Raw genomic sequence first — 111,654 nt, 5'->3', positions numbered from 1 at the left:
GCGCCGTCGAGTACGCCCCGGGCGAGGCGAAGGGCACGCCGTGGCATCCGCACCGTGGCTTCGAGACCGTCACCTACATCATCGACGGCGCGTTCCAGCACCAGGACACCACGGGCGGCGGCGGCCTGATCTCCGACGGCGCCACGCAGTGGATGACGGCCGCGTCCGGCATCCAGCACATCGAGCAGCCGCCGCCGGAGCTGGTCACCAAGGGCGGGCTGTTCCACGGTGTCCAGCTCTGGGTGAACCTGCCGCGCGCGCAGAAGTGGGTGGAGCCCCGCTACCAGGACATCGAGGCCCGCGACGTGAAGCTGCTCGCCGCCGACGACGGCTCCTCGCTCGTCCGGGTGATCGCCGGCTCCCTCGCTGGGCACGACGGCCCCGGCGTGACGTACACACCGATCAACTACCTGCACGCCACCGTCGCGCCGGGCGCGCGGCTGACGCTGCCGTGGCCGCGCGATTTCAACGCGATGGTCTACGTCCTGTCCGGACGCGGCACCGTGGGCGTCGAGGAGATCGGCCTGGACGAGGGGCAGCTCGCGGTCTTCGCGGGCTCGCACCACCACGGTGAGCAGGACGGCCTGGTCGTCCGCGCCGCCGACAACCAGCCGCTCGCCAGCGCGAACGGCTGGGAGGTCCTGATCCTCGGCGGCCTGCCGATCCGCGAGCCCGTCGCCCGCTACGGCCCGTTCGTCATGAACACGCGCGACGAGATCGTCCAGGCCTTCGAGGACTTCCAGGCCGGCCGCATGGGCACCGTCCCCGTCCCGCACCTGTCCGCGGCCGACGAGCCCCTGTCCTGACGAAAGGAGCGATGGTGCGGGGCCGGGGGTAACCCCGCACCATCACCCCGGTCTAGAAGGCGAACACCCTGCGGAACCACCCACCCCGTTGCGGACGCCGACGTCGCGACTCGACCCGGCCCACATGTCGACAAGGCGCCACATCGGCACGCCGAACCGGCGCAGAGGACGGCGGACGCCGCCCCGCACCGATCTGGTGCAGCATCTGCGCGAGCGCCACAGGGCTCGTCGCCTCAATGAGCCGGTCACGCCCAGCCTGATCACGCGCGAAGGCCCACCACCGGCCCGTGAACTCGCCCCACCAGGCCGACACCCCGGGAAACCTGCGCGCCAGCTCCACCGCCACCCGCTCGGGGTCGAGCTCGACCGCCGCCCACGGCGCCGTCACCGTCCCGCTCCCGCCAGGTAGCCGCGAATGAAGACGGCCGCGTCGGTAATGCGGTCGGCACGCGCGATCGGCTCGCCCCACGACGTCCAGAACCACGCGTCCCCGAAGTCCTCGGGCCGCGCACGGCACGTGATCAGATCGGACGCGTGCCGTGCCTCGGCACAGCAGCCCGGAACGTCCGGATTCACGACCCGAAGCCCGCGCGAGGTCAGCTCCACCGTGAGCCGGTGCGCCGACAGATGTGCCGCAAGCGCCGCGAGCGGGTCGCCAGAGATCGTACGATTCTCCACAGCCAGGACTGCCTTCCTGGTCAGGCCCCGACGCAGCGCTGTAATCGCCGCGCCGGGGCCGCCTGATGTCATCGGCAAGGCGGACACCCGGCCGCCATAGGGGCGGCGCGCCTGATGACCTACCGCGACGCGCCGCCCCGGCTCTATGGGCCGCCGCCCTCCTGCCTGCAGCGGACGACCGCTCGTTCGACGATGCCGCCGAGATGGGCGGTCCTCCGCTGGATCAGGCATCGTCGCTCCAAGCGAACTCGGCCCACATGGTCTGTCCTCGCTCGTCGGCGTTGTGGCCGACCTTGTCGGCGAAGGCGTCGACGAGGAGCAGGCCGCGCCCGTGGTCGCCGCTGCATTCGGTGACCGCGGGGCGGGACCATGCCCCGTTGCCGGAGTCGGAGACGGCGACGCGCGCCCAGCCCGGGCGGACGGTCACCGCGACGGTGACGACGCCGCCGGGTGCACCGCTCGGCGTATGCCGCAGCGAGTTGGCGGCCAGCTCGGCGATGACGCTCTCGGCTTCCTCCACGCGCGGGGTGTCGATCAGCAACCCTCGGACGAAGGCGCGTATCGCCGGAACCATGCAGGGGAGACCGGGGTAGTCCTGGGTCCACTCCATGGGTTGCCTCCGCCGTGCGATCTTGTACGCTGGCCGCCAAGCTGTGCGCACAGCTTGCATGCGGTGCGCACAGCTTGTCAAGCTGTTCCCTGAACATCACCCGCCCCCGGCCACCCGGAGCAACCGTGACGCAGCCCGCATACCAGCGCATAGCGGATGACCTGCGGGAACAGATCATGGACGGGGTGCTGGCGCCGGGCGACAAGATCCCCTCACGCCCGCAGCTTCGCGAGCGGTACGGCGTCTCGGACGCGGTCGCGCTCCAGGCCGTCCGGCTGCTCACCTCCGAGGGCCACCTGGAAGCGCGCTCCGGGTCCGGGACGTACGTGCGCCGCCGGCCGGAGCTGAAGCGGATGTCGCGCTACTGGTACAAGGAAGGCCGGACGACCAGCCCGTTCCGCGAGGAGATGGCCCGGCAGGGCCGGACCGGCGACTGGCGTGTCTCCTCCTCGACCGAGGAGGCGACCGAGGCGGTCGCGGCGCGTCTCGGCATCGCGGCGGGCGACGGCGTCATGTGCAGCCGGTACACCTACCTCGCCGACGGGCGGCCCGTCATGGCGTCGGTCTCCTGGGAGCCGCTCGCGATCACCCGGGGCACGCCGGTCATGTTCCCGGAGGAAGGGCCGTATGCGGGTGCCGGGGTCGTCGCGCGGATGCGGGCGATCGAGCAGCGGATCGAGACGGCGGAGGAGATCGTCACCGCTCGGCCGATCCTCGCCGCCGAGGCCGAGCAACTCGGCGAGCCGGTCGGCGCGACCGTCATGGTGATCCGCCGGACGTACCGCACCGCCGATCGTCCGGTGGAGACGGCCGACATCGTCATCCCCACCGACCGGTACGAGCTGGGCTACCTCGTCCCCGTCGAGTAGGTCCCACGCGGCGCTCCGGGCACGTCACACGAAGTCGGACGAGACCAGCGCACCGTCGACCCACACCCGGACGGCCTGCGGTCTGACACCGGCGAGCAGCAGCTTCCGCCTCTTCTCGATCACCACGGAATGCCGTTCCTCCACGCCGACCTCGAAGGTCCAGTGTTCGGCGAGGCTCAGCGAGAACAGGCGGAGCTCCTGCGTGACGGGAATGCCGTCGACGGTGATGACCAGCTGCCCCGACCACTTGTCGAACGAGAAGGCCACCCGGTGGGTCTCCGCCCGGCCGACGTCGAACCACAAGGTGGTCGTGTGCCTGCCGCCCACAATCCCTCCGCTCCCTCGCCGACCGGCGCACCCGCCGTCCCGGACATTCGACGCAGAGCACCGTCCCACGGACGCACTCGCCTGCACGCGCGCTCCCTTCCAAAGGCGGCCGGCACACCGATCGCCCGGCAAACCAGCGCGCAACCGGTGGTGAGGGCTGTTCGTTGGTGGAGCGTGGCACTCATTGCCTTCATGGCGATTCCCGGGCCGGTCATCGCGCTGGTCGTGTGGCGTCCGCCCGGGGCTGCCTGATTGGTCCCGGAAAAAATCATCGGCGGGGGTGTCGATTTCGGGGGTGGGGGTGCGTCATTACCGCGCAACCATCCGATGCATGAGGAGTGCGTGGTGAAGTACCTGCTGCTGATCAACACGTGGTCGCCCGAGGCGGCCGAGGAGCCGCCGGCCGGGGAGCCGAGCGTGGAGGAGTTCATGGCGTACGACAAGGCCGTCACCGACGCCGGGGTCAAGCTCGACGGCAACGCGCTCGACCTCGCCACCGCGACGACCGTGCACGTGCGGGCGGACGGGGCGCGCGTCGTGACGGACGGGCCGTTCGCCGAGACCCGGGAGATCGTCGGCGGCTACTACCTGATCGACGTCCCCGACCTGGACGCGGCGCTGGATTGGGCGGTCCGGTGTCCTGGGGCGCGGTACGGCACCGTCCAGGTCCGCACCGTGTGGGAGCCGGACGGGTCGTGAGCGGGCGGCGGGCGGCCCGCTCCGTGGAGGCGGTGTTCCGCGAGGACCGGGGCCGGCTGCTCGCCCTGCTCGCCGCCCGGTTCGGAGATCTCGATTTGGCCGAGGAGGTCGTCTCCGACGCGATGGAGGCCGCGCTGGAGCGGTGGCCGGCCGACGGGGTGCCGGACAAGCCGCTGGCGTGGCTGCTGACGGTGGCCCGCCGCAAGGCGCTCGACCGGATCCGCCGCGACCGGGCGCACGCGGCGCGGCTGGCGGCGCTGCGGGTGGAGAGCGATCGGGCCGCCGCGGCGCCTGCGGAGCCCGGCTTCGACGACATTCCGGACGAGCGGCTGCGGCTGTTCTTCACCTGCTGCCATCCCGCGCTGCCGGAGGAGGCGCGGACCGCGCTGATGCTGCGGTTCCTCGCTGGCCTGACGACGCCGGAGGTGGCCCGCGCCTTCCTGGTGGCGACGGCGACGATGGCGCAGCGGATCGTCCGCGCGAAACGCAAGATCCGTGACGCGCGCATCCCGTTCCGCGTGCCGGGGCCGGACGAGCTGCCGGAGCGGCTGCCCGCCGTGCTCCGTGCCGTCTACCTCGTCTTCACCGAGGGCTATGCCGCCAGTTCCGGCGACGACCTGCTGCGGCCCGGCCTGGCCGACGAGGCCGTCCGGCTCGCCCGGATCCTGCACGGCCTGCTGCCCGGGGAGCGGGAGGTCACGGGGCTGCTCGCGGTGCTCCTCCTCACCGACGCGCGGCGCGCGGCCCGGGTCGACGCGGCGGGGAATCAGGTGCTTCTGGAGGACCAGGACCGCGGGTTGTGGGACGCCGACCTTATTGCCGAGGGGCGTCAACTCGTCGTTTCGGCGTTGACGGGCCCCGGCGTCGGCCCTTACGCCGTGCAGGCGGCTATCGCGGCGCTGCACGACGAGGCGGCCGACTTCGACGGCACCGACTGGCCGCAGATCGTCGGGCTCTACGACGTGCTGTTGCGGATCGAGCCGTCCCCGCTCGTCGCGCTGAACCGGGCGGTGGCCGTCGCCATGCGCGACGGACCCGAGGTGGGCCTCGCCCTGCTGGACGACCTGTCCGGCGCCGCGGAACTGCGCCGCTACCACCTGTTCCACGCGGCGCGCGCCGACCTGCTGAGGCGCATCGGCCGGATCGCCGAGTCGGCCGGCGCCTACCGGGCCGCGGTGGCCCTCGCCGGCAACGAACCGGAGCGCGCCACGTTCCAGCGCAAGCTCACCGCCCTCACCGGCCGCTGACCCGTCTGCGATGATCACTGGTCGTGGCGGACGACGAGGTGGTGGCCGAGCGCCACGCGAGCTGGCTGGAGCTCTTCTTCGACCTGGTCGTCGTGGCCGCGGTGGCGCAGCTCGCCCATCGCGTGCACGACGCGCCGTCGGCCGCGGGCATCGGCGCGTTCGTCCTGCTCTATTACGCGGTCTGGAGCGTGTGGACGTCCTTCACCCTGTACGCGAACGTGGCCGGGCGGTGGACTCGGCAGCGGGCGATGCTGATCGCGATGTTCGGCATCGCCGTCATGGCCGCCGCGATCCCGACCACGGTGCCCGACGTTCTCCATGAGGCGCCGGAGGTCGATCACAGCAGGACGTTCGTCATCGCCTACATCGTCTGCCGGATGCTGGCGTCCAGCACATGGCAGCGGACGGGCAAGATCCTCACGTCCTGGCCGGCCGCGCAGGCGGGCGCGGGGCTGCTCCCGTGGTTCGCGTCCATCTGGGTGCACGCTCCGGCGCGCTACTGGCTGTGGGCCGGGGCTGCGGCCCTCGACATCGCCTTCTCGGTCCTGCAGTCCCGGGTGCCCGACCGCTTGCTGGAGCATGCGACCCGGCAGACCGAGCAGCGCCGCCGGCGGCGTGGCGGTGAGCAGCTGCCGGTGCCCACCCGCGCCGTCCTTGACCTCTCTCACCTGGGCGAACGGCTGGGGTTGTTCGTCATCATCGTGCTGGGCGAGGCCGTCCTCCAGCTGGTCGACGCGGCCGGGAACCCGCTGGCCCACTGGGACGGCCGCCTCGGCGTCGCCGCGCTCTCCGGCTTCGCGCTCCTGGTCGGCCTCTGGTGGCTGACCCTGCAGAACGGCGTGAACGGCGTCCCCTACTTCGAGGCCGAAGGCCCCACCCCTACCGCCACGCTTCCGGGACATTTCGCCGCGACGGTCAGCATCACGTCGGTCGCGGCGGGCCTCGGCGCCGTGGCCGCCCACGCGGGCGGCCACGTCCCGGACGGCACCCGCTGGCTCCTGTGCGGCGGCCTGGCCTTGTACTTCCTGGCCACCACGGTCCTGGGCGCCCTGGCTCGGCTGCCTCGGCGATGGCTCCTCGGCTGGGCCGTTCCGTGCGTGGCGGCCCCCGTCCTGCTGGCCGCCCTCGGCGCCGATCTTCCGGCGTGGGCGCTGGCTCTCATCCTGGCCGCCGTCGTGGCCTGGCAGGTCGCCTATCCACGCGTGACGCGCCAGGTCGTGTCATGACGCGTCGCAGAGGGCCGTCTGGACGGCGGTCTCCATGTCGGCGTCCTGCGCGTCCGAGCCGCCCGGGTCGAGGTTGACCATGACGGTCGCCTGCCTGCCGTCGGCCGTCGCGCCGGTCACCGTCTCGAATCCGAGCATGTCGCCGGTGTGGCCCCAGTAGATGCCGCCGCAGGGCAGCGGCCTGCTCTCCAGGCCGAGACCGTAGGCGCGGCCGTCCGCGTTGCCGGTCGAGCGGGTCCTCATCATCTCCCTCAGCTGGGCGGGGGGCAGCAGCCTGCCGCCGAGCAGGGCCTGCATGAACCGGCCGAGGTCGGTGCCGTTGGAGACCATTCCGCCGCCCGGGCCCGCGACCGACGGGTTGATCTCGGTGACGTCCATGAGCGGCGCGTCGTCGCCCGGCCGCACGTACCCGCGCGGATGCGGACCGGGGATCGTCGGGGAGTCACCCGGCACGGACGTCGCGCCCAGGCCGAGCGGTTCGATGATGCGCCGGCCGATCTCGTCGCCGTACGGGTGGCCGGTCACGCTCTCGATGAGCAGGCCCGCGACCAGGTAGTTCGTGTTGGAGTACTTCCATTTCCTGCCGGGCTTGAAGACCCGGTGGTGGGTGAGCGCGATGTCCACCATCTCGCGGAGGTCGTGGTGGGCGAGCGGGTCCTTGAGGATGTCCTGCGGAGTGACGTAATCGAGGTAATCGGGCAGGCCGCTGGTGTGCTGGAGCAGCTGCCGGACGGTGATCCGCCGCCCGTCGTTGCCGTGCCGGCGGATGACGCCGGGCAGGTAGCGCTCGACGGGCGCGTCCAGGGCGACGCGATGCTCGGCCACCAGCTGGAGCACGGTGGTCGCCACGAAGATCTTGGTCACGCTGCCGATCCGGAAACTGCTGTCGCGGGGGACGGGCGTGCCGTTCCGCACGTCCCCGACACCGCTGGTCAGCACGGTGCGGCGGCCGTGCCGGTCCCGGACTTCGAGGAGCGCGCCAGGCGCGCCGTCGTCCGTGGTGAGCCGGTGCAGAATCTCGGACACCCCGGGCTGTTCGGCGGCAACGGCGGGACTCCGGTGCACGCCGGTGCCCGCCAGTGCGCCGACCGCCAGGCCCATGGCGAGTGCGCCGCCCAGGACACGCCTGTTCCGGATCATGTGTGCTCTCCTCTTCGGTCGCGAGAGCCATCACGCTAGGAATCGCGGTGCCGGACGCGCCTCACCCCCGAGAGCCAACGTCCGCCTGCCGCCCGAGGCCGAGACGCGCTCAGTCGGTGTCGTAGACGGTGACCGCGACGCCGCGATCGGCGAGTTCGGCGGTGACGAGAGGCTCGACGCTGTCCCACCGGCCGTGCGGTGCGGGATCGTCGGCGGGAGTTGGCGGGTTCTGGTGACGGGGGGCGGGGCATGCGCTAGTGTGTTCGAATGAGTCGAACAGCAGTTCGACTTGTTCGGACCCGCTCGCCGGGAGGCGACATGGTGGCGACTGCGGCCCCACCTCTCAATGGCACCGCGCACGTCAACGGCACCGCGCACGCTCGCGCACGGCACGCGGACGCGCCCGCGCGGCACGGGCGGCGGCACGAATCCGCGACACGCCGCAGCGGTTTCTACCCAAATCTACGGCCGCAGCTATATCGCCTCATAGAGTCCGAGAGCGTGGACCCCGTGCGCAATCCCTATGCCCCTGGCGCCGGGCAGCGCCCTCCCGAGCTGGCCGGCCGCGACCGTGAGCTGAGGCAGTTCGAGGTCGTGCTCGAACGGGTGGCCCGGGGCCGGCCCGAGCGCAGCATGATCATCACCGGGTTGCGCGGCGTCGGCAAGACGGTACTGCTCAACGCGTTCCGGTCGATGGCCATCCAGAAGCTGTGGGGCACGGGCAAGATCGAGGCGCGGCCCGACCAGTCGATCCGGCGGCCCGTCGCGTCCGCGCTGCACATGGCGGTGCGGGAGCTGGCGCCCCGGCACCGCGCGCCCGACCGGATCGAGGCGTTCCTCGGCGTGCTGAAGGCGTTCGCGCAGGCCGGCCCGGAGCCGTCCGGCACCCGGGCGAAGGCGCGGGCGCACCGCTGGCAGCCGGGCATCGACGTGCCCGCCTCGCGGGGACGCGCCGACTCCGGCGACCTGGAGATCGACCTCACCGAGCTGTTCGTGGACGCCGCGTCCGTCGCCACCGACGTCGGCGCCGGCATCGCGCTGTTCGTGGACGAGATGCAGGACGTCCCCGCCGACGACGTGTCCGCGCTGTGCGCCGCGTGCCACGAGCTGTCCCAGATCGGCGGCCCGCTGATCGTCGTGGGCGCCGGGCTGCCGCACCTGCCGGCGGTGCTGTCGGCCAGCAAGTCCTACTCCGAGCGGCTGTTCCGCTACGCGCGCATCGACCGGCTCGACCGCGAGTCCGCAGATGTCGCGCTGCTCGCCCCGGCCGAGCGGGAGGAGGTCACCTTCACCGACGACGCCCTCGACGCGCTGTACGGCGCGGCCGACGGCTACCCGTACTTCGTGCAGGCGTACGCGAAGGTCGTCTGGGACGTCGCGCCCGACACCCCGATCACCGCCGAGGACATCCGGGTCGCCGCGCCGGAGGCGGAGAGCGAGCTCGCGGTGGGCTTCTTCGGCAGCCGCTACGAGCGCGCGACGCCGGCGGAGCGCGACTACATGCGGGCGATGGCGATGCTCGGCGACGACCCGGTGCCGACGGCGGCGGTCGCCGACGAGCTGGGCCGCAAGCCGTCCAGCCTGTCGCCCGCCCGCGACGGCCTGATCAAGAAGGGCCTGATCTACAGCGCGGAACGCGGCATGGTCGCGTTCACCGTCCCGCACTTCGGCAAGTTCCTCCGCTCCCAGCCCGCCTGACGGATCGATCTATCGGGGCTTCTAGCGTTGTCGCTAGAGGGCCTTATAGAGCTGCATCGAACCGTGCTGTCCGATGTCTATTCGGCTTCCTAGCGCCAGAGCTAGAGAGCCGTAGATTCTGCTCGCATGCCTTCCAAGGTTTCTCTAAGGCTTTCTATGGTCAACCCTAGAGAGATCTATAGCAGCACAGAGGGTGTTGTCCGGCATGACGGTTGTTACGCGTAGTTATCTGGGTATGGCCCCCGATGCGCCGGACCGGGCGTGAAGTTCCGATGTCGGGGGGATCAGGATGAACGAGCAGGATCGCTACCGGGGCCAGGACCCGGACGACCTGTACTCGTCCCGCGAGGAGGACGAGTACGCGACCGGTGACGAGATGTCCTCGTCCATGGGGTCGTCGCAGTCCGGGGGGACCGACGAGCCGGAGATGCGGCAGGAGCAGGGCGGCCAGGGGTACGGCCAGGGCCCGCAGGGCTACCAGGACGAGCCGGGCTTCGAAGGCGGCGGCGGCCAGGGACACGGGCAGGACCACGACGACCACTCGTCCGACATGGGCGGGATGCAGGGCCGGGACGCGCCGAGCCGCCGCAGGAGCCAGGACGACGACGACCTTTACGGCGACCAGTTGGACGACATGCACCGCGACGAAGAGACCGACGAGAACTTCTAGAGCGGCCGTAGCGTCCGGTGATGTGAGGGCCGCGCCCGGTGCGGGTGCGGCCTTCCGCTATGCGTCGCCCTGCGCCTTGAAGACCGGGCGGGTGGAGGGGTCGGGCGTGTGCGGCGGGAACCGGGTCAGCAGGTCGAGCGCCTCGTCGATCGCGCGGACGAGTTGCGTGTCGGTGCCGTTCGCGTGGTCCTGTGGCGTTATGTCGACTTCTATGTCGGGGTCGGTGCCGTAGTTCTCGACCCGCCAGCCCACGTCGTCGAAGGTGAAGGAGAACTCCGGCTGCGTGGTGACGGTGCCGTCGGCGAGGCGGTGCCGGGGCCGGATGCCGACGACGCCGCCCCACGTCCGGCGGCCGATCAGCGGGCCGAGGCCGAGCAGCTTGAACGCGTGGCTGAAGATGTCGCCGTCCGAGCCGGTCCGCTCGTTGGTGATCGCGACCAGCGGGCCGCGCGGCGACTCGCGCGGGTACGGCATCGGGACGCCCCAGCGCGGGAAGTTGTAACCGATCCGGCGCCGCGCGAGCTTCTGCAAAAGCAGGCCCGACACGTTGCCGCCGCCGTTGAAGCGGACGTCCACGATCAGCGCCTCGCGGTCGTACTCGGCGAGGAAGCCGCGATGGAACTCGGCGAACCCGTCCGGACCCATGTCGGGGACGTGCAGGTAGCCGGCGCGCCCGCCGGTCCGTTCGTGCACGAGCGCGCGGTTGGCGGTCACCCAGTCGCGGTAGCGGCCGGGGCGCTCGTCGGCGAGGGTCCTGACGGCGACGGTGAACGGGTCGGCGTCGCCGCGCCGGATCGTCAGCAGCACCTCCTCGCCGGCGAGGTTGACGAGCCGCTCGCCGGGGACGACGCCGCCCGGCGCGACGGGCTCGCCGTTGATCGCGACGACGGCGTCGCCCGGCCGCACGTCCAGGCCCGGACGGTTCAGCGGTGAGGTGGCGGCGGGGTCCCACGGGTCGCCCTCGATGATGTGCGCGATCACGAACCGGCCGTCCCGGACGGCCCAGTCGATGCCGAGGAAGCCCTGGTCGTAGACGGGCCGGCTGCGGTACTCGCCGCCGATCTCGTAGGCGTGGGAGGTGCCGAGCTCGCCCTGCATCTCCCAGAGCAGGTCGGAGAACTCCCCACGAGTTGTCACTTTGTCGACAAGTGGGAGGTAGCGGCGGTAGACGGCGTCCCAGTCGATGCCCGCCATGTCCTCGTCCCAGAAGTGCTCGCGCTGCAGCACCCAGGTCTCGCGGAGCATCTGCCGCCATTCGGTCGCCGGGCTCACCGACACCTTGACCCGGTCCAGGTCGATCCAGCCGCTGCGGCGGCCCGGCCGGTCGTCGGGCGGCTGCTCGCGCCCCGCCGTGACCAGCCGCAGCCGGGACCGCGACCGGTACAGCAGGGTGGCGCCGTCGCGGGCCAGCCAGAAGTCGCCGACGTCGCGCAGCCGGGTCCGCGCCTGCCGCGTCGCGAGGTCGAACGCGTCGACGCGGCCGAGCGCCGGATCGTCGCCGCGCGCGCCCTTCACCGGGAACACGGAGTACAGCACCTGGCCCTTGGTCCCGACGATGCGCCCGTACCGGCCTTCCGCGACCGGGAACGCGACGACCCGGCGCTCGATCCCGTCGAAGTCGATCGCGAGCCGCGCCGTGGCGGCCACGCTCGCGCCGAGCCCCGGGCCGGTGACGTCCCGCGCGTCCGAGCCCTCCGCGAGGCTCGCCTCGCCCGGCGCGTTCGCGCCGGTCACCGGGCGCGGCGTCGCCATGAACGGCGACGGCACGTCCTTCCGCAGCGTGACCGCGTACGGGCGGGCGCCCAGCGGGAAGCCCCGGTCGAACTGGAGCGTGTCGGCGACCGGGTCGAACACGCGCTGGCCGATGAAGTACAGGTAGCGGCCGGCGGGGTCCCAGGCGGGGGCGCGGTCGTGCAGGACGGGCCGGGTGACCGGCGCGACCAGGCCCGTCTCGGCGTTGCACACCTTGATCGCGGTGGTCTGCGCGCCGGTCGGGCAGGCGTAGGCGAGCCATTCGCCGCCGGGCGACCAGGCCAGGCCGGTGATCGCGCCGTACGGGCTGACGTCCAGCGGCACCGGCTCCAGCGGGCCGCCGCCGGTGGGTTCCAGCAGGTAGAGCTCGTTGCGGTGGTTGGTGAACGCGAACCGGTCTGCGGACGGCGACGGCGCCAGCTCCAGGACCCGGCCGACGTCCCCGGACGTCTCGGCGTGCGCCGCGTCGCGGGCGCCGGACGCGGTCAGCACGACGATGCGCTCCCGGCCGTCCTCGCCGGACGCCGCCGCGATCAGCCGCCGGTCGTCGTTGAACCAGGTCAGCAGCCGGTACCGGACGCCGTCCTGCCGCCCGTGCTGGCGGACCGGCCCCTCCCAGGCGGCGAACGAGTACGCCTTGCCGCGCGTGGTGATCGCCAGCCCGTCGCCCGCCGAGTTCACCGTCACCGTGTCGAGGTACTCGGCGGCGGGCACGAACCGCCGGTTCCGCTGGGTGCGGGAGCTGCCGAGACGCACATCCATCCGGCGAGAACCGCTGTCCGGGTCGAGGACGTACAGGTCGGCGGCGGCGTGGTAGATCAGCCGGCGGCCGTCGTCGGCGAGGTTGCGCGCGTAGTAGTCGTCATGGTCGGTGTGACGTCGCAGGTCGGAGCCGTCGGGCAGGCAGGAGTAGACGTTGCCGACGCCCTCGTGGTCGGACAGGAAGTAGATCCGGCCGCCGAGCCGGCAGGGCGCGGCGAGGTTGCCGTCCAGCTCGATCAGCCGCCGGAAATCACCGGAGTCGTCGGGGTCGATCCACAGGTCACCGGCCGTCCCGCCCCGGTACCGCTTCCACCTGGCCGGGTCGGCGGTGTTGCGGCCGATGACGATCGCGCCGTCCGGCCCGTACGTCACGCTGCTCGCCGGCCCGTACGGAAGCTCCTCCGGTATGCCGCGACCGCCGGGATCGATCCGGTACAGCCACTGGTAGCCTCGGAACGGGCGCCGGACGTCGCTGGCGTAGACGATCCGGCCGTCCGGATCCCAGCCAGTGATCGTGCAGGACGTCCCGTGGAACGTCAGCCGCCGTGCCGCCCCGCCCGCCGCCGGCATGACGTACACCTCGGCGGGGCCCTCCTCGCGGCCGACGAACGCCAGCAGCCGCCCGTCCGGCGACAGCCGGGGATAGGCGGCCGCAGCGACCCCGGCGGTCAACCGGTACGCCCGGCCGCCGGACGCGGGCACCGTCCACAGGTCGTCCTCGCACACGAAGACGACGTCGTCGCCGCAGATCGACGGGAACCGCAGGTAGCCGCCGCCGTTTCCCCCCACGCGCGGTCAGTGCCCGCTCCGCCCGCGAGGAATCTCTAGCGGTTTCTTGGACGCGTCCAAGAAACCGCTAGACGGGGCTCGCGACGCGCGCCGGCACGAGCGCCGCCCGGACGGCCCGGTTCCGCTCCGCCGTGGACACCGCGAACACGATCTCCATGTCGTGCCCGTCCACCCGCGCCGGGTAGACCACGAACCGCCAGCAGCCCTCCCGCCACACGTCCAGCGGCACCGCGCTGGCGACGGCGTTCTCGTGCTCGACCCACGCGGGGCTGTCGTAGAGCGCCGCGTACGTCTCCGGCATCGGGCTCCGGCGCCGCTCGCACGGCGTCTCCGGACGGCCCAGCCCGCGCGTGTGCGACCCCCGGCCCAGCAGCTCCGAAAGCTCGGGGGAGAGCGCCGCGAACAGCGCCAGCTCCAGGACCAGCACCGGCGCGACCTGCGTCCGGACGTCCCGCAGCACGTCCAGGCCCGCCATCGGCGCGCCGAGCGAGGCGATGCCCGCGCCGGTGAACAGCAGCGCGCGCAGGACGCTGCGGCGGCCGACCCGCTTGGCGCTGAGGCCGCCGAAGCAGCCGCACCCCGCGTCCGGCCGCCGCACCCGCAGCTCCCCCACCACCCAGGTCGCGGCCGCGAACGCCAGCGTCGTGGCCAGCCGCACCGAGAACTGCGAGGTCACCAGCAGCGCCAGCCCGAGCACGCCCTCCCCGAGCCCGAGCCCGACGTTCATCCCGCGGCTGCGGCGCAGCGCCGTCAGCCCAGCGAGCCCGGCCGGGACGGGGACGCCGTGCACGTGGTCGGGCGCGTCCGCCACCCGTTCGCGGATCGTCAGCTTCGCCAGGCACGCCGCCAGCAGCACCATGGCCAGCAGCAGCACCTGCGTGTTCTGGAACGTCACCATGTCGCCGCCTCCTCCGCCGGACCGCCGAACCGGACGGCCGGGACGTCCGGCCGCGCGAGCACGTTGAAGCACCCGGCCTCCAGATCGCCGCCGAGCCCCACGAACGTCTCGGGCGTCAGCTCGACGATCCGGCCGCGCGGCGACGCCCCGCACTCCACGCACCGGTCGCAGAACCGCGCTGCCGCGCAGCCGCACTGCACGACCGGCACCCGCCCCGCGCGCCCGCTGCACTCGTTGTGAACCGTGATCTCGCCGCCGATCGACAGGTACGGGAACGGGACGCAGCCGGACGGGGCGTCCGCGCACCCGCCGGCGTCCCCCTCCGGGTCGACCGCCGGGTACGCCGCGCCGCGCGGCGCCGGGGCGTGACCGAACCAGGTCGCCGTCCCGCGCAGCACCGCCGGCGCGGGCGCCGCGGCCTCCGGACCGGCCAGGTCCTCGACCCGGTACCCGGGCTGCGACGTGCCCGGACGCACCGCCTGCGGCCCGCCGGGGGAGCGCACGCAGATCACGTCGACGAGGTAGCCGGGCTCCAGCCGGGGGTGCCGGACGAGCACCTGCTGGAGGGCGTGCGGGGGGATCGCCACATGGGCGCGCCCGCGATGGGGGCCCATGTCCACCTCCCAGGCGTCCCGCCCGCACGCCAGCATGGTGCCGGCGACCCGCTCGATGTCGACCCATATCCGGTCGATCCCGGGTCCGCCGGCCTTCGGCCGGACGATCGCCTCCCGTCCCGGCCGCAGCGCGGCGAGGCCCCCGCGCCCGCCGTGCCAGACCGTGGTGTCGCCGGACATCGCCAGCCGCAGCTCGGTGCCGTCCGCGTCCAGCACCAGCAGGTGCGGGCTCGCGTCGAGGATCGTCCCGGACAGCGCGCCGAGCGGGCGTCCGGCGTTCTCCGGGAGGCCGGCGTCCGGCTCGGGGGACGCCCCGAGCACGGCCTCGCGGAGACGGCGGCGCCTGGCTCCACGGCGGTGGGGTAGCGGCATGGCGGCACTCCGGCTCGATCTTCACTGGGGGTGACGTCTGTTAGGACGGCGAGTCAAGAGTCACGCGCGGTGCACGCTCTGTCGACGGATTTGTCGCGATAAGTCGATCGCCGGGGGAGGATCAATCGACCTTGGTTGAGGATTATTAACTGGTTGACCCGGATATGTGCTTTAAGTAGGCCCGGAATTACGATCAACCTGAGATCGTCAACTGTACCGGGAGTCCGGCGCGGCCAAGATCACATTCGGGGTCCACCCGCCGCCGGGCGCCTCCGCGACCCTGGCTCGGGGGTGAGGTGAACAGCACGCGGCACGAGGAGTTCCGCGCGTACGTGGCGGACCGCGGCCCCACCCTGCTGCGCGCCGCGATGCGCCTGACCAGCGATCGCGCCGAGGCCGAGGACCTGCTCCAGGCCGCGCTCGCCAAGACCTACCTCGCCTGGGACCGCATCCACGACCGCTCCGCCGTCGACGGCTACGTCCGGCGCGCGATGGCCAACACGCAGATCTCCTGGTGGCGCCGCCGAAAGCTGGATATTTACCCCACGGATCAGGTTCCCGACCGTCCGGTGGACGATCACACCCGGCGCGCCGAAATGCGCGACGCCCTCGGCCGCGCGCTCGGCCGGCTTCCCGAACGCCAGCGCCTCGCCGTCATGCTCCGCTATTACGAGGACATGTCCGAAGCGGAGATCGCCAATGTGCTCGGCGTGAGCGTCGGCACTGTCAAGAGCACCGTCTCCCGCGCCATGGCCCGCCTGCGCGACGACGACGCCCTCGGCGACGACTTCCCGGGCATCCCTCCCCAGCGGGAGTGATCAGGCTCTGGGCAAACACTCCCGGTTGGGCTAGAACGGAATTCCGCTGCCGAGCCGGAGGTGTGCCGTGTGGAGCACCATGCAGGACTTCCCGCTGACCATCACCACGATCATGCGGTACGGCGCGCAGGTGTGCGGGTCCGCGCAGATCGCCACCTGGACCGGGGACGGCGCGCGGCGCCGGACCTACGCCGAGGTCGGTGAGCGCGCCGCGCGGCTCGCCGGGGCGCTGCGCGCGCTCGGCGTGGACGGCGACCAGCGCGTCGCCACGTTCATGTGGAACAACACCGAGCATCTGGAGGCCTACCTCGCGGTCCCGTCGATGGGGGCCGTCCTGCACACGCTGAACCTGCGGCTCTTCCCCGACCAGCTGGTGTACATCGCGAATCACGCCGAGGACCACGTCGTCATCGTGGACGGGTCGCTGATCCCCCTGCTCGCGCCGGTGCTGCCGCAGCTGAAGACCGTCCGGCACGTCGTCGTGGTCGGCGAGGGCGAGACCACGCCGCTGGAGGGCGCGGGCAAGGAGCTGCACTCCTACGAGGAGCTGCTGGCCGCCGCGCCGCCGGAGTTCGCCTGGCCGGAGATCGACGAACGGTCCGCCGCCGCCATGTGCTACACCAGCGGCACCACGGGCAACCCGAAGGGCGTCGTCTACTCGCACCGGTCCGCGTACCTGCACTCGGTGTCGGTGTGCACCGGCAACGCGCTCGGGATGAGCGGCGCCGACGTCGTGCTGCCGGTCGTCCCGATGTTCCACGCGAACGCGTGGGGGCTGCCGTACGCGGCGGTGCTCGCGGGCGCGGCGCTGGTCATGCCGGACCGGTTCCTGCAGGCTGAGCCGCTCGTTCGGCTGATCGAGTCGGAGCGTCCCACGATCGCGGGCGCCGTCCCCACGATCTGGGCGGACGTCCTGCGGTACACGCGCGAGCACGGCTCCGACCTGAGCTCGCTGCGGCTCGTCCCGTGCGGCGGGTCGGCGGTGCCGGAGTCGCTGATGCGCGGGTTCGACGAGATCGGCGTCCGGATCGTGCAGGCGTGGGGGATGACCGAGACCTCGCCGGTCGCGACGATGGCGCACCCGCCCGTGGGCGCGGACGGGGAGCGGGCCTGGCAGGCGCGGGCCAGCCAGGGACGGGTGCTCGCCGGCCTGGAGATCCGCGTGGTCGGCGACGGCGACGTGGTGCTCCCGAACGACGGGGAGGCCGTCGGCGAGGTGGAGGTCCGCGGGCCGTGGATCACCGGCGCCTACTACCGCGACGAGGACCCGGGCCGGTTCCACGACGGCTGGCTGCGCACCGGCGACGTCGGCAACCTCTCCCCCGACGGCTACATGATCCTTACCGACCGGGCGAAGGACGTCATCAAGTCCGGCGGCGAGTGGATCTCCTCCGTCGAGCTGGAGAACCACCTGATGGCGCACCCCGACGTGATCGAGGCGGCCGTCGTCGGGGTCCCGGACGACCGCTGGCAGGAGCGGCCGCTCGCCTCCGTTGTCGTCCGCGACGGCGCGTCGGTCACGGCGGCGCAGCTCCGGGAGTTCCTCACCGACCGGGTGCCGAAATGGCAGCTCCCCGAGCGCTGGACGTTCATCGCGGAGGTCCCGAAGACCAGCGTCGGAAAATTCGACAAGAAGGTGCTGCGCCGCCGCTACGCCGACGGCGGCCTGCAGGTCGAACGCGCCGACTGAGCGGGCGGCGCTGCGTCCCCGGCGAGCGGGGGGACGGCCTCCGCCTGACGCGATTCTGACGCTCGGTCATGAACCAAGTGATCACGGAGAGGGGCGGGTGCTTCACTGTCCGATAACCCGAATCGGCGATTTCGGGGGATCGAGTGGTGTCGAACCGGTGAAGGGGTGTATGCAAGGTGGGCTGATTGTCCGGACGGCCCCTTTGGGGGCGGACTCCCATGCCGGTCCCGGGAGCGTGAATGCCCAGGTTGTCCCCCTCCGAAGACACGGCGGACCGGAAACTGGTCCAGGGTCTGAACGAAGGCGACGAAGCCGCCCTGGCCACGCTCTATGACGAATACGGCGAGCGCCTTTACGACTACGCGCTGTCGACGACCGGGGACGAGAAGATCGCCGCCGGCATCGTCCACGACACCTTCATCGACGCCTGCCGCCGCGCCCCCCGGATGCGCGACCATCTGCACCTGAGTTCCTGGCTGTACGGCGCCGCCCGCCGCCGCTGCGTCCGCCGCGGCCGGCTCAAGGAACTGCACTGGGACCGGGACGCCGAGTTCTCCGACACCCCGTTCGTGGAGCGTGCCCCGTCCCCGGAGCACGCCGCCGTCACCTCCGGCTGGCCGCCCTCCGCCGAACTCCACGACCTGCTGCGCGCCGCACTCGCCGCCCTCGACCCGGACGACCAGGAGGTCGTCCTGCTGGCGTTCCGGCACGAGCTGCGGCCCGCCCGGCTCGGCGCCGCGCTCGGGCTGTCCGGCCGCCGCGCCGCCGGGCGGGTCCGCCGGGGCGGCGAGATCATGGAGGCCGCGCTCGCCGCCGAGGTCGTCCGGGCGGCGCTCGCCTGCGTTGCGTCCGCCGCGTCTGCCGAGCCTGCCGATCAGCCGGACGAAGAAGAGGAGTCCGCGCAGGAGAGCCGATCCACCGCCGTCGCGGTCCTGGCCGCCCGGGCCCCGGAGCCGAAGCAGCCCCCCGCCTCGGGTGATGCGGACGCCGAGGACGAGCCGGACGCCGAAGAGGCGCCGCCGGCCGGCGCCCCGCCCGTTCGGCGCGGGCCGCTGTCCGTCGCGCTGTGGCGGACGCTCCACCGCGGAGGCGAGGGCATGGCGGCGGACGCCGCGGCCGACCCGTCCGTCGCCGAGCACATCGAGAGCTGCCCGGACTGCCAGAGCCGCGGCCGGGTCCGCGCGGCGCCGCTGCTGCGCCGGGCGCCCGCCCCCGTCCTGCCCGCGGCGCTGCGCCACCGCGTCATGCACACCGCGACGGACCCGGAACTCGCCGGCTACCGCGCGGACATCGCCGCGCGCGGCGGCCCGCTGACCCCGGAGGGCCTGCCGAGCCAGCCGGACGTGCCGTCGCCCTTCACCCGCCGCTGGCTGTTCACCGGCGGCGGGATGGCGGGCGCGCTGGTCGCGGCGATCGTGGCGGTACTGGTCATGGGCCCGGGGGGCGGCGGCGCGCTGTCCTGGCCGCCGTTCCACAACCAGCCGTCGATCAAGCATGAGGGAGGGCGCGACGGCGGCGGCAAGGAGCACGGCGACCACCGGCCGGGCGGGCCGGCGGGCGGGCCCGGCATGCCGCCCGGGTCGACCGGGGCGACGCCGTCCATGCGGCCGCAGACCGACGACAAGAGGCCGTCGCCGACGCCGTCCGGGACCGTCCCGCCGTCGTCCGCGCCGCCGGCCCCCAAGCCGCCCGCCGGGCCCGGCGACCTCGTGGTGAACCCCGGGACGGTCGAGATGTACGGGACCAAGACCGCGCGGGTCAGCCTGTCCGCGCGCAACGGCCCGGTGACCTGGACGGCGATGGCCTCGACCGGCGAGCTGATCCTGTCGCAGATGCAGGGCGGGGTGGCCAAGGGCGGCACGTCGCAGGTCACGATCACGCTGCGGACCGCGCTCATCGGGCTGCCCGGCCAGGGCACCCTCACCTTCACCGACTCCGAGGGCGCGGCCCATCAGGTGACCGTCAAGTGGGGCGCGTCGCTGCTCTGACCTGCGGACGCGGGTCAGCGGGCCGCGGGCGCGGGTCAGCGCGCCGCGGGCCGCTCCCCCTCGAGATGAGCGCGGACGGTCTCCAGGTGCTCGCCCAGCGCCGCCTGCACGCGGACCTCCATCGCCCGCGCGATCAGCGGGTCGACGACCATCTTCACCAGCGGCCGCATCCGGCGCACCACGGCGGCGACCTCGGTGACCTCCTCGCCTTCCGGCCGGTCCTCCAGCCGGCTGAAGACGTGCTCCTGGACAAGGCCGACGAACCGCCCGGCGATCACGTCGACGTCACCGCGGATCCGCTCGGCGATGTCGAGCACCGCGTCCAGCGGGATGCCCGCCGCGACCAGCTCGGCGCCGACGTGCAGCAGCCGGGGGCTCGGCACCCGGTACACCCCGCCGTCCGGCTCGATCAGGCCGAGCTCGATGGTCCGCCGCCGCATCCGCTCGCGCTCGCCCTCGTCGAGCCCGCCGCCGAAGATCGCGATGAGCTCGTCGTAGGTCGCGGTGCCGGGGATCTCGTCCGACCACGGGTCGGTGAGCACCTTCTCCAGCCCGAGGACGTCGCCGACGTCGCGGCCGGTCTCCCACGCGGTCAGCAGGTCCTTGATGACCGCGAAGGTGTAGCCGCGGCCGAGCAGCTGGCCGATCAGCCGCAGCCGGGCCAGGTGGGAGTCGTCGTACAGGCCGACCCGGCCGGCCAGGCGCGGCGGCGGCAGCAGCCCCCGGTCCTGGTAGGCGCGGATGTTGCGCACGGTGCTCCCGGCGGCCCGCGCCAGGTCGTCGATTCGGTACTCGGCCATGCCCCGCCCGCCGGTTGCGTCCACCTTGACCGCAGCGATCTTACTCCGCCATCATTGTGACATTGATCAATGAGACATAGAGGGGGAGTCCATGACGGACCCCGGCGGGCCCCTGGACATCGAGGAGACCCTCCTCGGCGGCCCCCTGCGCTACACCCGCAAGGACGTCGAGGCCCTCTCCGGCGTCCCCGACGAGTACGCGCGGCGCATCTGGCAGGCCCTCGGCTTCCCCATCCCGCCCGACGAGGAGGCCGCCTTCACCGACGGCGACGTCACCGCCCTCCGTGAGATCAACGAGGTGCTGGGGCACGACCTCGTCGACGAGGAGACCGTCCTGCAGCTCGTCCGCGCCGTCGGGCAGACCATGGGACGGCTCGCCAGCTGGCTCGGCGACGTCTGGCTGCAGCGGCTGAGCGTGCTGCCGTCCGGCGAGCCCCTCACGGCCGACCTGGTCACCGCCGCCCTCGCCGCCACCGAGGAGCTGCGCCCGGCGTTCGAGCGGCTGCTGCTGCACGGCTGGCGCCGCCAGCTCACCGCCGCCGGGATGCGCGCCGCCGCCGTGACGGCCGCCGCCCTGTCCGACCCCGGGGCCGGCCTCGCCCACCTCGCGGTCGGCTTCGCCGACGTCGTCTCCTTCACCCGGCTCAGCCGGAGCCTCGACGCCGACGCGCTCGCCGCGTTCGTCGAGCGGTTCGAGTCCGCCGCCACCGAGATCGTCGCGGACGCCGGGGGCCGCGTCGTCAAGACGCTCGGCGACGAGATCCTCTTCGTCACCACCGACCCGGCCGCCGGCGCCGAGACGGGCCTGCGCATCGCCGAGCGCTTCAACGAGGACCCCGAGTTCCCGAAGGTCCGCGTCGGCCTGGCCTACGGCGAGGTCATCCAGCGGCTGGGCGACGTCTTCGGCACCCCGGTGAACCTCGCCGCCCGCCTCACCGCGACCGCCTATCCGGGCACCGTCCTGATCGACGGCGGGCTGGCCACCGCCCTCCCCGACGGCGGCCGCTACGACATCTCCGCCCTGCGCCCCCGCCCCCTCCAGGGACTCGGCCGCGTGCGGCCGCGTTTGCTCCGCCGGGCCTCTGGCGGCGGGCGCTGACGGCCCGTAGCGTTCGTGACCACCGGGCTCTGTGCCCGGTACGTCGGCGGATGGGGTCCCTTGTTCGACTTGGTGGTCAGGGGCGGGACGGTGCTGGACGGCACCGGTGCACCGGCGCGCCGCGCCGACGTGGCCGTCTCCGCCGGCCGGATCGCCGCCGTCGGCGTCCCGGCGGACGCGCGCGCGGCCGAGGAGATCGACGCCACGGGCCGGTACGTCCTGCCGGGCTTCATCGACGCCCACGCGCACGGCGACGCCGCCGTGTTCGACCGGGAGGCGCAGCTCGCGGCGCTGCGGCAGGGCGTCACCACGCTCGTGCTGGGGCAGGACGGTGTCTCCTACGCGCCGGCGGACGCGCGGACGCTCCGGTACGTCACCCGCTACTTCGCACCGGTCAACGGGTCGCATCCCGCGCTGGGCGGCGCCGTGTCGGTGGCGCAGTTGCTCGCGACCTATGACCGGCGTACGGCGCTCAACACCGTGTACCTGCTTCCGCACGGGACGATCCGGTACGGCGTCATGGGAACGGCGCGGCGCGCGCCGGACGAGCGCGAGCTGGCGGCGATGCGCGCCCACGTCGAACGCGGGCTGAGCGAAGGCGCGGCCGGGCTGTCCACGGGGCTGGAGTACGTGCCCGGCGGCTACGCCGGGGTGGACGAGATCGCCGCGCTGTGCGAGCCCGTGGGTGCGGCGGGCCTGCCCTACGTCACCCACATGCGCGGATACGAGGCCGATGCGGCGACGGCGCTCGTGGAGGTGCTGCAGATCGCCCGCGCCGGACACGTCGCCCCTCACGTCTCGCACCTGCACGGCCCCGGAGACGTGCTGACCCGGCTGATCGGCGGCGCGCGCGCCGGAGGCATCGACCTGACCTTCGACAGCTACCCCTACCTGCGGGGATCCAGCACGCTGACGCTCGTCGCGCTGCCGTCGTGGCTGCCGGTCGCCGACCTGGACGCGGCGCTGGACGCGCTGGCGGACCCGGCCGTCCGCGAGCGGCTGGAGCGCGAATGGTTCGCCGCCCGGCCGGGGATGTGGCGGCGGATCACGCTGTCGCACGTGCCCGCCGACGACCTGCGGTGGGCGGAGGGGATGACCCTTCCGGACGCGGCGGAGCGCGCGGGACGCGGCCTCGCCGACTTCTGCTGCGACCTGCTCGTGGCGACGCGGCTGGAGGCCGGCTGCGTGTTCGCGCAGCCGCCCGCCGCCACCGAGGAGTCGGTGCGGGCGCTGCTGCGCCATCCCGGGCACATGGCCGGCTCCGACGCCGTCTACCAGGGCGGGCACCCGCATCCGCGCGGCTGGGGCGCGTTCGCCCGGCTGGCGGGCCGGTACGTCCGCGACCTGGGCGACTGGACGTGGGAGCAGGCCGCGGTCCACATGGCCGGACGCGCCGCCGCCCGGTTCCGGCTCACCGACCGGGGCCGCATCGCGGTCGGATGCGCCGCCGACCTCGTCGTCCTGGACCCGGCCACCGTCACCGACCGCGCCACCTACGAGCGGCCCCGCGTGCCGGCGGACGGCGTCGAGCACGTCCTGGTCAACGGCGTTCCGGTGCTGAGCGGCGGCGTCCTCGACGAGACGGCGCAGCCGGGCCGGGCGCTACGCCCACGCTGAGACCGGCGCGGGTATCCAGGCGTGCGCCGTATCCTCGTCTGGCCCGACTTCGTCGCCGATGAGAAGAGCTGATGGACTCCTCCCTCTATGTCCTGATGGAGGATCTGCGCGGTGTGGAGGCCGCGCGGGTCCTGGCCCACGGGGTCTCCTCCCTCACGGTCGGCGCGGCCTACCACCGCGCCCGCGATGTGACGCCCCACGGCCGGTCCCGTGTCACCCTGCGGCACGACGGCGTCCACTTCCCGCTGGACGGCCACTTCGACGGGCTCCGGCTCGTCCCGCCCGTCCGCGACGGCGCGGAGGAGCGTCCTCTACGCGCGCTCCGGGAGGAGACCCGCGCGCTCGGCGTCCCTCTGCACGGGTGGGGCGTGTTCCTGCACAACACCACGCTCGGCCTAGCGTTCCCGGACGTCGCGCAGGAGAACTGCTTCGGCGACCGGGCCGCGCCCGCCGACCTGTGCCCGTCCCACCCGGACGTCCGCGCCTACGCGGTCGCCCTCGGGCGCACCATCGCCCGCCAGGGCGTGGACTCCGTCGTCGCCGAATCCCTGCATTTCGGGACGTTCGGCCACGGCTACCACCATGAGCGGTCGTTCGTGGACCTCGGCCCGGCCGCCGAGTTCGCCCTCGGGCTCTGCTTCTGCGACCACTGCCGCCGCCGCGTTCCCGGCGCCGACGCGGCCCGGGACGCGACGTCCGCCCTCGCGGCGTCCGTGCTGGACGGCGGCCCGCCCGTCGAGAGAATCCCGGACGACCTGACCGCATTCGCCCGCGCGCGCGGGCCGATCGTCACGTCCCTGGCCGCCGAGGTCGCCGAAGCCGTCGCGGCGGAAGGCTCCCGGCTCACCTTCATCGATCTGACCGGCGCCATGAAGGGCTACGCGGACGGCCGCCCCACCGGAGCCCCGGCCGCCGACGACGCCTGGAAGGTCGGCATCGACCCGGCCTCGCTGGCTCGCGTCGTCCCGTCCTACGCCGTCCTCTGCTACGCCCGCGAAGCCGACCGGATAGCCGAGGACGTCGCCGCCTACCGCGCCGCCCTCGGCCCGGACACCGTCCTGCGGGCCGTGCTCCGCCCAGGGCATCCCGACACCGCGTCCGCCGAGCACCTGGCGGAGAAGGCCGGGGCCGCCCGCGCCGCCGGAGCCGACACCGTCGACTACTACCAGTACGGCCTGGTGCCGCTCCCCGTCCTCGACCGCATCAACCGCTAGCGCCGCCCCCGGCGTCCAGGACCGGAGGCAGGTCGAAGGCGGCGAACACCCGCGCGTCCTGGAAGACGACGTTGCGCGCGACGCCCTGCGGCGTCACGGTGAAGACCTGGAGCGTGTGCAGCAGGTAGGCGCCGTCGTCGCCGCGGTTGTAGGCGGCGACGGCGGGCTGCGCGTTCGCCGCCGTCCGGACCATCCGCCAGTCGGGGCCGTTCATCGCGAAGACCCGATCCATGAACCGGCCGTAGGAGTCCCGGCCGAGGTACCACAGCGGGACCGGCGGCATCTCCAGCACCGCGTCCTCGGTCAGCAGCGCGACGAGCCCGGCCACGTCGGCGGCCTCGAACGAGTGGATGTAGCGGTCCACGAGCGCATCCACCGCGTCGTCGCCCGGCTCGGCGACGTCGTCCTCGGCCGGGGACGCGCCCTCCAGCCCGGTGCGGGCCCGCTGCAGCGCGCTGTTCACCGCGGCCGGGGTCGTCTCCAGCAGCGCGGCGACCTCGGCGGCCGGGAACTCCAGCACGTCGCGGAGGATGAGCACCGCCCGCTGCTTCGGCGGCAGCACCTGCATCGCCGCGATCAGCGCCAGCCGCAGGGTGCCGCGCCGGATGGCCAGCGCCGCCGGGTCGCCGAGCAGCGCGTCCGGGAACGGCTGGAGCCACGGGACGTCCAGCGCCGGGGCGAGCGGCGCGTCGGTGTCGTCGCTCGGGCCGCCGAGGCCCGACGGCAGCGGGCGCCGCGCCCGGCCCTGCAGCGCGGACAGGCACGCGTTCGTCGCGATCTTGTAGAGCCAGGTGCGGACGGACGCGAGACCCGCGTCGTAGCGCTCCCGGGCCCGCCACGCGCGCAGCATCGTCTCCTGGACCAGGTCCTCGGCCTCGTGGACCGAGCCCAGCATCCGGTAGCAGTGCACCAGGAGCTCGCGCCGGTGCGGCCCCACCCGCGCCTCGAAATCCTCGTCGATCAACCGGTCCTCCTCCGGGCGGCCGTGTCAGCGCGCGGGCGCGTTGGCGTAGGCGGAGATCAGCCACTCGCCGTTCCGCTTGGCCAGCACCCAGGTGGCGACGACCTCGTGTTCGGCCGGCACCTCGGACTCTCCGGCCATGATGATGCCGGACTTGCTGACGATGACGGCGGTGTCGCCGTACACCCGCACGTTCTCCGGCTCGTCGACGGCGCGGGACCCCTTCATCGGCCCGGCGAAGGCCTGGGCCATGAAGTCGCGCACCGCCGGCCGTCCCTGGTGGAAGACGCCGGGCATCACCACGGTGGCGTCCTCGACGTACAGGTCGGCGAACGCCTCGGCGTCGTTGTCGGCCCAGGCCTTGTAGAGGCGGTCGAGCACGGCGCGCACATCGGTCTCATTGGCATCCATCGAAGATTCCTTCCAGTCGGGACGCCCGGTCCGGGCGCCCTCGGGTCGATGGATGTACCGCCCGGATCCCGCCGACTCATCGCTCCCCGCGAAGAAATCTCGAAATGCCGTGTTACCGGGATGCCGGGGGATCGGCGAAGATGCCCTTGAGCAGGCCGGTCGCCTGCCCCACCTCGATGAGGTAGCCGTCCGGATCGCGCATGTAACAGCGGATCTCGGCCTTGCGGTCCAGCGGCTCGGTGAGGAACTGGACACCCTTGGCCTTGGCGTCCGCGTAGAAGGCGTCGATGTCGGCCACCCGGACGTTCATGAACGCCGACACCGGATCGCCCGGCGAGGGCGGGCTCAGAACGATGTCCGGCTTGTCGGGTGTCGGCCCGCCGCCGGGGTTCATGATGATCCAGCTGTTCGCCACCCGGACGGTGGCCGGGTTCTCCTCCAGGATCACCTCGCCCCCGAGGACGTTCACATAGAACTCCTTGGAGACGTCCACGTCCCGGACGGTCAGGAACTGGGTGACCACGAGCCCTTGGCTCGGTGCGGGAAAACCATCATGGTCCGGCATTCCGGTCCCCTCTCTCAGGCCGCTCTCTAGGGCCGGGCTACACGTGGTGGCGGGCCAGGCGGTGCGGGTCGTCTTCGAGTGTGTCGCGGTCCCAGCCGCCGCGCACGGCGGCGGCCTCGTAGGTGCTGTGGAGGAACGCGGATAGGGTCGCGTCCGGGTCGTCCGCCGTGGCCACCGCCTCGTACGGCAGCAGGAACTGGCCGTTCTCGCGGCTGTAGTACGCCGCGTCCGGCGCCACCGCGTAGTCGGCGAACCCGTCCGGCTCGGGATAGGCGTAGGCGTAGAACGCGCCTTCCTCCAGGCCGGGCCAGAAGCCGCAGCTGCTCAGCTCCCGCGAGTACCCCTCCTCCATCACCCAGTCGCCGCAGTTGGGCGCGCCGCCCGGATGCCGCGGCGCGACGCGTCCGGAGAACCGGGTGCAGGCCAGGTCCATCGCGCCCCAGAAGAAGTGCACCGGGCTCACCTTGCCGACGAAATGCGACCGGAACTCGCCGATCACCCGGTTCGCCTCCAGCAGCTGCCGCCAGAACAGCCGCGCGGCCCGCGGATCGTAGGACGCGTGCTGCCGGTCGTCGGCGAACGGGATCGACGGCTCCACCTCGTTGGGCCGCGCCTGGATCGTCGTCTCGATCCCCAGCCCGACGAGGTGGTCCATGGTCTCGGCGTAGAAGTCGGCCACCGGCTTCGGCTCCAGCGCCACCCGGCGCTCCTCGCCGTTGCTGCTGCGGATGCGCAGCAGATGCCCGACGAAGTCGAACTCCATGTCGAACGCCCCGGACCGGTAGGGGATCGCCGAGGTCGTCAGCCCGCGCGGGCTCACGTACAGCGTGACCTGCCACCAGTGATTGACCAGCGGCGCGTGCGCCAGCCTGATCTTCCCGACGATCTGGGTCCACATGTGCAGGGTGTCCCGGGTGTCGGTCCAGTCCGCGACCCGCAACCGCGGCCACGGCTCGTGCCTGTGCTCCCCCACTGGTCCCCCTCGCGCGAACGTACGTCCGCGGGCGCTGGGGGACCGCCCGGCTCCTACGGACGCCCTCCTACCCGCCCCTCCCTCCCGGCAATCGTCGGCGCGGCGTGCTCAGCCCGCCGGGGCGGGGGCGATCATCCGGTCGATGAGGACGTGCAGGTACGTGCGGAAACGCGCGATCTCGTCCCGGTTGCGCGCCTCCGACCGCCCGCGCGCCCCCGGCAGGCCGCCCGACAGGAACCCGAACACGCACCACACCACCGTCCGGACGAGCAGGTCGACCGCCACGTCCGGCGGCACCACGCTCTCGACGACCCCCGAGACCAGCGCGTCCTGCGGGTCGACGTAGTCGTCCTCCAGCTCGCCGACGTCGGCGGCGTCGCCCATCCAGCGGTGCATCCACAGCGCGACGATCTCCGGGTTCGCGACGTAGAAGTCGAGGTACAGGTCGATCACCCGGTGCGCGCCCGCCGGGTCGGGCGTGTACGCGGCCAGCGCGCGGTCCAGCATCTCCTGCTCGGCGCGGTACGCGCGGTCCATCACCCGCCGGTACAGCCCGTTCTTGTCGCCAACGGCGGCCACCGAGGCGCGGCCGCCGTCGCCCGCCGCTTCCGCGATCAGCTCGATGCCGGTCGAGTCGTAGCCCAGCTCCGCGAACAGCCGGGTCGCCACCGCGATGATCTGCTCTTCGTCCTCCACATTCGTCACATTAGGTGATGGCATCGTGACGGTAAGGGACGGGGTGGCCCGGCTCAGCGGCGCCGGGTCTTGTAATGCTGGACGATCAGGGCGGCGGCGCTGCCGACGGCGAGCAGGCCGAGCATCACGTTCGCGATCACGTTGACGCCCGTCCGGGAGACCACCACGTTCCCGGCGATGCCGACCGCCAGCAGCACCCACAGCAACGGCCGCAGCGCGGCGCTCGGGTGCCGGCCGGGCGCCTGCGAAAGGTTCGACGGATCGTTCATCGCGCGCTCCTCGGTCATGGACCCTGCTCGGTCATGGACCTGCTCGGTCCGGTCAACGCCGACAACGCTAGGAACGGCGCGCGCCGCGAACGATCCCGCCAAGGGGCCGTCCTTGGTACAGCAGGCTGTACTTCCCGTCCGACCAGCTGACACGGATCGCGCCGTACGCCTAGATTCGTGATCAAGGAGGTACGGATGGTGGCGAACCGGCCCGGAACGGCCACCCCCGCACGGGGCATCGTGCTGGTGCGCGCCCGCGCCGTCTTCGACGCGCTCGAACACCTCGTCGGCGGCCTCGGCACCGCCCTGCTCGCGTTCGCCGCCCTGCTCTACATCGGCCTCGTCCTGCTCCTGTGCGCGGTCGGCGTCGGCCTGCTCCTCGCGCCCACCCTCCCGCGCATCGTGCGGGCCGTCTCCGAACGGGAGCGCGGGCGGCTGTCCCGGTGGGGCCCGGAGGTCATCGGCCTCGGACCGGCGCCGGCCGGCGTGCGCGCGGCCCTCGCCGACCCGGGCGTCCGCCGCGAGCTGCGCTGGCTGCCCGTCCACGGCACGCTCGGCCTGTTCCTCGGCGCCGCCGGGGCGACCCTGACGCTGGACGCCGCGCAGGACCTCACCTACCCGCTGTGGTGGCGGCTCCTGCCCAAGGACGAGGCCACCCCGACCCTGGTGTTCTGGACGGTCCGCGACGAGGCCACCGCCCTGGCCGTCATGGCCTTCGGCATCGGGCTGTTCGCCTGCTTCGTCTCCCTCGGCCCCGCGATGGCCCGGATGCAGGCGTGGCCGGGGCGCCGGCTCCTCGCGCCCACCGCAGACGTCGACCTGTCGATGCGGGTCGCGCAGCTCTCCGCCACCCGCGCCGCCGCGCTCGACGCCCACGCCACCGAGCTGCGCCGCATCGAGCGGTCCCTGCACGACGGGGCGCAGAACCGGCTCGTCGCCGTCACCGTCCTGCTCGGCGCGGCCCGCCGCGCCCTCGCCCGCGACCCGTCCGCCGCCGAGGCCGCCGTCGACCGCGCCCAGGACGCCGCGGAGCAGGCCCTCGCCGAACTCCGCACGGTCGTGCGGAGCATCCTGCCGCCCGTCCTCGCCGACCGCGGCCTCGCCGGCGCCCTCGCCGGGCTCGCCGCGAGCTGCGCCGTCCCCTGCCGCGCCGACGTCGACGTCCCCGGCCGGTGCGCCGCGTCCGTCGAGGCCACCGCCTACTTCGTGACCGCCGAGGCCCTCACCAACGTCGCCAAGCACAGCCGCGCTCGCAGCGCCGCCGTGATCGTCCGGCGCGACGCCGACCGGCTGCTCCTGCGCGTGGAGGACGACGGGATCGGCGGCGCGGACGGCCGCGGCGGCTCCGGGCTCGCCGGCATGCGCGGACGCATCGAGGCTCACGACGGCCGCCTCACCGTGACCAGCCCACCCGGTGGGCCGACGACTCTCCAGGTGGAGCTGCCATGCGGATTGTGATCGCCGAGGACGACATGCTGCTGCGCGAGGGTGTGGCGCTGCTGCTGCGCGCCGAGGCGCTGGACGTGGTCGCCACCGCCGACGGCCCCGAGGCGTTCCTTGAAGCGGTCGACGCGCACAGGCCCGACGTGGCGATCGTGGACGTCCGGATGCCGCCGACCCACACCGACGAGGGCATCAAGGCCGCCGTCGAGGCGCGCCGCCGCCTGCCCGGTCTCGCCGTCCTCGTCCTGTCCGCCTACGTCGAGCAGGCGTTCGCCACCGAACTCCTCGCCGGCGGCACCGGCGGGCTCGGCTACCTGCTGAAAGAGCGGGTCGGGCGCGTCGAGCAGTTCCTCGACGCTTTGCACCGGGTGGCCGAGGGCGGGACGGCCATCGACCCGGACGTCGTCGCGCAGCTCCTCACCCGCAGCCGCCCCGACAGCGCCCTGGAGCGGCTGACCGCCCGCGAGCGCGACGTCCTCGCCCTCATGGCCGAGGGCCTCGGCAACACCGCCATCGCCGAACGCCTCTTCGTTACCGAAGGCGCCGTCCACAAGCACATCCGCAACATCTTCGCCAAGCTCGACCTGGCGCCCACCGACCGCGCGGACCGCCGCGTCACCGCCGTCCTGCGCTACCTGGAGGAGACGCAGCAGCGCGTCTGAACCCCGGACGCGCTGCTGCCCACCGGGGTCAGCCCCGTCCGGCGGCGTAACCGTGCACGGTGATCCGTTCGGCCATGCGCGCGTAGGCGTCCGGATCGGACGGGACGCTGGTGCCCAGGCCGTCCACGTACCGGTTGTACATGCAGAACGCGGCGGCGATGAGGACGGTGTCGTGGATCTCCACGTCGGTGGCGCCGGCAGCGCGCGCGGCCGCGATGTGCTCGTCCGCGACCTCGCGGCCACCGCGCTGCACGGCGGCGGCGATGCCCAGGAGCTCCCTCAGCTTGTCGGACACCGGCGCCACCGCCAGGTTGGCGTGGACCTGCCGCACCAGGGACATCCCGCCGGGCAACTGCGCGGCGGCGCACGCCCCGTGGGACGAGGCGCAGAAGTCGCAGCCGTTCAGCTCCGAGACATAGGCCGCGATCAGCTCGCGCTCACCGCGCTCCAGCGGGCTCGGCCCGCGGAGCAGGGCCTCCGCCAGCGCGCTGAGCGGTCCGGCCGTCTCCGGCCTGAACGCCAGCAGGGCCGGCAGCCCGGGAACGCCGTCGTCCAGTTCGATGTGCGCCAAGGATCGCCTCCACAGACCGATGCAAGTCCCTCGATCCTCTAACGAACACCATTAGCGCGACAGTTTTCTCGCCACTCCACAAAACGTCATGGTCTCCTGAGGCTCGCCCCACGGGTTCGGCTCCGGCCGCCACCGCGAGCAGGACACCACCCCCGGCTCGACCAGCTCCAGCCCCTCGAACAGCCCCGCGATCTCCCGGGCGGTCCGGGCCCTGATGGGGTGCGGGGTGCCGCTGCCGTTCCACGCGTCCACCGCATCGTGCGTCGCCTCGACGTCCAGGCAGGCGTGGGACAGCGCCACGAAACTCCCCGGCGCCAGCGCCCCGGTCAGCCGCCGCACGATGCTCCGCGCCTCGTCGTCGTCGACGATCAGATGCAGCAGGGCCAGCATCAGCAGCGCGACGGGCTCGCCGAAGTCCAGCGTCGCCGCCGCCTCCTCCAGGATCCGCTCCGGATCCCGCGCGTCCGCGTCGATGTAGCTGGTGGCGCCCTCCGGCGAACTGGTGAGGAGCGCCCGCGCGTGCGCGAGCACCAGCGGATCGTTGTCGACGTAGACCACCCGTGACTCCGGCGCCGCCCGCTGCGCGATCTCATGGGTGTTGTCCACGGTGGGCAGCCCGGTGCCGATGTCCAGGAACTGCCGCACGCCCTCGTCCACCAGGTGGCGGACGCACCGTCCGAGGAACAGCCGGTCCGTCCGGGCCGCCGCGACCACGCCGGGGACCTGCCGGGCGACGCGCTCGCCCGCCTCCCGGTCCACCTCGTAGTGGTCCTTGCCGCCGAGCCAGTAGTCCCAGACCCGCGCCGACACCGGCCGGTCCGTCGCGAACCCGGCGCCGTCAGAGCTCATGTTCTCCTCCGCTCGCCGACGTTGCCGAGGGTAGCGGCCGCCAGCGCCTCCAGCAGCTCCACCTGCCGCTGCGGATGGACGTCCAGCAGGTTCGTCACGACGTGCATCTCGTCGGCGCCCACGGCCGCGGCCCTGTCGAGGTTGCGCAGCGTGCCGTCCACGAACCCAGCGGTCGAGATCTCGGCCCCGGGCGGTACAGGGAAGGCGCTCACCACGACGGTGCCGGTGCCGCCGGCCTCCCGGTACCAGCGGACCTGCGCGGCCGTGTCGTCCCAGTCGACGGCGACCGTGACGAACCCGTCCCCGATCCGGGCGGCCCGCTCGATCGTCGGACGGGTGGTCGCACCGAAGAACAGCGGGATGCGCCCGCCCCACGGCTTGGGCCCGATCTTGGAGAGCGGGACGCGGTAGTGCTCGCCCACGAACTGGACGGGATCGGGCTCCCAACAGGCGCGCATCGCGGCGACGTGCTCGGCGAACCCGGCACCGCGCCGCCCGGCGGGCACCCCGGCCGCGACGAACTCCTCGGGAATGTAGTACGGGGGCAGCCGGGTGCCGCCGCCCTGCCCGATGCCGACGTCCAGCCGGCCCCGCGACAACCGGTCCAGCGTGGCCAGCCGGCGGGCCAGGACGACCGGCGACTCGAAGATCGTGTTCAGGATGCTCGTCATCACCCGGACCCGCTCGGTGTGCGCCGCCGCCCACGTCAGTACCTCCAGTACGTCCCACGGCGGCGACTCGGGCAGCCCGGCGTCGTTCGTCCAGTGCGGACCGGCGGGGATCAGCAGCCGGTCGGAGACCGACACCGCGTGGAATCCGAGCCGGTCGGCAGCCCGCGCCACGGTGACGACGGCGTCCGGCCCGGCGTGCGGGCCGAAATGCTGAAGGGTGACTCCGATACGCGGCAGGTTCATCGCACTTCCCCGAGATCGCTGGACTCCATCGGATACTGGTCGGAGCCGCAGCGGCGTTCTTGTGCTCTTCGGGGAAGGACATCCGGAGAGAAGCCTTGAGACCCAGGAGCCGGCATGGACCCACAGCCCGAGATCGACACCACCGTGCCCCACTCGGCGCGGATCTGGAACTTCCTGCTGGGCGGCAAGGACAACTACCCGGTCGACCGCGCGGCGGGCGAGAACGTCTTCCGCACCTTCCCCGGGATGGTCGAAACGGCCCGCCAATCCCGGTACATGCTGACGCGCGTGGTGCGCTACCTCGCGGCGGAGGCCGGGATACGCCAGTTCCTGGACATCGGCACCGGCCTGCCCACCATGGACAACACCCACGAGGTCGCCCAGCGGGCCGCACCGGAGGCCCGCATTGTCTACGTCGACAACGACCCCCTCGTCCTCGTCCAGGCCAAGGCGCTGCTGAACAGCAGTCCCGAAGGCGCCACCGACTACATCGAGGCGGACGTGCGCGACCCGGAACCGATCCTGGCCGACGCCGCCCGGACACTGGACTTCGACCGCCCCGTCGCGCTCATGCTCATGGGCATCCTCGGCCTGGTGGCCGACTACGAGCAGGCCCGCTCCATCACGTCCCGGCTCGTCGCCCCCCTGGCACCGGGCAGCTACCTCGCTGTCTACGACGGCACCGACGACGACCCCGACTACGTCCGCGCCATCGAGGCCTTCAATGCCGGCAGCGGCGCCGTCCCATACACCCCCCGCAGCCCCGAGCAGATCGCCCACTACCTCGACGGCCTCGAACTGGTAGAACCCGGAGTCGTCCCGGTGACGCAATGGCGCCCCGACTCCCGCTCGGCGAACCACAACGTCGCCTGCACCGGCGGCGTAGGCCGCAAACCCGTGGAGGACCGGTGAAGCACTACCTGCTCAGCATCCAGCAACCCGACGGCGGCCCGCCCGCCCCCGAGGTCCTGGAACCGATCATGCGGGACGTCGCGGCCTTCAACCAGGAGCTCCGCGACGCCGAAGCATGGGTCTTCGCAGGCGGACTGCACCTGCCCCACGCCGCCGCCGTCGCGCACCCGCAAGCCGACGACGTCCTCATCACGGACGGCCCGTACACCGAGGGCAAGGAACACGTCGGCGGCCTGTCCATCATCAAAGCCCCCGACCTGGACTCCGCCCTCGAATGGGCCCGCAAACTGGCCCGAGCCACCACCCTCCCCATCGAAGTCCGAGAGTTCCAGGGCACCCCACCCGACCACCTGCCCTGACCCGAAAGGGCAACCCTGCCGACGGCGAACCCACGCCACAGGATCACCCCTATGGCGGTAGCATCCCGACAATTGACCTTGGCAGCCAAGGGAGATCATGTCTCGCCCGCCCGCACCCCCCGGCGGCCGCCCGCGGGCGATCGCGGCATTGCTGCTGTGGATGCTCTTCTGCGCGCTGATCGGGTTCGGTCTGATCGTGATGTTCGTCGGTGCCAAGGGTCTCTACGATGCTCACCGGCCGATCAAGTGCGGCGGCAAGGTGATGCCCGAAGACGGCCCGTACACGTGCTTCTCCGGCTACGGTCCCCATGGTTACGACGACCTCGTGCGAGAGAGACACGACCGAGCGGAACAGGCACCGTACATGCTCGCCTCCGGAGCCCTGGCCCTGGTCATCGGCGTCCCCGGCATCAGACGCGCTTCACGCTACCTGGGCCGCATCCAACGCTGGGCGACCTCCCTCAACGCAACCGGCCGACCCCCCGCCGAATAACACCCCGCACGCCCTCGACAACGTCTCGGCGGGCCCATGATCGGCGCTGCTGTGCCGCCAGTCACCCTCAGCGGTACGGTCAGGCGCCGTCGACTGCATTGGAGGGCATCATGGCGGGTCCGACAGCGGAGCAGGTCGAGCACTATGTGCGAATGTTCGAGCAGTTGAGCGACCTTTCGGAGTATTTTTCGATCGAGGAAAACCTGTCCTGGACGGTGGTACGTCCTCACGAGGCGCGGTTGACAGTGGAGGAAGTGGTGCGCCGGTTGCACGGTGAACCGAACACCATGACGACGGCCCGGCCCGCCGATTGTATTTCTGACCTCGAATACGACCACCTAGTCGACACGGTCTTCCTTGAGCAGCGCGGCGACGCGGTCATCATCGTGGGGTTCGGCACCGTCACCGCCGAGGAGGAGACGTTACGGCGGCTCGGCCAGAGCGCCACCGTTCATTCAGTGTTCTGGGCGATCAACAACTTCAACAGGCTCTACCACATCGTCGATGGCGTGGTGGTCACCGAACTGGACATGCTGCGCCCGCTGGACCGGTGGGGCACCGACCCGGAGGCATTGACCGACCACCTCGATGCGCTGCACAGCCTCCACGATCGTTCCGACCCGGGCCCGGACTGGGAAACGGCGATGGCCACCCTGGAGTCGTTGACCGGCCAGCGACTCGACCCTGACTGGTTCGCCCGCCCCCAACTCCATGCAAAGGCGAACCGCCGCTAGACCTCCGAGGGCTTCCGGGAGTGCCGTCCTCGTCGACGGGGTGCTTTCGTTGAACCCGGTCGAGCGGACGAAGCGACCACGGATGCGCCCCCCCCGGAACCCGGCAAGGTCAGGACGGCCGCCCAGTTACGTGCCTTCCTTAGGTCGCCCAACAGCATCGACTCTCCGCCTTCTACCACCTGGTCATGTACACCGGCGCTCACCATGGCGAGCTGCTCAACCTGGAGTGGCGAGGTATCGACCTCGAAACGCCATCGCCTCCGGCACGGTCGACGTTCTCAAGACACACCGCAAGCGCCAGGCGACCGACAAGCTCAGAGTCGGCGAGGTGTGAAGGGCGCTGGCAAAGTCACGGACGACTCGTGTTCGCCACCGGATGGGGCGAGCCGATCCACCCGGACGCGGCTACGTCTCTACTACAACGCTGATCAAGGCGTACAACGAGCCGAAGGACGGACCGCCTCCTGCCTTACGCATGTCTCACGACCTCCGGAACATGCACGCGACGATGCCGCTCCTAGCCGGCGTCCCTGTCCACGTCGCGGCGGCCCGCCTTGACCCGTCCCTCACGCTGCGGGTCTACGCGCGCGTGATCAAGCAACAGCCAGAAGGGGCCGCCTCGATCTTCGCCAAGCAAGTGTGAAGAGGCCCCTCGCGATGATCGCGAGGGGCCTCTGAGCTGGGCGCACCCGAAGGGATTCGAACCCCTAACCTTCTGATCCGTAGATTCCCAAACGATCACTACCGCCGTCCGAATCCGTCCGCACGCTGGGCCGATGACCTGCACCGCGTCCGAACTAGTTCACTCCGATCCAAGATCATCCGTCCCCGTGGCTCCCACCGTGGCTCCCAAAACCTGATCTCGCTCCACTGCTGCTCGCGCCGTGCAAGCTCAAGCCTTTTGTCCGCGTCGCCTGCGACGATGTGCCCGTGTCCTACGATCTGTACTTCTGGAAGTCCGCGGTCGGCGAGCCTGACGAGATCTGTGATCGGCTGGCTGATGAGGATGTTGACGGTGTGGCCCCGGGCCCGGAGGTCGAGCGCTTCCGCTCGGAGCTGCTGAACCGCTGGCCGGACCTCGCGGATCAGATCTCCCCGTGGGCGCCCGACTTGGATTGGCGGCAGCCGTGGGGCCGCGAGGACCTCGTCGCCTACTTCGTGTCGCTGTCTCTCTCGTTCAGTACCGAAGCGGATGCCCTACAGGAGATGGTGACGCTCGCTCGGGAGCACAGCTTGGTGACCCACGATCCGCAAACCGGCGAGACGATCCATTGATCGGGTTCGCTCCGACGGGGACCGCAACGGACGGACGGACCGGTCCGGAGGGTGCTCCCGCGCGAACGGCGCGCATCCCGTGACAGACCCTCTCGCGCGGGAGTGCCCTCCGGGTCCAGGAGGGGTCTGGGGAACCACGGGGTTCCCCAGTAGCGCACGCGCAACCGATCCTCCGGACCGACCGTGACGGGTGCGATGTCCTCGGCCATGGGCGCGGCCGGTTCTGCCGAGCCTCCCTCTGACTCCCAGCTATGCCCGGACGCAGATTGGGCACGAGTGCCGCCCTCGTGCAGACCGGGGGGACCGTCATTCTCTACAGAGCTGGATGCTCCGGAACCGGCCGCGCCTGCGCGCACGGTAACGGGCGCCTATGACATCGGGCGGCGGTGCGACCCCGGGCAGACGGTTAGCCGGCGGGCAGGCCCGGCCGCGCACCGATGCGCGGCCGGGCGCGCGTGGCCGGGGACCGGCGCCCACGCCGCACGCCCCGGCCGCGCGGACGGCGGGCCGCGCCAACGGCGCGAGCGCCGCCGCTCCTTGATCCAAAACAGCCCAATTCGGCAGCGATGAGCATCTGTTTATAAGCGAGATCAGGACCGTCCAGGGCAGTCCCCGCTAGTCCCCTGACTAACCTCGCGCTCTCCCGCACGTCTACACCCGTCCAAGATCATCCAAGCCTGCTGTTAGCACCACCGTTGGCACGCACGCCCGCCCGACGCGGTGCACCCGCGCGAACGGCGAGTCGGGGTGACAGACAGATTCGCGCGGGCATGCCCTCCGGCCCGTGAGGAGCTGGGGGCTGCGAGGCCCCCGCTTCGCGCTCGTCCAACCAGCCATGTTGGAGCGCTTCTCACCTGAGAGTGGGACCAGGTGTAAGGCGCAACGCTACGGTTGGGATCTGGTGCCTCGTGTGCTCCGCGAGGTGATGGCGGCTAGGCTGAGCGACCAGGCAGCTACTGATATTGGCAGGTAGGGATGGGTGCAGGGGGGCATGATCCCCGTACAGGGGCGCAGGCAACGCATGAGCAGGCCATGTCTGAGGTGGCCGCGGTGATGACGAACGTCGAACATGCGCTAGAGCGAGCAAAGAAGGCGAGGAAGCGCCTTGGAACCAGTGCTGAGGAGCACAACGTTCAACTAGCGTTGTCCGTGGCGATCGAGGATCTGGAGAGGGTTCTGAAGAGTTTGCAGAAGGATGCCTTCTTTGCTGGCGACGAGTTGCGACTCATGTAGGAGCTTTCGTAAAGCCGATAGATGCCCTAGGATCGGTCGCGTGCGCAGTGGCGAGGAGATTCAGAAAGCTCTTGCTCAATTCAGCAAGAAGTGGGCTTCGTATGTAGGCACCGAAAAGGCCGAAGCGCAGACGTTTCTGAATCAACTTTTTGAGTCCTATGGATCTGACCGTATTGAAGTCGGGGCAAAGTTCGAGGCTTTCAAAGCATCCGCTGGCTTTATGGATATGCACTGGCCTGGCGTGTGTATAGTGGAAATGAAGGCCCCTCACCTCAGCGTGACTTCCGCTCGAGAGCAAGTCAAGAGGTATTGGGAGGAATCCGCCGACGAAGAGTTGGATATTCCGGCTGCACGGTGGGTTGTACTTTGCAATTTTAAAGAGTTCGAGATCTGGGAGCCTGGAAGATTTCCCAAGAATCCTCGCACATCTTTTAGGATCGAAGATCTTTCGTCGCGCTATGAAGCCTTACTCTTCCTTGCAGGGGAGGATCAGAGGCCCAACTTCGCCGAACTGCACAAGGATTTGACCGCCCAGGCCGCTAATATCATGGGCGACCTCTACAGGTCTTTGATCGATCGCAATGCGGCACCAGCAGACGAAATCATTCGCTTTACAATGCAGTCCGTCTGGACGATGTTCGCTGAGGAATTGGGACTGCTAACAGGCGCGCCGTTCCAAAAGACTGTTCAGCAACTTCAAAGAAACCCTGATGTCTCTGCGCAGAGTCTCGGTTTTCTTTTCAAGGTCCTGAACCAAAAAGGAAACCAGCATCGCAAGGGCCTGCTAGCCGGCACGCGCTACGTTAACGGGCAACTCTTCGCTGAACCTGCCTGGGTCGGGCTCAATGCGGAGGAACTTCGAGTACTCGCCGAGGCTACTGCCTATGATTGGAGCAAGGTAGAGCCGACGATCTTCGGGTCGTTGATGGAACAGATCATCGCCGGAAGCCTCGGTGCGCATTACACCCACGAAGCTGACATCATGAAGATCGTCGATCCGACGATAATCAGGCCGTGGCAAGAACGCATCGACAATGCCACTACCCCTAACGAGGGTCTCCAAGTACTTAAGGAACTCTGCAACTTCAGAGTCCTCGATCCTGCGTGTGGATGTGGAAATTTCCTCTACGTGGCTTACAGGGAGTTGCGTAGGCTGGAGGCTGCCACGAAGCAGAAGATCGCGGATCTGTCTGCGAGTACTGGTCTACCCACACCGAACGAGAAGTTGCCATTCGTGCCGTTGAGCAACTTCTATGGTATTGATATCCAACCAGCTGCCGTGTTGATCGCCCGAGTGACCCTCTGGATGGGACATCGGCAGATGATTGATAAGTATGGCGAGGCAGAAGCTCCCCTACCGCTGGTCGACCTCGCAGGCATCACAGTCGGCGATGCCGTATTCTCAAGATGGCCCGAAGTGGAATGTGTCATCGGTAACCCGCCATTTATCGGCGACAGGAGAATCCGTCGCGAGTTGGGCAGTTCTTACCTGGAAAGGCTGAAGTCTCGTTTTCCGAGCGTTGGCGTTGTGGATTACAGCGCGTACTGGTTCCGCCGAGCCCACGATCATCTTAAGGAAGGACAGCGGGCTGGTCTGGTCTCAACGAACACGCTTCGGGAGAGCAAGCACCGCCTAGCTTCACTTCGATACATCGTCGACCACGGCGGCACTATCACGGATGCTGTTTCATCGCAGAAGTGGCCGGGGGAGGCAAAGGTCCATGTTTCGATCACCAATTGGATCAAGAAGCCGCCCACTCCGATTGATATCTTTTTTCTAGACGGCGTTTCTGTCGAGGGGATCAACTCTAAGCTAAAGGAAGGTCCCACGCTTCCAGAACCGCTGAAGCTCCCTGCCAATAAAGGCAAAGCATACATTGGGTGCCAGCCCACGGGGGACGGCTTTCTTCTTACGGACGCGCTTGCTGAGGAGCTGATTGCCGCCGGGGAAGGAAAAGTCGTACGACGTTACCTAACTAGCGACGACCTAGTAGATGTCGTCGGCGCGGAACCTGGGCGGTGGATCATTGACTTCGGGGTCATGCCGCTTGAGGTAGCAATGAAGTTTCCCAAGGCAATGAAAATCGTCAGAGAGAAGGTGCGTCCAGAAAGAGAAGGCAAGGAGCGTCATTTCGCCCGTCTGTGGTGGCAATTTGCCTGGCCTCGCCCTGAAATGAGACGCGCCTTGCAGTCAAAGGAACGATACATCGTATCTACGCTTACAGGGAAGCGACTTTTCTTTTCCTGGGCAGCTGCAGACTGGTGCCCAAGCAACAAAGTCGGCGTTTTCGCTCTCGATGATGATTATTCGATGGGCATCCTGTGTTCTAACGCGTTTGACGCGTGGGCATGGAATGAATCCTCCACCTTGGAGACTCGCCTTCTGTTCACGCCTTCTACAGCCTTTGAGACTTTTCCCTGGCCCTCCCCGGCGCCTCGGAAGAGAGAAGAGGTGGCACGTACAGCGCGTGCATTGATCGCTCTGAGGCAAGATCTATCGCGCCGCGACCAGGTGGGATTGACGGAACTCTATAACCGTCTGGATGATGGCGCGTACTCCGATCTTCAGATCGCACATGAGCAATTGAATTCTGCTGTTGCTGCCTGCTACGGATGGCCGAGTCGAGAAGCGCAAGATCGTTTGGCTCTGTTGCAACGACTAGGGGACCTCAACCGGGAGCTTGGTTCGAGACTCTTGGTTTGATTCCGATTGTCTTAGGACTAGCGCCCCGGCGGGACCGACCCGAAGAGACTGCATGCCCGCCGAGCCCGCCGTCGGCCGTTGGCGGGCGCCCTTGAAGACGTGACGAAAGTTCTCACCTCATTGGGGTGGCGGCTTCCGACGTCGCTTCAGGTCTTGGGCATGTGACGGGTAGTGGGGCTGAGCAAGGCGGAGATGTCTACGGCTAGTGCTGGGACTGTGGCGATGGTGGCGGCTGAGTTGAAGGTGTGGTCGGTGCCGTCTTGGTCGGTGACGTGGGCTCCGGCTTCGCGGGCGATGATGACGCCGGCGGCGGTGTCCCAGGGTTTGTTGGACAGGGTGATGCTGGCGTCTAGCTTGCCTTCGGCGACCCATGCGAGGTCGATGGCGGCTGAGCCGAGCATGCGGACGCGTTGGACGTTGGCGGCTAGGCGTTCGGTGAGGGCGATGCGGATGCGGTTCTTGGTCTCGGCGTCCTTGCCTACGGCGTAGTCGCCGATGGCGACGATGGCGTCTTTGAGGTCGGTGGTCATGCTGGCTTGGATGCGGCGGTCTCCGACGTAGGCGCCGGTGTTTTGGGCGGCGTGGTAGCGGGTGCCCAGGAATGGCAGGTCGATGACGCCGACGACGGGGCGGCCTCGTTCGATGAGGCCGAGGGAGAAGCCGCACAGGGGGATGCTGCGGACGAAGTTGGCGGTGCCGTCTACCGGGTCGATGGCCCAGAGGAGATCGCCGGTGGTGTCGCCGGTGATGCCTTCTTCTTCGCCGAGGATGGCGATGTTGGGGGTTCGCTCTTTGAGGTAGTCGCGGACGGCACTTTCCACGGCGTAGTCGACTTCGCTGGCCATGTCGCGGTCGCCCTTGGCGGTGAGCAGGCCGGGGACGCGGGTTCGCACGAGATCACTGGCTATCTCCGCGGCTTTGAGGGCGACGGGAAGCAGCGACGCCGGTGCGTCGGTCATGCGGACTGCTCTCCTAGTGAGGAGGAAGTGCGTGCTCGGCCTCGTCTAGGGCTGTCTGCCATGGGTAGGTTTCGATTTGGCCGCCGCCTGTTCCGGGAGCATGGGGCTCGAACCCTCCGGAGCCGAGTAGGACCCTCGCGCCTTCGTTCCTTAGGTCTTTGACGCTCTGCTGGAATGGGCGGCGTGCGGCTAGTGCCGTGTTCACGAATGGGAGAACAGTCACGGGGATGCCTAGGGTGGGGGCTTCGGCGAGGATGCCTAGGGCGTAGGTGTCGCTGATGCCTGCGGCCCATTTGTTGATGGTGTTGTAGGTGGCGGGGGCGACGATGATGGCGTCTGCTTTGGGGGAGCGGGGTTCGCCTGGCTTGCGGTAGTGGCTGCGGACGGGGCGGCCGGTTTGCTTTTCGAGGGCCTCGGCGTCGATGAAGTCCAGGGCTGAGGGTGTGGCGATGATCTGGACGTCCCAGCCTCGTTGGTGGGCGAGGGTGACCAGCTTTCCGACATCGCCGGCGGGGCCTGCTGCGCAGACGATGACGTAGAGGACGCGGCGGCCCTCGTCGTCGGCTCCGGCGTCGGTCACAGGCGCACCCCGATTTCTGTCGTGAACTCCTTGAGCTGCCGCTTGATGCTAGGCGGGGCCGTGGCCATGAGGTCGCCGAGCATGCGGTGGACGGCGGGGCGCGCGGAGATCTCCTCGGGCGCGAGCTGGTGAGCGAAGCGCAAGACGTCGTATGCCTTGTCGTGCTTGCCCCACTGGGTGAGCGCACGTGAGGTGTCGATGAGAAGTGTTGCCTTGCGCTCGGTGAGGGGGATGCGGCTCAGGTCGACGGAGCGGGCGTGCTGGATCGCGGCTCCGGCGTCGCCGAGCTGGAGGGCGATGTTCACGCGGTGGAGTTGGACGTTGGTGGGGCCGAACGCGGTCCAGCGGTGGTTGAAGTCGCCGCCGAGTTCGCGGCCCGCGTCTTCGGCCTCGTCCAGGAGTGAGGCGGCGGTGTGGCGGTCGGAGCGTTGGCCGGCGGCGACCGCGCCGCGCAGCAGGAGCGCGCCGTAGACAGACACGAAGTCGGGGGTGCGCTGGTCGATGTCGTGATCGATGCGTTCGGCGTAGGTGCTGGCGGTCTTGGTGGCGGCGCCGTGGTGGCCGTCGTTCATCAGGGCGTGGGTGATGATGCGGGCGCTTGATCCGATGATCGTGAGGTCCTGGCTGCGGCGGGCTGCCTGCATGCTGCGGTCGGCTGCGAGCCAGGCAAGTCCCTCGTGGTCGAGTTTGAGCAGGATGCTCGCGGCGACGTGGTGTGCCTCGGCCGAGAGCGCTTCGGCCTGGAGGCGGGCGTCTCCGTCGTAGGTGGCGCAGGCGTTGCGCAGGTCTGCCAGCAGGGCGGGCAGGGAGTTGATGACGGTGGAGTACTTGCAGTCTTGGTAGTTGCGTTTGGCTGCGGCTACGGCGGCGTCCAGGCGGGCGATGCTGAGGGCGGCCGGGGACGGGTCGTCGTTGATGGCGGGGTATCCGGCCAGTGCGGCGGCGAATGCCTCGACGCCTTGCAGGGGTGCGCCGTCGGACGGTAGGTCGGCGAGGATGGCGCTGAACACGCTGGCTCCGGCGAGCTTGCCGAAGGTTCTGCGGTGCACGGGGTCCCCTTCCTCGACGTTGGGATCTACGTCCAGGGAACCCAGGAATGTGGGCGGAACCAAGTCCGCGGGGGCATCCCGTGGTGTGATGACCGTCGCGTTCGTGGTGGTCGGTGACGTGAACGCGGGGAGGGTGCGCGGGGCCAGGCCCAGGGTCATGCGGGCGGGGTCGGGCATCTGGAGTCCGTCGGCGATGCGCTCGAAGACCTCCAGGGTGGTGACCTGGCGGCCGCCCTTCTTCATGGTCTCGCTGACCTTGCCCTGCGACATGCCGCAGGCGATCGCGATCTGGGTTTGGCTGGCGCCTGCGTACTGGCGCAGCAGGTGGAAGACGGTTCGGATGTCGCGGGCGGTCAGGGCCTCGATCATTTGCGGGCGCTGCCACAGTGAGTCCGGGATGACGATCGGGTCTGATGCCCGTCCCGACATCGGGTCTCCCTCCGTGTAACCGGTCTTCGCTGAGCGTATATCCCGTCGCGGGATATCGCCTGGGAATGGGTGCCGTCCGGGATTTGGCGGATCTTGGTCGGCATGACGCAGCAGCAGGGAACCGGCAAGCCGGGGTGCCGCTCGTGTGGTGGCCGTGGCTGGAAGTTCGTCTCTCCTCTCCGTGTGGTGTTCGTAGGGACGCCGGGTGACTCCGGTCCGCAGGTGCGGCGGACGCCGTGCCGCTGGTGCGCGCCGGTGCGCAAGACGCATGCGGCGTAGTTGAGCCGCGGGACCGGCGGGCGTGGTGGGCGACTGGAAGCGCGGTCGCTTCGCCCCCGTGGTGGCCGTGCCGAGCGGGTGGGGACCCATGTCGTCCGCTCGTTCGCCGGTCCCGCTTGGATCTCCGGGAGTTGGGTCATGGACGTGGTGGGCAGGCAGCCTCTCAAGGACACGGCGTGGCGTCCGGCGGCTTTGGCGCTGGTGGAGGCGTTGAAGCGGCGCGGTCTGGAGGCGGTGGTGTGGGGGCATGGTGCGGTGCGGGTGAGCAACCCAGCCGGTGAACCCGACCCCGACGATCCGCGTGGGGCGTTGATGCATCCGGGGATGCGGCAAGAGGTGCTGTGCCGCCGCCATCAAGGCGACTTGTGGTGGTTGTGGGTGTGGCCGGGGCCGACCCGCAAGTCTCCGTCGGACTTGGAGCCGTTGTGTCCGCTGCTGGAGACCGAGAAGGCGGCGGACCGGATCGCGCGGGTGCTGGCGGTGCCGTTTATCGGTTCGCCGGACGGCGGTGGATCATGATGGGCGCGGTTCGGGTGGCGTTGCCGGGCGGGGTGAGCGGGCGGCCGGTCGCTGCGCAGATCGAACGGGAGTTCTCCGGGGTGTGGGCCTGGTACGGGGAGGCCACCGGTTCATGGTGGGCGATGGTCCGGCTCGGCGATGCCGCTCGGCTGGTGGAGGCGCTCGACCCGCGCGAGTTGCGGGACGCGATCGTGCACGCGCGGGGCTGGCCCTGGCCCCGGTGATGTGAGGCTCGCCGCCGGGGTGGACGGTGAGTCGGGGTGTGGCCCTTGGGCCTGTCCGCTGGATGGTTTCGGCGGGCCGGGCTCGGGGGCCTTGCTCGTTGTGGCTGGCGCGACGGTGCTGGTCGTGGGCGTGACGTAGGAACGGAGGGACGCTACAGTGCCGGAGAGGTTCGCTTATGCGGTCAAGCGTGAGAGTCGTCAGGTGGTCGAGATGTCGAGCTTGGAGTTCGAGCCCCCGAAGTATGCGCGGGTGGTGTTGGAGTTGCGGCGCCGGATCGAGAACGGGGACTACCCGCCCGGGGTGATGCTGCCGTCTGAGTCGCAGCTCGTGCGAGAGTTCGCGGTCGGCCGCACGACCGTCGTCCGTGCTTTGCAGATGTTGCAGCAGGACGGGTGGATCACTCGTGAGCATGGGCGCGGCTCGTTTGTGAAGGGGCGTCCTGGTCCTGCGGCGCGGGCCTCGCGTCCGGGCCTGGCGGTACTGGACCAGCCGGAGACCTCGCCGGGCGTGAGCCTCTTGGAGGTCGGCGCGGTTCCGGCTCCTGCCCCGGTCGCCGGCCTACTCGGCCTCGATGGTGGAGCGCGGGTGCTGGTGCGTCGGTGGGCGAGCGTCCGAGAGGGCATCGTCTCGGAATTGGTGACGTGCTGGTTCCCGCAAGAGCTGGCGTACGGGACCGACCTGGACAAGGACACGGTGTTGCCGGTCGGTCTTCGGGATCACCTGCGGATTGTGAAGGACCTGCGCGTCGACCACATCGCCGAACGCCTCTCGGCTCGGCTGCCGTCTAAGGAGGAGGCGGAGGCGTTGCAGCTCAAGAAGAGTGAGCCGGTGTTGACGGTGCTGGCGAGCATGCATGACGCCTCCGACGTGGCGTGCTTTGTGGCCGAGGTGCTGTTGCCGGGGTCGCTGCATGAGCTGGAGGACGTCTACAGCGTCCCGGACTGATGGCAGCGGGGCAGACTCGATACCGCTGGGGTCGCGGCGGTCTCGGCTGCCTTGTCGAGCAGAGTGGGAGTGCTTGTGAGCTGGTTGCCCCCTGAGGAGTACGTGCGGACTCTGCCCAACGCCACGATGTATGCGGCGCTGTACTTCACCGATGCCGAGGGAAACCCGCTCGCTCTGCGCTCGGCGCATGGTGTGGAGACCTGGCAGTTTCCGGGCGGCAACGTCGAGCACGGCGACGCGACCCCGTTCGCTGCGGCCGTGCGTGAGTGCCGGGAGGAAACCGGCATCGAGTTCGACGGGCCGCCGGCCCTGCTGCTGACGCACTTCATCCCGCCGCACCGGGGCTGGCCCTGCGCGAAAATCGGGTTCGTCTTCGACGGTGGGGTGCTCACCGCCTCCGAACTCGATCAGATCGTCTTGGACCCCTCCGAGCACACTGATTGGCTCGTGCAACCCCTCGGCGCCTGGAAGACGATGATGAGCCCGCGCCTGTTCGCGCGTGTCGCGGCTCTGCACGAGGCGCGCGGGGGCGGGTCTGCGGCGTTCCTCTGCGAGCCCGAACCAAATGTGATGTAGACCACTCCCACAGGGAAGCTTGTTCGGACGAGTGGCGAGGTACATTCGGTTCACATCCACTTGACCGAACAAGCGGTCGGGTGAACATCTGGAGGTATCCGCCATGGCGGTGCAGGGTCCGTTCAAGGTCGCGTTCGGCGACGTGTTCCCTTACGGCGCGTTCGTGAAGGGCGGCGTGGAGCCGGTCCGGGACTTCGACCGATCGAGCCGGGAGAACTTCGTGCAGGGCCGCGACAAGGACACCGGCGAACTGGTCTGGTCGGTCGAGGTCCTGGATGCCGACCCGGCCTCGAAGGGCACGTTCAAGGTCAAGCTGATGGCGCCGGTTCAGCCGGTGCTTCCGGAGGCTCCGGCGGGGTTCCCGTTCGTGCCGGTGGAGTTCGACGGGCTGACGGTGACGCCGTACGTCAACAGCCAGAACAACCGGCTCGCCTACTCGCTCAAGGCGGCGGGGATGCGTCCGGCGGGCTTCAAGGGTGGCGCGGGCCGGACGTCGAGCAAGGACACGGCGGCGAAGGACGCGGCCTGATCCCGCAAATGGGTGGGGCGGCTGGAGCTGGTACCTCCGGCCGCCCCGCTTCTCTCCCCCTCAAAGGCTCAAAGAGAAGAGGTGTCCAGGCTATGTCCTGGGAGTTCCGCAAGCTCGGTCCCGGTGAGAACGTCGCCGTTGAAGCGCAGCGTGACCCGTTCGCGGCGCCCAAGTGGGCGCCTCCGGTCTGGCACATGCCAGAAGGCCTGGTCCTGCTCGTCAACCTCGTCCGCACGGCGGTGCGGACGGTCGTGTTCCTGGTCCGCAACATCGTCCCCGTCTCCATCGCGGCCGGACTCGGCTGGCTCGGCATCCGCTTCGGCTGGACCGTCCCGCTCGTGGTCCTGGCCCTCGTCGCGGTCAGCCTGATCGTCTGGGCGGTTGCGGACCGTCCGTCCTTCGTCCGCCACCTGGCTCGCCCGGCCCGTGCCCGGTGGCGGCTGGTCATGGTCTACCGCCGCGACTGGCAACCCGTCCTGGTCACCGCCGGACTCACCAAGACACACAAGGGCCGGGAGTACCTGCCCTCGTTGGTGCGGGTCCGCTGCGGTCCGACGTCGGATCGCGTCTTGGTGAAGATGCTCAAAGGGCAGGCGCCGACCGCGTGGGAACGGGTCGCGGTCAACCTCGCGCACGGCTTCGGCGCCACCCTCGTCCGCGTCCGGGAGGGAGACCGTCCGGGACGGATCTGGCTGGAGTTCGTCCGCCGCGATGCCCTCGCCGTCCCGATCCCTGCCCTGCCCGTCCCGGACGCGGCGGACGTCGACTTGCGGGCGCTGGAGATCGGACGGGCCGAGGACGGGTCACCGTGGCGGCTGCGGCTGCTCGGAACGCATGTGCTGATCGCGGGGGCGACGGGGGCCGGCAAGGGGTCGGTGATCTGGTCGACGGTCCGGGCGCTGCTGCCGCTGATGCTCGCCGGACTGGTCGAGGTCTGGGCGGTCGACCCCAAGCGCATGGAACTGTCCTTCGGCCGTCCCCTCTTCGAGCGCTACGGCCGCTACAGCGACGACCCCAAGGGCGGCATGGTCGAGCTGCTGGAGGCCGCGGCCGAGGACATGAACGCGCGGGCTGAGCAGTTCGCGGGCGTGACGCGCTCGTTCACACCGACGCATGAGCACCCGTTCCGGGTCGTGATCGTGGACGAGCTGGCGTTCCTGACCGCCTACTGCCCCGAACGGGATCTACGCAAGCGGGCCGAGTCGGCCTTGGCCGTGCTCACCTCGCAGGGCCGGTCGGTGGGGTATTGCGTGATCGGTGCGCAGCAAGACGCCCGCAAAGAGGTCAACAACCTGCGCAACCTGTTCCCCGACCGCATCGCGCTCCGGCTGGACGAAGACGAACAGGTCGACATGGTGCTCGGGGACGGTGCCCGTGACCGCGGCGCCCTAGCCGACCAGATCTCATCGGTTCCCGAGATCGGCGCGGGCGTGGGGTTCGTCCGGCTGGAAACCGTCCCCGATCCCGTCCGGGTCCGAGCGGCTTACGTCTGCGACGACGACATCCGCGACATGGTGTATCGCGGCCTCCCTGAACTGGGCACCGGGGCCGCCGCATGACACAGCTCTCCCTGGATGACTCCCCGTCCGCTCCAGCTCCGCCTGAGTCGACATCGGAACCGGTGGTCAAGACCCTCGCCCCGCTGGCGCGGGGCGTGCTGGAAGCCGTCGCGGTCGAACACGGGGTCTGTGTCCGGCCCGTCCCGATGCGACGGGTCGACCTGAACACGGGCGCGGCCGAGATGGTGTACGTCCCCTGCGGCCACACCCTGGCCAGCGTGTGTCCCTCGTGTGCGGAGCGCAAGCGGAAGCTGAGGGCGGTGCAGTGCCGGCAGGGCTGGCACCTTGCCGAGGAACCCGTCATCACCCGCGCGGACCCCGATGAGGAACAGCGGGCGTGGATGGAACTGCGGTCGCAGGCACAGGCGGCCCGTGACCGCGCCGCCGACGACGGGACAACGGACGGGGAAGGTCCGGAGTTCTGGGATGCCGTGGTGCGTGACCTGGATATCGAGATCGAGCGCTCCGGGGTGCGGGGGTCGCTTAAGACGGGCGATGAAGCCAGGGGCCGGCGGACCCGTTCAACCCGGCGGCGGCAGGACGCGCCGGATCTGCCTCGGCGTCCGGTCGACTCCCGCACCGTCGGCAAGGTCTTCCGGGGCAACGACGGCAAGACGTTCCGGCCGTCGCTGTTCCTGACCCTGACCTTGGACTCCTACGGGCGGGTCCGCTCGGACGGTACGCCGGTCGACCCGGACTCGTACGACTACACGCGGGCGGCTCGGGATGCGCTGCACTTTTCCAAGCTGGTCGACCGGTTCGTCCAGAACCTGCGCCGGTTCGTCGGCTACGACGTGCAGTACTTCGCGGCCGTCGAGCCACAGCGTCGGCTGGCTCCGCACCTGCACATGGCCATCCGCGGAACCATCTCCCGCACCGAACTCCGCCAAGTCGTCGCCGCGACCTATCACCAAGTGTGGTGGCCCTCCACCGACCGCGTCGTCTACTCCGGCGACCGGCTCCCCGTCTGGGACGACGCTGCGGGCGAGAACGGCGGCTACCTCGACCCCACCACCGGCGAAATCCTCCCGACCTGGGATGAGGCACTGGACGCCATCGGCCAGGACGAGGACGCCGAACCCCTGCACGTCGTGCGGTTCGGCCGCCAGATCGACGCACAAGGCGTCCTGGCCGACTCGGCGGACTCGCGGCGGTGCATCGGCTACCTGACCAAGTACCTGGTCAAAGGCGTCGCCGAATGCCACGAAGCGGAGACTCCCGCGCAGCGTGAGCACGTCGACCGGATGGCCGAAGCACTCCGCTACGAACCCTGCTCGCCCACGTGCGCGAACTGGCTGCGCTACGGCGTCCAGCCCAAAAACCCGCGCAAAGGGATGACGCCCGGCTACTGCAAGGGCAAGGCACACCGCCGCGAACACCTCGGCTACGGCGGCCGCCGCGTCCTGGTCTCCCGCAAGTGGTCCGGCAAGACCCTCGCCGACCACAAGGCCGACCGCAAAGCCTGGGCGCTCGCTCGCCTGGCTGAGGCGGGCGTCCCTGTGTCCAACCCGGCCGATCCCCAAGCGGCTTACGTCTGGGAACGCGCCGGACCCGGTGACCCCGATGTTCGGCCGACCGAGCATCGGCTCTTGCTCCTGATCAACGAACGCATCCAACGGCGCCGCCAGCTCGACGCGGCGACCAGCAACCCAACTCCCGAACTTTCGGCAACTGCGGAGGCAGCGTGATCACTGCGGCGAACGGGGCGGCCGAACCGCTCCTGTGGAAGCCCGAACAGGCGGCCGTGATGCTCGGCATCGGGCGCACCAAGGTCTACGACCTGATGCGTACCGGTGCGCTGCGGTCGGTCCGGCTCGGTGGCTCTCGAAGGATTCCGGCAACGGCGCTGGCCGACTTCGTCGCCCAGCTCGAAGAGGAGACGGACGCGGCATGACCAAGCGACGTGGCAGCGGCGAGGACTCGATTTACAAGGATGGGGAGCGCTGGCGCGGCGCGATCCACCTGGGCTACGACGACAAGGGGCGGCGCGTCCGGAAGAAGGTCTCCGGCCGGACGCGTGCCGAGGTGGCGGAAAAGCTCCGCAAGCTGCGGAAGCTCGTGGATGCCGGGACGGTTCCGGACGACAAGATCACGGTCAAGGCATTCCTCGACCGCTGGTTGGCCCACAGCCTTCCCGGCAGGGTGGCCGAGTCGACCGAGGACGACTACCACGACACAGTGCGGTTGCACCTGGTGCCCGCGCTCGGACGGAAGAAGCTGGCCAAGCTCACCGTCCTGGACGTCGACAAGCTGTGGCAGGCCAAGCGGGATGCGGGCTACAGCGCCAACAGCATTCGGATCATGCGGACGGTCCTGCGGAAGGCTCTCACCCAGGGGGAGCGGGAAGGCATCCTCCCGCGCAACGTCGCTGCTCTTTCGGCAGCTCCTCACGTCGTGGCGAAGGAAGGCCGAACGCTCACCATCGACCAGGCCAAAGCGCTCCTCGACACGGTCGCCGGCCACCGCTTCGACGTCGCCATCATGCTCGCGCTCGCATACGGCCTGCGACGTGGCGAGGTTCTCGGCCTGCACTGGGCGGCCGTCGACTGGGACGCCGGAACGGTTCGGCTGACGCACTCCGTGAAGCGGATCAAAGACCGCGACAAGGCGAGCGGACGGAAGACGCGCCTGGTGGTGGGGGAGTTGAAGACGCCCAAGTCACGCCGGACGCTCGTCCTGACTCCCCAGCTCGTGGCCAAGCTCCGGACGCTCCACACCCGGCAGGCCAAGGCCAAGATCGCGGCCGGTGAGCTGTGGCAGGATCACAGGCTGGTCTTCGCGAGCGAGATCGGGACACCGATGGACCCGGACAACTTCTCGCACATCTTCTCCAAGCTCGCCAAGCGCGCTGGCCTCGGTCACTGGCATCCGCACGAGCTACGGCACTCGGGCGCCTCGCTGATGCTGGCGCAGGGGACGCCGTTGCATGTCGTCTCCGAGATCCTCGGGCACACGTCCATCGCGATCACGAAGGACGTCTACGGGCATCTCCTGGTGGACGACAAGCGGGCGGCGGCCGAGGCGATGAGCGGGGCGCTCTTCGGAGCGTGATCGGTGCCCGTGGCTCCCAACGTGGCTCCCATGGCCAACGCAGAAGGCCCCTTCCATGATCGGAAGGGGCCTCTGAACTGGGCGCACCCGAAGGGATTCGAACCCCTAACCTTCTGATCCGTAGTCAGATGCTCTATCCATTGAGCTACGGGTGCCCGTCCGGAGCCAACTGTACCGGCTCCCGGCGCCGGACCGCGAATCGGCGGCCAAGGACAAGGCGATCGGCAGTGTGAGCCGGGTCACGGAACCGTCTGTGGCGAAACAGCGCCAAAGGTGTAATCGAGACGGATGTGACCAGTGAGGTCTACCCTCGTCCGAAGTCCCAAATCCCCTGAAGGAGAAGGTTCATGCGCATGTCTGCCGCCAAGCTCGTCGGCGCCCTGGCCATCGGTGGCGTGCTTCTCGGCTCCACGGCCTGCGGTCCGGTGGACTCCATCACCGGCGGCGGCAAGAAGAACACCGCCTGCAAGAACATCGAGACAGAACTGAAGAGCGTCTCCTCGAGCGGCGTGTCGGTCAGCGGTGCCGGTGGCGCCGAGTCGACGGCCCAGACGTTCTCCGACGCGGCCACCAAGATCCGCAGCGAAGGCCAGAACGCCGGCGGCGACGTCGAAACGGCCGCGACCGCGTTCGCCGGCGACCTCGACGAGACCGCCTCGACGCTCCGCAAGCTCAGCTCCGGCAACCTGTCCGGCGGCACGCCCAACTTCTCGCAGATGCAGCAGCACGGCGAGGACCTGGGCAAGGCCTGCGGCTACACCGGCTTCCACATCGGCTGACGGACGGCGTTTCGCTCCCGCGGCCCCGGGAGCGGATCGTCCGGCCACCTCGTCGCCCCGACGGGCGCGTTCGGACTATGCTTCAGTGCCACAGGCCAGACTTTGCCGGTGGGTACGCCGAACCGGTACTCTGAGCTGAGCCTGATGGCTCTTGGAGGATTCGCCTAGTCCGGTCTATGGCGCCGCACTGCTAATGCGGTTTGGGTTTACCGCCCATCCGGGGTTCAAATCCCCGATCCTCCGCCACCTGACCAGGGACTTCGCCCGAGATTACGATCTTGGGCGAAGTCCCTGTCGCGTTCCAGATGCCCGTTTTGTTGGCCTGGATAGCACGTGGTGAGTACGGGATGTCGTGGCGGCGTCACCGAGCCCAGGTCAGAGCCTCGAAGTGGATCACCGGAACGACTACCCTGCGTGTTCGGTTCGCCTCCTGCGCCGGTCCACCAGCGAGACCACGTTAGGCGGGCTATAGGGAGCCGCTGGCTCGGCTGTGACGTCGTCCGTCGATATGCGCGGAACGGCGGCCGCGACGGCCTCAGCCGAGGCCCTCGAGACCTCCGGCAGAACCGAGGTGTAGGTGTCGGCGGTGAACGAATGACGCGAGTGCCCGAGCGTCTCGCTGATCACCTTCATGTCGACCTTGCCAAGCAGCGCCAGCTTGGCCGCCTCGTGCCGCAGGTCGTGGAAGCGGATCCGCGGCAGTGGGTCGCCCCGTAGCGCCTCGGGATGTCGGCCTGGGCCAGGACGGGGGTTCGGTCCTGGGGGTGCAGGAGCGGGTGCCCACCAGTAGAGGGCGTTGGCGATGTTGTAGACCTGGGTGGTCGGTCGGGCGAGGTCGAAGTCGATGAGCGCCGCAGAGGCCGTCGCGGAAGACCACGTTGCCTGGGCAGTAGTCGCGGTGGCCGACCAGTTCGGTGTCGCTGTCAACGAGCGGGATGTCCTGTGTTCCCGGCAGCATCGCCCAGGAGGCATCGTCTGGTGGCGCAGCCTTGCGCGGCGTCATGGAGCCGCCGGATCAGACGAGCCAAGGCGGCGAGAACGTTCTCGGCCGTCGTGTCGGGTGGGAGCGGCTCGCGTGGCACATCGCCCGGCACGAATGAAAGCACCTCCCGCCCCTGTTCGTCGATCCCCAGCGGTCGGGGAGCGTCGGTAAACCCAGCTTGGTGAAGGTGCAGAGATAAGTCTGGATCGCTTCCAGACTGCCCAACGAGCGCTGTTGGCTCTCGCCGGCGAAGGCAACGGCGGGTCGGTGACGGCCACGGCGGCCAGGCGGTCGTCAGCGGTTGAGTTGGTCAGCCTTGATGTGGTCGATGAGGTTCTCCAGGTTCGCTTGTGTCACGGACAGGAGCGGCCCGGTGGTTCTTGTTGTCTCGGATGCCGATGGAGTCGCTGTCGAGTCCGGCTAGTTCGACGCAGTCCTGTCGTTCGGTGTAGCTGGACGTTCGCCACTGCGGTTCGCCGGCCTGCTTCGTCATAGAGCGCTCTTCATGGTCCCGGTTTGGTCGCGGGCAGCGTTGAAAATAGTCGGTGCGTTCGCTTGGTGGTCCTCCTGGGTTGGGGGTGGCCAGGTGCTCTCTGGTCCCCGGTCGGTGGGCCGAGCCGTGCTGCGGGCGCCGCGCCGCTACAGTTGTTCCACAGAATTGCGATTATCTGTCACGCTGGCCCGGGTCGGTGTGCGTGGGGTGTGACTTTGAGTGCTTGATGGCCGTGGAGTGTCAGCGCTATTTGTCGCCGTCTGCGAGTTCGGCGCGGCCACCGAGCAGCTCAGAGATCTTGGGGTCCTTGGCAGCGTGGCGTGGTGTCGAGCAGGACGTGTGTGACGGCTGCGGGTCGGGTGCGGCCGAATGGGCTCCGGCCGTCTCCGGCGGTGCGGACGATTCTGGCCGTCTCGTCGTTCGTGGGATAGCAGATTCTTCGGCATCGTCAGTGATCGCATGCGGGTTCGCCAGCCAGAGTGGAATGTTCATGGTGGCTTTGACGTGCTGGTGTGGCTGGGCGACGTTGCCGGGCTAGCGGTTCGGGGCGGGGCAATGGCGCGCGGACGTGGAAGCTCTGGTGTTAGCGGGGTTGTGCGGCGACTGACCGGCGATGGTTCTGTCGGTAGCGTGCTGGGGGTATGCAGGCTATGCGGGTGAAGGCGTGGCTGAATGTGCTCTCGGACGCATAGCCGAGCCGTTCGGCCAGCGCGGCGATCGTTGTATCGGACGTTCGCAGAGCACGTTGGGCGAGTCTGATGCGCCAGTGGGCCAGGTAGGTCAAGGGCGGCTGCCCTGACACTTGCTGAAACTGGCGAGCGAAGTGGCTGCGGGACATGCTCGCCGCGGCGGCCAGTTCGGGAAGCCTCCACCCTCGGCTGGGGTCGGCGTGCATGAGGCGGACCGCTGGGCGGAGCCGGGAGTCCATCAGGAGGCGCAGCCAACCGGGGGGCACCGCCGCTCCATGCCGCATGCCTGCGCGAAGCACCTCCAACAGCAGTAGCTGTGCGTACTGGTCGGCGGCGAAGCCCGCTCCAGCACGGTCGCTCTCGCTCTCTTCGACGATCCGCTCCAGGAGACGTCGCATCTCTCCCGCCTCCGCGTCGTCGGCGGCAGCATGGAGCACCGGCGGAAGTGCCGTTGTGAACAGGTCCGCTGACATGGGATCAAGATCGACGTGTCCGCCGATGATGACTACGTCTGGTTCGCTGACGCCGACTCGGGAGAAGAGCCCCAGCTTCTGATGCGGCTCCTGGGCCGCACCGCGGGCAAGACTCGGGTCACTGCAGAGGACGGTGGCGTTGACCCCGCAGAGCACTGCGGCATCTCCTGGCCCGAGGCGCACGGGCGCTTGGTCGTCCGCTATCAACCAACAGGAGCCGCTCACGACCGCGTCGATCTTGACCGGCGCCTCAGGTCGCGAGCCGAGCGACCATTCCCCGCCCGCACGGAGGCCCCCGGTGATGACGCATCGCGCCTCTACGACGTCAAGCACTTCGGAAACGGGGTCGCGAACCATGACTGGATTCTCGGACAAGAAACCGGCACCCGCAAGCATTCAGAGTCTCACGGTCCGCCGCCAGACTTGAAGCATGCGATCCGTCAGATTCGGGAACCGAAGCCTGGAAGTTGCCGGCGACCTCCACCTCCCCGCCGGGTTCGACCCGGCCAAGACCTACGCCGCGATCATCTGCGTTCACCCCGGAAGCGGTGTCAAGGAGCAGACCGCCGGGTTGTACGCGGCCAAGATGGCCGAGCGCGGCTACGTGGCCCTTGCCTTCGACGCCTCCTACCAGGGCGGGAGCGGTGGCGAGCCTCGTTATGCGGAGGAGCCGGCATCGCGCGTCGAGGACATTCGATGTGCGGTCGACTACCTCATGACGCTCGATTTCGTCGACGAGGAACGCATCGGCGTGCTCGGCATCTGTGCCGGCGGCGGCTACGCCGTCAACGCCGCCATGACGGAACACCGGATCTCCGCCGTGGGCGTCGTGTCCCCCGTCAACATCGGTCGAGCACGACGCGAGGGCGATGGTCGCCGCGGAAACGCGGTGAGGTTGCTGGAGGAGGTCGGCTGCCAACGAACCATCGAGGCTCGTACCGGACAGGCGGGTCTTCGCCAGTGGATTCCCAACAGTCCAGAAGAGGCGCGCGCGGCCGGAATAACCGATGCGGACGTGCTCGAAGCGGTGGACTACTACCGCACTCCCCGAGGCCGGCACCCGAACTCGACCAACCAGTTGCGGTTCGTCAGCGTCGCATCGGTGATCGCCTTCGACGCCTTCCACCTCGTCGAAGAGCTCCTCACCCAGCCTTTGCAGGTCGTCGTAGGCAATCGGGTCGGCAGCTCCGGGTCCTACCGCGACGGATACGAGCTCTTCCGCCGGGCGACCTCCGACAAGGGCTTGCGGGTGGTGGACGGTGCAGGCCACTACGACCTTTACGACATACCGCAGTACGTCGACCTGGCCGTCGAAACGCTCAGCGCGTTCTTCGACACAAAGCTCGCCGTTCAGAGTCCCGTACACGGGCCGGCCGCCCGGTGACCCTGGGGAGGACCGGCATGCGTGTGGGCCCTCTGCTCGGGTCGGTGCGACCAAGTGAAAGTAGCTGTGCCTAGTTGTGGTGACTGATGGTGACGGTCGAGGATCGTCGGAAGGCCGTCACGGTGACGGTTTTCCGGCGGCACGGCTGCGTTACCCGTTGGCGACAGCGACGGCGGCGACGATTCCGGTGGCGTAGGCCTTGAGCGCCTCGTTTGCCGACGTGCGGCCACGCCTCGGCCTGCCTGGACTTTCCCCTCGTCGACTCCTGCCGATTCGTCCGTTCCAGGAAGCTCAGGGGCGCACGCGAATGACGGTCTTGCCCTTGCGCCGCCCGGTCGGGTTGAGTACGGAGACGGCGTCGTCGAGGGTCGCGACGGTTCCGATGTGCGTGCGAAGGCGCCCGTCCCGCACCCGGTCGACGATCTCCACCAGCTGACCCGGAACGGACTCGACGACGAAGTCGACCGCGAGACCGTCGACAGGGCGGGTCTCAGCAGGCCCGACCACCGACACCAGCGTCCCGCCAGGCCGGACGATGCTCGCCGAGCGCCTCTGGATGTCACCACCGATGACATCGAAGACCAGGTCGACCCCTCCGATGTCTTCGAGATCCCCGTCGTCGAGGGCGAGGAACTCGTTCGCACCGAAGTCGAGCGCCGCCTGGCGGTCCGCCGCCCGCCCGGTACCGATGACGTAAGCGCCGAACTCCCGGGCGAGCTGCGTCACCACAGATCCGACCGCGCCGGCGGCGCCGTGTGCCAGGACGCTTTGCCCCGCCTGAAGACGACCGTGCTGGAACAGGCCTTGCCATGCGGTCAGGCCGGAGATCGGCAGGCTCGCACCCACCGTGAAGTCGACGGCCCCGGGCAGCGGCGCGAGGTTGCGCGCCTCCACGGCCGCGTACTCGGCCAGGGTTCCATCGCGGTGCCAGTCCGTGATCCCGAACACCCGCTGGCCCGGCGAGAGTCCCGTCGTGCCGTAGCCGAGGGAGGTGACCACTCCGGCGAACTCGTGGCCGATGATCGCCGGGGCTCGGTCGTGACCGGAGCGGTCGACCCACGTCGAGGGCCACTCCCACTCTGCCGGGACGAAGCCCGACGCATGGACTTCAACGACGACGTCGTTGATCGCCGGCGTCGGCTCAGGCCGCTCCGCCAGCTTGATCCCGGCCGCTTCCGCAGCCGGATCGGTCGCGACGATCGCCTTCATTTCTGCCTCCGTATACCTCGTGCTCGCTGGCTCTATGCGCAGGTCTGTGACTGTGTGTTCCCCACTCCGGTGGAACTCGACGCGTTTCAGTGGTCCGTTCGTCCGTGGTGACGGATCGACTGATCACGAAAAAGGGGCAGGCGACGGGAGCAATGGGCAGGACGTCATGGATCAGGGCCTCAGGCGGCTTCTGGTCGGTCGTCGGGGCGTTCGACGAGCTTGCCCGCTAGTGAAGGTTGCTCCTGCGCGCCCTGCACCTGGACCGCGACAAACTCCCCTTCGAGGTCGACGTCCGCCGCCTCACCGATGCCTGGAGAGCGGGCACCACCTCGCGCGGCAAGGCCTGTGGTGGATCATGGTGGACGCGCGTGCATCATGTGGACGCTGACCTGTCAGAAGATGCCCTGGATGTGGGGCCTTCCGCCTGGTCCCTGCTCCGCTTCCATCTCCTCCTGTAGCCGCCGGGCCCGTCCGTGCCCGCGCTGTGCGGCTGCCTTGAGGAATCTCTTGGCCTCCTCGACATCATTCCGGGCGTCAAGAACCACGGCGAGGTTGTACATGGCCTCGCGTTCGCCGGCTTCCGCACCCTTGCGCCACCACTCCTCCGCCTCGTCGGTGCGGCGGGCTTTGAAGTACCTGCTGCCGAGGTTGTTCATGGCGCCGCCGTCGCCTTGCTCCGCGGCCCTGTGCAGCCATTGCTCGGCGTCGTCCTCCCGGCCGAGGTGGTCCAGGACGTTGCTGAGGTTGACCATCGCCTCGACGTCCCCCGCCTCGGACGCGATTTCGTAGAACTGCGCCGCCTCCTCCATCCTGCGCTGCTGGGCCAGCATGTAGCCGAGGTTGTACGCGGACGTGGCGTCCCCGGCCTCCGTCCCGGCCCGCCACCACTTCTCGCACTCCTCAGGCCTGCCGCGTTCGTCGGCCAGGTAGCCGAGGTTGCGCATGGCCGGCGGGAACCCGGCCTCGGCCGCCTTGAGCCACCACCGTTCGGCCCCGTCCTTGTCGTGGCGGTACGAGGCGAAGGCCGAGATCGTTCATGGCCTTCACGTCCCCCGCCTGTTCCTGAGAAGCGCCCACAGCCTGCCCTTTCATCGCCGCCTCATCCTGGTGCCGACTGAGGCCACGCACGAGGAGATCTTCCTGCCGTCCACTAGGAGACGCGGGTTTCGTGCGACACGTTCCGGGTGTTCCGAAAATCCCAGGCCTGCCGCGGGGCTGAGGCCATCCAGGACAAGTTGGTACGGAAGTTGTACTAAGAGGTATCGATATGTAATCTGGGGCGCGTCCTCAAGCGGAGAGAGGGAACGTTGATCCTCATCACAGGAGCGAACGGGCGGCCCGGGTCGGCGGTCGTGCGCGAGTTCGCGCGGAACGGGCGGCCGGTCCGGGCGCTCGTGCGGGAGCCGGCGAAGGCCGAGGGGCTGCGGGGCCTGCCGGGCGTCGAGATCGTCCACGGCGACATGCTCCGGCCGGAGACGCTCCAGGACGCGCTGGCCGGGGTGGACCGGGTGCTGATGGTCTCCAGTGCCGGTCCGCCGATGCTGGAGACCCAGTGCACGTTCATCGACGCCGCCGTCAGGGCGGGTGTCGGGCACATCGTGAAGTTCTCCGGCAGGGACTCCATCGACGGGTTCGACAACGAGCAGTTCCGGTCCAGCCGGAGCCACGAGCAGATCCAGCGGTACCTGTTCGCCTCCGGTACGCCGTGGGCGGTGCTCCAGCCGAGCCAGTTCATGCACGTGTACTTCGACGAGGTGCCCGACGTCGTCAAGGGCGAATTGCGTCTCCCGCTCGGCGACACCACGCTCGCCCCGGTCGACATCGACGACATCGCCAAGGTGGCCTACAAGGTGCTCACCACGCCTAGGCACGAAGGCCGGATCTACCCCATGACCGGCCCGGAGGCCCTGACCATGGCCGATGCCGCCCGGCACATCGCCGACGCGATCGGCAGGCCGGTCCGCTATGTGGACGTGTCGTTCGAGGACAAGGAGCGGGCCTGGTTGGCCGCGGGGTATCCGCCGCCGCGCGCGGCCGCGTTCGTGCAGCTCTTCCAGGAGCGCCGCAGGCTCGGCCGCTCATCGGTCGACCTCAGCACTCACGAGCTCTTCGGTGTCGAGCCGACCACGTTCGCCCAGTTCGCCCGCCGCTACGCCGACGTCTTCCGCGGCGACGCCGACTACACCGTCACCCCCGGCCTGGTCGTGGACGGGAGTCCCCGGTGATCGCAGAGCTTCTCGCCGATCCGGCTGTCGTCGGGGCGCTGCGGATGGACTTCCGGTCCTGCGACCCGGAGTACCGCGCGCGCGTCAAGGCGGCCTTCGGCGCCGACGTGGACGACCACGACTGGGACGCCGTCACCCACCTCCTGACGCCGGACACTCCCGTCGGCCCGCTCGCCGAACGGGTGGCCATCACGCCGGACCGGTGGGGCCGGATTCCGCGGACCTACATCAGCTGCACCGACGACCAGGCCGTCCCGCCCGCGGCGCAGAGGCGCTTCATCGGCGAAGCCGACAGGCACACCCCGAACAACCCCACCGACGTACGAGAACTGCCCACCGGCCACTCGCCCTTCGCCTCCCGGCCGGGACGACTGGCCCAAATCCTGCTGACGCTCGGCCTGCACCTGGATGGGGCGGCTGGTCGTCGCGAGGCCATCAAGGAGAAGTCATGAAGATAGAGGGCAGTACGGCATTCGTGACGGGAGCCAACCGCGGGCTGGGACGGCGTTTCGCCGAGCAGCTCGTGGCCCGGGGCGCCACCGTCTACGGCGGCGTCCGCAACGTGGCGTCGCTCGACGTGCCGGGCGTGATCCCGGTGCGGATCGACGTCACGGACCCGGCGTCGGTGGCCGCGGCGGCGGAGGCCGTGCCGGACGTGTCGCTGCTGATCAACAACGCGGGCTCCTACACCGGGGCGTCGGTGTCCGACGGGTCGCTGGAGGACGTCCGCCTGGAGATGGAGACCCACTACTTCGGCACGCTGGCGGTGACTCGGGCGTTCGCCCCGCAGCTGGCCGCCGCCGGCGGCGGTGCGATCCTCAACGTGCTGTCGGTGCTGTCGTGGCTGACCTTCCCCGGCTACAGCGGCTACGCGGCGGCGAAGGCGGCGCAGTGGTCGCTGACCAATGCCCTGCGGCTCGAGCTCGCGGCGCAGGGCACGCAGGTCACCGGGTTGCACGTCGGCTATCTGGACACCGACATGGTCGCGTCCGTCGAAGCCCCCAAGAGCGACCCGGCGGTGATCGCCGCGCTGGCGCTCGACGCCCTCGAACAGGGGGCGGTGGAGATCCTCGCCGACCAGGATGCGCAGCGGACCCAGGCCGACCTCGCGGGCGGAGTCGCGAAGCTGTTCCCGGCCATCGCCTGACCATGGCGCCAGGGCGCGATGAAGGCGCGGCCCCTGGTCGGACGTCGTACGGCACGGGTTACCGCGCCGTGTTCGCGGTCCAGGAGTTCCGGGCCGTCTTCGCCGCGCACGTCCTCTCCGTCATGGGCGGCGTCTTCGCCGAGGTGTCGCTGGCCGTGCTCGTCTTCCGCCAGACCGGTTCCGCGTTGCTGACGGCCCTGATCTTCGCTCTCGGGTTCCTGCCCTACGCGCTGAGCGGGGTGCTGCTCTCCGGCCTCGCCGACCGCTGCCGCCCGCGCCGTCTCCTGGTCGTCTGCGATCTGCTGGTGGCGGCCTGCATGGCGTTGATGGCCGCACCGGCGACGCCGCTGTTCGCGCTCTTCGTCCTGCGATGCGCTGTTTCGATGATCTCGCCGCTCTTCACCGGCACCCGGGCGGCGAGCCTGGCGGACGTCTTGCCCGGCGAGCTGTACGTCCTGGGGCGTTCGCTGGTGCGGATGGTCTCGCAGGTCTCTCAGATCGTCGGCTACGGGCTCGGGGGCCTGCTGCTCGTGTGGCTGCCGCCTCGGGTCGCGCTGGGCACGGCCGCCACCGCCTTTCTCGGTTCCGCGCTTCTGCTGCGTCTCGGCACTCGCGAGCGGGCTGCCCGGATGCCGGGCGGCGGCGCGGTCATGCGCCGGTCGGTGGCCTCGGCCGCGCGCCTGCTGGGGGAGCCCCGCATCCGGGCGCTCCTGCTGATGTGGTGGATCCCGCCGATGTTCTTCGTCGTCGCCGAAGGCGTCGCGGCGCCCTTCGCGGACGCGGCGGGGGCGGGCGCGGCCGGGTTCGGCGTGTTCCTCGCCGCGATGCCCGCGGGCACCATGGTGAGCGAACTGCTCGCCGGCACGCTGCTCGGGGCCGCCGCACGCGGCCGCATCGCGCTCCCGCTCGCGGCGCTGTCACTGCTGCCGATGGCCGCCTTCGTGCTGCGTCCGTCCCTGCCGCTCGCGACCGCGCTCCTCCTACTCACCGGACTGTGCGCCGCCTACACGCTCGGCATGGACCGGTGGTTCGTGGACGCGGTGCCAGAGGAGATGCGCGGCCGGGCCATGTCCCTACTGGGCGCCGGACTGATGACCCTCCAGGGGCTCGGAATGGCCACCGGCGGGGCGCTCGCCGGCGCTTTTCCTCCGTATGCGGTCATCTGCGGATCCGGAGTCATCGGCACGTTGAGCCTGCTCGGCGTGCTGAACGCGGTTCGGAAGACCGGGCGGAAGGAGGTGAGTCCACATGCGGAACGCATCGCGCAACTGGATGCCTAGCTGACGCAGGCGCCGGGCCGGGTGATCCCGGCGGGGTCACCGGCTGGAGGAGGTGGCGGGGTTCGCCTCGCCACCTCGTTCCACCGGGAGCCGCGTTCGCTTACGGAGTGGGGGCGATCTCGGGCCGTGAGAACGCGGCGAGGAGGCGTTCGAAGGCCTTCCGGTCGCCGCTCAGGGTGACCCGGCCCGAATGCAGGGCCTCCTCCAGGTCCAGGCTTCCGATCATGAGGGACTTGAGCGTCGTGGTGTCGGTGTCGATCGAGGTGTCGGGGCTGTCCGCGTCGCCGCGTTCGATGCCGAGGCGTCCGTCGGCGGCGCGGGCGACGTAATGGTCCTCGCCGAAGCGGATCGCGTAGGTGACGTCGAGGCGGTCGCCGGCCGCGGGGGAGAAGTCGTTGCGCAGGGCCAGCATGATCGCGTCGCTGCTGACGTGGGCGTCCAGGTCGCGGAACGGTGAGCGGCGGCCCCAGCGGCCGAGCTCGACCAGGATCGGTTCGAGCTCGCGGCCCCAGTCCGTCAGCTCGTACACCCACGACGCGCTCGGGGGAGCGAGCTTGCGGCGGCGGACGAGCCCGAGCCCTTCGAGTTCGCGAAGGCGGCGGGACAGCCGGTTGGGCCCCGCGTTGGGCAGCCCGGCCCGCAGGTCGGTGAACCGCTTGGGACCGAACAGCAGTTCGCGGACGACCAGCAGGGCCCAGCGCTCACCGATGAGGTCCAGCGCGTGCGCCGTCGCGCAGGCCTCGCCGTAGGTACGGGTGCTCTCCACGCTCCGATTTTAACCGGTGAGGTTCCACCACGAATCTAGTTGGTTCCCTTACCGTACTAACGCTCGGGCTCGGGACGGCGGCCCGGGACGACGATGCCGTGCTCGTAGGCCAGCACGACGGCCTGGACGCGGTCGCGGAGGTGGAGTTTGGCGAACACGCTGCCGACGTGGCTCTTGACGGTGGCCTCGGTGACGACGAGCCGCGCCGCGATCTCCTGGTTCGACAGGCCCTGGGCCACGAGCAGGAGCATCTCGCGTTCGCGCGGGGTCAGCGCGGTCAGCAGGTCCGATGGCGGCTGGACCGGGTCGGTGCGGTCGGCGTAGTCCTCGATCAGGCGGCGGGTGATCGACGGGGACAGCAGTGCCTCGCCCTGGTGGACGACGTGGATCGCCTCCAGGAGCCGCTCGCGGGGCGCGTCCTTCAGCAGGAATCCCGACGCCCCCGCGCGCAGCGCGCCGAACACGTATTCGTCGAGGTCGTAGGTGGTGAGGATCAGCACGCGGGGCGGACGGTCCGTGCCGGTGAGGCGGGCGGTGGCCTCGACGCCGTCCATCCGCGGCATCCGGACGTCCATCAGGACGACGTCGGGCCGCAGTTCCGCCGCCCGCACGAGGGCCTCGGCGCCGTCCGCGGCCTCACCGACGACCTCCAGGTCGGGCCGGGTCTGCAGGAACAGCCGGAAGCCGATCCGGATCAGCTCCTGGTCGTCGACGATCAGCACCCGGATCGTCACGCCCGCTCCCCGATCGGCAGCCGCGCCGCGACCCGGAACCCGCCGCCGGGGGCCGGGCCCATCTCCAGTTCACCGCCGAGCACCGCGACCCGCTCCCGCATCCCCACCAGGCCGTGCCCGCCGGGGCCCGGCTCGCCGGTTCCCGTCCCGTCGTCGTGCACCCGCACCTCCAGGTCCGCCCCTCCGTAGCTCAGCCGCACCGTGACCAGTGTCGCTCCGGCGTGTTTCAGCGCGTTGGTCAACGCCTCCTCGATGATCCGATAGGCGGACAGCTCCACCCCGCTCGGCAGGTCCAGCGGTTCCCCGGCGATCTCCAGCCGGACCGGCAGTCCCGCCGCGCGGTACCCGGCGACCAGTTCGTCCAGATCCGCCAGTGACGGCTGCGGCCGCGTCTCCGCCGCATGCCGCCCGCGCAGCAGCACGAGGATGCGGCGCAGCTCGGCCAGGCTCTGCTCGGCGCTGGTCTCCACCTGCTCCAGCGTCCGCGCGGCCACCCGCGGTTCGGTCTCCAGGACGTCGCGGGCCCCGCGGACCCCGATCAGCATCACCGTCACCGAGTGGGCGACGATGTCGTGCAGTTCGCGGGCGATGGACTCGCGTTCGCGCTGCGCCGCGATCAGGTCGAGCTGTTCCCGTTCGTGTTCGAGGGTGGCGGCCCGTTCCTCCACCGCCTGGACGTAGCGGCGGCGCGTCTGCATATAGGCGCCCAGCATCCACGCCCCGATCGACACAGGCGGGCTGCAGACGTTGTCGGCTTCCAGGAAGACCGCCACCGGTGCCAGCACCGCGAGCGAGACGCGCCGGTCCCGCGTTTCGGCGAGCGACCACAGCGCGACGACGGCCGTCGCGCCTCCGGGCGAGTACCCGGCCGCGGTCACCACGGCCGCCGACGCGACCGTCACCGCGGTCACCGCCACACCGAACCGGCGGCGTGCCAAGAGCGCCGCGCCGGTGAGGACGGTCACCGCGATCGGCAGGGGCGCGGCCTCGGTGCCGTCGTTGAACAGCAGCCCCACCTCCACGATCGTCGCCGCCACGGCGAGCACGATGTCGAACAGCACCGGACGGTGCGCGGCCCGCAGGCCCCGCACCGCCCGGATCCTCTCCGCGACGTTCACGCCAGGTCACGCCGTCGTTCGCACCCGACCGCGACCAGCACCACGAGCACCGTCCAGACCGCGAACACCGCGCCGGCCTGCGGGACCGTGAGCGTCGTGTCGTGGGTCCCGCCCGTCATGACGCCCGCCGCGCCGAACGGCGTGAGGTTCGCCTCCCGCTCCCACGCCCCGCTCACCAGGGGCAGCACCACCAGGTCCACGATCAGCAGGACCACCGCGCCGACGACCGGGCCGCGGATCAGCGCACCGAGCGCCGCGCCCATCGCCGTCGCCAGCACCAGCGCCAGGACGTTGCTCGCGACGACCTCCGCCACCTGGCCGGACGTCAGGTCCGGGCCGGGCTGGTGCGCCAGCAGCGGCAGCCCCACGCCGACCGCGACCGCGTTGATCAGCAGCGCCAGCCCGAGACCGGTCAGCGCGTACGCCGCGATCCGCACCGCCAGGACGGTTCCGCGGTCGCGCCGGGCCACCAGCGCCGTGGGCGCGGCGGTCCGGTGGCGGTACTCGCCCGCCGCGCCGACCAGTCCCCACAGCAGCAGCAGGACCGGAAGCCCCGACAGCGCCTCCTTCTTCTCGGGTATCTCGTCGAGCGTTCCCGACGCCACGGCGATGAGGACCGCGTTCAGGGCGGCGAAGGCCATTCCGCCGGCCGCGAACCCCCACACGGCACGGGTCGTCACCGACTTGAGCAGCTCTCCGCGAAGCAGGCCGATCATCGCTCCAACCCTCCGGTGAGCTCGAGGAACACGTCCTCCAGCGACTCCACCTCACTGATCGGTCCTTCGTGCACCAGCCTGCCACGGTCGATGACGACCACGTCGTCGACGGTCTGCGCGGCCTCCGCGAGCAGGTGGCTGGACAGCAGCACGGTGCCGCCCTTCGCCGCCCGGTCGCGCAGCATCGTCCGGAGCCAGCGGATCCCCTGCGGATCCAGCCCGTTGGCCGGCTCGTCCAGCACCAGGATCTCCGGGTCGCCCAGCAGCGCGGCGGCGAGCCCGAGCCGCTGCCGCATCCCCAGCGAGAACGCGCCGACCCGGCGGCCCGCCGCCGACGTCAGCTCGGCGACCTCCAGAACCTCCTCGACGCGCCGGCGCGGCAGCCCGGCCGACAGCGCCAGCGCCCGCAGATGCGCGCGGGCCGACCGGGCGGGATGCGCGCCGCACGGTTCGATGTGGACGCCGATGCGGCGCGCGTCCGGCACCAGAGCCGCCAACGGCGCTCCCAGCACCGACACCGCGCCCTTCGTCGGCCGCGCCAGTCCCACGACCGCCTTCAGCGCGGTGGTCTTGCCCGCGCCGTTCGGGCCGAAGAAGCCCGTCACCGCGCCCGGCCTGACCGTGAACGTCAGATCGTCGACCACCGTGCGACGGCCGTACCGTTTCGTCAGCCCCTCGACCCTGATCGCCGGGGCGGCCTCCGTCTGTGATGTCATGGCGCCCAGCCTCGGGCGCCCGCGTCTCCCGGTCATCCGACCACGGTCGAAACCCGGCCTCCGACCACGGCATGACGTCCACCGAGATCAGTGGGCGAGTTCTCCGATGCCGCCGTCGATGTCCTGATCGGCTCCCTTCGCGCGTGATGAGCGCGGAAGCGTGGCGCCTTCGATGTCGAGGTTGGGCAGGATCCGGTCCAGCCATCGGGGCAGCCACCAGGCACCGCGGCCGGTCAGTGCGAGGACGGCCGGGACGAGCGTCATCCGGACGAGGAACGCGTCGGCCAGGATCCCGGCGGCCAGGCCGAGGGCGATGGGCTTGAGGGTGAGGTCGTCGGTGGTGACGAAGCCGGTGAAGACGGCGAACATGATCAGTGCGGCGGCGGTGATGACCCGGACGGTGTGCCGTGACCCGGTCAGGACGGCCTCGCGCGGCCGGCCGGTGCGGACGTGCTCCTCGCGGATCCGCGAGACCAGGAAGACCTGGTAGTCCATGGCCAGGCCGAACAGCACGGCGATCACGACGATGGGCATGAAGCTGAAGACGGGGCCGGTGGTGGCGACGCCGAACAGGCCGGCGAGCCGGCCCCATTGGAAGACGGCGACGACCGCGCCGAACGCGGCGCCGGCCGACAGCAGGAACCCGGCCGCGGCCTTGACCGGGACGACGATCGAGCGGAAGACCAGCAGCAGGAGCAGCAGCGAGAACCCGACCACGACGGCGGTGAAGGGCGGCAGCGAGTCGCGGAGCCGGTCGGAGACGTCGATGGCGGCGGGGGTGGACCCGGTGACCAGGACACGGGCGCCGGCGGCCGCGCCGAGGGCGGGGGTGCGGGAGCGGATGTCGCGGACGAGCCGCTGGGTCGCCTTGGTGCGCGGGCCCTGCTCGGGGACGAGGTTGAGCACCGCGGTGCGGCCGTCGGTGCCGCGTTCGGGGTCGCTGATCGAGGCCACGCCGGGCAGGTCGAGCCCGTCCGCGACGCGAGCGGCGGCCCGGACCGGGTCGCCGTCCCGGGTCTGCACCAGGACGAGCAGCCGGCCGTTGTTGCCGGGGCCGAAGGCGTCCGAGATCAGGTCGTAGGCCTTGCGCTGGGTGGAGGCGGGGTCGGCGGTGCCGTTGTCGGGCATCGCCAGGTCGAGCTTGAGCGCCGGGAGCGCCATCGCGCCGAGGGCCAGCAGGACGAGCGGGATGGTGATCAGGGGGCGGCGGGTGACCAGGCGGGCCCAGCGCAGCCCGCCGGCGCCGGCGCGTTCCGGGCGGGCGGCGCGCGAGCCGGGCCGGGGACGCAGGCGGTCGCCGGCGAGGCCGAGCAGGGCGGGCAGCAGGGTGATCGCGGCGGCCACCGCCATCAGCACGGTCAGTGCGGCGGCCAGGCCCATGACGGTCAGGAAGGGGATGCCGACCACGGACAGCCCGGCCAGCGCGATGATCACGGTGAGTCCGGCGAAGACGACGGCGCCGCCGGCGGTGGCGACGGCGCGCGCGGCCGATTCCTCGGCCGCCGTTCCGTCGGCGAGCTGGGCGCGGTGCCGGGAGCCGATGAACAGCGCGTAGTCGATGCCGACGGCCAGGCCGATCATCAGCGCCAGGCTCGGGGCGGTGGAGGAGATGGTGGCGATGTTGGAGGCCAGCATCAGTCCGAGCAGCCCGATCGCGAGCCCGGCCAGTGCGGTCAGCAGGGTCAGCCCGGCGGCCAGCATCGAGCCGAAGGTGAGGACCAGCACGATCACGGCGACGACGACGCCGATCACTTCGCCGATGCCCACCTGCATGCCGGCGGTGCTGTAGATCGTCCCGCCGACCTCGGCGCGCAGGCCGCCGGAGCGGGCCGCGGCGGCGATGCCCTCGAGGGCGGTGACGCTGGAGTCCTTCAGCACGTCCCGCTTGATCGGATACAGCACCTGCGCGAGCGCGGTGCGGCGGTCGGCGGAGATGGTCCCGGTCTGGAACGGGTCGGTGGCCTCGGCGACCTGCGGCGCCGCGCCCGCTTCCCGTACCGCCTTCTGGATGCGCGCCCGCTGGGCCGGGTCGTCCACGGTCGCGCCGGGCGGGGTGGCGAACACCAGCTGCGCCGTCACCCCGGTCGCCTCCGGCAGGGAACGTTCCAGCAGGTCGATGCCCTGCTGGGACTGCGAACCGGGAATGGTGGCCTCGCTGTCCAGGTGGGAGCCGAAGGCGGCGAAGCCGCCCCCGGTCAGGAACAGCAGCACCAGCCAACCGGCGAGAAAGCGCAAGCGGTGGCGGAACGCGGTCCGGCCGAGCCGGTAGAGCAGGGGGGCCAACGGAGGTCCTCTCAGGCGGGCGAAGTCGGGGGGAGCAGTGCGGTCAGCACGGCCGTGAACGCTCGTTCGATGACCTCGGAGGTGACGCCTTCCGGGTCGGCGAGGTGCTCGTTGACCAGGCCGTTGGTGAGGCAGTGCAGGATCAGCCCCGCCAGTTCCGGGGGGACGGCCGGGGTCGTGCCGGTGCGCTCGGTCACCTCGGCGATGGCACGGGCGGCGGTGTCGCGCTGCGCGCGGCGCATCGGGGCCAGCACGGCCCGGGTCTGCTCGTCGCGGGCGGCGCGGGCGGCGAACTCCAGGCCGAGCTGGCCGTGCCCGGTGTCGGTGACGATCCGGGCGGCGATCAGCTCGGCGACCCGTCCGATCACCGCGCGGGCGTCGTCGGCGCCGTCGATCTCGGCGGTCACGGCGGCCAGCTCGTCCTCGGCGCCCTGGCCGAGGACGGCGCCGAACAGCTCCTGCTTGCCGCCGAAGTTGGAGTAGACGGCGCCCTTGGTGAAACCGGCGGCGTGGGCGATGTCCTCGATCCGGGCGTCGGCGTAGCCGCGTTCGGTGAACACCCGCACCGCCTCGACCAGCAGCCGCCGCCGGACCTCCTCACGTGGGACCCGCCTCGCGGGCCCTGGGTTGTCGGTCATGGTCGGACCGTAGCATACTCAAAGTATTCAATACTTTCGGTATCGACCGCGGAGGCTCCGTTGACCACCTCGTTTCGCCGCTCATTTCCGCTGGCCACGGGATCGCTGCTCCTGGTCGCGCTCCTCACCGGCTGCGGCGCCTCGGCCGACGACGCACAACCCGAACGTCGCGACTTCGGCCCCGTCGGCTCTCGTCTCACCATCGCCAAGGACGGAGGCGACCTGGACATCCGGCCCGCCGACGTGAAGAACGTGCAGGTAACGCGCCGGTTCGACCGATGGGCGCTGATCGGCGGCGAGCCGGCCGCGACATGGAACCTCTCCGGCGACCGGCTCACCCTGGCCACCGACTGCGGCACCCTGATCGGCGGCTGCGCCGTGCGCTACCGGGTGCTGGTCCCTCGCAATCTCACCGTCGGCATCGAGGGTGAGAACGGGACGATCTCCGCCACCGGCTTCAGCGCCGCGCTCCGCATCCGCAGCAGCAACGGCGCGATCGCGGTCACCGGCGCCACCGGCCCGCTCGACCTGCGCAGCGAGAACGGAGGACTGCGCTCCACCGCGACCAGATCGCCCCAGGTCTCGGCCACCTCCGAGAGCGGCGAGGTCGACCTGTCCTTCGCCACCGCACCGCGGCAGGTGGCCGTGACCACCGAGAACGGCGAGGTGAAGGTGACGGTCCCGCGCGCCGCCTACAACGTCACCACGACCACCGACAGCGGCGACGTCCGCGCCGACGTCCCCAAGGACGCCTCGGCCCCCCGCTCGATCACCGCCCGCACCGACAGCGGATCGATCACCCTCGGCACGGCGACGGATGGCTGATGGCTGCGCAACTGTGTAGTCTGCTGCACAATTGCGCAGCCATCAGGGAGGCCCGGTGAAGATCACCGATGTGCGGACGGTGTTGCTGACCGCGCCGTACGGAGTCGAGGGCGCGCACACGCGCCGCCGCAGCGCCGCGTTCGTGGAGGTGGAGACCGACGAGGGCCTCGTCGGCATCGGCGAGACCTACGCCGGGGTGTACCTGCCCGACCTGGTCCCCGGCATCGTGGAGCTGTACCGGCAGGTGCTCGTCGGCCGCGAGATCACCAGCCCGGCCCGTCTCTACCGGGACTGCTACTGGGTGACCGGCTACTGCGGCCGCACCGGGCTGACGGTGATGGTGCTGGCCGGCATCGAGTGCGCGCTGTGGGACGTCCTCGGCAAGTACCGTGACGCGCCACTGCATGAACTGCTGGGCGGCGCGGTCCACGACCGGCTCCCGCTGTACGCGTCGGGCGGCGTCCCGACCATGTCCGTCGACCAGCTGGTCGCACAGGCCGAGCAGGTGCGGGCGGAGGGCTACCGCGGATTCAAGATGCGCGCCAATCCGGTCGCCTACCAGCCCGACGTCGAGGCCGAGCGGGTCGCGGCCGTGCGCAACGTACTCGGGCCGGACGCGCTGCTGGCGGTCGACGCGGTGCAGAGCCTGAACACGCGGCCCTGGTCCGTCAAGCAGGTGCTGCGGCTGCTGGACGCGCTGCACCCCTACGACTTGGCGTGGGCGGAGGAGTTCCTGCCACCGTTCGACCCGGCCCCGTACGCCGAACTGCGTGCGCTGACGTCCACCCCCATCTCGGGCGGCGAGGGCATCACCACCGCCACCGTCTTCGACCAGTGGCTACGGGCGGGGGCGTTCGACCTCGCCCAGCCGGACCCGACCATCATCGGCGGCATCGGCGAGGCACGGCGGGCCTGCGAGGCGGCGGCCGCACGCCGCGTGCAGGTCGCCATGCACGTGTGGGGTTCGGCCCCGACCATCACCGCCAACCACCACCTCGGCTTCACCCAGCCCAACTGCGTGATGCTGGAGCGTCCGGTGATGGGCAATCCCCTGGAGACCGAGATGCTGGTCGAACCCCTGGACGTGCGGGACGGGTACGCGCTGCCGCCGTCCGCCTCCGGCCTGGGCGTGGAACTGACCGAGGAGATCAAGGCCAGGTATCCGTACGAACCGGGTAGTGCCAGCATGTTCGGCTGACCCGACCCCCGAAGGGCGGGGTCAGGGCTCTGCGCGGAACAGTCCGTTCAGCAACAACTGCTGGTTGGCGGCACTGCGGCGCGCCAGCACCGGCGGGTCGAAGACGTCGGTGTCGGCGACGGGCTGGATCACCGGTTCCAGCAGCAGCGGTCCGAGGATGAGGAACAGCACCTGGTAGGGCGCCCATTCGGGGTCGGCGCCGGCCCGCGGCGACCGCTCGGCGCCCAACCGGTCGAGCTCCCGGCGCGTGCCGTCCAGCAGCCGGGAGAACACCGCCGCGCCGGCCTCTCCGCCCTCCATCAGGACGCGCCGCAGGTAGCCGCGCAGGTGCGGGTCGGCGCCGAACATGCGCGCCGACACGGTCCCGATCGCGGCGACCACGTCGTCCAGCGGCCGGTCGCGGTCCAGTTCCCCCATGGCCTCGGCCAGCGTGCGCAGAACGTGGTCGTCGACCTCGCGGCGCAGCCCGGCCTTGGTGCCGAAATGGTGACGCACCAGCGCGTACGAGACCCCCGCCTCAGCCGCCACCGCCCGGATCGACACCGCGTCGAACCCGTCCCGGGCGAACAACCGCAACGCCGCCTGCCGCAGCCGCGCCTTACCCGTCAGATCCCCAGCCGCCACTGCACACATGCACAGGAAACTACACGTCCGCAGGTCAACGGCCGCGGGCATGGCCGATCCAGCAACAGGCGTCCTTGAGCGACTCCGTGGAACGGGCTTGGAACGGGCTGGAACGCGGTCGTGGAACCGGGCTGGAACGCCTTCTGGGTGACAGGTCCGGCGGGAAAGGCGCCTCCGGATCGGGAGACCGTGGAGGAGCTCATGGCGGAGTCAGCTCGGAAGCCGAGCAGGCGGGCCCCGGTGCCGTGCGGCGTGGGCACCGACGCACGGGTGCTCCTGGCCCCGCAGGACGCCACCGACGAAGTGCTGCGCGTGTTCTACCGGACGGTCCGCGCGGGCCAGGAGCGGTTGGCCGGCGGCGGGGGGCCGTTCGGCTTCGATGTCACCGTCGCCCTGCTGGTCGACGACCTGATCGGCGCCTACGGCTGCGACGCGGTCGTCGAGACCGGCTGCCATCTGGGCGACACCGCCGCCTACCTGGGCCGCCGCTACCCCGGCCTGCCGGTCATGACCTGCGACATCGACCCCGAGTACGCGCGGTTCACCGCGCACCGGGTGCGCGACCTGCCGAACGTCGCGGTCACCTGCCAGGACTCGCCCGCGCTGATCGCGGACGCGGCCGGCGCGTTCGACCGGCCCTTCTACTTCCTGGACGCGCACTGGGGCGCGTGGCCGTTGCCGCGGGAACTGGCGGCGATCCGCGCCGGCGTCGTCCTGATCGACGACTTCGACGTGGGGGACGCGCGGTTCGGCCACGACGCCTACGACGGCGTCTCCTGCGGGCCGGACGTGCTCGCGGCGATGACGCCCCGTCCGGCCCGGTACTGGACCCCCGTGCCCGGAGCCGAGCGCCGGCTGCCGTGCCTCCAGGTCGGCCGCCGCGCCGGCGTCGGCCTCTTCGTGGCCGGGCTGGACGGCCGCCCCCTGGACGAGCATCCCGCGCTGACCGGCCACACCCTCACCACCGAGGAGATCCGATGAGCGGCACCGCACCCGCGATCACCTGTACCGATCCGCTCGCCGACCTCGGCGGCCTGCCCTTCGTCGACGACGGGTTCGGCTCCCGGCGGCTCCTGGCGGCGGCAGCGGCGGCCCGGCACGTCCTGGCCGAGCGGCAGGGCCGGACCCGGGGCCTGTCGGAGCGGACGCTGGAGGGCTGGCTCGCCCCGGCGCGGGCGCTGACACTGGTCGACGGGCCGGCGATGCCCGCCCGGCCGCTCACCCGGGTCCAGCGCGGCCGGGTCGCGCAGGCCCACGCCGCCCTGGCCGCCGCCGTCCCGGCGTGGGGGCCGCTGCTGGACCTGCCGGTCCGGTACGCGCTACTGCATCCCGACGGCGGCGCGATCTCCGCCTCGTCCAAGGCGTGGCCGCAGCACGTCCTGCTGGCCCGCGCCGCGTTCGACTCGCCATTGGAGGTCCGCGAGCAGCTCCTGCACGAGCTGGCGCACCAGTGGCTCTACCTGATCGAGGAGGTGTGGCGGCTCCAGCGGCCCGGCGCCGCGCGCCGCACCCTCCCGTCGGGCACCGCGGACCGCTCGCCGGCCGAGGTGCTGGGCGCCGCGCACGTCGCGACCGCACTGACGCGCATGTACCGGGTGTGCGGCGACGCCCCGCCCGGCCGCCTCGCGCACCTGGCCGCGTACCGGGCCGGCTGCCTGGCCCTGCTCGACCAGGTCGCCGCCGACCTCACCGACACCGGACGCGCGTTCGTCCGCCGACTGCAGGAGACCACATGACCCTCACCGCACCCACTCCCGCGCCCGCACGGCGCCCCGGCCGGTTCGCGCCGTTCGCGGCCTGGGGCAGCCCGCTCTACGTCGCCGACGTCGCCCCGGCCGGCGACCTCCTGCCGTCGTTCCGCGACCTCATCCTGGAACGCACCGGCACCGATCCGGAGGCGTCCAACTTCGGGGTCATCACCGCGACGAAGGCCAACCAGGACATCCTGCAGTGGGACGACCCCGTCGTGGACTGGTTCAAGGGCCGGATCGTCGACGCCGTCAGCGCGCTCACCCGCGCCACCCTGGGGGAGGCGGCCGACGAGGTCACCCAGGAGGTGATCGCCGAGGCGTGGACGGTGGTCTACGCCGAGGGCGGCAGCCTGCGCCCGCACACCCACCACGACTCCGCGTGGTCCGGGGTGTTCTACGTCGAGTCCGGCGACGGCGGCGACACCGGCGAGGCCGGGTACCTGCAGCTGCTGGACCCGCGGCCCGCCGCGGTGGCCCGCTTCGCCTCCCAGGGCGTCTACCGAGTGGAGCCCGTGCCCGGCCGGATGGTCGCCTTCCCCGGCTGGCTGCCGCACTCGGTGCAGGCCACCCTCACCGGCGGCGGCCGGCGCATCTGCGTCGCCTGGAACGTCGCCTACGACAAGGACTGGGCGGGCATGTCATGACCGCGTCCACGCTCATCGAGCCGAGCCCGGCCGACGACTCGCCCGTCCGGCTGCTGTGGGGAACCGGCGTCCTGGTCGGCAACGTCGACCTGGACGGCATCGTCCGGCCGGGCCTGACCGCCGCGGACGCGCCCGGCGCCGGCGGCGCGTCCTGCCAGGAGATCGCGGCCGACGAGGTGCTCGACGACCCGCGCCGCCTCGCCGCACTGTTCGCCGAGGCGATGGACGCGGCGGCCGGCCGCGAGCGGACCGCCGGCGCGGTGGACGTCACCGTGCAGGTCTGGGAGGCGGGCCACGGTGTCCCCGCCGAAGCCCGGCCCACCGCGTGGGCCGGCTGGTGCTACCTCGCCGCGACCCCGGCGCCCGCCGCCCGCGAGTCGGGCTGCCTGGCGCTCGCCGACCCGCGGCCCGCCAGCGACCAGACGGCCATGCCCGGCCTGCCCTGGGGCCGGGCGATCCTGGCCCGGCCCGCGCGCGGCGTCATGGTCGTCGCCCCCGGATGGCTCACCACCTCGGTCGTTCCCGTCGAGAACGGCCAGCGGCTCATCGTCGCGATCGCTGCTTCGGCCCGGTAACCGCCGGGCCGGACGTCCAAGAAGGGAAACGCATCATGGCACAGCCCACCGAACGCGCCGCCACCAGCCTGCGGCTGGCCGGCCCGGCGCTCGGCCTCGGCCTCGAGGAGACCGACGTCGACGCCTACCTGGAGGCCGCCCGCTCGGGCGCCATCATCCCCGAGACCAGCTGCGACAAGGGCATGCAGGACAACCACGCCCTCCGCACCGCGACCAGGACCAGCCTCCCGGCCGCCGAGCTGCAGTCGGCCTGACCGGCCCGTTCCCCGACGGCCCCGGCCCCATCGCGCGACGATGGGGCCGGGGCCCTCCCACGTCCGCCGCTGAGGAAGGTGACCGCCGTGAACGCCGATCCAGGGAGCAGCCGGTGAGGGCGGCCCCGACCGTCCCCCGCCACCTGGCCGGGGCGATCGCCCTGGCGCGCCAGAACCCGGTGTGGAGGCGCTACTTCGCGGCCCGCTGGGTTTCGGTGACCGGTTCGACGGTCGCGCCCATCGCCGCCGCCTACGCCGTGCTGGGCATCGGCGGCGGCGCCACCGGGATCGGCCTCGTCCTGGTGGGCGGCCCGATCGTGTTCATGGCGCTGTCTCCGGTCGGCGGCGTCGTCGCGGACCGGTACCCGCGCCGGACGGTGCTGGCCTGTTGCCAGTACGCCAGCGCCGCCGTGCAGGGCGCCGTGGCCGTCCTGGTGCTGACCGGGTCGGCGTCGGTGCCCGCGCTGGCGGGCCTGCAACTGGTCCAGGGCGCCGTCACGGCGTTCTTCGGTCCCGCGGCGCGGGGGCTGCTGCCGCAGCTGGTGGACAAGGAGGCGCTGCCCGACGCCAACGGCCTGGCGCAGATCTCCAACAACATGGTCGCGATCGGCGGGCCGCCGGTCGCCGGGGTCGTGATCGCGTTCAGCGGCCCGGGCTGGGTGCTGGCGTGGGACGCGGTGTCGTTCCTGCTGTCGGGGCTGCTGTTCGGCGGCCTGGCGGTACCGCCCGTCCGGCCGCGTCCCGCCGCCCGGTTCCGCGCCGAGATCGCCGAGGGCTGGCGGGTGCTCGCCGGGCTGCGCTGGGTCGCGGCCATCGCGGTGCTGTCGGCGACGTCCTCGGGCCTGTGGGCGGCCTCGATCACCGTGCTCGGGCCGGTGTGGGCGGCCGACCGCTATGACGGGGCGGTGACCTGGGGGCTGTTCAGCAGCGCGCTGGGCGCGGGGCTCGCCGCCGGGTCGATCACCGCGGTGCTGGTCCGCCCGCAACGGCCCGGCCTGATCTGCTGCCTGGTCATGCTGCCCGAGGCGGCGCTGCTGGGGGCCATGGCCGCGGGGCTGCCGTTCCCGCTGGTCGCCGCCGCGGCCGTGGTGTGCGGCGCCGGCGGCACGCTGGAACTGGTCGTGTACCAGTCGGCGCTGGGCGCGTGGCTGCCCGAGGAGCACATCAGCCGCGTCCAGTCCTTCATCGCGCTCATCGGGACCGTCCTGGTGCCGGTCGCGATGGTCGGCGCGGGCCCGGCCGCCGCGCTGCTGGGTGCGCCGGTGGTCCTCGGCGGCTGCGCGGCCGTCGCCCTGCTGGCCGCGGCCGTCGCCTACAGCGTCCCCGACGTCCGCGCGCTGCGCGCAACTCCCGAGCCCGTGCCGGTTCCGGCCACTTCCGACCGGGCCGCGGGCTGAACCCGGGCGGGACCGCCGCCGTGCCCTAGACGTCGGCGGTCTCGCACCGGGGGTACAGCTGTGAGGACATCGTTAGAGCCGGGTTCAGTCATCGTGGACGACGGCGATACGGAGAACGGGACGACGGCCTTACTGGCAGGAGAGCACGCCCTGCTGGTGGACGGCGACCCGTGGACGGCCCGGGGCCACTTCGCGGCGGCCTACGACCGGGCCGAACGCGGCGGCGACCCGCACATGCTCGCCCGTGCGGCGCTGGGCCTGGGCGGGCTCTGGGCACAGGAGCAGCGCACGGTGGCGGACGCGGCGGCGACCCGGACCCGGCAGCGCGCGGCGCTGCGCCGCCTGGACCCCCGGTCCGTGCTGGCGCTGCGGCTGCGCATCAGGTTGACCGCCGAGGTGGCGTACCGCACCGGGGAGCCCGGCCCGGCCCTCGCGCAGGTCGCCGAGGCCCGCGCCGCCGGGGACGCGGTGGCGAAGGTGGAGGCCCTCACGCTGGCGCACTACTGCGCCATGGGTCCCGGGCACGGGCCGCTGCGGCTGGAACTGGCCCAGGAGCTGATCGGCGAGGCGTCCAGGACGGGCCGTCCCGGCGACCTGCTGGTGGGCCTGCTGCTGCACACCGTCGACCTCTTCCTCGACGCCCACCCGCACGCCGCCCGCAGCCTGGCGGAACTGCGAGAGCACCTCGCGGGCCACGAGCACCGGGCCGTCCGGGCCGTGGTGGAGGTGATCGAGGTGATGCTGGGCATCCGCGCGGGCCGGTTCGCGGCGGCCGGTGCGGCGGCCGGCACGTGGGCCGAGCACGGCGCCACGGCCGCGGGCGTCAACGCGCGGGCCTGGTACGGCGGGCAGCTCGGCACGATCCGCTGGTTCCAGGGCCGCATCGCCGAACTGCGGCCGATGCTGGCGGACCTGGTGGACTCGCCCACGCTCAGCGAGACCGACTACTCCACCTACGCGTCGCTGGCGCTCGCCGCGGCTTCGGCGGACGACCGCCCCCTGGCCGCGAGCATGCTCGCGCGGCTGCGCGGCCGCGGGCTGGCCGCCCTCCCGCAGGCGGCGACCTGGCTGCTGACGATGTACTGCGTGACCGAGACGGCCTGGCTGCTCGGGGACACCGTGGCCGCGGCCGAGGCGGCGGACCTGCTGGCGCCCTACGCCCGGCTCCCGGTGATCGCGGCGCACGGGATCACCTGCCTGGGCTCGGTCCACCACAGCCTGGGAATGGCCGCGTTGACCACCGACGACACCGACGCGGCGGTCCGTCACCTGCGCGCAGCCGTCCAGGACAACATGACGCTCGGGCACTGGCCGGCCACCGCGCTGTCGCGTGCCCGCCTCGCCCAGGCACTCGCGCTCCCGGGCCGGTCGCAGGACCTGGCCGCGGCCGAAGCGGAACTGGTCGTGGCCGCGAAGGAGACCGCGGAACTGCACATGCCGCCGCCGCCCGGCATCGAACGAGGCACCGTGCGCCTGCGGGACGCCGCCGCCGGTGCACCCGGCCGGGCGACCGCGGTGGTGTGCCGGCGGCGCGGCAAGCACTGGGACGTCGAGCTGAGCGGACGGACCGTAGCCGTCGACCACTGCGTGGGCCTGGAGTACCTGGCGGTGCTCATGGCCAACCCGGGCCAGGAGATGCCCGCGGCCGAGCTCGCGGCCGGTCATGGCGGGCAGGCGCCGGCAGACTCCGCGACAGTCGGCCAGCCGCTGCTGGACGACGCCGCGAAGCGGCAGTACAGGCAACGGCTCGCCGACTTACAGGACCATGCCGACCGCTCCGACCTGGCCGGCGACCCGGACCGCGCCGCGGAACTGCGGCGCGAGCGGGACTGGCTCATCGCGGAGCTGGCGTCGGCCACGGGGCTCGGCGGCCGGGCGCGCCGGTTCGCCGACAACGACGAACGGGCCCGGATCGCCGTGGGGAAGGCGATCAGGCGTGCGCTCGACCGGGTCGCCGACGCCGACCCGGTCCTCGGCGCCGAACTGCGCGCACGCGTGCGGACCGGGCTGCGATGCTGCTACCTCGGCCCCCGAGCGGAACACCTTCAGCGCGCCACGCCGCGCCCATGATGTGCGGAGGGGAAGGCGGCTTGGATTATCAGGCCGCCGGTTTGGCGGGGGTGTGCGGTCAGGGTTCCGTTGTGGGCCAGGGCTATCGCGTGCGCGATGGACAGGCCGAGGCCGTGGTGGCCGTCGCCGCGCGCGGTCCGGTCGAGGCGCTGGAACGGCTCTAGGAGCCGGGCCACCTGCTCGGGCGGGACGACCGGGCCGGTGTTGCCGACGGTGATCACGGCTTGGCCGTCGCGGGAGCCGGTCGCCACCTCGACGGTTCCGCCGGGCACGTTGTACTGCATCGCGTTGTCGACGAGGTTGGCCACGAGGCGCTCGACCAGGGCGGGATCGCCGGCGGTCGTCGCGGGGGCGATCCGCGGGTCCAGGCGCGGGCCGTCGGCGGACGTCTCCGGACGCGCCGCCAGCACCCGCCGGGTGAGCGCGGCGAGGTCCACCGGGACGCGGCTCTCCAGGCCCCGCTCGCTGGTGGCGAGGGTGAGCAGGGACTCCAGCAGCCGTGCCTGCTGGTCGCTGATCGTCAGGACGCGCTCGAAGGTCGCGCGGAACGCCTCGAGGGTCGGCCGGCGGTCGGTGAGCGTCTCCTCCAGCAGCGCGTGTTCGAGGGTGAGCGGGGTGCGGAGTTCGTGCGCGGCGTTGGCGACGAAGCGCTTCTGCGCGTCGAGCGCGGCGTCCAGGCGCCCGAGCAGGCCGTCCACGGTGTCGGCGAGGTCCTTGAGCTCGTCGCGCGGGCCGGTGAAGGCCAGCCGCTCGTGGACGTTGCGCGCCGAGATGTGCCGGACGGTGGTGGTCATCGTGCGCAGCGGGCGCAGCACCCGTCCCGCGACGAGCCAGCCGAGCGCCAGGGAGACCACCAGCATGATCGCCATGGCGATCCCGCCCTGGGTGAGGAACCCGTGCACCAGCGTGTGATGCTGCTGCGCCCTCCAGGCGCCGATCGAATCGGGCGTCCCGGGGGGCAGGCCGAGCCGGGACGCGCAGTTCTCCTCCGTCATGTCGACGCACGGCATTCTCACCCTGAAGATCGTGTTCCTCCGGAGGAGCAGGAACGTGATCGCCAGCAGGGCGACGCCGGAGACGGCGAACAGCGCCCCGTACAGCAGGGTGAGGCGCATCCGGACCGTCCGCGGCACCCTGTGCGCGAGCGCCCTCATATCCGGTAGCCGCTCTGCGGGACGGTCTCGATCACGGGCGGGGATCCCAGCTTGGCCCGCAGGCGGTTGATGGTCGCCTTGACCGTGGTGGTGAACGGGTCCGCGGCCTCGTCCCAGACGCGTTCCAGCAGTTCCTCGGCGGAGACGACGCGTCCTCCCGCGGCGAGCAGGTACTCCAGCACCGCGAGCTCCTTCGGGCTGAGCGCCAGGCGCAGCCCGGAGCGGGTGACGACGCGCTGCGCCGGGTCGAGCCGCAGGTCGCCGTGCTCCAGGATCGGCGGCAGCGCCGGCTGCGCCCGCCGCCCGAGGGCGCGGATCCGCGCGACCAGCTCGGCGTACGCGAACGGTTTCGGCAGGTAGTCGTCGGCGCCGAGGCTGAGACCGTCGACCCGGTCGGCGATCGTGCCCGACGCGGTGAGCATCAGCACCCGGGTCCGGCGGTGCGGCCCGGCGGCCAGGGCGCGGCAGACGTCGTCGCCGTGCACCACGGGGAGATCGCGGTCGAGGACGACCACGTCGTAGTCGGTCAGCGCCGTGCGGTCGAGCGCGGCCCGGCCGTCGAGGGCGACGTCCACGGCCATCCCCTCGCGGTGCAGGACGCGGGCCACGGAGTCCGCCAGCTCCGCGTGGTCCTCTGCCACCAGCACTCTCATCGCCGGTCAGCCTGCCCGAGCCGCGGTCACAGCCGGGTCACAGCCTCTCGCACCGTCATGTGACCGCCCCTTCCCTAGAACTTGACCTCGCAAGGGATACCCCCCGGAAAGGGGAACGATGAACAGGGCTTCTGTGTTGCTGGCCGTCTCGGCCGCCTCTCTCGCCATGGTCACCGCGGGGTGCGGCGGCTCCGGCGGCTCCGGCGGTTCGGGTTCCGGCGCGTCCGGCGCGAAGGCGGCCGCCACGGCGGACCAGGGAGTGAAGCACGCGCAGTGCATGCGCGAGAACGGCCTCCCCGGCTACCCCGACCCCGGCCAGGGCGACGGGAACACGACGAAGAACCTCCCGTCCCGCGACTCTCCGGAGTTCAAGAAGGCGCAGCAGGCGTGCCAGTCGCTGGAGCCGCCCGAGAACCAGCCCGGTACGCCGGAGAACGCCGAGCTGCAGCAGAAGATGCTGAAGTACGCCCAGTGCATGCGCAAGAACGGCGTCCCGAACTTCCCCGACCCGCAGAACGGGCGCATCCTGGTGAAGCTGGGCACCATCGACGGCAACTCGCCGCAGTTCAAGAAGGCCGTGCAGGCCTGCCGCCACCTCGAATCCGGCGGGGCCGGCAAGGGCGCCGGCGGGTGAGGGACTCGATGAGCACCAGAGTGACCGAACCGGGCCTGGAGACGCGGGACGCGCCCGCCCGGCCACGGCGGCGGAGCAGGCGCCGCAGAATGCTCGGCGGTGCCGCACTCGCGGTCGTGGCCGTGGGCGGCGGCGTGGCCATCGCAGTGACGGGCTCGTACAGCGACGACGGCAAGCCCTCAACGAGCGCCGGTGCCGGGACATCGCTCGTAGCGGTCCAGGAGGGCCCGCTCTCTTCGCAGGTCGACCAGAGCGGGACGCTCGCGTACGCGGGCGGCGCCGACGGGACCCCGTACCCGGTGGTCAACCAGGCGAAGGGGACGTACACCCGGCTGCCGGTTGCGGGCACCCAGATCGACTGCGGCGAGACGCTGTACAAGGTCGACCAGGAACCGGTGATCCTGGTCTGCGGAAGCACGCCCGCGTACCGGGACCTGGCCGTGGGCGACGACGGCAAGGACGTCCGGGCGCTGAACAAGACCCTGGTGGACGAGGGGTACGCCGCCAAGTCCGAGCTCGATCCGGGCTCGAAGCACTTCGGCTCGGCGACCGTGACGGCCCTGGAGAAGCTTCAGGACGACCGCGGCGCCGACGTGACGGGCAAGCTGGACCTTGGCCAGGCCGTGTTCCTGCCCGGCCCCCTGCGGATCGGCAAGGTGACGGCCCAGAACGGCACGGGCGCCGCCCCGGGCCGTCCGATCATGGAGGCGTCGTCGAACCGGCGCGAGGTGATCGTGAAGCTCGACGCGTCCCAGCAGTCCGAGGTCAAGAAGGGCGACCCGGCGCAGATCACGCTGCCGGACAACCGGACCACGTCCGGCGTGGTCAGCCGGATCGGCACGGTCGCGGCCGCGGCGTCCTCCGACAAGGACTCCGGCTCGCAGCCCGCCACGCTCCCGGTCTCCATCACGCTCAAGCATCCGAAGGACGCCGGGACCCTTGATCAGGCACCGGTCCAGGTGCAGATCACCACGGGCGGCGTCAAGAACGCGCTGATCGTTCCGGTGACCGCGCTCATCGGCCAGGCCGGCGGGGGATACGCGGTCGAGATCGCGGCGGGGGGCGACGGCCGGACCCGGATCGTGCCCGTCACGCTCGGACTGTTCGACAACGCCAATGGACGGGTGCAGGTCTCCGGAGCCCTGACGGCCGCCGACCGAGTGGTGGTGCCGTCGACGTGAGCGAGACTCGTTCGGGGGCGCAGCCCCTGCACCCCGGGATCGTGCCGAACGTCCTCGAACTGGAGCGGGTCACCAAGACGTACGGCACGCAGCCCCCTGTCCACGCGCTGCGCGGCGTGAGCTTCACCGTGCGGCGCGGGGAACTCGTCGCGATCGTCGGGCCGTCGGGGTCGGGCAAGTCCACGCTGCTGCACATCCTCGGCACGCTCGACCGGCCCAGCGAGGGCACCGTACGGATCGACGGGGAGGACGTCGCGTCGCTCACCGACCGCCAGCTCGCGTCCCTGCGCGCGCGCAGCATCGGCTTCGTCTTCCAGCAGTTCTTCCTGTCCGAGCACACCACCGTCCTGGAGAACGTCGCGGACGGCCTGCTGTACGGCGGCGCGAGCCGCGCCGAGCGGCGCGAACGGGCGGCGGAGGCGCTCAACCGGGTCGGGCTGGAGGACCGGGCGGGCTTCCGCCCGAGCAAGCTCTCCGGCGGGCAGCGCCAGCGCGTGGCGATCGCCCGCGCCCTGGTCGGCCGCCCGGCGATCGTGCTCGCCGACGAGCCGACCGGGAACCTCGACAGCGGGACGGGCGCGTCGATCATCGAGCTGCTGCACGAGCTCAACGCCGACGGGGCGACGATCCTGGTGATCACGCACGACGGCGGGCTGGCCGCCCGCATGCCCCGCCAGCTGCACGTCCTCGATGGGCGGATCGTCACCGACAGCGGAGCGCGTTCGATGGAGGGCGTATGAGGCTGTCCGACCAGCTGCGCGTGGCCGGCATCGGAATCCGGGCCCGCCGCCTGCGGGCCGCCCTGTCCGCGCTCGGGATAGCGATCGGCACCGCGGCGATCGTCGCGGTGCTCGGTTTGTCCGCGTCTTCGCAGGCCGGGCTCCTGGCGCAGATCGACCAGCTCGGCACGAACCTGCTGACCGCGAACACCGGCCAGTCGGTCACCGGAGGGACGGCGCAACTCCCGGTCGCCGCGCCGCAGCGGATCTCGCACCTCCCCGACGTCGAGCAGGTGGCGCACGCCGGTGCCCTGGAGAACGCGAACGTGTACCGCAGCCCGCTGATCCCGGCGATCAACACCAACTCCCTGGCGGTACGGGCCGCCAGCCTCAACCTCCCCGAAGTGATCGGGACCGGTGTGGCGCAGGGCCGCTGGCTGAACACGGCGACCGAGCGCCAGCCGGTCACGGTGCTCGGCGCGCTCGCGGCGCAGCGCCTCGGCATCGACCGCGTCTATCCGGGCGAGCGGATCTGGCTGAAGAACCAGTGGTTCTACGTCGCCGGAATCCTGAAGCCCGCGACGCTGTCGACCGACATTGACACCAGTGCCCTGATCGGCTACCCGGCCGCGGAGCGCTACCTCAGCTACGCGACCGTCGACCGGGGCAAGGCGGTGGCCGGACCGCCGACCACGGTGTACGCGCGGGCCCGGATGGACAAGGTGGACGCGGTGCAGGGCGTGCTCGCGCAGACCGCGAACCCCGAGTCGCCCGGCGACGTCGACGTCAGCCAGCCGTCCGACGCGCTCACCGCGCGGGCCGCCGCGGAGGGCGCGTTCAACAGCCTGTTCCTCGGGCTCGGCGTGGTCGCGCTGATCGTGGGCGCGGTCGGGGTCGCGAATATCATGATCATCTCGGTGCTGGAGCGTCGATCGGAGATCGGGCTGCGGCGGGCGCTCGGTGCGACCCGGGGGCACATCCGCACCCAGTTCCTGTCCGAGGCGGTCATGCTCGCGTTGCTCGGCGGGGTCGCCGGCGTCGCGGCCGGCGCGCTGACCACCGCGGTCTACGCGAACGCGAAGGGCTGGGCGGTGGTCATCCCCGTCCAGGCGTGGGCCGGCGGGATCGGCGCCGCGATCCTGATCGGTGCGATCGCCGGCCTGCTGCCGGCCCTGCGGGCCGCCCGCCTCTCCCCGACCGAGGCGCTGCGCACGCTGTGAGCGCCGGCCACAGGTGCATAGGAAACCCCTATAGCGTCTGCTGACATTTCGTCTTTGCTTATGGTTCTTTTCCGGCCGTACCGTGAAACGGCTCGACGATCGCGCACTTCTCATGTCGAGCGAACGAACACGGAATCGAGAGGACCACTGGCATGACTACGACCGGAAACGGATCGGGAACGCAAGAACTCGCGGGAAAGCGGGCTTTGGTCACGGGTGGTTCCCGCGGAATCGGAGCGGCCGTCGTCCGCGCGCTCCTGGACGCGGGCGCCGAGGTGTTCACGACCGCGAGGTCGGCGACGGGCACCGTGCCGGAGGGGGTCGCCTTCGTGCAGGCCGACGTGCGGACGAGGGCCGGAGCGGAGGCGATCGCCGCGGCCGCGCAGGAGACGCTTGGCGGGGTGGACGTCCTGGTCCACAACGCGGGTGGCGCGGGACCGTACCCGGGCGCCTCCGCCATCCCCGACGAGGTGTGGCAGGACGCGCTGGAGTTGAACTTCCTGGCGTCGGTGCGGCTGGACGCGCTGCTCACACCGGGAATGCGGGAACGGCGTTCGGGGGCGATCGTGCACGTCTCCTCCGCCGCAGTCCTCACCCCGATGGGCCAGTTCCTCCACTACACGGCGGCGAAGGCGGCGCTGGAGAACTACAGCCGAGGGCTGGCCTCGGAGCTGGCCCCGTCCGGAATCCGGGTCAACACCGTGAGTCCCGGCAGGACCGCCACCCCCGGCGGCGAGGCGACGCGGGAGCAGTGGGCGGCCCTGGCCGCGGCACCGGGCGAGGTCAACGCCGACGACACCGCGCCCCTGGGACGCGATGGCCGGCCCGACGACATCGCCGACGCGGTGCTGTTCCTCGTGTCCGAGCGGGCGAGCTGGCTGACCGGAAGGAATCTCATCGTGGACGGCGGCGAATTCCCCATGGGGTGAAGCCTTCCGCTATTCCGGAACGCCGGTTTCGGCCGTCAGGACGCCGGTGAAAAGGAAACGGATTCCGACCATTTCTCCTGGCGCAGGAGATCGAGCAGGGCCGTTTCCGCCGGGCCGGCGCCTTCCCGGACCACGGCGATGACGGGCTGCGAGACGGCCGGAAACACCGGACGAACGAGGTGCTCGTAACCGTGGGGCACCGCCGAGGCCGGAACGAGCGTCACGCCCAGCCCGTGGGCGGCCCAGCGCACGGCCGTCGCCGTCTGGGACACGCGGGCGACGGTGGCCGGGGCCAGATCGTTGTCCCTCAGCACGTTCAGCAGCACGCCATCGAGCGCGCTGTCGCGGTCGAACCGCACCCACGGCTCCCCCTGCAGTTCGCGCAGCTCGACCCGGTCCGCGGCGAGCTGCCGGTGCCCGGCGCCCAGCACCACGACGAACTCCTCGTCGCCGAGGTGGTGGGCGTCGGCGGGGCTCCGCTCGCACGCCGCCATCAGGGCCAGGTCCAGGACGCCCCGGCGGCACAGCCGCTCCAGCTCGGCGGAGCTCGGCTCCTCGAAGACGGAGACCTCCAGCCGCGCGAAGCGCCGGCGCAGCACACCCAGCGCACCCGGCAGCTGCCGCGTCCCGAAGCCCATCTGCGCCGCGACCACCAGCTCGCCCACCAGCTCGTCGGCACCGGCCCGCGCCGTCGCCCTCGCCCGCCGCGCCGCGTTCACCGCGACCTCCGCCTCCCGCAGGAACGCGCGGCCGACCACGGTGGGCACCAGCCCGGTCGGCGTGCGGGCGAACAGCTGCACGCCGAGTTCCCGCTCCAGGCCGCGGATCTGCTGGGACACCGACGGTTGAGCGACGCGCAGTAGTTCCGCCGCCGCCGTCACCGAACCCTCCTCGGCAACGGCCAGCGCGTACTCGTACTGACGAAGGCTCATCGGCTCCCGCCCCCTCCCCGCGGTGGCCGGCAACCCACGCCGCCGCCATCGTTGTAATGACGATTACAGCACGCGAGCCGACGCGTTATTCCAGGCCAAGCTCGCGATCACCGGCACCACGACGCCCAGGCGGTGGCGGCGGCGAAGCCCCCAAGGCCAGGGCGAGGTCCGTGAGGCCGGTTCCTACGCCGTGTTCTCGTGGACGGTGACCGCCAGTTCGACGGTCGAGTAGATCGGCAGGAACCGGGTGAAGCCGGTGGTGCGCAGCACCTCGCGGATCCGCAGGTTCACGGCGGTCAGCGCGAGCGTGCCGGCGCCGCGACCGGGCTCGGACCCGCCGGGGTCGGTGCGGTCGTCCGCGCTCAGCAGCCGGTGGATGCCCGCCAGCACGCTGAGCCCGCTGGAGTCGATGAACGCGACGCCGGCGAAGTCCAGCACCAGGTGGTGGGCGCCGCGCCCGAGCAGGGAGGCCAGATGGTCCCGCAACTGCGGGGCGGTATAGACGTCCACTTCCCCGATCACCGTCACGATGGCCAGATCCGTGTGCACCGGATCGAATCTGCTCTCGACGGTCAGGCCCATGACGGATGGCGGCCGGGGGTTCATCCGGCGGTCATGGCCGACAGGCCGGCGGCGTGACGGTCGGTCTCTCCGGAGGCGTGGACGATCACGACTCCATCGTGAATCGCGGTCATCACCATCGTGCCACCTCCGCGTCCAGGGATCACCGGCATACCCGCACAAAGCCCGATCATTCAATTCTCTCGTTTCGGACCGGGTTGACGGAAAGACCGAAATGACGGGCGGGTGGAAACGGGGATGATTTCCGTGGTACGGCGGCCGGCGTCAGGTGTGCGACGAATCGCGGAGACGCCGCCACCAATGCCATGGCTCGGTGCCTTCCATCATGCCGGTCATCACACCGGTGACGGTGGCGGCGGCCTTGGCGCGGGCGCGGGCGGTGCGGCGCTTGGCGAGCCACGCCCCGGCGACCAGCGGCGTGCCGGTGAGCGCGTAGACGCCCAGCAGGCCCAGCCCTTCCCCCCAGGTGCCCTGCAGCAGGTACGCCAGCCCGAACACGGCGCACCCGATCGAGGTCAGGGTCAGCCCGCACACCAGCGTGCCCGCGGCCGCGACACCTGCGCCGACGGCCACCACGCGGGTCCCCGACCACGCCACCGCCCGTACCCGCGCGACGCCGGCGGTCACCGCCGTGCCCGGCGGGGCGGCGCCGGCGGCGGGCCCCGTCTCGTGCCGCCGGTTCGCGCCTTGCCCATGGTCGTCGGTCGCCGTTCCCGGTCGCGCCGGCACTGCCGCCACCAACCTCTCATCTCGCCTCGTACTTGCGCGGTGACTGAAAGTCATAAGCGTTCCACGCTGCCAGATCATCTGGTGAGCGGTCCGGACCGGGCGATTACCGGCGTGTCGCGTCCACGCCTCCCCGGCCCGCGATAGGCGCATTGCGGTGGACACCGGCCGCGGCCGACAGTACCGTCACAATGTGTGCCGCCTCCGGCACATCATCCATGGCCCTCCCGAACTCGCTGCCATGCAAGATGCGGGAGGGCCATGGATATGGAGGCTTTCCGTCCCAGGTCAAGGATGATCTGCGACTCCGGCGGCAGTGGAAAGCCGTAGCCATTTCAACAAGAGGACATGCGGTCCTCCGAAGCCGGACGCGAACCGGTTGTATCGTGGCACGCTGCGAGCGCTTCAGCGGCGGTGAAACGCGCCGCAGTCCGACATTGTTTCGCCATCCGGCCGGACCACGGCCGCGGATGGACCAGCGGCGCAGCCGGCCTGCGCCCGAAGGCTCAGGGGGCCTGGTGGAACTCGCGCTGATGCTGTGCCTGCCCAGAGACGGCGAGACGGCACATGTGACGCGGGACGTGCTGGACGCCGCGCTCAAGGTCCTCGGATGCACGCCCGCCACGCGCTCCGACATCGCCTTGGCCCTCGGTGAGGCGTGCGCCAACGTCATCCAGCACGCCCACCCCGGCGACGAATACGAGGTCCGCATCCGCATCCTCGACCGCAGGTGCGTGATCGAGGTCGTCGACACCGGCCGCGGCTTCGACGCCCTCGCCCTGGAGAAGGCCGCCCAGAGCGCCCGGACCACCGCCGAGCACGGGCGCGGCCTGCAGATCATCAACGCCCTCGCCGACAACCTCCAGATCGCCAACCGGCGCGTCCAGGGCGCCATCGTCCGCTTCGAGATCCCGCTGAAGTGGGAGGCCGAGTCGGCGGGCAGCCACCTGATCACCGAAATCGACGCGCCGGTTTAGGCCCCCGACCGAACGCCGAGGCCGCCCAACGCGGATGCCCGCGACCATCTTTACCTTCCGTTGATACGGGTATGACGGCGAGGTAAGGAGCGTGATCCGATGGGGATGGTGGCCGATCGGCGGGCCGACAAAGCCGTGTTCAGCGTCGACAGCCGAGGCGAGTGGGCGCGGATCACCGTGACCGGCGAACTGGATCTCACCACGGCGCCGATGTTCAAGGACCATCTGGCGCAGGCGATGATCGGCCGCGTCCCGCCGCGGGTGCTGGTGGACGTCAGCAAGATGAGGTTCTGCGATTCCTCGGCCCTGAACGAATTCCTGCGGGCGCACAAGCGGATCAGTGCTCTGCGCGGACGGCTGGTCCTGCTGAGCCCCACCGACCGCTTCACCAGGATCCTGCGCACGATGGGCCTGGACCGCGTGTTCGAGATCAGCGAAAGCCCGGCCGCCGTGATCGCCTGACAGCCCCCACTACCGCCGTTACAGCTCGCCCGCTGATGCCGGGCGTCCCACCTGGCACGATCCTCGGCTCGTCGCACCCGCGTGGGCGATGAGGAGTTCGCTGACGCCGCAGAGGTTGACATGCCCGGACGCCACATACTTATAATCTGAGTTGTAGGTTTCCTCCTGATGGAGGGCAGGGTTCCCCGGGGATGGAGGCCCCGGGAGGTCTTCGGAGGTGAAGCGACGATGCTGCTGACGTCGATCGATCCGTTCGTGCAGGAGTTCGAGCGCCAGTTCGACCGGGCGGTCCGGCAGGCCGGGCTGAACGGCCGCGGCGAGGGCGCGGGCATGCCGATGGACGGGATCCGCCGCGCCGACGACGTCGTCCTGCGGTTCGACCTGCCCGGGGTGGACCCCGGCTCGATCGAGGTCACCGTCGACCGGGGCGTGCTGACGGTGACGGCCCGCCGCGAGGAGGAGTTCGGCGAGGGCGAGCGCGTCTTCGTCCGAGAGCGGACGATGGGCGCCTTCACCCGCCGGGTGTACCTGTCGGAGCACCTGGACGCCGACGCGATCGAGGCCGCCTACAACAACGGCGTCCTCGCGGTCCGCATCCCGGTCCTGGAGAAGGCGCGGCCGCGCAAGGTCGCCATCCAGCACGCCGGCGAGACGCCGCACGCGATCGGTAGCTGACCAGGGGCGTCGACGAGAGCCCGGACGGTCTGCCACCGGCGTTGCGCCCGTGGAACGAGCGGACGCCGGCGGCAGGCCGTCCGAGGGCTTGGGCGCCGCGACCGGCAGAGAGGAAACGGCAGCCGGTGAAACTTCCCATGGACGACGAGCACGCCGCCCTGTTCACCGTCGGCCAGGTCGCCGACATGCTGCAGGTGCAACAGGCGTTCCTGCGCCGCATCGACACCCAGCAGGTCGTCTCGCCGCAGCGCTCGGCCGGTGGCCAGCGCCGTTACAGCCGCTCGGAGATCGGCCGCATCCAGCAGGTCGTCACCATGATGGACGAGGGAATGACGCTCCCGGCGATCCGGCGGATCCTCGAGTTGCAGCACGAGCTCGCCGAGATCACCCGCGAACGCGACGAGCTCACCCGCCTGCTGGCCGCCCGGTCCCGTGCCGGGGCCCCTCCCGGCACCGCGGGCCGATAGTCCCCGGCTTCCCCGGATCAGTCGTCTCATAAGGGGTAGGACGTCCCTCGCCACCTTCCCCTTCACGTGCACGTCCGCTGCCTTGGCTGGCACAACGACCACAGGAGCACCCCCCATGCCGACCGCCGAAACGGCCCCCGAACCGCCCGCACCCGTCCGCGGACATCGACGGCGGACGCCGCCGACCAGTCGTGACCGCGACGCCGAAACGATCCGTGCGGTGCTGAGGAAGAACGGGCATCCGGAGTTCTCCCGCCCCGGCGACGGCTTCTACGTCGACGGCGGCTACGACGGCGCCCCGTTCCTGGTGTCCTGCGCGTGCCGGACGCGACCGCGGCGGCTCAGCCCCGCCGCCGAAGTCGCCTCCTACATCACCACGCTGACGGCGGCCGGGATGCACGTCGAACCCCAGACCGGCCCCGACGCCAGCCCTCTGGTGTTGCAGGTCCGCACCGGGATTCCCGGCCTCACCTGAGGGAGGCGGTCAGCCCCAGCGCCAGTTCGGCCGTCTCGGCCATCTCCTTGGACGCGAGGGCGTCGTCCCCGAGCAGGCGCCGCAGCGTCAGGCCCGCGAGACGCATCAGGCCTCCTTCGCGGAGTCGTCGCCGTCGACCAGTACGGCCGCGGTCTGGGTGAGGTGCCGGACGAGGACCTCGGCGGCGGTGTCGGCGTCGCGGGCCAGGGCCGTCTCCTCCAGGCGGCGGTGCTCGGCGATGCCGTCCCGGCCGGGGTTGCGGTACGTCGACCAGCGGCGGGCCAGCTCGCTGGCGGCCCACAGCCGGTCGAAGGTCTCCAGCAGGACGGGGTTGCCGCACCCTTCCAGCAGGGTGCGGTGGAAGACCCGGTGGGCTTCGGACCATTCCTCGCTGTAGTAGTCGCCCTCGTCCGGCACGTACGGCGGGGTGCGGGCCAGCCGGTGGTGGGCGGCGCGCACGCGGGCCTCCCAGGCGACGTCGCCGCGCTCGATGGACATCCGCAGCACGACCGGCTCGATCGTGCGCCGGGCCTCGGTGATCTCCTGCCAGCGGCGGTCGGAGAAGGCGGGGACGGCGAAGCCGCGGTTGGGCAGCCGGTCGGCGAGGCCCTCGCCGACCAGCCGGACCAGCGCCTCGCGGACCACGGCCAGGCTCACGCCGTGCGCCTTGGCGAGGTCGTGCGGTTTGAGGGCGTCGCCGGGGGCGTGCCGCCCGCGCATGATCGCCTCGCGCAGCCGCGCGTGGACCTGCTCGGAGAGCATCCGCTTGCCCGGCGGGGCGGCGGTGGGGTCTGTCTGCGTCATGGGATCAGCATAGACGATCCGACAGATAATCGATTATCTGTGTTACCGTCGATTTGTGGGCGGCGGACGGCACGGCGCATCGTCGGCCCGTCTCAGCCCCCTACCAGGACGAACTGAAAGGAACGACCGCGATGACCGCCAACGACCCCTTCGCCCGCCTCCCCGAGGCGGCCTCCTTCACCGTTGCCAGCACCACCGTCGCCGACGGCGCCGCCTGGGCGCCCGAGCAGTTCTCCTCGGGCGTCCCCGGCGGAAAGGACGTCTCCCCGCAGCTGTCCTGGAGCGGCGCCCCGGAGGGCACCAAGAGCTACGCCGTCACCGTCTACGACCCGGACGCCCCCACCGGGTCGGGGTTCTGGCACTGGGCGGTCGCCGACATCCCGGCCACCGTCACCGAGTTGCCCGAGGGTGCCGGCGACGACACGGGCTCGGGCCTGCCCGAGGGCGCCTTCCAGATGCCCAACGACGCCCGCCTTGCCCGCTTCATCGGCGCCGCCCCGCCGGCCGGGCACGGTCCGCACCGCTACTTCGTCGTGGTGCACGCCCTCGACGTCGACTCCATCGGCGTCCCGGCCGACGCCACGCCGGCCTACCTCGGCTTCACCATGGCCGGGCACATCCTCGGCCGCGCCGTCCTCACCGCCACCGCCGAGACCCCCGCCTGACGAGCGCCCTGCCCGGCGAAAGGCGAAGGCCCTCGACCGCGGTCGAGGGCCTTCGGGGCGTGCGGGGTCAGGGCTTGGTCGGAGTGAGGTTGAGCATCGGCTTGCCGACGAACAGCGCCGTGCGGCCGAGCATCCCGTTGATGACGCCGGCCGCGGACGTGTACCAGGCGACCAGGGCGGTGATCACCCCGACGATGCCGCCGACCTTGATCGTCGTCTCGTTCGTGGAGAACTCGCCGATGAACAGGACGATCTCGGTGATCTCCAGGGTCAGGAAGACGGCGAACACGGCGAGGTTGACCTGCGTGCTCCACAGCAGCATGTACGTGTTGAAGATCGCGAAGGCCAGCAGGATCCAGCCGAGGTCGTTGTGGACCTGGTCGGGCGCGGTCGCCTTCGGGGAGACGAGCAGGATGTAGAGGCCGAGGCCGATCCAGAAGCCGCCGTACGTGGAGAAGGCGGTCGAGCCGAACACGTTGCGGTTGCGGAACTCCCACATCCCGGCCAGGAGCTGGACGAGGCCGCCGTAGCCGAGCGCGTAGCCGAGCCAGGCGTCGGTGCCGTCCGTCCAGCCGGCGTTCTTGGCGGAGAGCAGGAAGGTGGTGAGGGCGAACGCGGCGAGCCCGAGCGGGGCGGGGTCCGCGATCGCGGGCGGGGTTTGAGGAGTGGACTCTTGCTCGACATAGGTCATGGTGCCTCCTCGCTGGAGTCCCCACGTCGCGGCTTGCTCGGGAGCAGGCGGGGATGGACGAGGGAACGCGGGAACAGACGTTCGGAAAGGCCGCACCGGCGGGACAGGGACTCGCCTTGCCGCATGCTGGTCCGACCTCACCGTCATGCCGTGCATCTGGCGCGAGGTTGGACGCGCGTCAGATGCGCCCAGTAACTGCGGAGACCCGCAGTGTCGCCGGCCTCGAAGCGATCATAACTCCGCATGTGTCTCAGGTCACTGTCCTGTTTCACGTCACTTCACCAAAGAATCGCCAGAAGATGACGGACGTCCGCCGCCCGATGCGGCGTTCGGGCGGCGATGCGCTGAACAACGCGGAACATCGGTGGTCGCGGCGGTTCGGGGGTTGTTGCCTGCTTCCCAAGGATTTCGGCGAAGGGACGGCGGGATGAGCGTGTTCGGTGTCGACTACGCGTGGGGACGCCCGGGTGCGTCCGCGCTGGGCAAGGCGGGGGCGAAGTTCGTCTGCCGGTACCTCTCGCACGACACGACCGGCAAGAACCTGACGGCCGCCGAGGCGCGGGAGCTGTCGGCAGCCGGCCTGTGGCTCGTCGTCGTGTGGGAGAGCACCGCGTCGCGGGCGCTGTCGGGACGGGACGGCGGCGCCGTGGACGCGCGGGACGCCGCGTCCCAGGCGAAGGCCTGCGGGATGCCCGCGGACCGGCCGATCTACTTCGCGGTCGACTTCGACGCCACGCCGGAGCAGCAGGCGGCGATCAACGCGTATGCGGACGGCGCGGCGTCCGTGCTGGGGCGCGGGCGGGTCGGCCTGTACGGCGGGTACTGGCCGGTCAAGCGGGCTTTCGACGCGAAGAAAATTACGTTCGGGTGGCAGACGTACGCGTGGTCGGGCGGCAACTGGGACTCCCGCGCGCAGCTCCAGCAGTACTCGAACGACCACCGGATCAACGGGGTGGGGGTCGACTACGACCGGGCCGTCCACGACGACTACGGGCAGTGGAAGGCGGGCGGCGTGTCCGCGCCGCACGCCCCGGCGTGGCCCGGGCGGTACATCACGCAGCCGCCCGTCATGCGCGGCGACGACGTGCGGACGTGGCAGGCGCGGATGCGGGCCCGGGGATGGTCCATCACGGCGGACGGCGCGTACGGCCCGTCGTCGGAGGCGGTGTGCCGGGCGTTCCAGGGTGAGAAGGGGCTCGGCGTGGACGGGATCGTCGGCCCGGCGACATGGAAGGCCGCCTGGGACGCGCCGGTCACCTGACGGGCGGGGCCGGTCACGCCGCGGGCGCGGGCGGCCCCGTCACGGGCGGGGCCGGTCCCGTCGCGGGCGCGGGCGGTTCCGGGAGGGTGATCCGGACGGTCGTGCCGGCGGACGGCCGGGAGCGCAGTTCGGCGCGCCCGCCGTGGGCCGCGGCGATCGCGGCGACGATCGGCAGGCCCAGGCCGGTGCCGGTGCTGCCGTGCTCGGCGCGGTGGAACCGTTCGAACGCGCGGGCCGCGTCCTCGGGCGCCATGCCCGGGCCCTCGTCGGCGACCTCGATGACGCCGGGCGCGAGCCGGATGGTCGCGGGCGTCCCCGGCGGGGTGTGGGCGGCGACGTTGGCCAGCAGGTTCGCGAAGACCTGCCGGATGCGCGCCTCGTCGACGTCCGCGACCAGCGAATCGGGCGCGTCCAGCCGGACGGGGTGCTCGGGGGCGGCGGCGGTCGCGTCCGCCATCGCGTCCCTGGCCAGCGCGACGAGGTCGGTCGGGGCCGGCTGGACGGACGCCTCGCGGTCCAGCCGGGCGAGTTCGAGGAGGTCGGTGACCAGCCGGTTCATCCGGCCGGCCTCGTCCTCGATGCGGCGCATCGCGTCGGGCAGCTCGTCCGGGCCGAGGGCGCCGTGCCGGTACAGCTCGGCGTAGCCCTGGATGGTCGTCAGCGGGGTGCGCAGCTCGTGCGAGGCGTCGGCGGCGAACGCGCGGACGCGGGCCTCCGAGCGGCTGCGCGCCCAGAACGCCTGCTCGATGCGGTCCAGCATCACGTTGACGGCGGTGGCGAGCCGGGCGGTCTCGGTGCGGTGGCCGGGGCCGGGCATGCGGGCGCGCAGGTCGCCGCCCGCGGTGATCGCCTGCGCGGTGGCGGCCATCCGGTCCAGCGGCCGCAGCCCGCGGTGGATCAGCCACCGGCCGAGCAGGGTCAGCAGGGCGAGCAGCAGCGCGGCTGTGGCGACCTCGGTGAGGACCAGGTTGCGGACCGCGGAGTGGATCTCGTCCAGCGGGGACGCGACGACGACGGTGCCGTTGCCCCAGGGCCGCGCCACGGCCCGCAGGCCGGGCATGGAGAACGGTTCGAGCGACCGCGCGCGGGCGGCGAGGTCGTCCGGGCCGAGGCGGCGGACCTGGGCGACGGCCCGGTCCGGTGGCGGCGCGTCCCCGCTGAGCACCCGCACCCGCCCGGCCTTGCCGACGGCCAGGACGACGAACCGGGCCGGCGCCACGCCCTGCTCCGGCAGGCCGGGCCGGACGAGCCGGGCGACCGCCCGGTCGCGGGTCGCCTGGAGCTGCCCGTCCACCCGGTGCATCAGGTAGCCGTGCAGGACGAGCGCGCTGACCAGCCCCATCACGGTCAGCCCGGCAACGGTGACGGCGAGCAGGCCGGCCAGCAGCCGGGCGTTGAGCGTCATGGCCGCAGCGCGTACCCCACCCCGCGCTGGGTGTGGATGAGCGGCGTGCCCAGCGGGTCGAGCTTGCGCCGCAGGTAGCTGATGTAGGTCTCGACGACCTGCGGGTTGCCGTGGTCCCAGCCCCACACGCTCTCCAGGAGCTGGGCGCGCGACAGCACCATGCCGGCGTTGCGCATCAGGTGCGCCAGCAGCCGGAACTCCGTCGGCGACAGCTCGACCTCGACGCCGCCGCGCCGGACCGTCCACTGGCCCTCGTCCAGCTCCAGGTCGGCGACCCGCAGCACGGACCCGGTCGGTGGCGCGGTCCGGCGCAGCACCGCCCGGACACGGGCGATCAGCGCCTCGATCGAGAACGGCTTGGTGACGTAGTCGTCGCCGCCGAGCGTGAGCCCGGTGACGGTGTCGGACGGGGTGTCCCGCGCGGTCAGGAAGATCACCGGGACCTGGTCGCCGCCGGCGCGCAGCCGCCGGCACACCTCGAACCCGTCGAGGTCGGGGAGCATGACGTCGAGCAGGACCAGGTCGGGCCGCTCGTCGGCGGCGGCGCGCAGCGCCTGCCCGCCGAACGCCGCCGTCACCGTGGTGAAGCCGTGGAAGCGCAGCGCGACCTCGATGAGGTCGCGGATGTTGGCCTCGTCGTCCACGACGAGCACCCGCCGGTTCTCGCTCATCCGCTCCCGTTACCAGCCTCCGGCCGGGTTTCGGCCCGGCCACCGTCCTGCCCCGAAACTACCCGGCGCCGCCACCGGAGCCGCCCTGAGCGGCCCGGGTCAGTGCTTCTTCGGTTCGCGGACGAGCTTGGCGGTGCGCGTGTCGCCCGTGCGTTCGCCGAGGACGAAGACCTGGGCGCCGTTGGCGAGCGAGGACAGCGCCGACTTGGCCCCGTCCTTGCGGACGCGGGTGCTGGAGTTCGTCGTCCAGGTCCAGGAGGCGCCGTCGGCGCTGCGGACGGTGAGGGTCGTCCCGGAGATGCCGGTGATCTTGCCGCGCTGCCAGTCGGCGAGGTGGAAGCCGTCCTTGCGGCGGACGGTCGCCTCGCCGTGCACGCCGCGGGCCCGGCGGAGCGCGGCCATCCGCTTGCCGTGGCCGGGGTGCGCCTTCGGCGACGCGGTCGTGGTGGAGGAGGGGGAGGGGGACGGGGAGGAGTTCGCGGCGGCGGGGACGGCCAGGTACAGGCCCAGGCCGAGCAGCCCGGCGGCGCCCGCCCCGGCGGCGATGGTCTTCCTGTTGGTTCGCATGATGGCCATCGAACCGGGAGCGGCTGGTAGGAGTCCACGCGGAATCCTGGGAGAACCCTGAGAGTCCGCTGCGAGGTTCCGGACCGGTCAGCGGAAGGTGCGCAGCTCAGCGGAAGGTGCGCAGCCCCTTGAGCATCGCCGACATCAGATGGACGGCCTGGTCGCGGGCGCGCGGAGGGTCGTCGGCGTCGGCGACGGAGAGCGCGAGTTCGGTGAGGGAGCCGTAGAGGGCGGCGGCCGTGAGGCGCGGCGGATGGGCGGGCGCGGCGCCGAGGAGGGCGGTGAGGCCGTCCTCCAGGAGGGTGCCGAGGTGGCGCTGGTCGAGCTCGCGCCAGCGCTGCCAGCCGAGCGCTATGGGGCCCTGGAGCAGGACGATCTGCCGGTGGGCCGGTTCGGAGCAGATCTCGAGGAAGGCCCGGATCCCCTCGACGCCCCGCCGCCACGGGTCGTCGCCCGCCCCGCCGATCGCGGCGGCGACGCGGGCCGCGGCCCGGTCCTCGGCCTCTTCGAAGACGGCCTCGAACAGGCCCTGCTTGCCGGCGAAGTGGTGGTAGAGGGCGCCGCGGGTGAGGCCGGCGGCGCGGACGACCTCCTCGGCGGACACGTCGGCGAAGCCGCGCTCGGTGAAGTGCCGGCGGCCGGCCTCCAGCAGGGCGGCGCGGGTGCTCTCGACGTACTGCTCGCGCCGGCTCCTGACATGCTCCATGCGGCATGTATAACACATACACGCCGTATGCAGGATCCTGACCGTATGGCCGCTTACCGGGGCATTCGCGTCAGTCGGTCTCCGCGAGGGTCTCCAGGACCTGCTCGCCGTACTTGGCCAGCTTGTTCTCGCCGACGCCGTTCACCCGGCCCAGCTCGGCGAGGGACGACGGCAGGGCCGTCGCGATCTCGCGGAGCGTCGCGTCATGGAAGATCACGTAGGCGGGGACGCCCTGCTCCTTGGCGGTGGCGGCGCGCCAGGCGCGCAGCCGCTCGAAGACCGGCGCGGCCTCGGCCGGCAGCTCGACGGGCGCCTTGCGGTCCTTGGCGGCCTTCGCCGCCTTCGTCGCGGTCCGCTCGGGTTCGCGGCGCATCAGCACCTTGTGCTGCCCGCGCAGGACCTCGGCGCTCGACTCGGTCAGCACGAGGGTGCCGTGGGTGCTCTCCACCGCGACGAGCCCCTGGGCCAGCAGCTGCCGGACGACGCCGCGCCACTCCGCCTCGCGCAGCTCGGTGCCGATGCCGAACGACTTCAGCCCGTCGTGGTCGAACTGGATGACCTTGGCGTTCTTCTTGCCGAGCAGGATGTCGACGATGTGCCCGGCGCCGAACTTCTGCCGCCGCTCCCGCTCCAGCCGGACGATCACCGACAGCACCTTCTGCGCCGGGACCGTCGCGTCCCACGTCTCCGGCGGGGACAGGCACGTGTCGCAGTTGCCGCACGGCTCGCCGGACTGCCCGAAGTAGTTCAGCAGCTGGACGCGGCGGCACTCCACGGTCTCGCAGAGCGCGAGCATGGCGTCCAGGTGCAGGGCCTGGCGGCGGCGGAACGCGGCGTCGCCCTCGCCGGAGTCGATCATCTTGCGGAGGTTGACGACGTCCTGCAGCCCGTAGGCGAGCCAGGCGGTGGACGGCAGGCCGTCGCGCCCTGCGCGGCCCGTCTCCTGGTAGTAGCCCTCCACGGACTTGGGCAGGTCGAGGTGCGCGACGAAGCGGACGTCCGGCTTGTCGATCCCCATGCCGAACGCGATGGTCGCGACCATGACGAGGCCCTCCTCGCGGAGGAAGCGCGCCTGGTTCTCGGCGCGCGTCCGCGCGTCCAGGCCCGCGTGGTAGGGCAGCGCCTCGATGCCGTTCTCGGTGAGGAACGCGGCGTGCTTCTCCACCGAGTTGCGCGACAGGCAGTAGACGATGCCCGCGTCGCCCTGGTGCTCGGTCTTGAGGAGGTGGAGGAGCTGGCGCTTGGCGTCGGTCTTCGGCTCGATCCGGTACTGGATGTTCGGGCGGTCGAAGCTCGCGACGAAGTGGCGGGCGTCCTCCAGCTGGAGCCGGGACGCGATCTCGGAGCGGGTGGCCTGCGTCGCGGTCGCGGTGAGGGCGATGCGCGGGACGTCCGGCCAGCGCTCGTGCAGGCCGGACAGCATCAGGTAGTCGGGCCGGAAGTCGTGGCCCCACTGCGACACGCAGTGCGCCTCGTCGATCGCGAACAGCGCGACGTCGCCCCGGTCGAGCAGCTCGACGGCCGCCGGGACGCGCAGCCGCTCCGGCGCGAGGTAGAGCAGGTCGAGCTCGCCCGCGAGGAACTGGGCCTCCACGACGCGGCGCTCGTCGAGGTCCTGCGTGGAGTTGAGGAAGCCCGCCCGGACGCCGAGCGCCCGCAGCGCGTCCACCTGGTCCTGCATGAGGGCGATCAGCGGCGAGATCACGACGCCGGTGCCCTTCCGGACCAGCGCGGGGATCTGGTAGCACAGCGACTTCCCGCCGCCTGTCGGCATCAGGACCAGGGCGTCCCCGCCGGCGACCACATGCTCGATGATCTCCCGCTGCCCGTCCCGGAACGCGTCGTAGCCGAACACGCGCTGCAGCGTGCCGAGCGTCTCCGGGTTGTCGAGGAAGTCGGGGGAAGCCATCGGGCCATACTACGAGCGGCCACCGACAGCCGTCCCCGGGACGGATCAGAGGCCGCCGAGCAGTTCGGGGGTCAGCTCGTCCAGGTCCTTCGCGACGTGCGCGGCGAGCGCCAGCGCGTCGTCCGAGGGCGGGTGCGCCTCGCGCGGGATCGCGACCACCGTCATCCCGGCCGCGTGCGCGGACCGCAGGCCGTTGCTGGAGTCCTCGATCGCGACGCAGTCCTCGGCGCGCACCTCCAGCTGCGCGGCCACGGTGAGGTAGCCGTCGGGCGCGGGCTTGCCGGCGTCGACCTCCTCGGTGGACACGGTCGCGCGGAACAGCCCCTCCACCCCGAGCCGGCCGAGCACCAGGTCGATGAGGGCGCGCGGGGACGAGCTGGCCAGGCCGAGCGGGCGGTGGGCGGCGAGCCGGCGGACGGCGTCCTCGGCGCCCGGCAGCAGCGGCGGCCCGCCCTGGTACCGCTCGGACATCTGGTCGATCACCGTGTAGGCGACCTCCTCGGCCGTCACCCCGTCGACGAGGTCGGTCGCGATATAGGCGGCCCATTCCACGGTGCTCATGCCCATGAGCCGCTGCTGGGTGTCGGGCAGCCAGCGTCCGCCGCGGGACGCGACGTAGCCGCGCCGCACCTCCTCCCACACCGGTTCGGAGTCGATGAGCACGCCGTCCAGGTCGAAAACGATGGCCTCCAAAGGCATGGACCCTCCCGGAAATCGGCGCCACCTACGGCAACGATCATTACCCAGCGCGCTCGGCGGGCAATCCGGCGCCGCCAAACGGACTAATAGCCACTGACCTGGATTTATCCGGCGAACTCGACATGATCGGCTGCCGGTCTGGCATGGTGGTGGATCTCCGCCCCCCTCCGGAGTCACCGCAGAGGAGATCTGCACATGGCGTTCATCGGACTGCTCCTGCTCGCCGCGGCCGCCATCGTCGCCGCCGGCGTCGTGCTCGACAACACCGACCCCTCGCACATCACCGCCTTCGGCCAGGCGATCCCCGGCATCCACAACGAATGGCAGGTCTTCCTCGCCGGCGCGGCCGTCGCCGTCGTGCTCGTCGTCGGCCTGATGCTCACCTTCGTGGGCGCCGGACGGCTCCTGCGCGCCCGCCGCGACCTGCGCTACCTGCGCGAGGAGCACGAGGAGTCGCTCACCACCCTGGAGATGGAGAAGCGCCGCCTCCAGCAGGAACTCGCCCGCGCCCGGCAGAACGGCCCCGCGGCGGGACGGCCCTCGTCCGGCCCCACGCCCGCGCCGGCCGCGCCCCCGCTTCCCCGCCAGCCGGCCGGCGCGCCGTCCGGACCCGCTGCGCCGGCCCCGGCCGCGCAGGCGACCCGCGTCGGACCGCGGTCGCAGGTCTCCGCCCGGTCCCCGTTCTTCGACCGCAACGACTGACGGCGGGCCGGTCGTCCCGCGGGAGGCCGCCCGGTCGTTCCGGATGATGAGCGAGATGTCCGGCGAATCGCCGCGCAGAGGGATGGTTTTCGCGATCTCCCCCACCATCATCGTGGTGTGCGCATCCTTCTCAAGGTCGTCATCACCGCGGTCGCCCTCTGGGCCGCCACCGCGCTGATCGACGGCATCACGCTCACCGGCCGGGACACCGCCCACCGGGCGCTCACGCTGCTCTGCGTGGCGGTCATCTTCGGCCTGGTCAACGCCCTCATCAAGCCGATCGTGAAGACGCTCGGCTGCGCCTTCTACATCCTCACCCTCGGCCTGATCGGGCTCGTGGTGAACGGCCTGCTGCTCTGGCTGACCAGCGCCGTCGCCGACCGCCTCGACCTGCCCTTCCACGTCAGCGGCTTCTGGCCCGCCTTCTGGGGCGCGATCGTCGTCGGCATCGTCGGCTGGATCCTGCACCTCCTCATCCCGGGAGACGACGACGATGACGATGACTGACCGGCGCCTGGAGCGGAGCGCCAGCGGAGTGGAAGGCGACGGTCAGTCGCTCTTGCCGGGGGGCGTGGGGGGTCGTCCCCTCACAGGGGCACTGACCTAGAGGCCGTCCGCTAGCAGGTGGGGCGCGGCGACGGCGGAACGCTCGTACGTCCCGCGCCCCTCGCCCTCCGGCGCCTCGACGGGAGGCGGGCCGACCAGGAACCAGCGGCTCGTCCGGACGGCGCCGACGAGGAACTCCGCGTCCGCGAGCCCGCCCACCGCGACCAGCGCGTCGAACCGCTCGTCTCCCAGCGCGGCGCCCACGCCGAGCGGCGTCCCGACGACCAGATCGGCGGTCGGCAGCAGCGCGACGCCGTCGGCCTCGCCGCCCTCCAAAAGCCCGCCCAGCTCCTCGATGCGCGCCATAGCGAGCCGCTGATGCCGCGCGATGGCGTCCGGGTCGCCCGCCGGGTCCGCGCCGCAGATCTCCCGGACGTTCTCGCGCGACCGCGCCTCGGCCTCCGCCGCCGACTCCAACTCCGCGGCATGGGCGGCGATCTCCCGCTCACCGTCCGCGGTCCGCCGCTCCAGCGCCGCCCGCGCCTCGGCCTCCCGCGCCGTCGCCGCCTCCGCGTCCGACCGGGCCCGCTCCGCAGCCGCCAGCGCCTCCTGCCGGGCCGCCACGGCGGCCTCCACCCGCTCCTCGATCACCCGCGCGGCCTGCTGCGCGGCGCGCGCCTCCAGCCCCGCCTGCGTGGCGCGGTCCACCGACTCCGCGGCCCGCTGGGCCTGCTCCCGGTGCTCCGCGCCCGCCGTCTCCCGCTCCGTCGCCAGCCACGCCAGCTCCGTCGTCAGCCGCTCCTGCGCTTCCCGCGCCGTCGCGAGCCGCGCCCCGCCTTCCGACACGAACCCGGCGAGCCCCTGCCGGTGCGCCTCCGCGCGCTCCGCCGCGTCCTTGGCCTCCTGCGCGCGCTTGGCCGCCTCGTCCGCGTCCCGCGTCCGCGCCCGCACCTCCGCCCGGACGCTCTTGAAGTCCGACGGCGGCGCCGCCACATGCAGCCGCTGCGCCAGCGACATCTTCCGCCGCACCGCCGCCAGCGCCGACTCCGCCGAGACCAGCCGGTAGTAGGACGCATGGCCCTCCGCCGAGGCGTCCGCGTCCACAGCGGCCAGCCTGTCCGCCTCCTCCGCCGCCGCCGGCAACGCCTCCTGCGCCCGCGCCAGCTCGTCCTTCAGCGACGCCTCCACCTGCTGCGCGCCCTGCAACTCGTGCTGCGCGTTGCGGGCCCGCTCGTCCAGCTGCGCGCACCGCGCGTACGCCTCGTCCGCGACCCGCGTCAGCTCGCTCGCCTCGGCGCCCGCCGCGTCCGCGATGGCCTGCAGCCTTTCGGCCTCAGCCCGCGGGCCCGCGAGCTCGGCCTCCGCCTCCTGCTGCACCGCGACGAGCCGCTCCGCCTCGGCCTCCGCCTCGACGGCCCCCTGCTCCGCGCCGCGCGCCGCGTCCTGCGCCGCCTCGATGGCCTGCGCCAGCCCGTGCAGCTCCGCGTCCAGCGCCTCCTTGCGCACGACCCCTTCCGCCTGGACCGCCGCCAACGTCTCCGCGTCCCGCGGCCACTGCTCAAGCCACATCAACCCGCGCCGCAGCAACCCGGCCTCCGCCCGCCACGACTGCGGCCAAGCCTCCCCGACCGGCCGCAACACCGCCCCGCGAACCCACGTCTCGGGCTGCGCGACGTCCAGCCCCGCCCGTCCGGCCAAGGCCTCGTGCCCGTCGGCATCGTCCTCGTCACCATCAGGCAGCGGCGTCGTACTACCTCCGGGCCCCGCCTCAGCCCGCATACCGTCCCCGCCCGCTGACGCGTCCATGGGTACGCCTGGCGCCACGTCCGCCGGCTCGCCGGACAGCCCCTCGGGCCGCGTCACATCAACCGCGCCCCCGGCCTGCGCCTCGTCCAGACCCGCCGGAGCACTCAGAGGCGCATCGGGCTGATCGCCCGGCAGGACGGGCAGCGGCTGGGCGAGTGTCGTGTCGGTCGCGCCAGCTCCGGACGGCGGCTCGGCCATGTCCGAGGGCGGGCCGGGTGGTGTCGCGTCGGGCTGGTCGCTCGGCAGGCTGGGCAGCGGCTGGGCGAGCGTCGTGTCGGTCGCGCCTGCTGGGGACGGTGGTTCGGGTTGCGTCTGTGCCACGTGCGGGGGCGGGCTGGCGCTCGCCTCGTGTGGTGTTGCGCCAGGCGCCTCGGCTGCGGGGGCTTGTAGTGGCTCGACGCGGGTCGCGTCTGCTGGGCTTCCTTGTGGTGTTGCGGCGTGGACGTCCGCATTGGGCTGGGCGGGCAGTGGCTCGGCTCGCGTCGCGTCGGGGGCGGCGCCTGTGCCCGGGTCGGGGAGGCCTGTCACGGGTTTGAACTCGATCGTGCCGTGGGAGCCGAAGTCCTCCCTGAACTGCACCGCCGGTTGGTCGGTCTCCGGTTCGGGCCCGGCCGGCGGCTGGTCCTGGACGACCGGCTGCACGGCCGGTGCGTCTTCGGGGATGGTCGGCAGGCTCAGTGTCTCGTCGGGTTCGGCCGGTGGGGCGAGGGGGTGGGTTTCGGCGAGGAGGGGGAGGAGGTCCGGGTCGTCTTGGAGGGCCTCGAGGAGGGCGGCGGCCTGTTCGGGGGTGGAGGTCAGGAGCAGGGTGCGTTCGCCGGCGGCCTTGAGGGTCCTCAGGAGGGAGTGGACGGTCTCCGGGTCGTCCGCTGTCTGGACGAGGCGGACCGTGCCGGTCGCTTCGAGGGAGCCGGGGGCGACGAGGAGGCGGGCGAGGGTCTCCCAGTCGCCGGCGACGTGGCCGGCGCGGAGGGCGCGGAGCGCGGCGATCTGCGCGGACCAGCCGGGGCCGTCCTCGGTGAGCCGGGCTTGGAGCGCCTCGTACTGGCCGGTCAGCGGTCCGTAGACGCTCTCGACGAGTTCGCGGCCGCCCCAGGGGACCTGTTCCGTGCCGAGGGCCGGGGTCTCCTCGGCGGGCGTCTCCGTCAGCGGGATCGTCTCCAGGTCGGGGCGGGCGTCGAGGGCCGTCTCCGGCACGCCGTCCGGCTCGTTGGGTTCCGTTGAGTGCTTCACCGACGCCATCCCGTCCCAGTTCGACCCCGGGGCCGTATGTGTCCCCTTATGCCCGCGTCTAACGTCTCACATGGAAACGATCACCGGTGGTCCGCGAGGACGGCGTGATGATCTTCACCGGGGCCGGGCCGCGGGTCGGGGTGGACGAGGGCGCCGGCGAGCCGGGGCAGGGCGTGCAGGAGGGCGTGCTCGGCGTCGACGGCGACGCGGTGGGCGCGGACGAGGGTGCAGGACGGGTCCACGGTGACGTCGCATTCGGCGCGGAGGCGGTGGCCGATCCAGCGGAGCCGGACGTCCCCGACGGCGAGGACGCCGGGGGTGGCGGCGAGGGCGGTTTCGGCGCGGTCGACCAGGGCGGGGTCGACGGCGTCCATGAGGCGGCGCCAGACCTCGCGGGCCGTCTGGCCGAGGACGGCCAGGATCGCGGCCGTGATCAGCAGGCCGACGGCGGGGTCGGCCCATGGGAGGCCGAGGGCGGTGCCGGCGGCGCCGAGGAGGACGGCGAGGGACGCGAAGCCGTCGGCGCGGGCGTGCAGGCCGTCGGCGACGAGGGCGGCGGAGCCGATGCGGCGGCCGACGCGGACGCGGTACCGGGCGACGAGCTCGTTGCCGGCGAAGCCGGCGAGGGCGGCGGCGGCCACGGCGGCGAGGTGGTCCACAGGCTGTGGATGCAGGAGGCGTGCCACGGCGGTGTACCCGGCGGCGGCCGAGGAGGCGGCGACGGCCAGGACGATCACTACGCCGGCGAGGTCCTCGGCGCGCCCGTACCCGTAGGTGTAGCGGCGGGTCGGCGGGCGGCGGCCGAGGACGAACGCGATGCCGAGCGGGACGGCGGTGAGCGCGTCGGTGGCGTTGTGGAGGGTGTCGCCCAGCAGCGCCACCGAGCCGGAGAGCGCGACGACGGCGGCTTGCAGGACCGTCGTCGCGCCCAGCCCGGCGAGGGAGATCCACAGGGCGCGGATGCCCTGCGAGCTGGTCTCCAGCGCCCTGTCCGCCTGGCCCGCGTGCGAGTGCGGCCGCAGGAGGTGGCCGATGCGGTGCCGCAGGCCGTGCCGGTGCCCGTGTTCGCTCATGGGTCGAGGATGACCCCGAAATCCCGTTGCAGCATCTCGACAACAGCGACGTTCCCGCAGGTACGGGACGTGTGTCAGTGCGGATTGGTGGCCAGTAGCTCCGCCAGGAGGTCGTCGAGGGTGACGATGCCCGCGAACTCGCCCCGGTCGCCGTTGACGACGGCGAGCTGCGCGCGGGCGCGGCGCATCCGGCTGACGGCGTCGAGGACGGTCGTCTCCGCGGTGAGGGCGGGCGCCGGGTAGGCGAGGTCTCCGGCGGGGCGGTCCCCGTCGGGCTCGGTGATGGCGGCGCGGACGTGCACGATGCCGGTGGCGGCGCCGTCCGGGCCGCGCACCAGGAGGCGGCTGTGCCCGCTGGCGGTCGCGGTGCGGCGGATGTCGGCGGCGGACGCGCCCGTGTCGATGGTGGTCACCGACGACGCGGGGATGACCAGGTGCCGGACGGTCGCCTCCCGCGCGGAGATCGCCCGCCGGAGCAGCTCGTGGTCGTGCCGTCCGATGAGGCCGAGGCGCCGGGACTCGCCGACCAGGTGGCTGAGCCGGGCCGGGTCGGTGTGGCTGTCGAGCTCGTCGCGGGGGGTGACCCGGACGAGCCGCAGCAGCCCGTTGGTGGTGGCGTTCAGCGCGGCGAGGATCGGGCGGGACACCTTCGCGAACGCGCGGAACGGCAGCGCCAGCAGCACGGCGGAGCGCTCCGGGTTCACGATCGCCCAGGACTTCGGCGCCATCTCGCCGATCACCATGTGCAGGAACGTGATGACGCCGAGGGCGCAGGCGAGGGCGGCGGCCTTCGCGCCGGTCTCGGGGACGCCGACCGCGTGCAGCGGCGGTTCGAGGAGGTGCTCGAACGCGGGCTCGGTGACGATCGCGAGGCCCAGCGAGCACATCGTGATGCCGAACTGCGCGCCGGCGAGCATCAGCGACAGCTCGCGGACGCCCGCGACGGCCGCGGCGGCGGGCCGTCCGCCCTTGGCGGCGGCGCGTTCGAGCTGGGACCGGTTGGCGGCGACCAGCGCGAACTCCGACGCGACGAAGAACCCGTTCCCGATCAGCAGCAGGACGGTGATGAGCAGCGAGGTCAGCGGGTCCACGACACCTCCTCGGTGCGCGCGGCGCCGTCGGCCCCGGCGGACGCGGCGTCCGGCGACGGCGCGTCCGGCGACGGCGCGTCCGGCGACGGCGCGTCCGGGGACGGTGGGGCGGCGCAGGGCGGGTCGGAGATCTCGGGGCGGTCCGCCGGGGCGGGCGCGGCCGCCGCACGGATCCGGATCTTCTCGGCGACGCGCCGGGCGACGCTGACGACCTCCAGCTCGGCATGCCCGGGCGGGCCGCCGTGCTCGGTGTCCAGCGCGACGGTGAGGCGGTCGCCGGGGCAGGGCAGCCGGCGCAGCTCGGCCATGACGAGGCCGCCGAGGGTGTCGTAGGCGTCGCCCTCGGGCAGGCCGAGGCCGGTGAGCCGGCCGACCTCGTCGATCCGCATGCCGGCGTCGACCAGCCAGGACCCGTCGGGGCCGGTGGTCGGGGCGTCCTCGCGGGCGTCGGTCTCGTCGGCGATCTCGCCGACCAGCTCCTCGGCGACGTCCTCGAAGGTGAGGATGCCGGCGAGGCCGCCGTACTCGTCGACGACGCAGGCGAACTCCTCGCCGGACTCGCGCATCCGCTCGATGACGCCGTACAGCGGCTGGCTGCCCGGGACGAGCAGCGCGGGCCGGGCGATCTTCCCGACCGGGGTGGCCGGGTCGAGCGCGTCGTCGGCGACCTCGCGGGCGCCCGCGACGCCGATGACGTCGTCGACCTCGCCGTCGTACACCGGGTAGGCGCTGTGGCCCGTCTCGCGGATCAGCGCGACGAGGTCGGCGGCCGGCGCGGCGGCGGGGAGCGTGCTGACCTGCGGGCGCGGCACCATCACCGCGTCGGCGGTGAGGTCGCCGAACGACAGCGCGCGGTCGAGCAGCCCGGACAGGTCGGCGGGCAGGTGGCCCGCGCTGTGCGACTTGCCGATGATGTCGCCGAGCTCCTCGAGGGTGGCGCCGCTGTGCAGCTCCTCGACGGGTTCGACGCCGACGGCGCGCAGCAGCCGCGTGGCGGCGCGGTCGAACAGCCGGATCAGCGGGCCCGCCACGGTCAGGTAGACCAGCGTGGACGCGGCCAGCGCGCGCGCCAGCGACTCGGCGCGCGCGAGGGCGAGGTTCTTGGGGAACAGCTCGCCCAGCAGCATCTGGATCAGCGTGGCCAGGACGAATCCGGTGGCCAGCGCGATCGCGCCGGTCGCGCCCGCCGGCACGCCCGCGGCGTCCAGCAGCGGCCGGATCAGCTCCGCGAGGGCGGGCTTGGCGATGAACCCGACGATCAGCGTGGTCATCGTGATGCCGAGCTGCGCGCCCGACAGCATGAACGACAGCCGGCCGATGACCTTGACGGCCCGCCGGGCGGACGTGTCGCCGCGCGCGGCGGCCTGCTCGAGGGAGGCGCGGTCGGCGGCGACGTAGGCGAATTCCTGGGCGACGAAATATCCGGTGGCGGCGGTGAGAACGATCACCGCGAGCACACCCAGCACCGCGGTCAGCATGGGGCACCGGGTCTATGACTGGGGTCCGACACCGCGGACTCACCACTCCTCTCATCTGGGCCTACCTGCGTAACGCCGCCTGGGGCGGCGAGGTTCCCGGCGCACCAGGGTACGGGCCCGCGCCGATCGTCCCACCGGCGCGCCGCCGTGTCCCGCGGGGACAGGCGCTTGTGTCGCCAAGTGTCACGGATCACACTTGTTGGAGAGCGCGTGCCCGATACTTGAGCGGTCCTTTGCTCCCAGACCGCCGGAACGGGGGCGCGCACGGGGACCGAGAGAACCGAACGCGGGGCTGAGGTGGACGAGAGCGGGCCCGGGGCCGCCGCGCCCATGAGCCGGGAGGGGATCGACCATGCCCTCAGGACGCTCCAGACCGAACGGGAGCGGATCGCGGCGTCGCTGCTGGAGCTCGACGGGCACACCGGCGTCCGGCTGCTGAAGGGCGCCCGGCTCGCCGGGGAGACGTGGCGGCGGTGGGAGGCGGTGCGGGCCCGGCTGACCACGCTGTGGCGGGTGTTCGACGCCTACCAGCGGGTGCTGGACGAGGCGTGCGCGCTGCGCGGCCGGTCGTCGCGCCCGGACGTGGCGACGCTGGTGGAGCTGACCGGACTGCTGTCGGGGCGGTCGGTGGAGCTGCCGGACGGCGAGATCCCGCTGGAGGACCGCACGCTCCTCGGCCCGCAGGACAAGCGCGCCACGCTGGACGAGGCGGTCGGGATGATGTCCGACGCGTACGAGTTCGTGGCGAAGGAGGTCGCGGCGGCGGACGCGGCCTGGTCGACGCTGCTGAAGCCGCTGGAGGGGGCGGAGAAGAGCTGGCGGGAGACGGCGCGGCTGGCGCACTCCCTCGACGGCACCCGCCACCCGGAGCTGGACCGGCTGGGCCGCGAGCTGACGGCGCTCGGCCGGCTCGTCCGCACCGATCCGCTGTCGCTGTGCCCCGGCGGGAAGCCCGACACGTCCCGGCTGGACCGGGTGCGGGCGTCGCTGACGTCGATCGGCGACGAGCTGGCCGGGGTCGCCCGGCTCCGCGACGAGTACGACGAACTGGTCGCGGGCCTCGTTGAGGCCGTCGAGCGGGTCGAGGCGACCGAGCGGGCGGCGTGCGAGGCGCACGCGGCGGTGCTGCTGAAGATCCGCGCGCCGAACGTGCCGGAGCCGGCGCGGGGGCTCGGCGGCGGGCTGCGCCACCGGCTGGCCGCGCTGGAGCGGCTGCGCGAGGCGGGCCGCTGGGTGGAGATGGCCGGCGTCGTCGCCGCGCTGGAGAGCGCCGCCGCGGAGGCGCTGGAACGGGCGCGCGACGACCGGCGTCTCAGCCAGGGACTCCTCGACCGGCGGGGCGAGCTGCGCGGGCGGCTGGAGGCCTACCGCGCCAAGGCGGCGCGGCTCGGGCTCGCCGAGGACGAGGCGCTCGCCGCCCTGCACGAGCGGGCCCGGGACGTGCTGTGGACGGCGCCGTGCGACCTGCGCCGGGCGACCACGCTGCTGGCCGAGTACCAACGCGCGATCAGGGCGCGTGAGAACGGGACGGGGACCACGTGATGACCCGATGCACCCAGCCCGGCTGCACCGGCGAGGTCGGCGCGGACGGCTTCTGCGACGTCTGCGGGATGGCGCCGCTCGCCGAGCCGCCGCCCGCCGACCCGGTGAGCGCGGGCCCGCCGGCCGCGCCGCCCGTCTCGGGGTCTTCCGCAGCCTCGGTTCCGGCCCCGGCTCCGGTGACGATCGTGAACGCGCCCGCGACGACGGTCGAGCGGCCGAACGGCGCGTCGGGCGGGCTCCAGGGCACCCGCCCGTCGGGCACCGGCCCATCAGGCACCGGGCCCTCGGGGACGGGTCCGTCCGGTACGGGTCCGTCGGGCACCGGGCCGTCCGCCGGGTCGGGGAGCGAGCCGACCAGCGGGTCCGGGACCAGCGGGTCCGGGGGGTCGGGCCGCACCGCGTCCCGGGGCGGGACGCGCGGGACGGGCTCCACCGGGTCCGCGCGGCGCGGGATGCTCGGCGCGGGCCTGGTCGAGGTGCCGCCGGTCCCGTTCCGCGACCCCGCGTCCGCGATCATGGAGAACCCGGAGGTCCCGGAGAACCGGCGGTACTGCAGCCGGTGCGGCGAGAAGGTCGGCCGCAGCCGGGACGGGCGGCCGGGCCGCACCGAGGGGTTCTGCGCGACCTGCGGGCACCGGTTCTCCTTCACCCCGAAGCTGAAGCCCGGCGAGGTGATCGGCGGGCAGTACGAGGTGCTGGGCTGCCTGGCGCACGGCGGGCTCGGCTGGGTGTACCTGGCCCGCGACCACAACGTCAGCGAGCGGTGGGTGGTGCTGAAGGGCCTGCTGGACACCGGCGACGCCGACTCCCTCGCCGCCGCGACGGCGGAGCGGGCGTTCCTCGCCGAGGTCGAGCACCCGAACATCGTCAAGATCTACAACTTCGTCCGGCACGGCGACTCCGGTTACATCGTGATGGAGTACGTCGGCGGCCGCTCGCTCAAGGAGATCCTGCTCGCCCGCCGCGAGGAGCAGGGCGACCAGGCCGCGCTGCCGCTCGGCCAGGTGCTCGCCTACGGCCTGGAGGTGCTGAGCGCGCTCGGCTACCTGCACGGCGTCGGCCTGCTGTACTGCGACTTCAAGCCGGACAACGCGATCCAGTCCGAGGAGCAGCTGAAGCTGATCGACCTCGGCGGCGTCCGGCGCGCGTTCGACGTGGACAGCCCGATCTTCGGCACGCCCGGCTACCAGGCGCCGGAGATCGGGTCGTCGGGCCCGTCGATCGTCTCCGACCTGTACACGGTGGGCCGGACGCTCGCGGTGCTGAGCTTCCCGTTCCGCGGCTACACGCGGCGGCATCTGCGGAGCCTGCCGCCGCGCGAGGAGGTGCCGCTGTTCCAGCGGCACGAGTCGTACCACCGGTTGCTGCGGCGGGCGACGCATCCCGATCCGGTGCGCCGGTTCCAGAGCGCCGCCGAGATGGCCGAGCAGCTGACCGGGGTGCTGCGCGAGGTGCTGTCGGCGGAGGACGGGAAGGCGCGTCCGGCGCCGTCGCCGCTGTTCGGGCCGGAGCAGCACACCGCCGGGACCGACATCATCGACCCCGATCCGGCGCGGAACGGGTCGGCGCCGGTGCTGGCGCCGCTGGAGGCGGCCGCCGCGGCGATCGCGCTGCCCGTCCCGCTCGTGTACGGCTCCGACCCGGCCGCCGCGTTCCTCGCGGGGCTGACGGCCCGCGACCCGGGCGACCTCGCCGCCGCGCTGGCCGCCGCGCCGGTGGCCTCGCGGGAGGTGCGGTTCGCGCTGGTCCGGGTGCGGATCGAGCTCGGCGACCTGGACGTCGCCGGGCGGCTGCTGAACGAGCTGGACGCCGAGCAGCCCGACGACTGGCGGGTCGACTGGTACCGGGGCGCCCGCGCGCTCGCGGACGGCCGCGCCGCCGACGCCGCCGCCGTCTTCTCCGACCTGTACGACCTGATGCCGGGGGAGCAGGCGCCCAAGCTGGCGCTGGGCTTCTGCAAGGAGCTGCTGGGCGAGCACGTGACCGCCGGGCGCTTCTACGCGACGGTCTGGCGCACCGACCCGACGCATGTCAGCGCCGCGTTCGGGCTGGCCCGCGCGTACCTGGCGGGCGGCGACCGGGCCAGCGCGGGACGCGTCCTGGACTCGGTGCCGCGCATCTCCAGCCACTATCTCGCCGCGCAGCTCGGCGCGGTCGGGGCGGCGGTCCGGGGCCGTCCGGCCGGGGAGCTGAACGCGGCGGCGCTGGTGGAGGCGGGCCGGCGGCTGCGGTCGCTGCGGCTGGACACCGAGCGGTACTCGGCGTTCGTCGCCGAGGTGCTGGAGGCCGCCCTCGGCTGGCTGCGCGCCGACCGGACGCCGGCGCAGCTGCGGCCGGAAAAGGACATCCTCGGCATCCCGCTCGAAGAGCCTCGACTGCGGGCGAAGCTGGAGGACACTTACCGGGTGCTCGCCAAGCTCGCGGACGGCCCCGAACACCGCCACGCGATGGTCAGACGCGCCAACGCCGTCCGCCCGAGGACGCTGTTCTGACGATGAACGCGGACAGGAACGCCGCCATGGACCCGGGCCGGGCCGTGGGCAGGTTCGCCAACGGGGCCGCGGGCGGAGCCGCGAACGGGGCGTCGAACAGGGCCGCGAACAGGGCCGAGGAGCGGGACGCGGCGTGCGGCGACTGCGGGAGCTGGGCCGTCGCGGCCGACGGGTACTGCGAGGCGTGCGGGCTGCGGCAGCCGAGCGGGCACGAGCACGTCGAGGCGGAGCTGGTGGTGGACGGGCGGCCCGCGCTCGGCGCCGGCATCAGCGACCTCGGCCTGCGCCGCTCCCGCAACGAGGACGCGTTCGCGCTGGCGGCGCTGCCCCACGGCGCGTGCGGGGTCGTCTGCGACGGGGTGGCGACGGCGCCGGGGTCGGAGGAGGCGGCGCGGGGCGCGGCGCAGACGGCGTCGGCCGTGCTGCTCGACCGGATCGCGGCGGGCGCGGACG

Annotated in this window: 113 protein-coding genes, 2 tRNA genes and 1 pseudogene (1 of these 116 only partly in view); 65 read left to right on the top strand and 51 right to left on the bottom strand. The window is 71.7% G+C overall.

The features are described 5' to 3' along the window. Nucleotides 1-806, top strand: partial view of a pirin family protein gene (locus tag ABD296_RS02015; RefSeq protein ID WP_344260700.1) — the 3' portion only. The gene continues 196 nt to the left of window position 1, outside the view; only the last 806 of its 1,002 coding nucleotides appear in the window; its start codon lies beyond the left edge, outside the window; its stop codon occupies nt 804-806. 384 nt (nt 807-1,190) lie between these two features. Here ABD296_RS02015 and ABD296_RS02010 read toward each other — a convergent pair whose 3' ends face one another. Then, nucleotides 1,191-1,571, bottom strand: a complete 381-nt coding sequence (locus tag ABD296_RS02010) for a hypothetical protein (protein ID WP_344260698.1) — start codon at nt 1,569-1,571, stop codon at nt 1,191-1,193. A gap of 136 nt (nt 1,572-1,707) precedes the next feature. Further along, on the bottom strand, nt 1,708-2,094 hold the full coding sequence (locus tag ABD296_RS02005; RefSeq protein WP_344260696.1) for an ATP-binding protein: 387 nt from the start codon (nt 2,092-2,094) through the stop codon (nt 1,708-1,710). 125 nt (nt 2,095-2,219) lie between these two features. Between ABD296_RS02005 and ABD296_RS02000 the strand changes: the two genes are divergently transcribed. Further along, on the top strand, nt 2,220-2,963 hold the full coding sequence (locus ABD296_RS02000; protein WP_344260694.1) for a GntR family transcriptional regulator: 744 nt from the start codon (nt 2,220-2,222) through the stop codon (nt 2,961-2,963). A gap of 24 nt (nt 2,964-2,987) precedes the next feature. Here ABD296_RS02000 and ABD296_RS01995 read toward each other — a convergent pair whose 3' ends face one another. Further along, a complete protein-coding gene (locus tag ABD296_RS01995; protein ID WP_344260692.1) occupies nt 2,988-3,290 on the bottom strand; it encodes a hypothetical protein in 303 nt (100 codons plus the stop codon). Nucleotides 3,291-3,635: 345 nt separating this feature from the next. Between ABD296_RS01995 and ABD296_RS01990 the strand changes: the two genes are divergently transcribed. The 3 genes from ABD296_RS01990 to ABD296_RS01980 are packed head-to-tail and all read left to right on the top strand — an operon-like array spanning nt 3,636 to nt 6,462. Continuing rightward, the gene (locus tag ABD296_RS01990) at nt 3,636-3,989 is read left to right on the top strand and encodes a YciI family protein (protein WP_344260690.1); all 354 of its coding nucleotides are present in this window, start codon (nt 3,636-3,638) and stop codon (nt 3,987-3,989) included. Further along, nucleotides 3,986-5,236: an RNA polymerase sigma factor gene (locus ABD296_RS01985; RefSeq protein WP_344260688.1), complete on the top strand. Its 1,251-nt coding sequence runs from the start codon at nt 3,986-3,988 to the stop codon at nt 5,234-5,236. The genes ABD296_RS01990 and ABD296_RS01985 overlap by 4 nt, the downstream gene beginning before the upstream one ends. Nucleotides 5,237-5,259: 23 nt before the next feature. Next, entirely contained in the window at nt 5,260-6,462 is a 1,203-nt protein-coding gene (locus ABD296_RS01980; protein WP_344260686.1) for a low temperature requirement protein A, read from the top strand. Here the strand turns inward: ABD296_RS01980 and ABD296_RS01975 are convergent. Further along, nucleotides 6,457-7,602 (bottom strand): serine hydrolase domain-containing protein, encoded by a 1,146-nt coding sequence (locus tag ABD296_RS01975; protein ID WP_344260684.1) that lies wholly within the window; start codon nt 7,600-7,602, stop codon nt 6,457-6,459. The genes ABD296_RS01980 and ABD296_RS01975 overlap by 6 nt on opposite strands. 510 nt (nt 7,603-8,112) lie before the next feature. Here ABD296_RS01975 and ABD296_RS01970 point away from each other — a divergent pair. Together ABD296_RS01970 and ABD296_RS01965 are read left to right on the top strand one after the other, a co-directional pair. Further along, on the top strand, nt 8,113-9,300 hold the full coding sequence (locus tag ABD296_RS01970) for an ATP-binding protein (RefSeq protein WP_455363850.1): 1,188 nt from the start codon (nt 8,113-8,115) through the stop codon (nt 9,298-9,300). Between the two features lie 289 nt (nt 9,301-9,589). Continuing rightward, nucleotides 9,590-9,970 (top strand): hypothetical protein, encoded by a 381-nt coding sequence (locus ABD296_RS01965; RefSeq protein ID WP_344260680.1) that lies wholly within the window; start codon nt 9,590-9,592, stop codon nt 9,968-9,970. Between the two features lie 57 nt (nt 9,971-10,027). Here the strand turns inward: ABD296_RS01965 and ABD296_RS01960 are convergent, their stop codons facing one another. From ABD296_RS01960 to ABD296_RS01950, 3 genes are all read right to left on the bottom strand, one after another. Continuing rightward, nucleotides 10,028-13,273 (bottom strand): S41 family peptidase, encoded by a 3,246-nt coding sequence (locus ABD296_RS01960; protein ID WP_344260678.1) that lies wholly within the window; start codon nt 13,271-13,273, stop codon nt 10,028-10,030. A gap of 67 nt (nt 13,274-13,340) precedes the next feature. Continuing rightward, nucleotides 13,341-14,171, bottom strand: a complete 831-nt coding sequence (locus ABD296_RS01955; protein WP_344260676.1) for a MauE/DoxX family redox-associated membrane protein — start codon at nt 14,169-14,171, stop codon at nt 13,341-13,343. Beyond that, a complete protein-coding gene (locus tag ABD296_RS01950; RefSeq protein WP_344260674.1) occupies nt 14,165-15,157 on the bottom strand; it encodes a hypothetical protein in 993 nt (330 codons plus the stop codon). The genes ABD296_RS01955 and ABD296_RS01950 overlap by 7 nt, the downstream gene beginning before the upstream one ends. A gap of 296 nt (nt 15,158-15,453) precedes the next feature. Between ABD296_RS01950 and ABD296_RS01945 the strand changes: the two genes are divergently transcribed. The 3 genes from ABD296_RS01945 to ABD296_RS01935 all read left to right on the top strand — a co-directional run bounded on the left by ABD296_RS01945 (nt 15,454) and on the right by ABD296_RS01935 (nt 19,653). Next, complete coding sequence (locus ABD296_RS01945; RefSeq protein WP_344260672.1) at nt 15,454-15,975, top strand: SigE family RNA polymerase sigma factor; 522 nt, start codon at nt 15,454-15,456, stop codon at nt 15,973-15,975. A 67-nt stretch (nt 15,976-16,042) separates the two neighbouring features. Further along, entirely contained in the window at nt 16,043-17,665 is a 1,623-nt protein-coding gene (locus ABD296_RS01940) for a long-chain fatty acid--CoA ligase (protein ID WP_344260670.1), read from the top strand. Nucleotides 17,666-17,904: 239 nt separating this feature from the next. Further along, nucleotides 17,905-19,653: an RNA polymerase sigma factor gene (locus tag ABD296_RS01935; protein ID WP_344260668.1), complete on the top strand. Its 1,749-nt coding sequence runs from the start codon at nt 17,905-17,907 to the stop codon at nt 19,651-19,653. Between the two features lie 35 nt (nt 19,654-19,688). Here ABD296_RS01935 and ABD296_RS01930 read toward each other — a convergent pair whose 3' ends face one another. Further along, nucleotides 19,689-20,453, bottom strand: a complete 765-nt coding sequence (locus ABD296_RS01930) for a MerR family transcriptional regulator (protein ID WP_344260666.1) — start codon at nt 20,451-20,453, stop codon at nt 19,689-19,691. A gap of 91 nt (nt 20,454-20,544) precedes the next feature. On the opposite strand from ABD296_RS01930, the gene ABD296_RS01925 reads away from it, so the two are divergent. The 3 genes from ABD296_RS01925 to ABD296_RS01915 all read left to right on the top strand — a co-directional run bounded on the left by ABD296_RS01925 (nt 20,545) and on the right by ABD296_RS01915 (nt 24,383). Continuing rightward, nucleotides 20,545-21,552 carry an adenylate/guanylate cyclase domain-containing protein gene (locus ABD296_RS01925; RefSeq protein ID WP_344260664.1) on the top strand — a complete coding sequence of 336 codons (1,008 nt, stop codon included), beginning with the start codon at nt 20,545-20,547 and terminating at the stop codon, nt 21,550-21,552. A gap of 60 nt (nt 21,553-21,612) precedes the next feature. Further along, nucleotides 21,613-23,169 carry an N-acyl-D-amino-acid deacylase family protein gene (locus ABD296_RS01920; RefSeq protein ID WP_344260662.1) on the top strand — a complete coding sequence of 519 codons (1,557 nt, stop codon included), beginning with the start codon at nt 21,613-21,615 and terminating at the stop codon, nt 23,167-23,169. Between the two features lie 71 nt (nt 23,170-23,240). Continuing rightward, on the top strand, nt 23,241-24,383 hold the full coding sequence (locus ABD296_RS01915) for a hypothetical protein (RefSeq protein WP_344260660.1): 1,143 nt from the start codon (nt 23,241-23,243) through the stop codon (nt 24,381-24,383). On the opposite strand, the gene ABD296_RS01910 is transcribed toward ABD296_RS01915, so the two are convergent. The 6 genes from ABD296_RS01910 to ABD296_RS01885 all read right to left on the bottom strand — a co-directional run bounded on the left by ABD296_RS01910 (nt 24,373) and on the right by ABD296_RS01885 (nt 28,258). Continuing rightward, nucleotides 24,373-25,347, bottom strand: coding sequence for a sigma-70 family RNA polymerase sigma factor (locus ABD296_RS01910; RefSeq protein ID WP_344260658.1), 975 nt, complete (start codon nt 25,345-25,347; stop codon nt 24,373-24,375). The genes ABD296_RS01915 and ABD296_RS01910 overlap by 11 nt on opposite strands. A 24-nt stretch (nt 25,348-25,371) precedes the next feature. Then, entirely contained in the window at nt 25,372-25,755 is a 384-nt protein-coding gene (locus ABD296_RS01905) for an SgcJ/EcaC family oxidoreductase (RefSeq protein ID WP_344260656.1), read from the bottom strand. Between the two features lie 112 nt (nt 25,756-25,867). Further along, nucleotides 25,868-26,320 carry a VOC family protein gene (locus tag ABD296_RS01900; RefSeq protein WP_344260654.1) on the bottom strand — a complete coding sequence of 151 codons (453 nt, stop codon included), beginning with the start codon at nt 26,318-26,320 and terminating at the stop codon, nt 25,868-25,870. A 37-nt stretch (nt 26,321-26,357) separates the two neighbouring features. Continuing rightward, nucleotides 26,358-27,293 carry a DUF5996 family protein gene (locus ABD296_RS01895; RefSeq protein ID WP_344260652.1) on the bottom strand — a complete coding sequence of 312 codons (936 nt, stop codon included), beginning with the start codon at nt 27,291-27,293 and terminating at the stop codon, nt 26,358-26,360. Nucleotides 27,294-27,401: 108 nt separating this feature from the next. Next, a complete protein-coding gene (locus ABD296_RS01890) occupies nt 27,402-27,989 on the bottom strand; it encodes a TetR/AcrR family transcriptional regulator (RefSeq protein ID WP_344260650.1) in 588 nt (195 codons plus the stop codon). A gap of 53 nt (nt 27,990-28,042) precedes the next feature. Further along, nucleotides 28,043-28,258 carry a hypothetical protein gene (locus ABD296_RS01885; protein WP_344260648.1) on the bottom strand — a complete coding sequence of 72 codons (216 nt, stop codon included), beginning with the start codon at nt 28,256-28,258 and terminating at the stop codon, nt 28,043-28,045. 177 nt (nt 28,259-28,435) lie between these two features. On the opposite strand from ABD296_RS01885, the gene ABD296_RS01880 reads away from it, so the two are divergent. Beyond that, the gene (locus tag ABD296_RS01880; RefSeq protein ID WP_344260646.1) at nt 28,436-29,716 is read left to right on the top strand and encodes a sensor histidine kinase; all 1,281 of its coding nucleotides are present in this window, start codon (nt 28,436-28,438) and stop codon (nt 29,714-29,716) included. Beyond that, on the top strand, nt 29,704-30,363 hold the full coding sequence (locus ABD296_RS01875; protein WP_344260644.1) for a response regulator transcription factor: 660 nt from the start codon (nt 29,704-29,706) through the stop codon (nt 30,361-30,363). Before ABD296_RS01880 ends, ABD296_RS01875 begins: the two co-directional genes overlap by 13 nt. A gap of 28 nt (nt 30,364-30,391) precedes the next feature. Here the strand turns inward: ABD296_RS01875 and ABD296_RS01870 are convergent, their stop codons facing one another. Genes ABD296_RS01870 through ABD296_RS01860 form a run of 3 tightly spaced genes read right to left on the bottom strand, consistent with a single transcriptional unit; the run spans nt 30,392 to nt 32,697 of the window. After that, nucleotides 30,392-30,934, bottom strand: a complete 543-nt coding sequence (locus ABD296_RS01870) for a carboxymuconolactone decarboxylase family protein (protein ID WP_344260642.1) — start codon at nt 30,932-30,934, stop codon at nt 30,392-30,394. Between the two features lie 51 nt (nt 30,935-30,985). Continuing rightward, nucleotides 30,986-31,783 (bottom strand): SAM-dependent methyltransferase, encoded by a 798-nt coding sequence (locus ABD296_RS01865; RefSeq protein ID WP_344260640.1) that lies wholly within the window; start codon nt 31,781-31,783, stop codon nt 30,986-30,988. Then, a complete protein-coding gene (locus ABD296_RS01860; protein WP_344260638.1) occupies nt 31,780-32,697 on the bottom strand; it encodes an LLM class flavin-dependent oxidoreductase in 918 nt (305 codons plus the stop codon). Before ABD296_RS01860 ends, ABD296_RS01865 begins: the two co-directional genes overlap by 4 nt. Nucleotides 32,698-32,811: 114 nt before the next feature. Between ABD296_RS01860 and ABD296_RS01855 the strand changes: the two genes are divergently transcribed. The 8 genes from ABD296_RS01855 to ABD296_RS01820 all read left to right on the top strand — a co-directional run bounded on the left by ABD296_RS01855 (nt 32,812) and on the right by ABD296_RS01820 (nt 40,407). Next, nucleotides 32,812-33,609, top strand: coding sequence for an SAM-dependent methyltransferase (locus ABD296_RS01855; RefSeq protein WP_344260635.1), 798 nt, complete (start codon nt 32,812-32,814; stop codon nt 33,607-33,609). Next, on the top strand, nt 33,606-33,968 hold the full coding sequence (locus tag ABD296_RS01850; RefSeq protein ID WP_344260633.1) for a YciI family protein: 363 nt from the start codon (nt 33,606-33,608) through the stop codon (nt 33,966-33,968). The genes ABD296_RS01855 and ABD296_RS01850 overlap by 4 nt, the downstream gene beginning before the upstream one ends. Nucleotides 33,969-34,065: 97 nt before the next feature. Then, entirely contained in the window at nt 34,066-34,461 is a 396-nt protein-coding gene (locus ABD296_RS01845; protein WP_344260631.1) for a hypothetical protein, read from the top strand. A gap of 152 nt (nt 34,462-34,613) precedes the next feature. Then, nucleotides 34,614-35,195: a DUF6461 domain-containing protein gene (locus tag ABD296_RS01840; RefSeq protein ID WP_344260629.1), complete on the top strand. Its 582-nt coding sequence runs from the start codon at nt 34,614-34,616 to the stop codon at nt 35,193-35,195. A gap of 475 nt (nt 35,196-35,670) precedes the next feature. Beyond that, nucleotides 35,671-35,838 carry a site-specific integrase gene (locus ABD296_RS01835; RefSeq protein WP_344260627.1) on the top strand — a complete coding sequence of 56 codons (168 nt, stop codon included), beginning with the start codon at nt 35,671-35,673 and terminating at the stop codon, nt 35,836-35,838. A gap of 287 nt (nt 35,839-36,125) precedes the next feature. After that, complete coding sequence (locus ABD296_RS01830; protein WP_344260624.1) at nt 36,126-36,470, top strand: hypothetical protein; 345 nt, start codon at nt 36,126-36,128, stop codon at nt 36,468-36,470. A gap of 1,032 nt (nt 36,471-37,502) precedes the next feature. After that, nucleotides 37,503-37,703 (top strand): hypothetical protein, encoded by a 201-nt coding sequence (locus ABD296_RS01825; RefSeq protein WP_344260622.1) that lies wholly within the window; start codon nt 37,503-37,505, stop codon nt 37,701-37,703. Between the two features lie 40 nt (nt 37,704-37,743). Continuing rightward, nucleotides 37,744-40,407: a DNA methyltransferase gene (locus tag ABD296_RS01820; protein WP_344260620.1), complete on the top strand. Its 2,664-nt coding sequence runs from the start codon at nt 37,744-37,746 to the stop codon at nt 40,405-40,407. A gap of 146 nt (nt 40,408-40,553) precedes the next feature. Here the strand turns inward: ABD296_RS01820 and ABD296_RS01815 are convergent, their stop codons facing one another. Genes ABD296_RS01815 through ABD296_RS01805 form a run of 3 tightly spaced genes read right to left on the bottom strand, consistent with a single transcriptional unit; the run spans nt 40,554 to nt 43,364 of the window. Continuing rightward, entirely contained in the window at nt 40,554-41,366 is an 813-nt protein-coding gene (locus ABD296_RS01815) for an inositol monophosphatase family protein (protein ID WP_344260618.1), read from the bottom strand. A gap of 13 nt (nt 41,367-41,379) precedes the next feature. Then, nucleotides 41,380-41,946: a flavoprotein gene (locus ABD296_RS01810; RefSeq protein WP_344260616.1), complete on the bottom strand. Its 567-nt coding sequence runs from the start codon at nt 41,944-41,946 to the stop codon at nt 41,380-41,382. Further along, a complete protein-coding gene (locus ABD296_RS01805) occupies nt 41,943-43,364 on the bottom strand; it encodes a helix-turn-helix domain-containing protein (RefSeq protein ID WP_344260613.1) in 1,422 nt (473 codons plus the stop codon). Before ABD296_RS01805 ends, ABD296_RS01810 begins: the two co-directional genes overlap by 4 nt. A 477-nt stretch (nt 43,365-43,841) precedes the next feature. Between ABD296_RS01805 and ABD296_RS01800 the strand changes: the two genes are divergently transcribed. The 9 genes from ABD296_RS01800 (at nt 43,842) to ABD296_RS01760 (ending at nt 51,107) form a co-directional block, all read left to right on the top strand. Next, complete coding sequence (locus ABD296_RS01800) at nt 43,842-44,222, top strand: hypothetical protein (RefSeq protein WP_344260611.1); 381 nt, start codon at nt 43,842-43,844, stop codon at nt 44,220-44,222. Then, entirely contained in the window at nt 44,219-44,446 is a 228-nt protein-coding gene (locus ABD296_RS01795; RefSeq protein WP_344260609.1) for a hypothetical protein, read from the top strand. Before ABD296_RS01800 ends, ABD296_RS01795 begins: the two co-directional genes overlap by 4 nt. Before the next feature lie 157 nt (nt 44,447-44,603). After that, nucleotides 44,604-45,392 carry a GntR family transcriptional regulator gene (locus tag ABD296_RS01790; RefSeq protein ID WP_344260607.1) on the top strand — a complete coding sequence of 263 codons (789 nt, stop codon included), beginning with the start codon at nt 44,604-44,606 and terminating at the stop codon, nt 45,390-45,392. 102 nt (nt 45,393-45,494) lie between these two features. Continuing rightward, nucleotides 45,495-45,968: an NUDIX hydrolase gene (locus tag ABD296_RS01785; RefSeq protein ID WP_344260605.1), complete on the top strand. Its 474-nt coding sequence runs from the start codon at nt 45,495-45,497 to the stop codon at nt 45,966-45,968. A gap of 103 nt (nt 45,969-46,071) precedes the next feature. After that, nucleotides 46,072-46,497, top strand: coding sequence for a plasmid replication, integration and excision activator (locus ABD296_RS01780; RefSeq protein ID WP_344260603.1), 426 nt, complete (start codon nt 46,072-46,074; stop codon nt 46,495-46,497). Nucleotides 46,498-46,589: 92 nt separating this feature from the next. After that, a complete protein-coding gene (locus ABD296_RS01775) occupies nt 46,590-48,056 on the top strand; it encodes an FtsK/SpoIIIE domain-containing protein (protein ID WP_344260601.1) in 1,467 nt (488 codons plus the stop codon). Beyond that, on the top strand, nt 48,053-49,744 hold the full coding sequence (locus ABD296_RS01770) for a replication initiator (RefSeq protein WP_344260599.1): 1,692 nt from the start codon (nt 48,053-48,055) through the stop codon (nt 49,742-49,744). The genes ABD296_RS01775 and ABD296_RS01770 overlap by 4 nt, the downstream gene beginning before the upstream one ends. Then, the gene (locus tag ABD296_RS01765) at nt 49,741-49,950 is read left to right on the top strand and encodes a helix-turn-helix domain-containing protein (protein ID WP_344260597.1); all 210 of its coding nucleotides are present in this window, start codon (nt 49,741-49,743) and stop codon (nt 49,948-49,950) included. Before ABD296_RS01770 ends, ABD296_RS01765 begins: the two co-directional genes overlap by 4 nt. Then, nucleotides 49,947-51,107 (top strand): site-specific integrase, encoded by a 1,161-nt coding sequence (locus ABD296_RS01760; RefSeq protein ID WP_344260594.1) that lies wholly within the window; start codon nt 49,947-49,949, stop codon nt 51,105-51,107. The genes ABD296_RS01765 and ABD296_RS01760 overlap by 4 nt, the downstream gene beginning before the upstream one ends. Before the next feature lie 82 nt (nt 51,108-51,189). Here the strand turns inward: ABD296_RS01760 and ABD296_RS01755 are convergent. Continuing rightward, nucleotides 51,190-51,262: transfer RNA gene (locus ABD296_RS01755), tRNA-Arg, on the bottom strand. 192 nt (nt 51,263-51,454) lie between these two features. Here ABD296_RS01755 and ABD296_RS01750 point away from each other — a divergent pair. Together ABD296_RS01750 and ABD296_RS01745 are read left to right on the top strand one after the other, a co-directional pair. Then, on the top strand, nt 51,455-51,886 hold the full coding sequence (locus tag ABD296_RS01750) for a hypothetical protein (RefSeq protein ID WP_344260592.1): 432 nt from the start codon (nt 51,455-51,457) through the stop codon (nt 51,884-51,886). Between the two features lie 153 nt (nt 51,887-52,039). Then, nucleotides 52,040-52,132: transfer RNA gene (locus ABD296_RS01745), tRNA-Ser, on the top strand. A gap of 159 nt (nt 52,133-52,291) precedes the next feature. Here the strand turns inward: ABD296_RS01745 and ABD296_RS01740 are convergent. The 3 genes from ABD296_RS01740 to ABD296_RS01735 all read right to left on the bottom strand — a co-directional run bounded on the left by ABD296_RS01740 (nt 52,292) and on the right by ABD296_RS01735 (nt 54,880). Then, nucleotides 52,292-52,813, bottom strand: coding sequence for a site-specific integrase (locus ABD296_RS01740; RefSeq protein ID WP_344260590.1), 522 nt, complete (start codon nt 52,811-52,813; stop codon nt 52,292-52,294). A gap of 365 nt (nt 52,814-53,178) precedes the next feature. Next, nucleotides 53,179-53,361, bottom strand: coding sequence for a DUF397 domain-containing protein (locus ABD296_RS50465; protein WP_407061434.1), 183 nt, complete (start codon nt 53,359-53,361; stop codon nt 53,179-53,181). A 583-nt stretch (nt 53,362-53,944) separates the two neighbouring features. Beyond that, complete coding sequence (locus ABD296_RS01735; RefSeq protein ID WP_344260588.1) at nt 53,945-54,880, bottom strand: AraC family transcriptional regulator; 936 nt, start codon at nt 54,878-54,880, stop codon at nt 53,945-53,947. Nucleotides 54,881-54,953: 73 nt separating this feature from the next. Between ABD296_RS01735 and ABD296_RS01730 the strand changes: the two genes are divergently transcribed. Then, nucleotides 54,954-55,907, top strand: a complete 954-nt coding sequence (locus tag ABD296_RS01730) for an alpha/beta hydrolase (protein ID WP_344260586.1) — start codon at nt 54,954-54,956, stop codon at nt 55,905-55,907. A gap of 291 nt (nt 55,908-56,198) precedes the next feature. Here ABD296_RS01730 and ABD296_RS01725 read toward each other — a convergent pair whose 3' ends face one another. Together ABD296_RS01725 and ABD296_RS01720 are read right to left on the bottom strand one after the other, a co-directional pair. Continuing rightward, the gene (locus tag ABD296_RS01725; protein WP_344260584.1) at nt 56,199-57,116 is read right to left on the bottom strand and encodes an NADP-dependent oxidoreductase; all 918 of its coding nucleotides are present in this window, start codon (nt 57,114-57,116) and stop codon (nt 56,199-56,201) included. A 392-nt stretch (nt 57,117-57,508) separates the two neighbouring features. Next, the gene (locus tag ABD296_RS01720) at nt 57,509-58,060 is read right to left on the bottom strand and encodes a tetratricopeptide repeat protein (protein WP_344260581.1); all 552 of its coding nucleotides are present in this window, start codon (nt 58,058-58,060) and stop codon (nt 57,509-57,511) included. A 363-nt stretch (nt 58,061-58,423) separates the two neighbouring features. On the opposite strand from ABD296_RS01720, the gene ABD296_RS01715 reads away from it, so the two are divergent. The 4 genes from ABD296_RS01715 (at nt 58,424) to ABD296_RS01700 (ending at nt 61,768) form a co-directional block, all read left to right on the top strand. After that, a complete protein-coding gene (locus ABD296_RS01715; protein ID WP_344260579.1) occupies nt 58,424-59,341 on the top strand; it encodes an SDR family oxidoreductase in 918 nt (305 codons plus the stop codon). Continuing rightward, nucleotides 59,338-59,793, top strand: a complete 456-nt coding sequence (locus tag ABD296_RS01710) for an alpha/beta fold hydrolase (protein ID WP_344260577.1) — start codon at nt 59,338-59,340, stop codon at nt 59,791-59,793. Before ABD296_RS01715 ends, ABD296_RS01710 begins: the two co-directional genes overlap by 4 nt. Continuing rightward, a complete protein-coding gene (locus ABD296_RS01705; RefSeq protein ID WP_344260575.1) occupies nt 59,790-60,488 on the top strand; it encodes an SDR family oxidoreductase in 699 nt (232 codons plus the stop codon). Before ABD296_RS01710 ends, ABD296_RS01705 begins: the two co-directional genes overlap by 4 nt. Before the next feature lie 68 nt (nt 60,489-60,556). Then, nucleotides 60,557-61,768, top strand: coding sequence for an MFS transporter (locus tag ABD296_RS01700; RefSeq protein WP_344260573.1), 1,212 nt, complete (start codon nt 60,557-60,559; stop codon nt 61,766-61,768). 100 nt (nt 61,769-61,868) lie between these two features. Here ABD296_RS01700 and ABD296_RS01695 read toward each other — a convergent pair whose 3' ends face one another. The 7 genes from ABD296_RS01695 to ABD296_RS01665 form a co-directional block, all read right to left on the bottom strand. Then, nucleotides 61,869-62,534, bottom strand: coding sequence for a winged helix-turn-helix transcriptional regulator (locus tag ABD296_RS01695; RefSeq protein WP_344260571.1), 666 nt, complete (start codon nt 62,532-62,534; stop codon nt 61,869-61,871). A 56-nt stretch (nt 62,535-62,590) separates the two neighbouring features. Further along, nucleotides 62,591-63,268, bottom strand: a complete 678-nt coding sequence (locus ABD296_RS01690) for a response regulator transcription factor (protein WP_344260569.1) — start codon at nt 63,266-63,268, stop codon at nt 62,591-62,593. Beyond that, a complete protein-coding gene (locus tag ABD296_RS01685) occupies nt 63,265-64,386 on the bottom strand; it encodes a sensor histidine kinase (protein ID WP_344260567.1) in 1,122 nt (373 codons plus the stop codon). Before ABD296_RS01685 ends, ABD296_RS01690 begins: the two co-directional genes overlap by 4 nt. Beyond that, nucleotides 64,383-65,102, bottom strand: a complete 720-nt coding sequence (locus tag ABD296_RS01680; protein ID WP_344260565.1) for a hypothetical protein — start codon at nt 65,100-65,102, stop codon at nt 64,383-64,385. The genes ABD296_RS01685 and ABD296_RS01680 overlap by 4 nt, the downstream gene beginning before the upstream one ends. Further along, nucleotides 65,099-65,818 (bottom strand): ABC transporter ATP-binding protein, encoded by a 720-nt coding sequence (locus tag ABD296_RS01675; protein WP_344260563.1) that lies wholly within the window; start codon nt 65,816-65,818, stop codon nt 65,099-65,101. The genes ABD296_RS01680 and ABD296_RS01675 overlap by 4 nt, the downstream gene beginning before the upstream one ends. Before the next feature lie 87 nt (nt 65,819-65,905). Next, nucleotides 65,906-68,101, bottom strand: coding sequence for an MMPL family transporter (locus ABD296_RS01670; protein ID WP_344260560.1), 2,196 nt, complete (start codon nt 68,099-68,101; stop codon nt 65,906-65,908). 11 nt (nt 68,102-68,112) lie between these two features. Continuing rightward, a complete protein-coding gene (locus ABD296_RS01665) occupies nt 68,113-68,739 on the bottom strand; it encodes a TetR/AcrR family transcriptional regulator (protein ID WP_344260557.1) in 627 nt (208 codons plus the stop codon). A gap of 60 nt (nt 68,740-68,799) precedes the next feature. Here ABD296_RS01665 and ABD296_RS01660 point away from each other — a divergent pair, with 60 nt between their 5' ends. Beyond that, nucleotides 68,800-69,564, top strand: a complete 765-nt coding sequence (locus tag ABD296_RS01660; protein WP_344260554.1) for a DUF4097 family beta strand repeat-containing protein — start codon at nt 68,800-68,802, stop codon at nt 69,562-69,564. 55 nt (nt 69,565-69,619) lie between these two features. Further along, the gene (locus ABD296_RS01655) at nt 69,620-70,762 is read left to right on the top strand and encodes a mandelate racemase/muconate lactonizing enzyme family protein (protein WP_344260551.1); all 1,143 of its coding nucleotides are present in this window, start codon (nt 69,620-69,622) and stop codon (nt 70,760-70,762) included. A gap of 21 nt (nt 70,763-70,783) precedes the next feature. On the opposite strand, the gene ABD296_RS01650 is transcribed toward ABD296_RS01655, so the two are convergent. Continuing rightward, on the bottom strand, nt 70,784-71,395 hold the full coding sequence (locus ABD296_RS01650; RefSeq protein ID WP_344260548.1) for a TetR/AcrR family transcriptional regulator: 612 nt from the start codon (nt 71,393-71,395) through the stop codon (nt 70,784-70,786). Nucleotides 71,396-71,587: 192 nt separating this feature from the next. Between ABD296_RS01650 and ABD296_RS01645 the strand changes: the two genes are divergently transcribed. The 7 genes from ABD296_RS01645 (at nt 71,588) to ABD296_RS01615 (ending at nt 78,077) form a co-directional block, all read left to right on the top strand. After that, the gene (locus ABD296_RS01645) at nt 71,588-72,367 is read left to right on the top strand and encodes a hypothetical protein (protein ID WP_344260545.1); all 780 of its coding nucleotides are present in this window, start codon (nt 71,588-71,590) and stop codon (nt 72,365-72,367) included. Beyond that, the gene (locus tag ABD296_RS01640; protein ID WP_344260542.1) at nt 72,364-73,122 is read left to right on the top strand and encodes an aKG-HExxH-type peptide beta-hydroxylase; all 759 of its coding nucleotides are present in this window, start codon (nt 72,364-72,366) and stop codon (nt 73,120-73,122) included. The genes ABD296_RS01645 and ABD296_RS01640 overlap by 4 nt, the downstream gene beginning before the upstream one ends. Then, a complete protein-coding gene (locus ABD296_RS01635) occupies nt 73,119-73,781 on the top strand; it encodes a putative 2OG-Fe(II) oxygenase (protein WP_344260539.1) in 663 nt (220 codons plus the stop codon). Before ABD296_RS01640 ends, ABD296_RS01635 begins: the two co-directional genes overlap by 4 nt. Next, the gene (locus ABD296_RS01630; protein WP_344260536.1) at nt 73,778-74,356 is read left to right on the top strand and encodes a hypothetical protein; all 579 of its coding nucleotides are present in this window, start codon (nt 73,778-73,780) and stop codon (nt 74,354-74,356) included. Before ABD296_RS01635 ends, ABD296_RS01630 begins: the two co-directional genes overlap by 4 nt. A gap of 35 nt (nt 74,357-74,391) precedes the next feature. Beyond that, the gene (locus ABD296_RS01625; RefSeq protein WP_190853079.1) at nt 74,392-74,610 is read left to right on the top strand and encodes a hypothetical protein; all 219 of its coding nucleotides are present in this window, start codon (nt 74,392-74,394) and stop codon (nt 74,608-74,610) included. Nucleotides 74,611-74,723: 113 nt separating this feature from the next. Then, a complete protein-coding gene (locus ABD296_RS01620; protein ID WP_344260529.1) occupies nt 74,724-76,007 on the top strand; it encodes an MFS transporter in 1,284 nt (427 codons plus the stop codon). A 93-nt stretch (nt 76,008-76,100) separates the two neighbouring features. After that, nucleotides 76,101-78,077, top strand: a complete 1,977-nt coding sequence (locus ABD296_RS01615) for an ATP-binding protein (protein WP_344260526.1) — start codon at nt 76,101-76,103, stop codon at nt 78,075-78,077. Here ABD296_RS01615 and ABD296_RS01610 read toward each other — a convergent pair. Together ABD296_RS01610 and ABD296_RS01605 are read right to left on the bottom strand one after the other, a co-directional pair. After that, on the bottom strand, nt 78,053-79,192 hold the full coding sequence (locus ABD296_RS01610) for a sensor histidine kinase (protein ID WP_344260523.1): 1,140 nt from the start codon (nt 79,190-79,192) through the stop codon (nt 78,053-78,055). The two genes, ABD296_RS01615 and ABD296_RS01610, sit on opposite strands and share 25 nt — an antisense overlap. Before the next feature lie 35 nt (nt 79,193-79,227). Then, nucleotides 79,228-79,884: a response regulator transcription factor gene (locus tag ABD296_RS01605; RefSeq protein ID WP_344260520.1), complete on the bottom strand. Its 657-nt coding sequence runs from the start codon at nt 79,882-79,884 to the stop codon at nt 79,228-79,230. A gap of 118 nt (nt 79,885-80,002) precedes the next feature. Between ABD296_RS01605 and ABD296_RS01600 the strand changes: the two genes are divergently transcribed. From ABD296_RS01600 to ABD296_RS01580, 5 genes are all read left to right on the top strand, one after another. After that, nucleotides 80,003-80,518, top strand: a complete 516-nt coding sequence (locus ABD296_RS01600; RefSeq protein WP_344260518.1) for a hypothetical protein — start codon at nt 80,003-80,005, stop codon at nt 80,516-80,518. An 8-nt stretch (nt 80,519-80,526) separates the two neighbouring features. Continuing rightward, entirely contained in the window at nt 80,527-81,699 is a 1,173-nt protein-coding gene (locus ABD296_RS01595) for an efflux RND transporter periplasmic adaptor subunit (protein WP_344260516.1), read from the top strand. Next, complete coding sequence (locus ABD296_RS01590) at nt 81,696-82,439, top strand: ABC transporter ATP-binding protein (RefSeq protein ID WP_407061433.1); 744 nt, start codon at nt 81,696-81,698, stop codon at nt 82,437-82,439. The genes ABD296_RS01595 and ABD296_RS01590 overlap by 4 nt, the downstream gene beginning before the upstream one ends. After that, the gene (locus ABD296_RS01585; protein WP_344260514.1) at nt 82,436-83,638 is read left to right on the top strand and encodes an ABC transporter permease; all 1,203 of its coding nucleotides are present in this window, start codon (nt 82,436-82,438) and stop codon (nt 83,636-83,638) included. The genes ABD296_RS01590 and ABD296_RS01585 overlap by 4 nt, the downstream gene beginning before the upstream one ends. 152 nt (nt 83,639-83,790) lie before the next feature. Next, nucleotides 83,791-84,567, top strand: a complete 777-nt coding sequence (locus ABD296_RS01580) for an oxidoreductase (protein ID WP_344260512.1) — start codon at nt 83,791-83,793, stop codon at nt 84,565-84,567. Between the two features lie 35 nt (nt 84,568-84,602). Here ABD296_RS01580 and ABD296_RS01575 read toward each other — a convergent pair whose 3' ends face one another. From ABD296_RS01575 to ABD296_RS01565, 3 genes are all read right to left on the bottom strand, one after another. After that, nucleotides 84,603-85,499 carry a LysR family transcriptional regulator gene (locus ABD296_RS01575; protein WP_344260510.1) on the bottom strand — a complete coding sequence of 299 codons (897 nt, stop codon included), beginning with the start codon at nt 85,497-85,499 and terminating at the stop codon, nt 84,603-84,605. A gap of 183 nt (nt 85,500-85,682) precedes the next feature. Then, a complete protein-coding gene (locus tag ABD296_RS01570) occupies nt 85,683-86,048 on the bottom strand; it encodes an STAS domain-containing protein (protein WP_344260508.1) in 366 nt (121 codons plus the stop codon). A gap of 297 nt (nt 86,049-86,345) precedes the next feature. Further along, the gene (locus ABD296_RS01565; RefSeq protein ID WP_344260506.1) at nt 86,346-86,819 is read right to left on the bottom strand and encodes a hypothetical protein; all 474 of its coding nucleotides are present in this window, start codon (nt 86,817-86,819) and stop codon (nt 86,346-86,348) included. A gap of 506 nt (nt 86,820-87,325) precedes the next feature. Here ABD296_RS01565 and ABD296_RS01560 point away from each other — a divergent pair. The 5 genes from ABD296_RS01560 (at nt 87,326) to ABD296_RS01540 (ending at nt 89,863) form a co-directional block, all read left to right on the top strand. Further along, entirely contained in the window at nt 87,326-87,784 is a 459-nt protein-coding gene (locus ABD296_RS01560) for an ATP-binding protein (RefSeq protein ID WP_344260504.1), read from the top strand. 99 nt (nt 87,785-87,883) lie between these two features. Then, nucleotides 87,884-88,246, top strand: a complete 363-nt coding sequence (locus ABD296_RS01555; RefSeq protein WP_344260502.1) for an STAS domain-containing protein — start codon at nt 87,884-87,886, stop codon at nt 88,244-88,246. Nucleotides 88,247-88,474: 228 nt separating this feature from the next. Beyond that, a complete protein-coding gene (locus tag ABD296_RS01550; protein WP_344260500.1) occupies nt 88,475-88,921 on the top strand; it encodes an Hsp20/alpha crystallin family protein in 447 nt (148 codons plus the stop codon). Nucleotides 88,922-89,046: 125 nt separating this feature from the next. Next, the gene (locus tag ABD296_RS01545; RefSeq protein ID WP_344260498.1) at nt 89,047-89,388 is read left to right on the top strand and encodes a MerR family transcriptional regulator; all 342 of its coding nucleotides are present in this window, start codon (nt 89,047-89,049) and stop codon (nt 89,386-89,388) included. Nucleotides 89,389-89,608: 220 nt separating this feature from the next. After that, a complete protein-coding gene (locus ABD296_RS01540) occupies nt 89,609-89,863 on the top strand; it encodes a hypothetical protein (RefSeq protein WP_344260496.1) in 255 nt (84 codons plus the stop codon). 105 nt (nt 89,864-89,968) lie between these two features. Here the strand turns inward: ABD296_RS01540 and ABD296_RS01535 are convergent, their stop codons facing one another. After that, nucleotides 89,969-90,667, bottom strand: a complete 699-nt coding sequence (locus ABD296_RS01535; protein ID WP_344260494.1) for a GntR family transcriptional regulator — start codon at nt 90,665-90,667, stop codon at nt 89,969-89,971. Between the two features lie 131 nt (nt 90,668-90,798). Between ABD296_RS01535 and ABD296_RS01530 the strand changes: the two genes are divergently transcribed. Further along, nucleotides 90,799-91,332, top strand: coding sequence for a YbhB/YbcL family Raf kinase inhibitor-like protein (locus ABD296_RS01530; RefSeq protein WP_344260492.1), 534 nt, complete (start codon nt 90,799-90,801; stop codon nt 91,330-91,332). Between the two features lie 67 nt (nt 91,333-91,399). Here ABD296_RS01530 and ABD296_RS01525 read toward each other — a convergent pair whose 3' ends face one another. Next, nucleotides 91,400-92,023, bottom strand: coding sequence for an acetate uptake transporter (locus ABD296_RS01525; protein ID WP_344260490.1), 624 nt, complete (start codon nt 92,021-92,023; stop codon nt 91,400-91,402). A gap of 427 nt (nt 92,024-92,450) precedes the next feature. Between ABD296_RS01525 and ABD296_RS01520 the strand changes: the two genes are divergently transcribed. Further along, on the top strand, nt 92,451-93,284 hold the full coding sequence (locus tag ABD296_RS01520; RefSeq protein ID WP_344260488.1) for a glycoside hydrolase domain-containing protein: 834 nt from the start codon (nt 92,451-92,453) through the stop codon (nt 93,282-93,284). A gap of 13 nt (nt 93,285-93,297) precedes the next feature. Here ABD296_RS01520 and ABD296_RS01515 read toward each other — a convergent pair whose 3' ends face one another. The 6 genes from ABD296_RS01515 to ABD296_RS01490 form a co-directional block, all read right to left on the bottom strand. Then, nucleotides 93,298-94,689 carry a sensor histidine kinase gene (locus ABD296_RS01515; protein ID WP_344260486.1) on the bottom strand — a complete coding sequence of 464 codons (1,392 nt, stop codon included), beginning with the start codon at nt 94,687-94,689 and terminating at the stop codon, nt 93,298-93,300. Then, nucleotides 94,686-95,360 carry a response regulator transcription factor gene (locus tag ABD296_RS01510; protein ID WP_344260484.1) on the bottom strand — a complete coding sequence of 225 codons (675 nt, stop codon included), beginning with the start codon at nt 95,358-95,360 and terminating at the stop codon, nt 94,686-94,688. The genes ABD296_RS01515 and ABD296_RS01510 overlap by 4 nt, the downstream gene beginning before the upstream one ends. 99 nt (nt 95,361-95,459) lie before the next feature. After that, entirely contained in the window at nt 95,460-95,927 is a 468-nt protein-coding gene (locus ABD296_RS01505; RefSeq protein ID WP_344260482.1) for a DUF5666 domain-containing protein, read from the bottom strand. 106 nt (nt 95,928-96,033) lie between these two features. Further along, a complete protein-coding gene (locus tag ABD296_RS01500; protein WP_344260480.1) occupies nt 96,034-96,633 on the bottom strand; it encodes a TetR/AcrR family transcriptional regulator in 600 nt (199 codons plus the stop codon). 70 nt (nt 96,634-96,703) lie between these two features. Further along, the gene (gene recQ / locus ABD296_RS01495) at nt 96,704-98,542 is read right to left on the bottom strand and encodes a DNA helicase RecQ (RefSeq protein WP_344260478.1); all 1,839 of its coding nucleotides are present in this window, start codon (nt 98,540-98,542) and stop codon (nt 96,704-96,706) included. Nucleotides 98,543-98,587: 45 nt separating this feature from the next. Then, nucleotides 98,588-99,241 carry an HAD family hydrolase gene (locus ABD296_RS01490; protein ID WP_344260476.1) on the bottom strand — a complete coding sequence of 218 codons (654 nt, stop codon included), beginning with the start codon at nt 99,239-99,241 and terminating at the stop codon, nt 98,588-98,590. A 195-nt stretch (nt 99,242-99,436) separates the two neighbouring features. Between ABD296_RS01490 and ABD296_RS01485 the strand changes: the two genes are divergently transcribed. Then, complete coding sequence (locus ABD296_RS01485; RefSeq protein ID WP_344260474.1) at nt 99,437-99,943, top strand: hypothetical protein; 507 nt, start codon at nt 99,437-99,439, stop codon at nt 99,941-99,943. Nucleotides 99,944-100,060: 117 nt separating this feature from the next. Beyond that, nucleotides 100,061-100,450 (top strand): phage holin family protein, encoded by a 390-nt coding sequence (locus ABD296_RS01480; RefSeq protein ID WP_344260472.1) that lies wholly within the window; start codon nt 100,061-100,063, stop codon nt 100,448-100,450. Nucleotides 100,451-100,546: 96 nt separating this feature from the next. Here ABD296_RS01480 and ABD296_RS01475 read toward each other — a convergent pair whose 3' ends face one another. The 4 genes from ABD296_RS01475 to ABD296_RS01460 form a co-directional block, all read right to left on the bottom strand. Beyond that, the gene (locus ABD296_RS01475; protein ID WP_344260470.1) at nt 100,547-103,525 is read right to left on the bottom strand and encodes a hypothetical protein; all 2,979 of its coding nucleotides are present in this window, start codon (nt 103,523-103,525) and stop codon (nt 100,547-100,549) included. A gap of 80 nt (nt 103,526-103,605) precedes the next feature. Continuing rightward, the gene (locus tag ABD296_RS01470) at nt 103,606-104,598 is read right to left on the bottom strand and encodes a cation diffusion facilitator family transporter (protein WP_344260468.1); all 993 of its coding nucleotides are present in this window, start codon (nt 104,596-104,598) and stop codon (nt 103,606-103,608) included. A gap of 74 nt (nt 104,599-104,672) precedes the next feature. After that, nucleotides 104,673-105,689, bottom strand: a complete 1,017-nt coding sequence (locus ABD296_RS01465) for a hemolysin family protein (RefSeq protein WP_344260466.1) — start codon at nt 105,687-105,689, stop codon at nt 104,673-104,675. Next, the gene (locus tag ABD296_RS01460) at nt 105,677-107,167 is read right to left on the bottom strand and encodes a hemolysin family protein (RefSeq protein WP_344260464.1); all 1,491 of its coding nucleotides are present in this window, start codon (nt 107,165-107,167) and stop codon (nt 105,677-105,679) included. Before ABD296_RS01460 ends, ABD296_RS01465 begins: the two co-directional genes overlap by 13 nt. Nucleotides 107,168-107,464: 297 nt before the next feature. Between ABD296_RS01460 and ABD296_RS01455 the strand changes: the two genes are divergently transcribed. The 3 genes and pseudogenes from ABD296_RS01455 to ABD296_RS01445 all read left to right on the top strand — a co-directional run. Then, nucleotides 107,465-108,709 (top strand): hypothetical protein, encoded by a 1,245-nt coding sequence (locus tag ABD296_RS01455; protein WP_344260463.1) that lies wholly within the window; start codon nt 107,465-107,467, stop codon nt 108,707-108,709. Further along, the gene (locus ABD296_RS01450; RefSeq protein WP_344260461.1) at nt 108,709-111,201 is read left to right on the top strand and encodes a serine/threonine-protein kinase; all 2,493 of its coding nucleotides are present in this window, start codon (nt 108,709-108,711) and stop codon (nt 111,199-111,201) included. The genes ABD296_RS01455 and ABD296_RS01450 overlap by 1 nt, the downstream gene beginning before the upstream one ends. Before the next feature lie 2 nt (nt 111,202-111,203). Then, nucleotides 111,204-111,654, top strand: a pseudogene (locus ABD296_RS01445) (hypothetical protein); the annotation flags it as partial.

It is taken from the genome of Actinomadura napierensis, assembly GCF_039529375.1.
Lineage (GTDB): Bacteria > Actinomycetota > Actinomycetes > Streptosporangiales > Streptosporangiaceae > Spirillospora > Spirillospora napierensis.
The sequence above is the reverse complement of the archived record's forward strand: the minus strand, read 5'-3'. Positions and strand labels throughout refer to the sequence as shown.

What these genes read in the sequence shown, in the direction of transcription:
- ABD296_RS01595 (WP_344260516.1), top strand. Translation starts at nt 80,527, where the DNA reads ATGAGCACCAGAGTGACCGAACCGGGCCTGGAGACGCGGGACGCGCCC.
- ABD296_RS01630 (WP_344260536.1), top strand. Translation starts at nt 73,778, where the DNA reads ATGACCGCGTCCACGCTCATCGAGCCGAGCCCGGCCGACGACTCGCCC.
- ABD296_RS01950 (WP_344260674.1), bottom strand. Translation starts at nt 15,157, where the DNA reads ATGCCGCTACCCCACCGCCGTGGAGCCAGGCGCCGCCGTCTCCGCGAG.
- ABD296_RS01875 (WP_344260644.1), top strand. Translation starts at nt 29,704, where the DNA reads ATGCGGATTGTGATCGCCGAGGACGACATGCTGCTGCGCGAGGGTGTG.
- ABD296_RS01605 (WP_344260520.1), bottom strand. Translation starts at nt 79,884, where the DNA reads ATGAGAGTGCTGGTGGCAGAGGACCACGCGGAGCTGGCGGACTCCGTG.
- recQ (WP_344260478.1), bottom strand. Translation starts at nt 98,542, where the DNA reads ATGGCTTCCCCCGACTTCCTCGACAACCCGGAGACGCTCGGCACGCTG.
- ABD296_RS01955 (WP_344260676.1), bottom strand. Translation starts at nt 14,171, where the DNA reads ATGGTGACGTTCCAGAACACGCAGGTGCTGCTGCTGGCCATGGTGCTG.
- ABD296_RS01520 (WP_344260488.1), top strand. Translation starts at nt 92,451, where the DNA reads ATGAGCGTGTTCGGTGTCGACTACGCGTGGGGACGCCCGGGTGCGTCC.
- ABD296_RS01535 (WP_344260494.1), bottom strand. Translation starts at nt 90,667, where the DNA reads ATGACGCAGACAGACCCCACCGCCGCCCCGCCGGGCAAGCGGATGCTC.
- ABD296_RS01775 (WP_344260601.1), top strand. Translation starts at nt 46,590, where the DNA reads ATGTCCTGGGAGTTCCGCAAGCTCGGTCCCGGTGAGAACGTCGCCGTT.
- ABD296_RS01840 (WP_344260629.1), top strand. Translation starts at nt 34,614, where the DNA reads ATGTTCGAGCAGTTGAGCGACCTTTCGGAGTATTTTTCGATCGAGGAA.
- ABD296_RS01825 (WP_344260622.1), top strand. Translation starts at nt 37,503, where the DNA reads ATGTCTGAGGTGGCCGCGGTGATGACGAACGTCGAACATGCGCTAGAG.
- ABD296_RS01525 (WP_344260490.1), bottom strand. Translation starts at nt 92,023, where the DNA reads ATGACCTATGTCGAGCAAGAGTCCACTCCTCAAACCCCGCCCGCGATC.
- ABD296_RS01915 (WP_344260660.1), top strand. Translation starts at nt 23,241, where the DNA reads ATGGACTCCTCCCTCTATGTCCTGATGGAGGATCTGCGCGGTGTGGAG.
- ABD296_RS01485 (WP_344260474.1), top strand. Translation starts at nt 99,437, where the DNA reads ATGGCGTTCATCGGACTGCTCCTGCTCGCCGCGGCCGCCATCGTCGCC.
- ABD296_RS01580 (WP_344260512.1), top strand. Translation starts at nt 83,791, where the DNA reads ATGACTACGACCGGAAACGGATCGGGAACGCAAGAACTCGCGGGAAAG.
- ABD296_RS01490 (WP_344260476.1), bottom strand. Translation starts at nt 99,241, where the DNA reads ATGCCTTTGGAGGCCATCGTTTTCGACCTGGACGGCGTGCTCATCGAC.
- ABD296_RS01635 (WP_344260539.1), top strand. Translation starts at nt 73,119, where the DNA reads ATGACCCTCACCGCACCCACTCCCGCGCCCGCACGGCGCCCCGGCCGG.
- ABD296_RS01835 (WP_344260627.1), top strand. Translation starts at nt 35,671, where the DNA reads ATGTCTCACGACCTCCGGAACATGCACGCGACGATGCCGCTCCTAGCC.
- ABD296_RS01865 (WP_344260640.1), bottom strand. Translation starts at nt 31,783, where the DNA reads ATGAGCTCTGACGGCGCCGGGTTCGCGACGGACCGGCCGGTGTCGGCG.
- ABD296_RS01680 (WP_344260565.1), bottom strand. Translation starts at nt 65,102, where the DNA reads ATGATCGGCCTGCTTCGCGGAGAGCTGCTCAAGTCGGTGACGACCCGT.
- ABD296_RS01925 (WP_344260664.1), top strand. Translation starts at nt 20,545, where the DNA reads ATGACGGACCCCGGCGGGCCCCTGGACATCGAGGAGACCCTCCTCGGC.
- ABD296_RS01815 (WP_344260618.1), bottom strand. Translation starts at nt 41,366, where the DNA reads ATGACCGACGCACCGGCGTCGCTGCTTCCCGTCGCCCTCAAAGCCGCG.
- ABD296_RS01885 (WP_344260648.1), bottom strand. Translation starts at nt 28,258, where the DNA reads ATGAACGATCCGTCGAACCTTTCGCAGGCGCCCGGCCGGCACCCGAGC.
- ABD296_RS01730 (WP_344260586.1), top strand. Translation starts at nt 54,954, where the DNA reads ATGCGATCCGTCAGATTCGGGAACCGAAGCCTGGAAGTTGCCGGCGAC.
- ABD296_RS01510 (WP_344260484.1), bottom strand. Translation starts at nt 95,360, where the DNA reads ATGAGCGAGAACCGGCGGGTGCTCGTCGTGGACGACGAGGCCAACATC.
- ABD296_RS01575 (WP_344260510.1), bottom strand. Translation starts at nt 85,499, where the DNA reads ATGAGCCTTCGTCAGTACGAGTACGCGCTGGCCGTTGCCGAGGAGGGT.
- ABD296_RS01665 (WP_344260557.1), bottom strand. Translation starts at nt 68,739, where the DNA reads ATGACCGACAACCCAGGGCCCGCGAGGCGGGTCCCACGTGAGGAGGTC.
- ABD296_RS01930 (WP_344260666.1), bottom strand. Translation starts at nt 20,453, where the DNA reads ATGGCCGAGTACCGAATCGACGACCTGGCGCGGGCCGCCGGGAGCACC.
- ABD296_RS01900 (WP_344260654.1), bottom strand. Translation starts at nt 26,320, where the DNA reads ATGCCGGACCATGATGGTTTTCCCGCACCGAGCCAAGGGCTCGTGGTC.
- ABD296_RS01500 (WP_344260480.1), bottom strand. Translation starts at nt 96,633, where the DNA reads ATGGAGCATGTCAGGAGCCGGCGCGAGCAGTACGTCGAGAGCACCCGC.
- ABD296_RS01780 (WP_344260603.1), top strand. Translation starts at nt 46,072, where the DNA reads ATGGCGGTGCAGGGTCCGTTCAAGGTCGCGTTCGGCGACGTGTTCCCT.
- ABD296_RS01600 (WP_344260518.1), top strand. Translation starts at nt 80,003, where the DNA reads ATGAACAGGGCTTCTGTGTTGCTGGCCGTCTCGGCCGCCTCTCTCGCC.
- ABD296_RS01625 (WP_190853079.1), top strand. Translation starts at nt 74,392, where the DNA reads ATGGCACAGCCCACCGAACGCGCCGCCACCAGCCTGCGGCTGGCCGGC.
- ABD296_RS01800 (WP_344260611.1), top strand. Translation starts at nt 43,842, where the DNA reads ATGGACGTGGTGGGCAGGCAGCCTCTCAAGGACACGGCGTGGCGTCCG.
- ABD296_RS01505 (WP_344260482.1), bottom strand. Translation starts at nt 95,927, where the DNA reads ATGCGAACCAACAGGAAGACCATCGCCGCCGGGGCGGGCGCCGCCGGG.
- ABD296_RS01720 (WP_344260581.1), bottom strand. Translation starts at nt 58,060, where the DNA reads ATGCGCAACCTCGGCTACCTGGCCGACGAACGCGGCAGGCCTGAGGAG.
- ABD296_RS01750 (WP_344260592.1), top strand. Translation starts at nt 51,455, where the DNA reads ATGCGCATGTCTGCCGCCAAGCTCGTCGGCGCCCTGGCCATCGGTGGC.
- ABD296_RS02005 (WP_344260696.1), bottom strand. Translation starts at nt 2,094, where the DNA reads ATGGAGTGGACCCAGGACTACCCCGGTCTCCCCTGCATGGTTCCGGCG.
- ABD296_RS01585 (WP_344260514.1), top strand. Translation starts at nt 82,436, where the DNA reads ATGAGGCTGTCCGACCAGCTGCGCGTGGCCGGCATCGGAATCCGGGCC.
- ABD296_RS01515 (WP_344260486.1), bottom strand. Translation starts at nt 94,689, where the DNA reads ATGACGCTCAACGCCCGGCTGCTGGCCGGCCTGCTCGCCGTCACCGTT.
- ABD296_RS01770 (WP_344260599.1), top strand. Translation starts at nt 48,053, where the DNA reads ATGACACAGCTCTCCCTGGATGACTCCCCGTCCGCTCCAGCTCCGCCT.
- ABD296_RS01705 (WP_344260575.1), top strand. Translation starts at nt 59,790, where the DNA reads ATGAAGATAGAGGGCAGTACGGCATTCGTGACGGGAGCCAACCGCGGG.
- ABD296_RS01935 (WP_344260668.1), top strand. Translation starts at nt 17,905, where the DNA reads ATGCCCAGGTTGTCCCCCTCCGAAGACACGGCGGACCGGAAACTGGTC.
- ABD296_RS01760 (WP_344260594.1), top strand. Translation starts at nt 49,947, where the DNA reads ATGACCAAGCGACGTGGCAGCGGCGAGGACTCGATTTACAAGGATGGG.
- ABD296_RS01640 (WP_344260542.1), top strand. Translation starts at nt 72,364, where the DNA reads ATGAGCGGCACCGCACCCGCGATCACCTGTACCGATCCGCTCGCCGAC.
- ABD296_RS01860 (WP_344260638.1), bottom strand. Translation starts at nt 32,697, where the DNA reads ATGAACCTGCCGCGTATCGGAGTCACCCTTCAGCATTTCGGCCCGCAC.
- ABD296_RS01805 (WP_344260613.1), bottom strand. Translation starts at nt 43,364, where the DNA reads ATGATCGAGGCCCTGACCGCCCGCGACATCCGAACCGTCTTCCACCTG.
- ABD296_RS01795 (WP_344260609.1), top strand. Translation starts at nt 44,219, where the DNA reads ATGATGGGCGCGGTTCGGGTGGCGTTGCCGGGCGGGGTGAGCGGGCGG.
- ABD296_RS01735 (WP_344260588.1), bottom strand. Translation starts at nt 54,880, where the DNA reads ATGGTTCGCGACCCCGTTTCCGAAGTGCTTGACGTCGTAGAGGCGCGA.
- ABD296_RS01645 (WP_344260545.1), top strand. Translation starts at nt 71,588, where the DNA reads ATGGCGGAGTCAGCTCGGAAGCCGAGCAGGCGGGCCCCGGTGCCGTGC.
- ABD296_RS01610 (WP_344260523.1), bottom strand. Translation starts at nt 79,192, where the DNA reads ATGCGCCTCACCCTGCTGTACGGGGCGCTGTTCGCCGTCTCCGGCGTC.
- ABD296_RS01845 (WP_344260631.1), top strand. Translation starts at nt 34,066, where the DNA reads ATGTCTCGCCCGCCCGCACCCCCCGGCGGCCGCCCGCGGGCGATCGCG.
- ABD296_RS01460 (WP_344260464.1), bottom strand. Translation starts at nt 107,167, where the DNA reads ATGCTGACCGCGGTGCTGGGTGTGCTCGCGGTGATCGTTCTCACCGCC.
- ABD296_RS01555 (WP_344260502.1), top strand. Translation starts at nt 87,884, where the DNA reads ATGGGGATGGTGGCCGATCGGCGGGCCGACAAAGCCGTGTTCAGCGTC.
- ABD296_RS01530 (WP_344260492.1), top strand. Translation starts at nt 90,799, where the DNA reads ATGACCGCCAACGACCCCTTCGCCCGCCTCCCCGAGGCGGCCTCCTTC.
- ABD296_RS01725 (WP_344260584.1), bottom strand. Translation starts at nt 57,116, where the DNA reads ATGAAGGCGATCGTCGCGACCGATCCGGCTGCGGAAGCGGCCGGGATC.
- ABD296_RS01450 (WP_344260461.1), top strand. Translation starts at nt 108,709, where the DNA reads ATGACCCGATGCACCCAGCCCGGCTGCACCGGCGAGGTCGGCGCGGAC.
- ABD296_RS01675 (WP_344260563.1), bottom strand. Translation starts at nt 65,818, where the DNA reads ATGACATCACAGACGGAGGCCGCCCCGGCGATCAGGGTCGAGGGGCTG.
- ABD296_RS01550 (WP_344260500.1), top strand. Translation starts at nt 88,475, where the DNA reads ATGCTGCTGACGTCGATCGATCCGTTCGTGCAGGAGTTCGAGCGCCAG.
- ABD296_RS01855 (WP_344260635.1), top strand. Translation starts at nt 32,812, where the DNA reads ATGGACCCACAGCCCGAGATCGACACCACCGTGCCCCACTCGGCGCGG.
- ABD296_RS01965 (WP_344260680.1), top strand. Translation starts at nt 9,590, where the DNA reads ATGAACGAGCAGGATCGCTACCGGGGCCAGGACCCGGACGACCTGTAC.
- ABD296_RS01905 (WP_344260656.1), bottom strand. Translation starts at nt 25,755, where the DNA reads ATGGATGCCAATGAGACCGATGTGCGCGCCGTGCTCGACCGCCTCTAC.
- ABD296_RS01470 (WP_344260468.1), bottom strand. Translation starts at nt 104,598, where the DNA reads ATGAGCGAACACGGGCACCGGCACGGCCTGCGGCACCGCATCGGCCAC.
- ABD296_RS50465 (WP_407061434.1), bottom strand. Translation starts at nt 53,361, where the DNA reads ATGACGAAGCAGGCCGGCGAACCGCAGTGGCGAACGTCCAGCTACACC.
- ABD296_RS01975 (WP_344260684.1), bottom strand. Translation starts at nt 7,602, where the DNA reads ATGATCCGGAACAGGCGTGTCCTGGGCGGCGCACTCGCCATGGGCCTG.
- ABD296_RS01650 (WP_344260548.1), bottom strand. Translation starts at nt 71,395, where the DNA reads ATGTGTGCAGTGGCGGCTGGGGATCTGACGGGTAAGGCGCGGCTGCGG.